Source organism: Candidatus Ornithobacterium hominis (assembly GCF_900538215.1).
Taxonomy (GTDB): domain Bacteria; phylum Bacteroidota; class Bacteroidia; order Flavobacteriales; family Weeksellaceae; genus Ornithobacterium; species Ornithobacterium hominis.
The window spans coordinates 170,961-269,596 of sequence record NZ_UNSD01000004.1 but is presented as its reverse complement, the minus strand read 5'-3'; the positions used below and the strand labels follow the sequence as shown (position 1 = coordinate 269,596).

Sequence of the window (98,636 nt, the reverse complement as noted above, 5' to 3'; positions counted from 1 at the left end):
GGTTAATATTTTATTGATTTAATACTTTTCTTAATTAAATTTTTGCTGTTTTTTCAACTTTGTTTTTGCTTCTTCTTTTAGAAAGAGCCCCAACCCGTGAGGCTCTTCTTTTTTTGAAGAAATTACTACTTCCACACAGGTGAAAATAGAAAAACCGCACAAGATTTTCTTGCACGGTTTTGCGGTTCGCTCCCGCGGGGAAGCAAAAAATTATTATAAGTTACTGATAATGAGTTGTTTAGATCATTATTTGTGTGTGTGTGTGTGTGTGTTTACACTTTATTTTGAAACTCACAAATTTCATTTGTTAAAATTTTGTTATTTTTTTGTTAAAAATTTTCGTTGAGATTTTCCTCTTCTCTCAATCTGCCCGCAAATGTATTTTACGTTTTTGAATTATGCAAATTTGTTTTTTTTGAGGCAGAGGATTTTTTTTAAAGGCTAAAAAAAATCCCGAAAATTTTCGGGATTTTTTATCATCTATTTCAATGGCTCGTATTCAAAGTAAAGCGTAGAATTCGCTGGAATTGGCCCAGCACCCTGTGTCCCATAGCCCAATGTTGACGGAACGATGAGAAAAACTTTTGAGCCTTTCTCAAACATCGTTAGTGCTTCCATCCAACCTTGAATCAGGGAAGTCTGCCCTACTTTTACATTCAATGGTGAATTTCGCTGATGAGAAGAGTCAATAATGTTTCCATCAGCCAAATAAAGTGTATAATGCACTTTTAAGTCTTCGCCTTTTTCGGGTTTTGCCCCATCTCCTTTTTCCATATAAGCATAGCGTAAGCCGCTCTCGGTGGTCTGAGCTTCCTCGGTGTATTTTTTGATTAAATTTTTACGTTCTTCTTTTTCCATTTCTGCTTTTTTTCTTTGTTCTTCAATTTTTGCTTGCAGTGCTACCTTCCCATTTTCAAAGGCTTGCACAGGGTTATAATTTTTAAAAGCTTCTCCTTTTCTGATGATATCTACATGCTTCAAAACCACATCTTCCACTGGCTTATCTGCGGCTTGAGTTTCCACCCCCGCAATGCTATCAATCACGTTATCGCCTTTTACCACTTCGCCAAAAATCGTGTGTTTATTATCTAACCACGGCGTAGGCACTTGCGTTATAAAAAACTGGCTGCCGTTGGTAGCTGGGCCAGAATTAGCCATAGACAAAATTCCTTTTTTATCATGTTTCAATCCGTTATCTACCTCATCTTCAAACTCATATCCTGGGCTACCTGTTCCAGTTCCTGTCGGGTCACCTCCTTGAATCATAAAGTTTTTTATCACACGGTGAAAAATAGTTCCATCATAGTAAGGTTCTTTTTCTTTCTTAAATTTATTTTCTTTTTTCCCTTCTGCCAAAGCGATAAAATTACCGACGGTCATCGGTGCTTCCGCTGGGAAAAATTTCACCAACATATTTCCTTTGCTGGTTTCTAAATTTGCGTAAAGCCCATCTTCTAAGGCTTTGTATTCTTCTTTACTCATATATTTGGGTATTGATGTACAACTTGAAATGTAAAATGAGGCAATCGCCATCAAAATTATTTTTTTTATTCTCATTTAGATTGAATTTCTTTTAATTTAAGTTTGAAAACCAAAACTTCATCTGCTTTGATTTTCTTTCCATCTCCCTGCAAAGCGTAAGCCAAACCCGAAGGCAGAATGACACTCGCCGTTTCGCCAGGGGACATTCGCTTGAGAGCGTATTCTAAACCAATAGGAATCAAAGATTTACCTAATTCTATTTCTAAATCTCCGATTTCTTCTTCGTTGTAAATAATTTCTTTTTCTAAATTTTCAACCCCGTAGCGAAATGTTACCTCATCACCCTCTTGGGGTAAATTTCCGCTCAAATCAGTCGGTGTCATATAAAATCCTGAATTGGTCTCAATGAATTTTAAATTTTTGTTTTTAATATAGGTTTGAATTTTTTGGTTCTCTGCATCATTCAAATTTCTATTGATTTGTTTAGAATATTCCATAAAATCATTTTTAGAATACTCGGTAGGGCTTTGAGCTTCTTTTTGAGTACAGCTGATTGTAAAAATCAATATCCAAAGAAATAATTTACAATTCGACCGCTTGCAGTTCATCTTTATAATTTTCTAGAAGCTTTAAAATTTTTTCTTTGGTTTCTTCTAAACTTAAATCAGACTTTCCGCCAGCGGCGTTCACGTGCCCTCCACCTTCAAAGTAGTTTCGGGTAAATTCGCTTACGTCAAACGTATTTTTGGAACGAAAAGAAATTTTGACCATATCCTTTTGGGTATCTTCTGAGAGATAAATCGACAAAACATTATTGGCGATACTGAGTCCGTAATTCACAAACCCATCGGTATCCCCTTTTTCAAAATTATTTCTCTTCAATTCTTCTCTACTCATAGTAAAAATCGAGGTTCTCAGTTCTGGCAAATAGAGCATATTTTGCAGGAAAACACTCAGCAGGGCATAACGTCGTGGTGAGACATTGTCTAAGATTTTATCTTGAATTTGGTAAGCATTTGCTCCTAATGCCGTCAACTCGCCAGCAACTTGGAACGTGGATTGCTTCACGCTGCTGTATCTGAAATTGCCTGTATCTGTCAAGATTCCAGTCATCAAATAAGTTGCGATTTCTGGGGTAATGTTTTCTTGCCAACCCAAGGCTTTTATGAAATGATAAATCAGCTCACACGTTGCTGGCAAATCAGGGCGGGAGAACATCATATCAAATGTTTGTGGCTGCTGATGGTGGTCTATTAAAATTTTTAAAGCCTTAGAAAATTTAACGCATTTTTCCAGCTGATCAATTCTTGCAGCATCATTAAAGTCCAATAGAAATAGAATGTCTGCTTCGCTAATTTTTTCTTGAGCAAAATCAAGTTCTTTTTCAGCATTTATAAAGTCATTGATTCCAGGTAAAAACTTCAAAAAAATCGGAATATCATTGGGGCTCACAATCTCGGCATTCATCCCCAAGTCGTTGAGCAATATTTTGAGCGCAAAACACGAGCCTACGGCGTCGCCGTCAGGGTTTTTGTGCGGGATGATGACAATTTTTTCTGCTTCGCTGAGCGCTGATTTAACTTTTTTTACTTCTTGGGGGTTCAATAGCATTCAAATAAATTTCTGCTGCAAATTTAAGGAATTCAATTAATTTTGTATTGAAATGAATTGTAAACTTCTTTTTTTAAGCCTTATTATTTTTAGCTTTTTTTTGTTTTCTTCCTGTTCCAAATACTGGTATAACGAGACAGATACGGTGCAGAAACATTACAACCTCAGCTACGGGAAATCAGAAAGACAGCGTTTAGATTTATTTATCCCTAAATCTTCTGAACGGGAAAATACCATTATTTTTATCGTGCACGGTGGCGCTTGGGTTTTTGGCAAAAAATGGCATTTGAGGTCAATCCAAAATCAGCTCACAGCGTCTGGCTACACTACTGTAAATCTGAACTACCGATTGGCAAGTCGTTCCAAAAAAATCAACTATAAACATCAGCTGAAGGATATTGAGGCTGCTTTTTCTTACTTCAATCAAAATTCTGAGAAATTTCATCTTCAGCCTGCTCAGAAAATCATTTTGGGCGAAAGCGCTGGCGGGCATTTGGCTTTGCTCTATGCTTACCAGAATCCGCAGCAGATAGATAAAGTCATTTCTTTTTCTGGCCCCACGGATTTCTATTCTGAAGATTATCAAAATTTAAAACTTTACCATTGGTATACAAAATCGGCTTTTTCTACGGCGACAGGTGATTTCTACCGCTGGGGTGAGGAAATCCCGCTAAAATTCAAAGAAGCGAGTCCGCTCTCGCAAGTGGCCGATGTGCCAACTTTACTCTTTCAGGGGACATGGGATTTCTTGGTACATCCGCAGCAGGCTAAAAGTCTAAATCAAAAATTAGAAGAAAAAAATGTGCCTCATCGCTTGGTGCTCATCAAAGGTGCTGGGCATTTACCTCGCTTCAATGCTTGGTGGAGGAATAAAATTATTTTACCCGAAATCATAAATTTTATTGAAAATGAATGAGAATCAACAGAAACTTAAAATATTGATGGTGGATGAGAATCACGCTATTCTTGCCGAATTGCTGGAGAAACATTTCAGCATCGAGCATGATTACCAAAGTACTAAAGCTGATATTCAGCATAAAATGAAGGATTTTCACGGGTTAATCATCCGCAGTCGATTCCCAGTAGATGAAGAATTTCTAAAGGCTTCAAAAAATTTAAAATTCATTGGCCGCGTGGGCGCAGGGTTGGAAAACATTGATTTAGAAACTGCTAAAAATCTCGGCATCCAATGCTACAATGCGCCCGAGGGCAATCGTGATGCTGTGGCAGAGCATTGCGTGGGAATGATGCTGAGCTTGATGAATCACTTCAAACGATGTAACTTACAAATTATCAAAGGCGAATGGAAAAGAGAGGAAAATCGTGGGGAGGAAATTAAAGGGAAAACGGTAGGTATAATTGGCTACGGCAATATGGGGAAATCTACGGCAAAACGGCTTTCTGGCTTTGGCTGTGAGGTTTTGGCTTATGACATTCTGCCTAATTTGGGTGATGAGTTTGCCCAACAAGTGGAAATGGATGAGATTTTTGAGAAAACAGATATTCTGAGTTTTCATCTTCCGCAGACACCTGAAACCATCGGTTTACTAAATCGAAGTTATATTGAGAAATTTTCTAAGCCTTTTTATTTTTTAAATACTGCTCGTGGGAGAAATGTTGTGACCAAAGATTTGGTTGATGCCTTGAAGTCTGGGAAAATAAAAGCGGCGGGGTTGGATGTTTTAGAGTTTGAAAAAACTTCATTCGAGAATTTGACCTTGACTGATTTGCCCGAGGAGTATCAATTTCTACTCCATGCAGAAAATGTGATTTTAACACCGCACGTTGCTGGATGGACCAAAGAAAGTAAACAAAAATTAGCCGAAGTGATTGCACAAAAAATCATTGCAAATTTTGCTTGAAATTTTTGACTTTACCAAAATTCTATTCAATGGAAGATGATGCTAAAAATTTTTTAAGCCTTGAAAAAAAGGAAAATAAAATTTACTGTGCTGCACGGAAGATTTGGCTTGTCCGCACGCCCGAGGAGGAAGTGCGTCAACACTTCATTCTTTGGCTAAGTCAGGAACTGGGCTACCCGATAAGCCTGATGCAAGTTGAGAAAAAAGTTAATCAGCGGGTGGCGCATCGCTTTGATTTGTTCATTCAGGCTAAGCAAAAAATCATTTTATGCGAGTTTAAAGCACCTAAAATCATAATAGATCAATCGGTTTTGAATCAAATTATTCGCTATCAACCGCAGGTCAACGCTGATTATTTTTTGCTATCAAACGGTGTGGAAACACTTATCTTCTTTGTAGATAAAAAGCTGAGAAAAATTAAAGCTTTAGAAAATTTGCCAAATTATCATCATTTGGGTGATGAGTTTGCCCAACAAGTGGAAATGGATGAGATTTTTGAGAAAACAGATATTCTGAGTTTTCATCTTCCGCAGACACCTGAAACCATCGGTTTACTAAATCGAAGTTATATTGAGAAATTTTCTAAGCCTTTTTATTTTTTAAATACTGCTCGTGGGAGAAATGTTGTGACCAAAGATTTGGTTGATGCCTTGAAGTCTGGGAAAATAAAAGCGGCGGGGTTGGATGTTTTAGAGTTTGAAAAAACTTCATTCGAGAATTTGACCTTGACTGATTTGCCCGAGGAGTATCAATTTCTACTCCATGCAGAAAATGTGATTTTAACACCGCACGTTGCTGGATGGACCAAAGAAAGTAAACAAAAATTAGCCGAAGTGATTGCACAAAAAATCATTGCAAATTTTGCTTGAAATTTTTGACTTTACCAAAATTCTATTCAATGGAAGATGATGCTAAAAATTTTTTAAGCCTTGAAAAAAAGGAAAATAAAATTTACTGTGCTGCACGGAAGATTTGGCTTGTCCGCACGCCCGAGGAGGAAGTGCGTCAACACTTCATTCTTTGGCTAAGTCAGGAACTGGGCTACCCGATAAGCCTGATGCAAGTTGAGAAAAAAGTTAATCAGCGGGTGGCGCATCGCTTTGATTTGTTCATTCAGGCTAAGCAAAAAATCATTTTATGCGAGTTTAAAGCACCTAAAATCATAATAGATCAATCGGTTTTGAATCAAATTATTCGCTATCAACCGCAGGTCAACGCTGATTATTTTTTGCTATCAAACGGTGTGGAAACACTTATCTTCTTTGTAGATAAAAAGCTGAGAAAAATTAAAGCTTTAGAAAATTTGCCAAATTATCATCAGTTATAAAGTTCTAAAAATCATTAAAAAAAAAGTCCTTCCCGACGAAGAAAAGGACTTTTAAAATTTTAATTAGATTTAATTTTAATTACTTTCTTGTAATTCTAATATCTACACGTCTATTCTGTGCCATACACTCTGGGGTATCATTGGCGGGGCAAATAAAATGCTCCTGCCCATATCCTTCGCTTTCTAATCTTGAGGAATCAATGCCTTTTTCTATCACGCTGTTCATTGCGGCATTAGCGCGATCGTTTGACAGTGGCTGATTCACTTCTTGAGTCCCTTGATTATCGGTATAACCTCCGAATTTAGCATGAACTTCTGGGTAGTTTTTTAAGATATTAGCAATGTTTTGCAATTGTTGTTCTGAATCGGCTGTTAAGGTTGACTCCCCAGTGTCAAAATAGATTCTATCTAAAGTAATCCAACCTTGTGTTTTATCATTGGATACCAGTGTATTAGAATCATTTAAGAAATTGTAGATTTTGGCTTCTGTACTGTTTTCGCCTACGCTTAGCCTCGTTCCGTCGGGTAATGTGAAATCACGGTTTTCACCAACGTTATAGATGTAAGCATCTCTCACAGAATCATATTCACCCAAAGCATATGAGCTTGCCGCTACAGTTAGGTTTTTATCAATTTTAATTCTTCTCCCATCGGCGTCCATCACTCGATTTCCTTGTGCATCTACTAATTCATTCTCATTATTAATCATATAAGTGCTCCCATCTACTACGATTTGATTTCCATCTTGATCTAGAACAGGTTCTCCAGTAGCATTTATCACTAAATTTTGCTCATTTTTAGCATAAGTAGCATAGGCAGCTATCAGCTCACAGTCGGCTACTGCTGCTTCATCTTTGCATTTCCCCGCCAAGAAATAAACCAACAAACCTAGGGCTACTAAACCCAACAAAGGCAAGAGCCATTTCATCTTTCCTTCTTCACTTCTCTTTGGCCCCATTGGTCTATCTTTCGCTCCTCTGCCTATTATTGGTTTTTCCTCATGGGTGATTTTAGTGGTGGCGCCTACTGTGCTAGATAAGTCTTTAGAGAAATTAGAAAGCCCTAAAACACTCCCCAAAGTGGCTAATCCAGACGGAACTGCAGCGTAGATTTCATCTTTTTCATTATCAAAAAAGTTGCTCAGGCTTGATTCTGTCAATTTTTTTTCATCAATGAGCTTCCCTACCTCATTTAACATAAAGGGAAGCACCGCCGCCAAAATCCCTCTAGAAGATTCTTTGCTGATATTGGCATGGCTGCTGATTTCTTTCTCAAAACTCTCTGCATGCTCACCAAAAAGTTCTGAAATCAAAACATTTCCTTTAGCTAAAAGCGCATTCCTATTCTTCTCAAAAGTTGTCTGCAAATCTGAGTCAGTAAAAAGAGCAGTCAAAGCATTGTCTGACGTTGCTGTGAAAATACTTTGTGCACCTTGCTCGCTGTGAGAGCGGTCTGCTAAAAAAGCTAAAACTGAAGGTACTACCGCAGAAATGCCATTACTAGTATCATTTCTGCTCTCCCCCAAGTAATTGCTAATTTTATCTAAACAAGCAGAAGTTATTCCTTGGTTAATCCTGTGAAGAAGTGAACTCATAATTTTATATTTTTTATCTTTGATGTGTTAACTTTTCAAAAATCAAGCCAATATCATTTCTTGAACTTTAAGAATAATTTAAACTATTTTTTGAATTTATTTTAAAAGATTTATCTTTAATTTTGGAAAATCCATGAAAAACCTTTTTCTCAAGCTTTTTTTAAATTTGTTTTCACACATCCCTCCACGCATTGCCTATTTCGTTGCAGATATTCTTTATTTTTTTCAAAATCATTTGATTCATTACCGTAGAAAAGTTATTCTAAAAAACCTCCAAAATGCTTTCCCCGAAAAAAGCAATACAGAGCTTCAGCTTTTATATCAAGAATTCAATCGCCACTTGTGTGATTATGTTATAGAATCTTTAATTTTCTCTCGCCTGTCTTGGGATTACCTCAACAAAAGAACTCGTTTTTCTAATTTTAAAATTTTAGATAAATACTACCAAAAACAAAATATTTTATTCCTAGCTGGGCATATTTTTAATTGGGAATATGCAACGCTTTTTGCGCATCACCTGAAGATGAGAAATAAATTTGCAGTCTATAAAGCTTCTAAAAATATAGTCATTGATGAATTTATCAAAAAATCACGTTCCCGATTCGGTATCACAGCTTTAACGATGAGCCAAAGTGTCAAAAAATTCATTGAATCAGAAAATGATGGAAATTCTGCTTTTCTCATGGTTGCCGACCAAACGCCTGCACGCCCTAAAATTCGCTATGATTTGAAGTTCTTGCACCAAGATACGCCTGTTTACAACGGGTTTGACCAATTAATTAGAAAATTTAATTACGCTGTAATTTATGTAGATATTCAAAAAATCAAGCGTGGCGAGTATCATTTCACACTCAAGGAATTAAAGCCTAAAAATGGAACTTGGCAGGCCAATGAAAGTGTTGATGCTTTTTTTAAAGCCTTAGAAAATAATATAAAAAATGACCCAGCGAATTGGCTTTGGTCTCACCGCCGCTGGAAACATCAAAAAGGAAGAGATTTTTGAAAACAGCTATCGTCATACTTAATTGGAATAGCCAACAGTGGCTTAAGAAATTCTTACCCAGCGTGATAGAAAATTCACCTGATTATGATATTTATGTGATTGACAACGCCTCAACTCAAAACGATGTTAAATTCATTCAGACTAATTTCCCTGAAATTAAACTCATTGAAAACGATGAAAATTTAGGCTATGCTGGTGGCTACAACGAAGGCTTAAAAAAAATCAAGGCAGATATCTTCTGTTTGCTCAATTCTGATGTGGAAGTGACGCCTAATTGGATTGCTCCGATTGAAAAATTATTTGAAGAAAATGAAAATTTAGCTGCCGTTCAGCCTAAAATTTTAGATTTCTATCAGCAGGATTTTTTTGAATATGCGGGGGCAGGCGGTGGTTTTGTAGATAATTTCGGTTACCCATTTTGTCGCGGGCGTGTTTTCTGGACTTTAGAAAAAGACCACGGGCAGTACGATGATACTCAGGCCGTATTCTGGGCGAGTGGTGCGTGTATGTTTGTAAGAGCAAAAGATTTCTTTGAATTCGGTGGCTTTGACGGAGATTTCTTTGCTCATATGGAAGAAATCGACTTGTGTTGGCGGTTTCACAATGCGGGCAAGGCTGTTTTCTACTGCGGGGAAAGCACTGTATACCACGTAGGTGGGGGCACATTGAATAAAAATTCACCACAGAAAACTTTTTTAAACTTTCGGAACAGCTTGTGCATGCTCGTCAAAAATTTACCTAAACGGATGCTTTTGCCTGTCTTGCTAAGTCGCTTAATTTTAGATGGTATCACGGCTTTGGTTTTTTGGCGATACGAAGGGTTTTCACATCTTTCAGCTATTTTTAGAGCGCATCTGTCATTTTATTCTTTGCTTTTTAAAATGATTAGAAAGAGAAAAACAAATGTCCATACCTATGGGAGTAAATGTTTTGTCCCGTTTCAATATTTTATTCTAAAAAGAAAGAAATACCATCAGCTTCGCGATTGACTTTTCATCTTATCTCTCAATTTCTGACGTTAATTTTTTAAACATTTAGCGAGTTTATTCTTTTTTATTCTTTAACTTTAGATTTTGGTAAAGTCTATTTTTGAAGATGAAATTTAGACAGAAGCTTAAAAAATTTTTAAAGCCTTAAAAAAATTATTTATGAAAAGAAGACAATTCATACAAACTTCCGCTTTGTTTGGCTCATCTCTTTTTGTCCCCAACTTGTTATCTTGCAAAATGGCTTCGCCACTTCCAGCAAAAACCGTTCACCAAGGGCATTTCCCCAATATCATCATCGGCTCCGGCTATGGCGGTGCAGTAAGTGCTTTGCGATTGGCTGAGCGGGGGCAGCCTGTCTTGATTTTAGAAATGGGGCAGCGCTGGGACAGAACTCCCGAGCATGACACCTTCTGCAAAATGCTATCAGCAGACAGACGCTCTAGCTGGTTTAGCAGATGGCCTAATTCGCCGATTACAATTCCTATTCCACTCAGAAAATATGCGGGCGTTTTGGATAAATTAAAATACGAAGATATGTCTATTTTTGTGGGTAGAGCTTACGGTGGTGGTTCGATTGTAAATGGTGGAATTTCGATTCCGCCACGCCGAGAACACTTCAAAGAAATTTTCCCGTGGATTAACTCAAACAAAATGTATGATGAATTCTTCCCGCTTGCCGAAAAAGAATTAAAAGTACAGCGAATCCCAAGTGATTTCTACCAAAATACCAAATACTACGAATTTTCCCGAAGTGCCGAGAAACAAGCTCGCTTAGCTGGGCTGAAAACCCAAATGTTTTCTAATACCTACGACTTCGATTATATGCAAAAAGAAGCTAAAAATGAAGTTTACCAATCTGCCTTGGGTGGAGAAGTGATTTACGGTAACAATGCTGGGAAGTTCAGCCTAGATTTAACTTATCTGAAAAAAGCAGAAGAGACGGGAATTCTGACATTAAAAACCCTGCGTAAAGTACATAAAATTACGCAAGAGGAGAAAGGAAAATTCATACTAGAGGCGGATACCATAAACTCAGATGGTGATTTACTGCAACGCGAAATCTATAGTTGTGATAAATTATTTCTAAACGCTGGTAGCACAGGAACCTCTGAATTACTCCTGAGGGCTAAAAATGAAGGCGATTTGCCGCTGCTTAATGACGAAATCGGTATGCATTGGGGGCCAAACGGTAACATTATGACCGGGCGGAATTTCGTCAACAAAACTGGCGTGAGTCAATCTACAATTCCTGTAGCGGGCATCGATATGTGGAGTGATGAATTTGAATATAAAATTTTTGCAGAAATAGCCCCTCTCCCACTCGGCATCGAGACTTGGACTACACTCTTCCTCTCCATTTCAGACAATCGAGAGCGTGGAAACTTCTACTACGATGCGTCTAAAAAAAGCGTAAACCTTAACTGGAGAAAAGAACAAAATGAATATTCGGTAAAGGCAGCTAAATTTCTTCTAAAAAAATTAAAAGAAGAAAATGGAGGCACACGTTCGCGTTTGCTGTTCAACAATGGCTTTGGCGATGACTTTTGCTATCACCCGCTCGGCGGCTGCGTACTAGGCAAGGCAACCGATGAATTTGGGCGCGTGAAAGGCTACAAAAATTTATATGTGCAAGACGGAGCTTTGATTCCTGGCAGCGCAGGGGTGAATCCGTTTGTTTTCATTACTGGCTTGGCAGAAAGAAATATGCGAACTATTGTGAAAGAGGATTTTACCTAATTTTTTTTAAGGCTTAAAAAATTTTTTAGATTTTAGAATAATTAAATTATAGACTAAAAACAAAATTCTTTAGTTGATAAAAAAGTGTTTTTTATAATTAAGGTAATAATGATGATTTCATAATAGAAAATGAATTACTGCCAATCACAAATTCTCAAAGACTTAAAAATTTATTTAAGAAAAGCTTAATCTTATTTTTATTTTCATTCATTTTTTTATTATATTCGTTTCTAAATGATAAGAATATGAAAAAATTAATGAGTTTCCTGATTTTTAGCTTGTCTCTAAGCTTTATTATTTCGCAAGAGAAAGGGGAGAGTTTATTCATTAACTACACCCAGAAGATTGATATGGATATAGAAGAAGTTCTAAAAAATATTCCATCCCAATACCGCGCTCAAGCGGAACCAATATTACGTGAAGAGCTCAAAAATGGAATTACCAATAATTATGAATTAAAAACTAATGGTAAAGTTTCTGTTTATTCCATTGAAGAAAAATTGAACAATGCACAAAGCACTGGAGGAATGATTGCGCAACAAATGGCTCAAGCGGATAAAGAACCACTCTATAAATATTTGAATGAAAATAAATACAAAAAACTGATCGACTTCCCAGGTATTGATAGGATTTTAATTTATGATTCGTTGCCTGATTATCAGTGGAAAGTTTTACGTGAAACTGAGAAAATCGCGGGTTACGAAACAAGGAAAGCTACTGGCTTTTTAAATGATTCTGTGAGTGTTGAGGCGTGGTTTGCCCCCAAAATTCCTATAAATGATGGGCCTGCCCAAGTTGCTGGTTTGCCTGGTTTAATCTTGAAAGCTAGCTTCAAAATGAATGGAGCTGATGTGACGATAACTGCTAATCAAATCAAGGTGAGAGATGAGGATATTAAAATTAAAGAACCGAAGGCTAATCGTGTGATGAGACAGAAAGAGTTTGAAGAAGAAATGAAGCATTGGACAGAAAAAATGAAAAAAATGCATGGTACTGGCGTAGATAAAGATTAATTTCTGAACTGGTTTCATTGATTTCATGAATTCCATTTTATTAAAAAAATAAAAATTAATTCCTCATATTTTCTCGACTTTTTTTTAAGGCTTTGAAAATTTTAATAAAAAAATATGAAAAATATATATGTCATCTTATTTTTACTTGTTTCTCATTTGAGTTTGGCTCAAGAGAAAAATTTGGTAGTTGAATACCAAGCGCAAACAACTTTTGAAAATACTGAAGAGCTCTTTCCTAGAAATTCTTCTTTCGGTCCAAATGCAGATATGGAAAAAGCTTTAAGAAATTCTATGGATGAGATTCATAATTATAAACTACTCATAAACAAAGACTTAAGCAGCTTTGAATATCAACCTAAAATTAATAACGGGCAATCTAATTTTGGAATGAAAATTTCTCTTTCTGCTGGAGATGATTGGTTTATTGATCTCGAAAATCATACAAAATCAAGAGAAGCTCAGGCGGTAAATGGTGAGGCTTATTTGATTCAAGATTCCATTGAGAATTTGAATTGGAAAATTACCCGAGAAAAGAAAAAAGTTTATAATATTGATGCTCAAAAGGCTACTGCTTACCACGATTCTGTAGAATATATCGCTTGGTATGCGCCCTCTATTCCGCTCCCCCACGGGCCAATGAGCATTACTGGTTTGCCTGGCTTGATTTTGGATTTAAAAGTTTCTAAACCTCTGAAAAAGACGAAAATAATTAGTCACTTTTGGGTCTCAGGCTTAACTACTGAAGAAAATGTGAAAATAGTACGCCCGACAAAAGGGAAAATCATCTCCCTAAAAGAATTTGTAGAATTGAATGATAAATTAATTGAAGAATTAAATTCTACGTACGCTGAAGGTGTTGACCGAGATTAATTTTTTTTAAGGCTTAATTTTTTTAATGAAAAATATTTTTACCACTTTAGCCATTATATTATGCGGCTCAACTTTTGCGCAAGAGAAGTGTACCTACCAGGGTATGCTCGTTGATTCGTTGAATTTACCTATTGCAAGAGCTTCCATCACTGCTTTTGATGAAAAGAATGAGTCCTCGGGCTATACGTTTAGTGATAATTATGGTGAATTTAAATTAGAAATGCCTTGCCCTGCTAAATATGAGTTGGAAATCGAGCATCTGAGCCACGCTTCCTTGGTAAAATCAATCGATTTAAAGAAAAATTTAAGAGAAAAAATTACGCTCAAAAAAGATGTCGTCAGTTTAGATGCCGTGGTGGCACAAGGGCGAATTCCAATTCAAGTCAAGGGAGATACGATAGAATATGATGCGTCATCTTTCGCTTCAGGGAACGAGGAAAATTTAGAACAGATTTTAAAAAAATTACCTGGATTGGTGGTAGAAAATGGGAAAATCTATTATCAAGGGAAAGAGATTAACTCCATTAAGGTAGAAGGAAGAGAAATCTTTGGCGGGAACCAAAAGTTGATTTCTAAAAATTTACCTGCCGATGCGGTGGATAAAATACAATTGAACAAGAAATTTAGGGCAAACCCGTTTGCCAATTCTTTGCAAGATGACGAGCAACCTGAGCTAAATATTGTACTGAAAGAGGATAAAAAAAATTTAACCTTTGGGAATTTAACACTGGGTGGTGATGCGCAAAAACACTATGATGTGCAGAGTAAATTGTTTTACTTCTCTCGCAAAACCGATGCGACTTTGATTTCCGATTTCAATACTTATGGGAATGAAGTCTTTAGCACGCAAGATTATTATCAATTCTCGGGGGGCTATTCTGATTTTGCTGAAGAAGGCGGCGAGAGTTCTTTACGCAGTTCGATTGGTGATATTGGCTATAGCTCTGGCGGAAATGCAGCTCGGATGCAAAATCATTTGGGTGCTTTGCATTTGGGCTATATACCCAATCAACGGCTCACGGTGTCTGCCTTTGCTATGGCTACTGATAACGAGACAGAATATAGCTCGAGAAGTTGGCGTTACTACCCTGAATTTACGCAAAAAGACGTTAATCATAATTTGAATAAAATCTTCTCTTTCATTTCCCGAATCAAGATGGATTATTCGGCTCAAAATGGTGCTAATATTAAATATCGCGTTAATTTTAATCATCAAAATTCTGAAAGTTTGACTGATGCTTCTACTTTTTTAAATGATGAAAAAACGGCGAGTGTCTTCCGAAATTCTGCGGGCGAAAGAGATAATTATGCTATTAACCAAAAGTTATCTTACATCAAAAAAGTGGGTGACGATGATAATATTGGTTTCTACTTTTCGCACATTTACCAAAAAGTGAATCCAAATTTGAAGCTAATCAGCACAGAAGCTCCATTCCAGCAGTGGCTGAATCTTAGCAAAAAAGACAATCAATTTCAGCTGAATCAAAAACGAGAATTGATGGCTAATCATTTGTATTTCTTGACGATTTATAATCATTTGATAACCAATCTTAGTAACATTAGAATTAAAGCAGGCATTAATTATTCTAAAGAAAATTTAAATAACACTATTTTTGATTACACAACTGCGATAAAAAATAAAAATACCCCAACCACCTCAAATTTTGACTTTAATGAATATTATTTAGACGCAACTTACACAAGAAAATGGGGAGGGTTGAAAGTTGATGCGGGGCTGGGTACGCACTACTTCAAGGCAAATAATGTTGTGAAGAATATGCAAAATACAGATTTAAATAAAATCATGTGGCTACCACATCTCTCAGCAAATTATGAAATCTCGCCAAGCAATAGAATTTACTTTAATTATACTAAAGACTACTCTGTACCAAACATTAGCGATTGGTCTCCAGCCTATGAAATTACCAGCTATTACAATCTATACACTGGGAATCCAGAATTGAATTTGAGTCAACAAAATAGAGTCAGCTTGGGCTATTTTTACAGTAATTATTTTAAATTCATTAATTTAGGAGTTAACACCTCCTATTCTTGGAGTCATGATAACATCAGAAATGGTGGATATTATAACCCAACAGCTCAATTTACAAGTTCCTATAATGTACCTGATGTAGAAAAACAGATGGCTGCAAGTATTCACTTCTCTAAGCGTTTCTCCAAAAATTACAACCTACGCTTGAATGCTAATCTTAGCAACAGTGATTTCTATAGCTTTAATAATGGTAGCTTCATCAAAGCTAATTCATTCTCTCACGGGTACAATTTAAGAAACAGCATCAAATCCAATGAAAAAATTGAGATTGATTTTGGAACTCGCTTAAATTTCAATGATTTTAAAAATGAAATTCGTCAGAATAAATTTACTAGTTTATCGCCTTATATAGAAAGCGCTTTTGTCCCGTCAAAAAATTGGCTGATAGAAGTTGACTATAGCTTCCCCAATACGTGGACTGATGGGAAGAAAATCAATACCAATCACAACCTCAAAGCTTCGTTGCGTATCAAACCAGCGAGAAAGACTTACGTAAAGCTCATTGCAGGTAACATTTTCGGTAACAACCTTATCGTCAATAACGGCACAAATGATTTCTACACCTATCTAAACGAGACCGAAATCTTGGGTCGATATTTTATTGCTCAAGTCCGCTATAAATTTTAAAATAGAGTCTGCTCAAACATTTCAAGCAGACTCTTAGATTTTTTTTAAGGCTTAAAAAAAAATTAATTCATTCCAGGTAATTTATTTCCCATCATTTTCATCATATTCTTCCCTTGGCTTGACTGCATAAACTTCATCATTTGCCCCATCTGAGAGAATTGTTTTAGTAACTGATTTACCTCTTGCACGCTCGTGCCAGACCCTTTTGCGATTCTTCTCTTTCTGCTGGCATTTATTATTTTAGGTTCTTCCCTTTCTGCTGGCGTCATGGAGTGAATAATTGCCTCAATTTGCTTGAACGCATCGTCATCAATTTCTACACCTTTTAAAGCTTTACCTGCCCCGGGAATCATTGATAATAAATCTTTCATGTTCCCCATGCGTTTGATTTGATTGATTTGTTTTAAGAAATCATTGAAATCAAATTTATTTTTAGCAATTTTCTTCTGAAGTCTTCTAGCCTCCTCTTCATCGAACTGCTCTTGCGCACGTTCCACCAAAGAAACGACATCTCCCATGCCCAAAATCCTGTCAGCCATTCGGCTCGGATGGAAAACGTCTATTTTATCTAATTTCTCACCCGTAGAGATGAATTTAATGGGTTTATCTACCACCGTTCTTATTGTCAAAGCCGCACCACCTCTAGTGTCACCGTCTAACTTAGTCAATACGACACCGCTATAATTTAACACATCATTAAATGCTTTAGCTGTATTCACGGCATCTTGTCCTGTCATGGAATCAACCACAAATAGCGTTTCTGTCGGGTTAATAGCTTGATGAACATCACGAATCTCAGCCATCATCTTTTCATCAACAGCCAAACGCCCCGCTGTGTCGACAATAATTACATTTTTATTATCTTCTTTTGCCTTTTGAATCGCATTTCTTGCGATTTCTACTGGGTTTTGATTTCCTTCCTCGGTGTAAACTTGCACATCAATTTGGCTACCAACTACCTTTAGCTGATCAATCGCCGCAGGACGGTAAACATCACCCGCCACCAAGAGTACATTTTTATGTTTCTTTTTCTTAAGATAATTTGCTAATTTACCCGAAAAAGTAGTCTTCCCCGAACCCTGCAAACCAGCAATTAAAATAATGGTAGGATTGTCCTGAACATTAAGTTCCTTGGTTTCGCCCCCCATCAGTTCTGCCATCTCATCATGAACTATTTTGGTCATCAGCTCACCTGGCTTTAAGCTCGTTAATACATTTTGCCCCAGTGCTTTTTCTTTTACCGTTGATGTGAAATCTTTAGCCACTTTGTAACTTACATCGGCATCTACCAGCGCACGCCGAATCTCTTTAATGGTTTCTGCGACATTGATTTCAGAAATCTGCCCGTGTCCTTTTAGCGTATGTAAAGCGTTATCTAATTTATCTTGAAGACTTTGAAACATGAATGATTTGTTTTATTTGGATTAGCAAAAATAAGGAATTTCAATAACTTTTAATCAAAGCTGAAGCGAAAGTTGCTCCCAGTCTTTCATTGCTTGATTTAATTTTTCTTTTAATTCCTCGTAATTTTTTAATTCTTCTTTGGTTGGATTCTTTTCTGCAAAAGCTTTTTCTTGAGTTGCAGCTTCTTCTTCTAGCGTAAAGATTATTTTTTCTAATTTTGAAATTTCTTTGTTAATCACCTGATTTTCTGACTCTTTTTTGTCTTCAGAATTTTTAAAGCCTTTAGAAATTTCTTTTTTTTCTACTTTTTCAATTTCACGCATATTCTGCGCTTTTCGGTATTCTAGATATTCATCAATATTACCAAGAAATTCTTTCACCTTACCGTCTTTGAACTCAACTATTTTCTCTGCCAAACCTTGTAAAAACTCTCGGTCATGAGAGACTAAAATCAAAGTTCCTTCATAATTATTCAAGGCATTTTTCAGGATTTCTTTGGACTGAATATCCAAATGGTTGGTTGGTTCATCCATGATTAAAACATTGGACGGGTGCAGTAGTAATTTTGCCAAAGCTAAACGGTTTCGCTCTCCTCCCGACAAGACTTTCACTTTCTTTTCCACATTTTCTCCACTGAATAGAAAAGCACCGAGTATATCTCTCACTTTCAGCCTTGTAGATTCCGTAGCGGCATGTTCTGCTTCCTCTAAAACCGTATGATGATCTTGCAAAACATGATGCTGATTCTGAGCAAAATAACCCACTTCCACATTATGCCCATGCTGAATTTCCCCAGCAAAATCAACTTCATTCACCATGCAGCGAGCCAGCGTAGTTTTTCCCTGCCCGTTTTGTCCTACAAAAGCCACTTTTTCTCCTCTCACAATTTCTAAATTCACATCGCTAAAAATTTTTTTATCACCGTAAGATTTAGCTACATTTTCCATTTTAAAAATCACTTTCCCTGCGCGTTGAGAAGGCTCGAATTGAATATTCATTTTATGCACATCAACATCTTCGATTTCAATTACATCTAGACGTTCCAGTTTTTTCTGTAGTGATTTTGCTGTACTGGCTTTTGAGGCTTTTGCTCGGAATTTATTGATAAGTTGCTCGGTATGTTTAATGTATTGTTCTTGATTTTTTTGCTCAGCTTTCAGTTGTATTAGTCTTTCATCTCTCAATGCTACAAATTTTGAGTAATTAGCTTTGTAATCATGTACTTTTTTATTAGAAATATCTAAAGTCCGATTGGTGACATTGTCTAGAAACAATTTATCGTGCGAAACCATGATCACCGCACCTTCATAGTTTTTTAAAAAATCTTCTAACCACATAATTGAATCAATATCTAAATGGTTGGTTGGCTCATCTAGCAAGAGGATGTCGTGTTTTTTTAGAAGCAATTTTGCTAATTCCACACGCATTCGCCATCCGCCAGAGAATTCCGAAGTCAAGCGATGAAAATCTTTAGCTTTGAACCCTAAACCTTTTAAAATTTTTTCAATGTCTGCGTCTTTATTGTACCCACCAAGCATCGTATAACGTTCAGTGAGATGAGAAATTTCATGAATCAGGTCGAGGTACTCATCACTCTCATAGTCTGTACGCGTAGAAAGTTGATGATTAACTTCATTCAATTTAATTTTTAAGGCATTTAATTTTTCATAGGCTGATTCCGCCTCTTGCCAGACGGTGTTCCCTTCTACAAAATCAATATCTTGAGAAAGGTAGCCAACGCTTACATCTCCTTCATAATTCACTTCTCCCTCTGTGCTGGGCTGTTGCTTAGCCAAAATCTTGAGCAAAGTGGATTTTCCTGCTCCATTTTTTCCCGATAAGCCTGTGCGGTCTCCTTTATTAATTCTAAAAGTTGCATCGCTGAATAAATAATTCCCGGCAAAGTGAACGCCTAATTTTTGTGCATATAACATAATGCAAAAATAATTATTTGAAAATATTCTTCAACTTTATATAAATCGTTGATAGTTTATTTCTTCTGGAATTTTTTCTCCTTTGAGAATAAAGTTTATCAATCGGCGAGCACTGTATGGCGCATTGAAGGTTCCTCTCGTCCCCATTCCGTTCAGTATATAAATGCCATTGAGCTCATGGTGTTTACCGACAATAGGTCTTCTGTCTTGCACCGTGGGGCGAATAGCCGCATAATGTGTTGTAATTTCATAATCTTTTTTGAAGAAACTTTTCAGCTGATTTTCTAATTTCAATTTGCCTTCTTCTGTTGGTTCATCGTCATCAAATTCTCTAGCATAAGTAGCTCCAACGTAGTATTCTTGGTTTTCTATTGGCATAAGAAAGCATTTTGACTTCACAATAGCATTAGGCAAATCAGCCGTTGTTTTTATTTTCAAAACTTCACCTTTATTTTCTTTAATGGGAACAGATTGAAAATAAGGGTTACTCTTAACTTTGATTCCTTCACAAAAAACACAGTGCTGAAAATTGAAGTTCTTATATTTTTTAATTTCTGGTTGAAATTGGTCAAAATCAAAATTTTCAATTTTCACAAAATTTTTAAAGGCTTTAAAAAATTCTTGGATGATTAATTTAAAATCAACATAACCAGTGCTTAAAACTTCACCAAAACCTAGCGGAGCGTCAATAGATGGGTAATGATTGGGGTGAAATTCTGCGGATAAGAATTTCTGAAGTGTAGGATTATTTTCACTCTTTTTATGCCAAGTTTTTTGTTCATCTTCTGAGCTGAAGATTCTATATACTGGCATGGAATGAATGATTTTTTTCTCTAAAAATTTTTCAAGGCTTAAAAAATCTTCTTTTAATTCCTGCATTTGTTGTTCTGCTTTCCAAATGGGATTAAATTTACTAAGTACCACAGGGTTGATGACTCCAGCCGCTACATGGGTAGCAGATCTTTTATCGTCTGCTACCAAAATAAAACTTTTGTTGTTTTGGTGACACTGGTAAGCCATTAGAATCCCACTGATTCCACCGCCTACGATTAAAAAATCAATCTCATTTTCCATAAAATTTTCTATAAAAAAATCCTGGTAGTGAATATCAGGATTTTTGAATGATTTATCAAATAAATTTTAATAATTCCACATATCATTTTCTTTTTGTAGAATATCGTTTTTGATTCTCCAGCTCTCTTCAAGCTGAGCTACGGCATCTTCTGGCAAATATTCTTCAATAGAACGATTGTTCAACGCATCACTAGTTTTGTAAATGATAGAGTTGAAACGACGAGCATTTAACATATCGTCATAAGTGATTTTTGAGCTTGCGTTTTTGGGGTCAAATACGGTATATTGATGAAGCACTTTACGCGCGTCAGGATACCAAATCCAAAATAAATTCACAAAATCATCTGCCCCTTCAAAGCCTCGACCTATCGACTGAGCGTCGGGTCCTAAGACTGACAAGCCTAGTAAGCGGTATCGCATCTCACCTATTCTTCTGTCTACATACCACATTCCTTTGACCATAATCATTTTAACTTTATCTGAACTTATATCGAATCGATTTATCCCATCATCAACGGCGTTTGACATATCAACTCCGCGTTCTTTCTGCTCGTAGTAATAATCTGTGGTGTCAGTTCTAGAGAGTGCATTTACAGCCTGATCTTTTGTGATTTTATATTCAAAATATTCATCATCGTATACTTCTGTAATTTTCCCGTCTTCGATTCCTTTCTTCAAAGCATCAAAAAGTGAAAGTGTTTTGTACGCAATGCCATTGGTCGAATTGTAGTAAGGTTGGTTAATTTTTTCGTTCAAATCAATCACTTCCCATACAACTTTTGACCACAGAATATCATCTTCGTTGATGTAACCATATGGTAATGGTTCACTCTCATCTTTAATGGTATCTCCCTTAGCATTTATTTTAAGATTTTCTTCTCTCATTCGTCGCAAATCTGCTGGAGATTTTGCGTTCAAAACAGACTGAGCCTCAAGCCCAACGAAAGAAAATAATAATAAGATTAAACCTAAATTTTTCAACTTCATTTTAGTTTTATATTAAATATGATAATTAAGTTCATTAATTATCCAAAATTATTTTACTGAACATCTATAGCTACTCCAGAAATATTTGGAACTCTGCCATCCAATCCTGAAGCTGTAGCTTCTATATCAAAAATATTAACTGCGTCACCAGGCTTTACTTGGTCTAGCACCCTTCCTGCTGCGCTCAATCGATTTCCGTTAACTTGTACCGTTTTCTGGCCAGAGACTTTAATCTTAAAGCTAGTTACTGTAAAGCTTACATCAAATTCAAAGTTAGGAATTTCTGCTTCTACGACTAATTTAGATAGCGAACTTGGAGGTACAATCAATGAGTTTTTACCTCTAATCTGCCCTTGTGGTGGAGGAACAGGCTTGATTCTAAATTCTTTGGTCTCAGTTATTGTTTTCCCCGAAGAAGTTTTGGCAGAGGCTGTGAATGTAACGCTATTCCCACCCGAAGGTTTGAAATTATATTTACCATTTGAGCCTGATAAGCCTGCGACTGAAGCCGTCATATTAATTGGTCCATCTGCACCATTGATAGTCGCTGTCAGAGGATTATTGATGCCTCGATAAACTACATTCATTCTATCTGCAGAGATAGAACCTCCGCTTGGCGCTTTTGCCAAAGTTTCGCTTACAACCGTATAAGTTCTTTCAAAAGGCATCGTCTCAGTAGATCCGTCTGGTTTTCTATATGACATTGTACCAGAAATGGTCTTTGTTCCATCTGCTGAAGTATTTAGCGGGAATGTGGCTCTACCATCAGTCAAAGCTACGGTTTGCCCTCCCATTTTTACTTCACCTTGCAATGTATTGTCATAAGCTCCGAAAGCTATATTTGCTTGGACATTATCTCCTTTTCTTACTACTGGAGGAATGTCTACGATAGGTTGAAAAGCTTTTAATTCAATTTCATCTTGTAATTTATTCGCTAACAATGTACGAACCAAGTTTCCTTCTTCTGTTCTTACATCAGCTTGTATTTTAGTTAAATTAGTTAAAGCTGCAACCATCGGCTGATTGTAAAAGGTTTTATGCAACCAACTCAGGTTTTTAGAGTCCTCTGTTCCAAATAATTTATTTACGCGAGCTTTATCATTTTCTGATGAATATTGGTCTAGTAAAAATTTCTTGAATTCATCAATTTTATTGACTAAAATATTGCCTTTCTCTGACTGATTATCTCCATTGAAAAATAAATTCGTTACAACATCTGTATTTTGTAATGAATTATAATTGGTCTCTTCTCCTTCTTTTGGCACGGAGTAGTTTGCATTTGAAACTAATTCGTTTTTGATTGCTTCAATACTTTGGAAAACTTCGTTTGAACTTGCTTTGACTTGTTCTGCTCTATCTTGTATTGTTTTGTAATCGGCGTCTTCGCTAGCTTTATTTTTAATCTGATCATAAAATGTTGAATTATTTTGATTTGTCAACTGCGAAGCATCCGTAAGTGATGTATTAATGCCCTCAAAGCTTCTCAACACTTCTCTATCGATTTGCATTGCCATCATAGCAATAAAAACCAGATACATCAGGTTGATCATCTTTTGGCGTGGTGGTAGTTTTCCCTTTGCCATTTTCTATACTTTTAAAGTATTAAAATTTATATTGTTCATAAAATTTAAGCTTGTGGTTGCCTCATTGCTGATAGCATTCCACCATACACTTGATTCAAACTTTGAACGTTTGAGGTTAATTTATTCATTTCTGTCAAGAATTTCTCTGACCCAGTAGCAGATTTTTCCATTTCATCAATGAATTTTTTATTTAATTCCACTTGTCTTTTCCCACTTTCTAGCTGAGATTGATACAAAGAATTCAATGATTCCATATGATTAGCAGCTAAAGCTAATTGATCTCCGTATTTTTGAGTATTTTTAGAGGCATCTATCGTTCTATTGATATCATCTACTGAGTTACTAAAGTTCTGAATTCCTTCTCTCAATCGGTTCATTAAAGAGGCATCTAATTTGGCTTCGGTCAACATTTTATCTAATTTCTCAGACAAAGATATCTGCTTATTATAATCTTCTTGAACAGTTGCATTACCTTTCCTAGCAACTGAGGCTTCCCCGTCTAATAATTCTGGGTACGCTTTTTCCCAAGCATAATCTCCTGCTGGTGGATCAAAAGCAAAAATCACAAAAATAATTGCCTCTACACCAAGTCCTACTAACAAAACAGTAGATCCATCTAATGGGCCTATGGAATAATGGTTAATCTTGAATAATGCTCCTAAAATTACTATTGCTGCTCCTAAGGAATAGACCATATTCAGGATGTAATCTTTTTTTGTTGGTTTTAAAGCCATAATTATAATTTTTCTATTAGTGAAATTGAATTTTATTGTCTTGTTCTATTATAGCGTACGTCCGCTCCCTCTGGGATAGATTGTACGGTTCTAAATCCGATATAACTTCTTGCTGAGTCTTTATGCTCGTTATCTCTATTTCCTACCATAAGCATATAGCCTACATCTTTCCAAGAGCCTCCTTTCACGGTTTTTCTATCTGTATCTTTTCCAGTGCCCAAATAAGGGTTTAGTGTCCCTGTATATTCTCCAGATGAAGTTCCGTAAGGAGATTGAGTCCATTCGGCTACATTTCCTGCCATATCGTATAGCCCATAGCCATTAGGATGAAATGTTTTCACTGGTGCTGTATAAATAAAGCCAGATTTTTTTGACTTAGCACAGCAATCTTCTACATAATCTCCTCTTTTCGGTTTGAAATTAGCTAGGTAGCAACCTCTACTATCCGTCAAATAAGGCCCCCCCCAAGGATAAGGAGCATTTTGTATACCTCCTCGAGCTGCATATTCCCATTCTACCTCTGTAGGCAAGCGATATTGAATTACGTTTTCTGTATTATTTTTTCTTCGTGATCTTTTATAATCTTGATGTTTTTTAGTTCTAAAAACACAAAAACCTTTTGCCTGACTCCAAGTTACACCAACTACAGGATAATCGGCATAAGCTTCATTCCAAAAGTAATCTTCATGCAATGGGTCGTTGTATGCATAGTTAAAATCTCTTACCCAAACTGTTGTGTCAGGATAAACATTTACCGTGTCAGTAACTACAAAGTCTTGGCGTTTGCTATTCGTAGCTCTCGCAGCTTTATTTTTATCAACTTCAGTAAATACAAAATTCAATTTACGAACATCTAATATTCTTTCCCCATTAAATCGGTCTTTTGGTGGATAATACAAAGCCTCCATCACTTCTACATAATCACGATCAGGGTACTCATATTTATCCCAAATAATAGGAATTTCCCAATTCAATTGCCTTTCAGATTCATACCCGCTACGTCCATCAGCCATTTCATTCACATATTGTAGGTAAGCTGATTGCTCACCAGTTGCATTATCTTTCGCTTTAAATGCAAAATCACTAATGCCCCCTTGCCCACTTGCTGCATTTGCAGTACCATCGTAGCCCAATTCATAAGCACGCTCTGCTAATCTTTGGCGAACAATACTATCTCTTACATATGAAACAAATTCTTGGTATTCCGAATTTCGGATTTCTGTATCATCCATAAAGAATCCCGAAACTGAAACTGTTTTGGGTGAAGCGTTTTTTTGCTGAGCAAAGTCATAATCTGTTTGCCCCATTACAAAAGAGCCTCCTGGTATTGCCACCATTCCCACTGGTCTTTCTGGTGAGAAGTTTTTCGATTTCTTACTTGGTATAATCATACCTCTGTCATTCGATCTGCTACCCTTTCCATTAAATAAGTTACATGAAAAAAGCATGGTACTCAAAAGTATACATGCAACAGTTCTTACCATTATATTCTTCTTTTTTAAAGTTTGTAAAACTATTATTTTTTATTTAATGACCAAAAATTAAATTTGATCTAATTTTTATTTTTTTTAAGGCTTAAAAAAATCTTTTAAAAAAATAACTCCATTTCTCTGGAATTTCACCCTTTAGGCAATCTCTGTAATCTTGCTCCTCGCATGGAATTCGCTGAGTTGTTCCATCTACCTGAACTTCCATCCACCAACGCTCTGACTGGTTTGATTTTAGAAACACCAACTCTTCTTCTTCCCATTGCACTCGGTAGCGGTGCACCTCTCCATCTTTTTTCATATTATTTTTCGCATCAATAAAATACCAAACCATCTCTGCTAATAGCTCCGCATTGCTTGGCTTTATATTATCATCTGCCAAGCTGAGGTGCAGTGCATCCAAATCCATAGACAAGCCTGCATATCTCATTATTCCACAAATTTCTCTAGCATTCAATCCGTTTACTGTGTTTTGAGTAGAATTAAAGCAAGCTGAGCTCATGGCTCCCATATCTACGCTCAATAGGTGGGAGTCCCGTAAATAAGGCTCTACTTTTTTCAGATTCTCAATTAATTTCCCCAAACCTATATTTTGAAAATTCAGCTGCTCCAAGATGTCATGATTTTCAATTTGATTGTACGGGATTTGGCTCCCAAAATTATAATAATTCAATAGCCTATGCTCTGGCTTTAAAATCATGTGAGAAACCCAATTCTTTGCATTTACTTCCTCTATTGGATTCTCTAAGTCTAGCTTTTTATCTACCGAGCAAACTGATTTAAATTTTTTTTCTAAGCCTTTAAAAATATGAAAAGACAAAGCTTGAGTTCCGCCAACGAGAATCAAAATTCCTTTATTTTTTTGAATGCTTGATACGATTTCATCAAAGGCATATAAAAATTGACTGGTATCTTCTCCTTCTATCAGCACACCTAGATCCCAAATTGGTCTTTTCCAATTATTGGGATATAATTTTTTAAAAGAACGCCACCATTCTACTAAGATTGATTTTGAGAATTCATATTCTGTACCAAAATAATTTTGGACGCTAAGAATATAAATACTCCCGTGCTGAATCTCTGATGGGTTGAAGTTCACAAATCCCCTGCCGATACTTGATTCCTCATAAATAAAATCATCTGCGTTGGGTTCCAAAAATTCAAAAATATTCATTATTTTTTTGTCTTTTTAGTTTTTTTATTTGCTGATTTTTTCGTGGTTTTTGTGGCTAATATCTTTTGCACCTCTTCTAAGGTCATATTCAAAACGTCTACATCTTTAGCCACCTCGACTTTGGTTTTCCCTTGGATGATGTTGTGTCTTTTCCAACGTGCCTTTTCTATTCTAATCCCCTCTTTTTCAAAAACTTTTACTATTTTTTCGTTTTCCTTTTTCCTTTTAGCCTCTATGAGTTCTTTTATATCTTTTGAGGAAAGATTATCAAAATCATACTTTTTGCTTACATTGATGAACCAATTATTCCATTTAATGAACGGGCCAAATCGCCCCGTGCCTTTCGTCACTTCTTTCCCTTCGTATTCTGCTATCGGTGCTTCTTCTTTCAGTTTTGCATCAATCACTTCTTGGGCTTGCGCCAAATTAACTTCATTGGGGTCTAAGTCTTTTGGTAGAGAGATATACTTTTCACCAAACTTTACATAGGGTCCATAGCGCCCTACGTTCACCGAAACTGGTTCTTTTTTATACTCTCCTAAATCTTTAGGAAGCTCAAAAAGTTTCAAAGCTTCTTCTAGTGTAATGGTAGAAATATTTTGATTAGGATTTAGCCCAGAAAATTTTGGTTTCTCTTCCTCTTCAGTTTCTCCTATCTGAACCATCGCTCCGTATCGTCCAATTCTAGCATAAACATTTTTGCCCGTCTCAGGGTCTTTGCCTAAAAGTCTTTCTCCCGTTGCTCGGTCAGCGTTTTCTTCTACATCCGTTACATTTTTATGGAAACTACCATAGAACTCATCCAAAATCTTAAACCAATCTTCTTTTCCAGCAGCAATTTCATCAAAATCTTCTTCTACTTTTGCCGTAAACTGGTAATCCATGATGTTTTTGAAATAATTTACCAAAAAGTCATTAACTACAATGCCTACATCGGTAGGTTTCAGCTTTCGTTTATCAGCTCCAAAGGTCTCATTTTCAGTAAATTCTTTTATTTTTTGTTTCTCTAGGCGAATTGCTTTTAGCTTTCTCCTCTCCCCTTCTAAATTCACAATTTCAACATACTTTCTCTTCTGTATCGTGCTAATTGTTGGTGCGTAGGTAGAAGGGCGACCGATGCCCAATTCTTCTAATTTCTTTACCAAACTAGCTTCTGAGTAACGAGCTGGGTGCCGGGTAAATTTTTCTAAACCCAAAATTGAATTCGGTATCAGTACATCACCCTTTTCCATCGGTGGCAAAATCGTCATCCCCTTCGGTTGCACCACCTCATCATCATCAGTGCTTTCTTGGTAAACCCTTAAAAATCCATCAAACAACACCACTTCTCCTTTCCCGCGGAAGACGTGCTTTTTTTGATTAGAGATATCCACATCTATCGTCGTTTTTTCCAGCTTTGCCTCTGCCATTTGGCTAGCGATGGTTCGTTTCCAAATCAAATCGTACAATCGCTGTTGAGAAGCATCTGCTCCGCCCTGTTCCATTCGAAGGTTTGTAGGGCGAATCGCTTCGTGTGCTTCTTGCGCACCTTTTGTTTTAGAGGTATATTTTCGGACTTGCTTATATTCTTTCCCAAAATTTTCTTCAATGTAATGCGATGCCGCAGAAATTGCTTCGCTTGATAAATTTACGCTGTCGGTACGCATATAAGTAATTAAACCGCTCTCATACAACTGCTGAGCCACGCGCATCGTTCTAGCTACTGAGAAGCCTAACTTTCGTGAAGCTTCTTGCTGCAAAGTTGACGTTGTGAACGGAGCCGATGGATTTCTTTTACCTAGTTTTTTATCAATTTCCCCGACAGAAAACTCAGCAGATTGGCATTTTTCTATAAATTTTCTAAGGCTTAAAAAATCTTCAAAATCATGGTTTAAATGTGCACTAAATATTTCCCCCGATTTCAGTTGGAAATCTCCAGTAACTTTAAAGCTATTTTCTGGTGTGAAGTCCAAAATCTCTTTTTCGCGCTCCACAATCAAGCGAACGGCTACCGATTGCACCCGCCCAGCCGAGAGCCCTGGCTTTACTTTTTTCCATAAGACAGGCGACATTTCAAACCCAACTAAGCGGTCTAGAATTCGCCGTGCTTGCTGGGCATTGACTAAGTTTTCATCTATTTCTCTCGGGTTTTCAATCGCATTGAGAATGGCTTTTTTGGTAATTTCATTAAATACAATTCGTTTCGTTTCATTTGCCTTTAAACCCAATTGCTGATACAAATGCCAAGCAATTGCTTCTCCCTCACGGTCTTCATCAGATGCTAGCCAAACCACGCTGGCTTCTTTGCTCAATCTTCTGAGCTTAGCGACAACTTCTTTCTTATCAGGCGAAATTTCGTAAATAGGTTCAAAATTATTAGAAATATCAATTCCCATGTTTTTCTTGGGTAAATCTGCTATATGCCCAAAACTGGACTCTACACGGAAGTCTTCTCCTAAGTATTTTTGAATAGTTTTTGCTTTAGCTGGGGACTCTACAATGACTAAATTCTTTGGCATGCGAAAATGAATTTTTTATTAGGCTTTTAAAAATTAGTGCAAAATTATAAATTCTAAATTTAATGGAAAATTCATTTAGTTTTGTAGTGTTATGCAAAGCTCAAAAATCAAAAAAGTCAAAAAAAACCTTTTTGTTGGCTTAGCCATCAACTTATTTTTGGTTTTAGCCAAAGGCATTACAGGAATTATCGGAAATTCTTTTGCTCTGATTGCCGATGCAATTGAGTCTTTAGCTGATATTTTTGCATCTATTCTCAGTATTTTTGGCTTCAGCTATGCCAGTCGCCCGCCTGATGAAGACCACCCGTATGGTCACGGAAAAGCAGAACCTTTGATTACCTTTATTATCGTTTTATTTCTTATTCTATCTGCGATTTTTATTATTTTTCAAAGCTTTAAAAATTTTTATGAACCACAGAAAACACCTAAAGTTTGGACACTCTATATTTTAGCTTTAATTATTTTAGCCAAAGAAATTTACTATCGCTACTCCATTCGAAATAATCTGTCTGCAGGAAGTTCTGTTTTGAATGCTGAGGCGGAACATCACCGTTCTGATGCAATGACTTCTTTGGCTGCGTTTTTGGGGATTTCGGTAGCTGTTTTTATGGGGTCTGGCTACGAAATTGCTGATGACATCGCAGCTTTGATTGCTGGTATTATAATTTTATTTAACGCTTATAAAATTCTACGCCCTGCATTGGGTGAAGTGATGGATGAGCATTTGTATGATGATTTTATAGCAGAAATTAGAAATTCTACACTAGAGGTGAATGGAGCTTTGGCTACAGATAAATGCTGGGTTCGAAAACAAGGAATCTATTTCTTAGTTGATTTGCACCTCATCGTCGATGGGGAAATCTCTGTAGATCAAGGGCACGAAATTGCTCATGCTGTGAAGAAGCATTTAATCCAAAAACACCCTAGCATTTACAATGTTTTGATTCACGTTGAACCTTTCAAAAAAGATTAACTGAAATTTTGCATCGCAATCAATTGAGCATAGACACCGTTTTTCCCCATCAATTCTTGATGTCTCCCAATTTCTATGATTTCACCGTCTTTCATCACAACAATTTTATCCGCTTTTTGAATCGTACTTAGGCGGTGTGCTATGATTAAACTCGTTCGATTCTGCATCATATGTTCTAACGCTTCTTGCACCAAGCGTTCTGATTGCGTATCGAGTGCTGAAGTTGCCTCATCTAAAATCATGATTGCAGGGTTTTTGAGTATGGCTCTTGCTATGGAAATACGCTGCTTTTGCCCGCCCGAGAGTTTACCGCCGCCTTCGCCTATATTTGTGGTAAATCCTTCTGGGAATTGCTGAATGAAATCATATGCATTAGCTATTTTTGCTGCATTTTCCACCTCTTCTAAACTCGCTTCTTCTTTACCAATGTGAATGTTGGCAAAAATTGAATCGTTGAACAAAACAGATTCTTGTGTGACCATACCTAAATGTGAACGAAAATCAACACTATTGATTTCAGAAATATCTTTCCCGTCTATCAAAATTTGCCCACAAGTAGGCAAGTAAAATTTAGAAAGCAAATTAGCTATCGTCGTTTTTCCGCTCCCTGACTGCCCTACCAAAGCCACCGTTTCCCCTTTGCGAATGCTTAGGCTAAAATCTTTGACGACCCATTGCTGGTCATTGTACCGAAACCAAACGTTTTTAAACTCAATTCGGTCTTCAAAATTTTCAAAAGGAATGAATTTTTTATTACTTTCATCTTCCAAAGCTAAATCTAAAATTTCTAATACCCGCTCTGCGCTCGCCGTTCCTCTCGAAATGTCTGAAACAGTTTTAGACAAACTCTTCGCTGGGTCTAGCATTTGGAAAAACAAGCCAACAAAAGTCAAGAAAACTTCTCCCGACATGCTCTCCTCTTGTATGATTAATTTCCCCCCGTACCATACGAGCATAATCATCGTCATCGAGCCAAGAAACTCTGATGTAGGCGAAGAAAGCTCTGACTTTCTCTCTACACGATTAGTGAATTTTTGCCAATAGGAATTCGTCTCTTCAAAATTCTTCTCTAAGCGAGATTGTGCATTAAAAATTTTAATAATTTTTGAGGCGTTTAAAGTTTCTTCAACTTTAGAGATTAAAATACCTAATCTCCCTTGAGCCTTCCGAGCATCTTTTTTGAGGCTTTTAGAAATAGTACTTATCACAAATCCCATGATGGGTAGCAACGCCAAAGTCACCAATGTAAGCTCTAAATTCATATAAAAAAGCATACTCAGTGTGGCTATAATCATGAATGGAGAGCGTATAATTTCAATCAAAGGCATAAGCATAAAACGCTGAATGTTATCTACATCGCTAGATACTCGACTCATAAAATCGCCCTTCCGCTGCTCGGTAAAGAATGAAACTGGAAGGTTTAAAATTTTATGGTACAAATCTCTCCGTATATCAAAACTAATTGCTGAGCGCAAACCAACCATGAAATATTGTGCCAAATAACGAAATAAATTCCGTAAGAAAAAAAGAATTATGGTTACCACACAAAGCACAGCTAGTACGTGTAAAGCGCCATGCTCTGCAATGTTTTGAACGATGTAATCATTTAATTTCTGCTGTGCATTCTCAAATGTCCAAGCTTGGGGCGTCTCTGGCATAGCGTTGGTCACTTGCGCCCCAGTATTCTTAAACAAAATTTGTAAAATCGGGAAAAGTGAAGTCACAGAAACAATGGCTAGTAAGGAGTATAGCACGTTAAAGAAAATCGTGAAAAACAAATAAATTTTATAAGGCTTAATAAATTTTAAAATTCGACGAAACGCCATTCGATGTAATTTTAATAGTTGATAAAACAAAGGTAAACAATTTGTAATTCTTTGGATTATGGCACGATGTTCATTATATTTGGCAAAGTTACTTTTCATATGGGGGTATTAGAAGAAAAAATTAAAAATCACATTCGTGTAATTGAGGATTTTCCACAGCCAGGAATTTCGTTCAAAGATTTCAGTGGGATTCTCCAAAACTCGGAGCTTTCTAACGAAGTTATTCAAAGCTTAGCAAGCCATGCAAGGGGAAAAGTTGATCTCGTATGCGGTATAGAAAGCAGAGGTTTTTTATTCGGATTTCCATTGGCACTAGCCTTAGACGTTCCATTCGTTATGATGCGAAAAAAGGGGAAACTGCCTCCGCCTACCGTTTCTGAAACCTACCAATTGGAGTACGGCGAAGCGACTTTAGAAATCATTGAAAATCAGATTCAGCTTGGGCAGCGAGTTTTAATTCATGACGACGTCTTGGCCACTGGCGGAACGGCAAGGGCGGCGTCTAACCTCATTGAGAGAGTGGGAGCAAAACCCGTGCAATACAATTTCCTTATTCAATTAAATTTTTTACAAGGCTTAAAAAATTTAAAATCTGATGTGGAAGTCATTAGTTTACTCGAATTTTAATCTTAAAATGTATTCCAAACCCGTAGTGCATTTATTACTTGAATTCACCAATTTTACGCAGGCAAAAAATTTATCTTTCATAATATGTCTTATTTACTAGCCCTTGAAACTGCAAGCAAAAATTGCTCCGTCGCTATTTTTGAAAACAAAGACTGCATCAGCCTCGTCGAGCAATCCAGCGAAGCCTATATTCATGCCGAGATGCTCAACTTCTTTGTTCAATGGGCATTAGAAACGGTTGATTTACAGTTTTTTGACTTGAGTAGCGTTATCGTTTCCGCTGGGCCGGGCTCTTACACTGGGTTACGCATTGGCGTTTCAAGTGCCAAAGCTTTTTGTTTTTCTTTAGACATTCCATTGGTGAGTGTAGATACACTCAGTGCCTTAGCGCTGCAAGCTGAAGGTGAATCTGAAATTATTATTCCTACGATTGATGCAAGGCGGGATGAAATCTATTGTGCTGTCTTCAATCATCAATTTCAAAAAATTAAACCGACCCAAGCCTTAGTTTTAAATGAAGATTTTTTTAAGCCTTATAAAAATCAAAAAATCATTTTGCTGGGTGACGGAGCTGAAAAAACAGCAGAATTTTTAAAGCCTTTAGAAATTGAAGCTCAAGTTCAGCCTGTTTTACCATCAGCAAAGACTTTAGGTATTTTAGGATATAATGAATTTAAGAATAAAATTTTTGAGAATTTAGCTTATTTCGAGCCTCAATATTTAAAAAATTTCATCAATAACATGAATGAGAAATGAAAAATTTAGTTTTAATTATAGCTGGAATTTATGGTACACTTTCCGTAATTTTAGGTGCTTTTGGTGCTCATGCTTTCAAAAAAATAATTTCTGCCGAGAAGCTACTGAGCTTTGAAGTCGGCGTTCGCTACCTGATGTTTGCTGCCATCGTTTTGTTAATTTTAGGATTCTGCTTAGATTTTCAAGATTTTTGGGCAAAAAATGCTGCTAGAGGATTGATTATCGGTAGTTTTTTATTTTCATTCAGTATTTTTCTGTTATCATTTTCAGAAAAAGTCAATATCCCAAACAAAGTTTTAGGCCCCATCACTCCATTGGGCGGGTTGCTAATGATTTTAGGTTGGCTGGCTTTAATCATTCATTTCATCAAACAGCGATAAAATCAATGCTGCAACAATTCGACTGATGCGTAAGCTAAGGCAATCCCAGCTAGTAGGGATATAAATTTATAAAGCTTCATTTTGTGATGATCTGCACTTTCAAAAATTATAACTGACGAAATATGCAAAAATATACCTGCCGTCATCCCCAAGGAGACTTGTAATATGCCCTGAGGCAAATACTGCCCCAGTAAATGACCTGCGGGGGCAGCAAAAGCAAAGATTGATAGATACAAGATTCTCTTCTGAATTTTTAAAGGCTTTAAAAATGTGTATAAAATCGCTGCAACAGGGACTTTATGGACTAGAATTCCTGCTATAAAGCCTTTCCCAATGGACTCTTGCGCTGGAATTCCTTCTATAAAGGCATGAATAAATAAGCCTACAAATACAGTTACAGGAAAATGATTTTTGTCCTCTGAATGAAAATGCCCGTGCTCTGCTCCTTTGCTTAAGCCTTCCAAGAGTATCTGTAAAAGCACACCAAAAATTACAAATAAGCCTAAATGATGTGCATTGTGCCCGTGCTCAAAATAATGTGGGAAAATTTCTAAAATCACAATTCCCAATAAATAAGCACCGCTGAAGGTCAGAAAAGCTTTTTTCCAAGTATTGTTTTTGGTCAAAACTTCTCCCAGCAAAGCTCCTAGTAAAACAGAAGCTAGTAGTAGAAAGAAAATCATTCAGTAATTAATTCAATTTTAAAGCTTCCAATTTAGCATGAATTCGATCTAAGCCTAAATCATGAATGCTCCCAACGTGTTGCGTTTTAAAGCTTTTTAGCGGCTCGTAGCTACCATCTTCTACAGAGAGGCCTACGTCTCTATACGCATCTCTGAAAGGTACTCCTTCTTGAATTTTTTTGTTGATATTCTCTACGGTATAAATACTATCATATTTTGCTTGATTCATGTAATCTTGCTTGATCTCTAGCTGTGGCAATGCGAAAATCAGAATATCAAGAATATTCTGAAATTGTAACATCGGCTCTATCAAAATTTCCTTTAAAATTTGAAAATCACGATGATAACCACTTGGCAAATTATTGATACAAAGCATTACGTCATTCGGCAATGCCTGAATTCGGTTGCAGTGCGCACGCGTCAATTCAAAGACATCGGGATTTTTCTTGTGTGGCATGATGCTCGAACCCGTTGTCATTTCATTAGGTAATTTCACAAAACCCATATCTTGGCTATTGTACATCACCAAATCATAACTCAGTTTAGAAAGCGTTCCACCCAGCATCGCCATTGCCATCGCTACTGCTTTCTCGGTTTTACCTCTGAGCATTTGAGCTCCCACAGAAGATACCGCCATCGAATTAAAGCCTAACTCTTGCGTTGTTTGGTCTCTATCTATATCAAAACTTGTCCCAAAGCCAGCACCAGAACCCAGCGGATTTTGATCTGCTACCGTGTAGGCTGCTTGCAAGAAGGCTGCATCAGAAATTAGATTCTCTGCATAGGCAGAAAACCACAGCCCAAAACTACTTGGCATCGCTGCCTGAAAATGGGTATAGCCTGGCAACAAATCATCTTTGTGCTCCTTTGCTTTTTCTAGTAGAATAGAAGAAAGTTCTTTAATTTTTGCCATTACTTGCTCCAAATAATCTTTGTGAAACAACTGTATTGCAACCAAAACTTGGTCATTTCTTGAGCGAGCTGTATGAATTTTTTTACCCGCATCTCCGCAAGTTTTGATAAGTTCTGCTTCAATTTTGGAATGCATATCTTCAAAGCCTTCATCGATGAAAAACTCACCCTTGCTCTCTTTTTCCAATAATTGATCTAAAGCCTTTTGCAAACTCTGATTTTCTTCTTCACTCAGCAAGCCTTTCTTTGTTAACATATTTGCCTGAGCCTTTGATGCCAGCATATCATATTTAGCCAAGTAGTCATCTAGCTCACGGTCTTTGCCCACGGTGAAGTTTTCGATTTGTTGATTGACACTAAATCCTTTATCCCAAAGTTTCATAATTAATTATTTTTAGCAGTTATACAAAAATACGCTTTCTATAGTTAGGTATAAAATTTTTTAAGCCTAAAAAAATAAGTTACTTTTATCTTTCTCAAAATACTGAATCTTATCTGATGATAAAAATTGAAGAAAATATCAACCTTAGCAAGCATAAAAAGTGGCATGAACCCTATTATTTAATTTTTTTAACAAATGCTAAAGCCAGCGTTTCTATTAACTTCTCTAGCTTTGAGCTTCCTGCCAATTCTTTATTATTTTTATCGCCCTACCAGCTTCTTTCTTGGGAAAACTGGGAAAATCAACCCGTTTTTTGCCTAAAGTTTCATGGTGATTTTTACTGCATCGAATATCATAAAAAAGAGGTTGCTTGCAATGGTTTGCTGTTCAATAATATTTATTTTCAAGCTTTTGTACCGATGGAAAATCAGTTTTTTTCAGAAATTCAAAATATCGTCAAAAAAATGAAAAATTATGTCGATGCTCAAGATGAATTCAGTCTTTCGATCCTACGCACTTATCTGCAACTGATTCTAGCCATTGCCAGCAAAGAAAAGAGCGAATTGATGAAAAAAATAGAGCCCAAAATAAAAGAAAATCAAGAACTTAAAGATTTCCAAAAATTACTCGAAAAAGAATTCATAGAAAACAGAAGTGTCTCATTCTATGCAGAGAAATTTGGGCTAAACGCCTCTTCGTTCAGTAAAAAAATTAAGAATTTATATGGAATTTCACCCTCAGTTTTAATTCGGGAACGTGTGGTTTTGGAGGCTAAAAAAATGTTGCATTTAACCCAAAATCCTATCAAAAAAATTGCACTTGATTTATCCTTCAGTGATGAGTTTTATTTCAGCCGATATTTCAAAAAAGAGGTTGGCGTTTCACCACAACAATTTAGAGACAAGGTCGGGATCTCTATCGTGGCAAAAAAATCCATGTAAATCACAAATTTATCCATTTTACAAAGTCACTTAATTTCTTAATTTTGAAAAAATTTTTAAAATCATGAAAAATATTTACACTGCCATTGCGGCATTACAACCTCAATTTATCAATTTCATCCGCGTAGCTATTTTTATCGTGATGGCTTGGATTGGCGGGCTAAAGGCTTTTCAATACGAAGCTGATGGCATTGTTCCGTTTGTGACTAACAGCCCTTTTATGTCTTTTTTCTATAACAATACGGGCAAAACAGCGGTAAATGAGCAGGGCGAAGAAGTCGCGCAATATAAATTGCACCGAAATCCAGAAGGGAAAATGGTGCAAAAAAACATTGAATGGCACAAAGAAAATGGAACTTATATTTTCTCCTACGGCTTGGGCACTGTAATTTGTATCATTGGTCTACTAACATTTTTAGGGATTTGGTCTGCTGAAATTGGCTTTTGGGGCGGGATTCTAACCTTTGGTATGTCCATCGTCACACTCTCATTTCTTATCACAACGCCAGAGGTTTATGTACCCAATTTGGGCGGTGATATGCCCACACCAAGGCACGGTTTCCCCTACCTTTCTGGCGCAGGGCGATTGGTTTTAAAAGATGTCATCATGATGGCTGGGGGGTTAACGGTAGCGGCTGATGCTGCACAAAGAATTTTGAAAAGATAGAAATTCAATAATTAAGTTTTTATAAAAATTTTTAAAGCCTTTAGAAATTTAATTTTTTAAAGGCTTTTATTTTTTCATATAAAATTTAGGCATACAGATTGCTGAATTATAATAAACTTAAAAAAATTAAAATTCAGATGATCAAAGAAGCTATGCAACAAAGGTACGCAGTGAAACAATATTCTGCCCAGAAACTTCCCGAAGGGAAAATACAAATGCTCAAAGATATTTTGCGTTTGAGCCCATCTTCAGTCAATAGTCAACCTTGGCAATTTGTATTTGTAGAAAATCAGCAAGAAAAAGAAAAATTTGCTGCTGCATCAATGAGTAGCAATGAATCAAAAATTAAAAATGCGAGCTGTCTCATTATTTTTCGGTCAAAAACCGTAGATTTTTTTGAGGAAGATATGAAAAATTACTTGCCAGAGGCTGCTATAAATTATTACAAAAATTCTCTAAAGCCTTTAGAAAAACACGAAATTCAATCATGGATTGACCAGCAAGTTCACATCGCTTTAGGCGTTTTACTAACGAGTTGTGCTGCCGAAAATATTGATGCTACACCTATGGAAGGTATTGACAATGAGGCTTATGATAAATTATTAAACGATACCAACTACCACACTTTGGTTGCGGCTACCATAGGTATTGCTGATCCTGAGGATTATAACCGTTTAAGCGAGACCCCAAAGCAGCGGGATAAAGTGGAAAAGGTTATAAAATCAATTAAGTAAGGGCGTTTAATTAAAAAAACTATAATGAAATTTAAATAAAAGCTTAAGTATTATAAAAAATTAACACAAAGTTTTTATTATTCCTATTAAGGCTCAAAAGTTTTTTTTGAGTCTTTTTTTTAAAGCCTTGAAAAATTTTCACAACTATTTATAAATCATTAACTTTACACATTTTTATAAAACGAGATTATGAGGAATACATTAATATTTTGCTTAATTTTCATTTCTACACTGAATTTTGCACAAGAAAAAGCGACCGAATATTCTGTCGAGACTCCAATAGATAGCTTAAGTGATTATGATAGAATTTTAAAAGACGCCACCGTGATTCACGGACTTTTTACGGTAATTAATAATGAGGATGATTATTATTTTCAGATTTCAGATTCATTGCTAGGGAAAGACATGCTGATTGTAAACAAAATTAGCTCTGTCGGCAGTGAATTAAATGATGCTGGCATCAATCGTGGAATGAATTTTCAAAATATTTTACTTCGATTTTATAAAGATCGTAGCGGTAAAAATATTTTGGTCAAAACTTTTGACCCTAAAATTGATGTAAGCGATGAAGACAATATCTCTCAGTCGGTGAGTGCTAATTACAACGAGAGTATTTTTGAAAAATTTAAAATTGAAGCTATTCCCCCTGATTCTACATCAATTGTCATCAAAGTTAATAAGGTTTTTGATGGGTCAAACACGACTTTTAATGATTTGTTAAACAGCCTAGGCTTGGGTGGCTTGGTAAACCCAGATTTATCTTTTATTAAAGAAATTAAAGCCTTTGAAAAAAATGTGGTGGTGAAATCAACTTATTCTGCCCAAATTATGGAAGGAAAAGAAACGGCTAATTTAACGATTGGTGTGACTAGCAATATCGTTCTATTGCCTGCTCAACCCATGAATTCTCGTTTTGCTGATGAGCGAATCGGGTATTTTAATACGCCAAAATGGTATTACAACGATTTACAGCAAGAGGTTGATAAAAGAAAAGTAATTACTCGCTGGAGGTTGGAACCCAAAGAGGAAGATATAGAAAAATATTTAGCCGGGAATTTAGTTGAACCTAAAAAACCGATTATTTTTTATATTGACCCTTCTACGCCCAATCAATGGGTGCCTTATATTCTTCAGGGAATTTTAGATTGGAATGTGGCTTTTGAAGCTGCAGGTTTCAAAAATGCGATTGAAGCAAAGCTACTGTCAGAGGATGAGACTGATGATTTTGATATAGATGATGTTCGCTATTCGGTATTGAGCTATGCTGCTTCTGACAAAGCCAATGCGATGGGCCCCTCTGTCGTAGACCCTCGCTCGGGTGAAATTTTAGAATCTGATGTAATTTGGTGGCATAATGTGATGACTGTCATCAAAAATTGGATGCGAGTACAGACTGGCATCATCGACCCAGAGGTGAGAAGCAATACTTTTTCTGAAAACAGAATGGGGAATGCCATTCGTTTTGTCTCTTCTCACGAAATTGGGCATACACTAGGGCTTATGCATAATATGGGCTCGTCTTACGCATTTGATGTAGAAGATTTACGTTCAAAAACCTTTACCAATCAAATGGGCGGAACGGCTCCCTCCATCATGGACTATGCCCGATTTAATTACGTAGCCCAAGAAGGCGATGGTGTGACTCAAACCACTCCAGAAATCGGTGTTTATGATAAATTTGCCATTGCCTGGGGATACCGCTGGTTACCTACAAATTCTCCTTTTGAAGATAAAAAATCAACCAATGAGTGGCTACTCAAAGTAGCTGGTAATCCTTTGTATTTTTACGGTGCACAGCAATCTCAGCTTAACATTATTGACCCAAGAGCTCAAAGTGAAGATTTAGGAAATGATGCTATGAAAGCAAGCTCTTATGGTTTAATTAATCTAAAGAAAACTATTCCACAGATTTTAGCTTGGACGCAGGAACCTGAAAATGACTATTCTAAGGCTGGGGAGCTCTATGCTGATGTCATCAATCAATGGAATATGTACAACTTCCATGTTTTAAATAATGTGGGTGGAATTTACATTACGCCGAGCGTCTATGGTGACGGAAACACGACTTTTACTCCTGTGCCCAAAGAGAAGCAAGAGCGAGCTGTACAATATATCATCGATCATGTAGTTAATATTCCAGATTGGCTGATTAATGAAAAACTTTTAAGCTATGTGAAGCCTGTGACGTCTTCACCCATGGGAGGAATTCAACAGTCGATATATTCTTTCTTCAGAGAAAAACAATATGGTGTCTTATATTATTTATTTGAAGATAAAAGATTATTGAGATTACTAGAAAGTGAATTTATGGGGAATTCTAATTATAAAGTGGAAGATTTATTCAATCAAATGCGTTCGGCCGTTTTCCCTTCTAAAAGGAAATTATCTATTCAAGAAAGAATGGTACAAAAAAATTATGTTGACGCTCTAATTGTGGATAATAATAATTTATTTGAAAAAACAGCTGGAAAATCCATTGGTGAAGATTGGTGTGTACATCAACATGTGCATAGTAATAAGCAAATCCAACTGAATTTTGAATCAATGATGCGAGTCTCTGAAGTGACTTCTTATAAGAGAGGTGAATTGATGAATGTCTATAATCTTATAAAAAATCTAAACGGAAGAGATCAGGCTACAAAAAGCCATTTTCTTGATTTGAAGATTAGAATCGAGGAAGCTTTACATTTAAATTAAATAAATATTAATGAAGAAATTATCTTTACCGCTTTTTGCCATCGCTGCAGTATCAGCTTTTGCACAAGAGCGAACCATAACGGGGCAAGTTATGGATGAAAACGGATTCCCTATCGCTGGGGCGTCCGTTTTTATTCATTCCTCAGTCATAAGTAAAGAAGTAGCTGAGCCGAATATTCGCAATAATGCTGTGGGAACCATTACAGATGTGGATGGAAATTATCGACTGAATATACCTAAAAATTTAAGTCAAATTAGTATTAGTTATGATGGATTTGAGACTGAAACCATCAGCATTAGTCCTCAAAAAAATAATTATAACGTAATCTTGACAAGTTATTTTGCAAAAGGGCAATTAAATTTAAAAGATTTAGTCGTAACTGGCTATCAAAAAATAGACCCTAATAAAGTTACTTCTGCCGTAGCAACGGTTCAAATGGAAAGCATTCAGCAGAAAGGAGTTGCTGTGGTAGACCAAATGCTAGAAGGGCAGATAGCGGGCGTTAATCTACAAAATTCAACTGGAAGAGCTGGAGAATTAGGTAACATCCAGATTCGTGGAATTTCAACTCTACGCGGCGTTTCAGATCCGCTGTGGGTAGTTGATGATATTCCCTTAGAGGGGAATAACACCCCAGACTTGAGCGATAAAAATAATTTAGATGATTTGCGCAGCTATTCCATCGCAGGAATCAACCCAGAAGATATTGAAAAAATCACTGTTCTGAAAGATGCTTCTGCCACCTCTATCTATGGTGCTAGGGCAGCTAACGGGGTTATCGTGGTAACAACAAAAAAAGGTAAAAAAGGTAAACTGAATATTAATTTATCTTCCAACACCTTTGTCAACTTCAGACCTGATGCTGAAAGAATTAATTTGATGAATAGTCAGCAAAAAGTTGATTTTGAGTTAGAATTAGCGAAAAGAAAAGATTTAAATTATCGTTCTAATAATGGTATCATTGCCCGCCTTTTACAAAAAGAAGGATTTTTAGAGGCTTACCAAAATGGTGAAGCACTCCCCTCTTCCATTGTTTCGCAACTAGATGTTTTGCGCTCAAACAATCTCGACTGGTGGAAAGAGCTATACCAAACATCCATTAACCATCAACATACGGCTTCGGCTTCGGGCGGAGGAGATTTGCATAATTTCTACATCTCTTTAGCGTATTATGATGAGCAAGGTGCGTTAAAAGGCACAGACTATGACCGACTCAATATTACATTGAAGAATAACTTTAAATTAAACGAAAAACTTAGTATCGGTATCAATTTATTTGGCGCATCCATCAGCCAGAGCAGTTATTTGACCGATCAAGGTTCTTTTACGAATCCTAATAATTACCTGAGGAACGTAAACCCATATCAGTTAATTTATGATGACAATGGAAATTACGCCTATGATGAAAACATCAATTACATTGCCAAAAATAATGCAGACTTCGTCAAATTCAACATTATAGAAGAAAGACAAAACACTAGAAATCAGCTAAATTCCTTACAATTAAAAGGAAACTTTGACCTTAATTATGAAATTTTTAAAGGCTTAAATTATCGTTCTTTATTTGGCATTCAGCTCGAGAGAAACGGTAATGAAAAGTGGGCATCAGAAGACTCTTATTTTAGCCGTATCTACCGTGCTGGGACTCGATATTTTGCCAACGGAAAACAAAATTACTGGTTGCCTAGCGGTGGCATTTTACAAAATTTTGACACAAATAATTTTCATTATCTATGGAGAAATAATCTGGAGTGGCAAAAATCCCTAGGTGCTCACGATGTGAATTTATTGGCTGGCATGGAAATTAGAAAAGAAAACACAACTTTCACCAACACGAAAGCTTTTGGCTACAATGATAAAACAAACCAGCCAACGCCTATCGTCTTCAGAAATCAAACCGACGCCACCAATAGTTTATACGAAGCTTACAAAAAAATAGAATTAGAAAATGCCTATGCATCTTTCTTTGGCACAGCCTCTTACACTTATGACAGAAGATACACCGTTTTTGGTAGCTTGAGGTATGATGGGTCCAACTTATTTGGAGTTGACCCCAAGTACCGCTACTTGCCTATCTGGTCTGTTTCAGGAGCTTGGAATATTCACAACGAGCGATTTATGGAGTATTTGAAAAGCATCTCTACACTAAAATTAAGAGCTTCTTACGGTTTCCAAGGAAATATTGACAAAACAACTTCTCCCATCGTCATTGCACAACATCAGCGGGCAGCCGTTCTACCAGGCGCGTCAGAAGATGTTTTGCGCGTAACATCTCCACCCAATGCCAAACTGAGATGGGAAAAAACAGAAAACATTGGTGCTGGTGCTGAATTAGGCTTATTTCATAATCGAATTAATCTAATTATAGATTACTATGAGCGAAACAGCACCAATTTAATTACCCCTAGCCGGCTACCATTGGAAACTGGTTTTGCACAAACGATGGTCAATTTTGGCGCAATCAAAAATCAAGGCTGGGAATTTACATTAAACACAGCCAATATAGATACTAAAAACTTCCATTGGAGTTCTTCTTTTAACATCAGTAAAAACAAAAATATAGTAAAAAAAGTAGAATTTAATACCAAAAATCTAAACTTCCCTTCAGGCGAAGCTTATCCTGTCGATGCTATTTGGCTGATTCGAGATGCAGGCCTAGACAGCAACGGGGCACCTCAATTTTACAATGAAAATGGAGAAATTGTAAGCGCTGTAGATTTCTATCAATTGTCAGACCCTTGGGCGGCATTCTATCCTAGTTTCATGGTAGAGTCAGGGCTAAGCGTAGACCAGCGAAGAGCACAGTATCAGTACGGCGGCTCCAGAAGCCCCAAGTGGTTTGGGGGATTAGCAAACCATTTTCGCTACAAAAATTGGGATTTAAACATCAATTCCAGCTTTGTTCTTGGCCGAAAAGCTTTAGCCAATCCTGCTTATAACTTCACCGCTGTAGACCCTGGCGTTAACTACACAAGGGATATTCTAAATGCTTGGAAACCAAATAACAAAACTACAAAAAACCCACGAATCATCGGGCAAAAAACAATTCCTGACGGATTAGTCTACAATTGGTTCAATAGTGGAGATGATTTCAATACGTATTTAGCTTTCCAAAGTCGAGTAAAGGAACTCAATTATTTTAGAATCAACAGCATTCGTTTAGGTTACAGTATCCCGTCTGAATATTTAAAGAATATGGGTATTCGTAATTTCAAACTTTCTGTAGAGGGTCGAAATTTATTTGTATTCAGCAATGGTTATAGTGGCTACTTCGACCCAGAAACTTACGGGAACATCTATGCCTCTCCTATTCAAAAATCAATAACTTTTGGGCTTAGCTTAAATTTCTAAAGCCTTAAAAAATTTTTATAAAAAAATGAATTATAAAAAATTCATAACATACATCAGTATTTTTCTCATCACTTTCGGATTTTTTTCTTGCGATGATTATTTAGACATTCAACCCAAAGACCGTGTGATACCCACTACGCTAAAAGACTACCAGCAATTACTGATATCGGCTTATAGTGCTTTTCCTGTGACAAAGTCTAAAACGGAACTAAGAACAGATTTGGTCAACTTCAATGACAGTGATGCTTCGGCTGAAAGCTACCGACACTTTTACCTATGGGAAGATACAAATTATGATGCTACGGCAACAGAATTTGACTATGATTTACTATATCGTGTAATTTTTTACACCAATGAAGTCATCAACAATGCCAACGAAAAGCTAGAAGAAAGTGTAGCTAAAAAGCAACTTTTGGCAGAAGCTCACGCCTTGCGTGCTTATACTTATTTTGAATTAGTTAATTTATTTTCAGACGTTTACCAAGAAGGTAAAACACAACGAGGCGTTCCTTTGGTTTTAAGGATAGATTTAGAAGCTCAATTTTCGCCCGCCAGTTTACAAGAAGTCTACGCACAGATTCATAAAGATTTAGATTTAGCCGAGAAGCTAGTGCAAATCAAAATATTTACAGAGAATCAAAGCTATCACTTCTCACAAGTCGCCATCCATGCTCTAAAATCTAGAGTATATTTGTTCCAAGCAAAGTGGGCTGAAGCTTTAAAATACGCCCAAAAAGTTTTAGATGAAAAAAGCGATTTATTGGATTTAAATCATAATGATGAAGGGCTTTTACCTCATCAGCTCAATAGCGTAGAACAGATTTTAACTTTAGACTATGCGGTTCACAATCGGGTGAGCGAAGTTGCTGCGGCTAATGATTTTTTGATAAAAAAATATGACGAAGAAGATTTAAGAAAAAATTTATTTTACAAAGAAGAAAACAATAAATTCCAAGCAATAAAAGGCACCAAAGAGGATTTAAGAAGTTCATTTAGAACGGGAGAGATCTATCTTGTAAAAGCAGAACTGCAAGTAAGAACAGGTGATTTAGACGGAGCTAAGCAAACTTTAAACAGTTTTGTCAATACAAGAAAAACAGCTGAAGGAGCAAAAAATTATGCCAAAAAAATCAATGCTATACAAAGTCAAGAAGCTTTGTTAAAAGAAATTTTTGAAGAACGAATTCGGGAATTAGCTTTTGAAGGTTATCGTTGGTTTGATTTAAGAAGGTATGAGCAAAAAGAAATCACTCACGAAACTAGAGGGCAAAAAGCTACGCTCGGGGCAAATGACCCGCGCTACACTATTGAATTTCCAGTTTCTGCCAAGCGTGAAAATCCTTTTTTGAAATAATTTTTTCAAGCTTTAAAAAAAATCGCTCTCTGATATTTCACCAAAAGAGCGGTTTTCTTTTTCACTAAATTTTCTAAGGCTTAAAAATTTTTCAAAAGTATAAATTTTCAGATAGACTTTAATTCATTTCCACCGCATTCCCGTGGCCACGATAGAGGTGAAGTTCATCTTCTAAACTGATTTTTATAATCGTAACGTATTCATCTAAATTCTGTTTTTGAGGAACTTCTATTCTCAAAATTCCTGGGATATTATTCCATGCTGCGCCTCCGTTTCTCTCAAAATTTAATTGCTGCCCGCTCCCTACGACTTCTATCCCCTTCACTTTCGTTTGTAATCCTTTTAGTAAGACATAGTGTTTTGGCTCATCAAAGAGGCAGAGGTAAAGAGATTTTTTATCTTTACTGACCATCGTTGGGCCAAAAAAATGTCCATAAGGTAAGCCTTCTTGGGTGTCAAACACAGCTTCGTGATGTTTTCGTATCCAGTCGCCTAGTGCGTTTAGGCGTTGTATTTGTGGTTCGGCAATCGTGCCGTCTGCTTTTGGGCCGATGTTTAGCAATAAATTTCCACCTTTGGAAATCACTTCCACAAAAGTACGAATGATTTGTGCAATGGGTTTGTAGTTTTTATCTGACGGGAAATAGCCCCAATTATCATTCATCGTCATACAGAATTCCCAAGGGCCCTTTGGTCTTACAACTGGGATTCCTTGTTCTGGTGTTGCGTAGTCTCCATAGGACTGTAGTCGAGAATTGATGATAACGTTTGGATTCCAACTCAATAGCGAATCTTTGGTCCCGGCAGCTCGCCACTCTTCTGCTGAGCGTTCCCAATCTCCGTCAAACCACCATAAATCGGGATTAATCTCGCTGCTCAATTCTCGTAACTGACCTCGATAATATTTCACAAATCGTTGCCATGAGTCTAATTGATTTTGATTCTTTTGTGGGTAGAATTTCTTTAAATCTGGGCGGGGAAACGGGACTTTATAGTCTGGGTGTGCCCAGTCAGTTAAAGAATAGTACAATCCTACTTTTAAACCTTGATTTCTCAAAGCTTGTGCAAAAGGAGCTACCAAATCTCTTTTTGCTGGGGAATAGTCTACTGCGTTCAATCGGCTTAACTTCGTACCCCAAAGGGCAAACCCATCGTGATGACGTGTCGTCAATACAGCATAGCGTGCACCTGTTTTTTTAAAAATTTCCGCCCAATCTTTTGGGTTATAGTTTTGAGCGGTGAAGCCTTGGTGCTGTTTCAAATACTCACCGTAGCTAATCTTTTGATGCCACAAGCCCCATGATTCCTGTATGCCATCTACAGCATACAAACCCCAATGGATGAAAATGCCCAATTTAGCTTCTTTGAACCATTCGAGTCTTTCTTCTTTACTCAAATTTTCTTGACTTTGAGAAAAAGACATTTGATTTATTGTGAAAATTAAAAGGAGTGTAAGTATTTTATTCATTTTCAGAAATTTTTTAAGGCTTAAAAAAAATCCAAGAAAATTCTTGGATTTTAGATTGTTAAATTTAATATTTTATTTATTCATAACCTTGAGTTTGAGCCATGAATTGGTCATTATTCATCATATCTCTGGTTATTGGTAAATATACTTTATATAGATTTCCTTTAAATTCTGGTCTATTTTTAATGAGTTCATTATCTCCTGCTCTTACAAGATCCCAAAATCTTTTGCCTTCTCCTACAAATTCCAAAAGTCGTTCTTTTAAAATCGCTGCTTTATTTAAATCATAAGATGCATTTAAATATTTGAAGTCTTCAAATTTATCGCCGTAAGCTCGTTGCCTTATAAGATTGATTTCTGCAGAGGGGTCCATATGCAGTTCATTTTTTGCTTCGGCTATCATCAATACCACGTCTGCGTACCTATAGACTGGAATGTTTGAAACACCTAATACTTCGCTACCGATTTCTTCTCCAGGAAATTTAATCAGTAGAGAACCTTTGTAGGATTCGTCGTCAAAAGAGTTGTAACCTTTGTCGTTTTTAAAGAGGAATTTAAAGGTTGATTTTTTTCTTAAATCTCCATTTTCTTCAGCTTCAATAAAGGTATTAACCGTCTTTTCTGTAGCTCCGAAACGATTTAACCCACCAGAGACAAAGGACTTCATGGAGTTACCGAAGCGATCAAAAGAGGATCTAATTTCACTATTATGCCCGGAGAAAAAACTGGGGTAAGAGTGCGTAGCTTGATTTATCTGATAATCAAAGGCAAAAATGAATTCATTATTTTCCTCATTGGCAGAGGTCCATAAATTTTCAAAATTATTTTCTAAAGTTACGTTTTTAATTTGTTCTAATGAATTAAGTGCTGTTTGAAATTCTTGTTTTCCTTTGTTTAAAACACTTCCTGACCATAAGAAGACATCTCCTTTTAGTGCTAAAGTTGCGTTTTTAGACCAATATACTTTTTTATTATTCCAATAAGTATAGTCATCTCCAAAATATTCTAAAGATTTTTCTAAATCATTTTTTATCAAATTCAAGACCTCTTCTTTGCTTGATCTTTTAATTCCACGAAGTTTTAATTCATGGGGTTTAAAATTGGGAGGAAGTGGCTCTGTAACGATTGGAACATCTCCCCAGGTTTTTAATAAAGTAAAGTAGGTATATGCTCTTATTCCATATACTTCGCCATAAAGATGGTTTAATTTATTCTTTGGGTAATCAATTTTAGACGCATTAGCTATAAAATCATTTAAATTATGTATTAATCTATATAAATTGCCCCAATTGCCATAGGGTGCTGTATCTACATTGTAATTTATTTTAATAAAATCTTCACTAAAAGGGGATTCCATAGTTCTTCCTCCCCAAATGTCTGCTCTGAGCTCTCCCAGTGAATATAGTGTAAAGGCATAGTTTCTAAATCTTCCGTAAATACCTGAATGATTTGCTTCTAAGGCTTCTTCTGACTCCCAATATCCACTATAAATTAATGAACTTTTTGGTTCTAAGTCAATGTCGCAAGAATTTAATAGAAATAAGGATACTATGGATAAAATTATTTTTTTCATAATTTATTAATTAAAAAGTTAAACTTAAACCAACTGTATAGGCTCGTGGTAATGGAAATCTTCCGTAATCTAATCCTCCGTTTTCGGGTGAATTTCCGCTATATTTTGTGAAATAATGTAAATTCGAACCAGTTAAAAATAGTCTTAAACCACCTATGGCGTTATTTATTTTAGAAACGTCTAAATCATAGCTAAGTGTTATTTCTCTGATGGCTAAGTAATCTCCTTTTTCCCAGTAAATACTATTAGAGTCATAGTAGTTTTCACCATTGCCTCCCTTATGATTTCCTTGTGGGTCAGTAAATACAAAACGTGGAATATTAGAATCACTATTAGATGGAGTCCAAGAATTTACAATTTCTTGCGGCCCGTTTTGAGCTCCCTGTACTTGAGTAATTCCTCTTACTCTATTAAGATTTGTTACCAAATGTCCCATGGCAAAGTCTGTTTTTACAAATAAATTGAGGTTTTTGTAGTTTAAATTTGAGCTTAGCCCTCCACTAAATGTTGGCGTTGTTCGACCTAATATTTTTCTATCTCGATAATCTATTATATTATCACCGTTCAAATCCAAATATTTTGTGTCTCCTAAAAACCTAGTGTTAGGGTTTCTAGCAAATTTTACAACCCTTCCTGCATGAGCATCAATATCTGCTTGAGTTTTGTATACTCCGTCAAAAACATATGCTGTAACTACGTCTAGGCCAACTCTCTTTCCTTCTTGTAAACCAGCTACATATTCCACTTTACCTGTCAAAGGATTATATATTTGCACGCCTCCCTGTCTATTTCTATCTAGTCCATTTTCTGGTAATTTCTTAGCATAATTACGGACTTGATAATAGGTTCCACTAAGGTTCCATTTAAAATCTTTATTGCGTATTAAATCTGCACTTAGTTCAATTTCTAAACCTCTGTTTTGGAGTATACCATTATTTACTTTAATGCTGTTAAATCCTGTCCAGACGGGTAAATTTAAATCAGACAACTTATCCTGTACATCTCTTATAAAATAATCTGCAATCAGAGATATTCGATTATTCATCAAACCTAAATCTAAACCAAAGTTTAGGGTTGCTGATTTTTCCCATTTTAGCCCATAATTAGGTAGGCTGGTATTCAAAAAACCACTTTTCGAATTATAAATACCACTATTTGTATAAGCTCCAAATACGCTAAAGTTTCCTAAAACTTCAATATTACCATTGACTCCATAACTTAATCTCGGCTTAATTGTATTGATAACATTATTTAGTAAAGATTCTTTAAAAAATGTTTCATTCTGTAAATTCCAACCTAAAGAAATTCCAGGAAAAAACTCATATTTATTTCCAGGTGCTAAACGTGAAGTTCCATCATGTCTAAAGGTTAGCCCTAACAAATAACGATTATCAAAATCATAATTTAATTGACCAAATTTTGAATTAATGGCATATTCTGTCGTAGAAGTGCTAGGCACGCCATCTGCTTCTGATGCAACATTCATTGTATAAATCAAATCTATAGGTGAGTTTTTAGTTGCAGCTTTCATTTCCCAACTATTATCTCTAAAATATTCTAACCCCAGTAGTAGGTTTAAGTTATGCTTACCAAATTTATTCTGGTAACTGAGCACAGAAGTAATCTGATTTCTAAAATTCTGCCCATGAGATGCCGATGCATTTCTTGCATCTATAAATCTACCGCCATTTAAATAAGCTTTATTGAAGCGCTCATTTCTATTGTTTACTGTAAAATGTCCGCCTCTTAGCATCAGGTTAAAATGAGGTAGAAACTGGTAATCGAACTGAAGATTTGCAGTCAGCCTCTGTTCTAAATTTTTTCTAATAAATTTATCTCCATAATACAGTGGGTTCCCAAAATCATAAGAAATACCTGGCTGCAAATCACTACTCAAACTTCCATCAGGATTATTGTTATATATTCTAGCTGTGGGCGGTTGACCTGCTGCTCTTTGAAAAACAAAGTAATCATTACCTAAATAGTTGGGAGTATTATTTGAATGTCCGTACAAAATACTTGATGAGACTTTAAATTTATCTGACAATTTGTAGCTTCCATTGAAGTTAGCAGAAATTCTCTTAAATTTTGAACCAAACACCAGTCCTTTTTCATCTAAATGGCCAAGGCTTAAGTAATAGGTTCCTCTTTCATTTCCTCCAGAAAATGAAATGTTATAATCTTGCCCATAACTTGGCTGATAAAACAACTCGCTCATTTTATTTTCCTGAAAGATTAATTGCTGACTAGGATTCAAAGGATCTTGTATTGTTTGCCAGCCATCAAAATTCAATAGATATTTATTCTTATCCGTTAGTACCATAGTTGTAAATCGGGAGTCGTACGGATTATTCCCCGTACCTGCTGGGTACTGACCTTCTATGTAAGATGTAAAACCATTCGGGTCTATTTGGTCTCGGTATGCACTAATCGCCATTCTATTAAATTTAATGAAATCAGCCGCATTCATATATTTCATTTTACTTTCAGCTCTTTTATTAATAGTATACCTTGATTTTACAGAAATACTTGATTTACCAGCTTTTCCCTTTTTCGTCGTTACTAAAATTACACCATTTGCTGCACGTGCCCCATAAATCGCACTAGCAGCAGCATCTTTTAATACTTCTATTGACTCTATATCATCAGCATTTAGAGCATAAAATGAACCAGGCACATTATCAATCAATATCAAGGGACTGCCTCCTCCGTTGAAATCAGTTCCTCCCCTCAAAGTTATGGAAGGAGTAGAACCTGGTTGCCCTGTATTTTGGGTTACCTTTAAGCCTGCAATTGCTCCTTGCAAAGCAGTGGCGGCGTTACCTCTTGGTGCATTTTCTAAAACTTTTGTGTCTAATTTAGATACTGATGTGGCTAACGTGTTTCTTCTTTGATTTGAATAGCCTGTAGCCACGACTTCATTCAAATTAATTGAACCTGAATTAATTAAACTCTCTTTTACAGTTTCATTTGGACCAAAAACATTTATTAAATCATTCTGGAACGAATATTTAATTCCATAATTGTTAGCCAACAAATCAAACAAATCTTTTAAACTTCTATCCTTTACGTTTAGTTGTTCAACACGAATTTCACTAATTTCTTCAGGATTATAAAGAATTATTAATGCAAATTCATCTTGTAAATCATCCAAAAATTGACTTAAACTCTTTGTGTGATTCACCCTTACAGATACAGGCATTTCTTCTACCTGAGCAAAGACCATTGTGTTAAAAAAAACAACAAATAGAAAGCTTTTAAATAAAATATCCCTCATTACTATCAAAATTTTACACCAAATTAAAACAATTTAACGAAAATACAAAAACTTGTATTTTTTTTTATTTTATAAATCCACTAATTCACTAAAATTTCATCTACAAACATCCAAGCGTCACCCCCGTAAGGTGCTTTCCCTAGATTATCAACAAAGACTTTAATGTACCTTGCTTTGGTTAGCTCAAAATCAAAAGCAAAATCAGTGATTTCTGCATAGCCATTATCCGCATACGGGCGAGTAAACTTGCCTACCGAAATGTAATCTACACCATCCTCTGAGACCCAAACCTGAGCACCTATCGGGTAATAAATTCCACTGCCTTGATTTTCCATAGCACCAATTTTTACTTGATTAATCTCTTTTTCTTGACCTAAATCAAGCGTCAAAGTCACATCATCGTTTAGCCAAGCTTGCCATTGCCCATCGTGAAAATCCAAAGAGCCACGCGTGATATTGGCCATCGTCTTTTCTCCTTGCCCCGTATAGCTTTTATGGGCATACGGCTCATAACTTACCTTCGCATTGATAGCCTTGTGAATTTCAATATTCTTTTTGTAAACCTTCCCAGCTAACTTTCCGTCTATGAAGAGCCCTGCACGTATGGTCGAAGTTTTATTAATTTCTAAAGGCTTAAAAAATTTCGGGCTTTTTTCACTCAAATCTGCATCATCAATTGTATAGCGAATTTCTTTCTCACCTGGGAACTCGTTATTTAGGTCTAAAATCACTTGTTTTTTCTCTTTTTCTTGATTGAATCTCACACTTCCTGTTACATCAAAAATACTTTTAGCATAATTAATCCCCAGTAAATCCCATCTTTTCATCATGCTAAGCGTTTTTTGATAAAATTCTTTTTTGTTCCGAGTAGAAACAGGACTCCAAGCTATCTCTGACAATGCAAACAAACGCGGATATAGCATATACTCTGAGTGTTCTGTCGTATGAATATATTCTGCCCAAAGATTGGCTTGCGGGCCCAAAATATGCTTGCCTTCTTCCTGATTTAGCTCCGCTGGAATTGGTTCAAAATCATAAACCTTGCCCAAAGTTTTCATGCTCCCAAACGCCTGTGGCTCAACATCTGGCATGCCCTGAGGCCCATCAAAATAGAGCACGCCTGGGGTCATCACAACATCATGCCCAGACTGTGCCGCTTCAATCCCTCCTTTCATTCCTCGCCAACTCATTACGGCTGCTCGCGGGGCTAATCCTCCCTCCAAAATTTCGTCCCAGCCAATGATTTTCCTTCCATGCTTGTTGAGGTATTCTTCAATTCTTTTTATCATATAGCTTTGCAATTCATCTACATCTTCAATGCCCAATTGCTTCATTCTATCCTGCGTCGTTTTACAAGTTTCCCATTTAGTTTTGGTCGCTTCATCTCCCCCGATATGGATATACTCTGAGGGGAAAAGCTGCATTACTTCTGCCAAGACATTTTCTAAAAACTCAAAGGTTGATTCCTTCCCAGGGTCATAAATATGCACAATCGGCCAAACTCCACCTGGCGGAACGGTAATTTTCTCTTCCGTACAAGAAAGCCACGGATAAGCCGCAATCGCACTAGAAACATGTGCTGGCATTTCAATCTCTGGCACGACGGTAATGCCTAATTTCTCAGCATACGCCACTACTTCTTTGATTTCTTCTTGCGTGTAAAAGCCTCCGTAAGTCGCCTTTTCACCTGGCTTTTGGTCGGGTCGATTGTTCCAATGAAGATTTTCATGGTCGACGCGCCACGCACCAATTTCAGTTAATTTCGGGTATTTTTTAATCTCAATACGCCAACCTTGGTCATCAACTAAATGCCAATGAAATGTATTTAGCTTCAAAAGCGCCATTCGGTCTAATGTTTTCAGAATATATTCTTTGGGGAAAAAATGTCTTGAAACGTCCAGCATCAATCCACGCCAAGCAAAGCGTGGCTCATCTTTGATTTCCATTGCGGGAATCTTCCATTTCATTTTTTGTGAAGTTTTACTCTCTACCTGAACTGGCAGAAGCTGGCGTAAACTTGCAATTGCGTGTGAAAAACCTATTACTGTGGAAGCTTCTATTGCGATCTGATTTGGTTTTACCGACAAACGATAAGCTTCTTTTTCTAAGTTTTGATTTTTTTCAAGGCTTATAAAATTTTTAGAAGGCTTCATCTTCGTTGCTTTCAATACGAATTCGCCTGATTTAGAAAACAAATACTGTAGCTGCTCTACGGCACCTCTTTGATTGTCATCGGTAAAGTAAATGATAGTTTGTGGTGTGAATTCAAACTCCCCGTTCAGGAGCTTGATTTCTTTTGGCTCTGGAATAATTCCTACCGATTTTTTTTGAGCAAAAATTGTAAGGCTTAAAAAAAAACTGAATAAAATTAAGAAATTTATTTTCATGACATTTTATTTACTGATTGATAAGAATTTACCGTCTTGTTGTATTACAAAATCTTCTTTACCATTTGGATTTTCAATAATGATGTTGTACCCTGCCCAGTGTTTCTCAACTCGAGGAACAAGTGTTTTTTCTTCCCACAGCATTTCATAGTCTTTTGGATTTTGACTTAGCTTATCAAGGCTTATTTTTTTTGAATTAATATCTCTGTACAATTTATATAGGTACCACTTGATTTCTTCTGTTTTGGGAATTTCAAACGTATCATTTTGCCCAGCATATTTTGGAGAGAAATAGACGTAGCCCCATTTTTCTGGTTCATGCATATTGATGACGCCTTGTGGCGACCAAACCCAGTTATACTCTGGTAAATAGTTGCCGTTTTCATCTTTTTTACGGTCGTATTTCCCATCTGTCAACTCATAATCCCAGTTGACGCGTGAAAAGTTTACTCGCCAAAACTGCTCGGTGGGGACTCCTTTGGTTGCCGCTGCTTCTTCTAAAACCTGCCATGGAATCGCTATTTCTACGCTCCAGGATTTATCTAAATCAGTTCCGTCATTCAAAGTTCCGTTGATTTGTACTGCTGATTTCAGCCCTTGGATGTCCCAAGAATCGATAATGGGTGCTGGTTCGCGGTAAGGCTTGGTTATCAATAAATCCCACACGGTATTGAGTGCATTTATTTCAAATTCATAATAATTGTGTGTGTCGCCTGTTGGGTCTATAAATATCTCAAAATCATTGTTGTAAAAAATAACGGTGTCTCTTTGGTGCAAATTTGCCCAAATATGCTGCTCTTCCAATTCCGCATAGAGGTAGAAATATTTTTGGTCATACAGCATTTTAACTTTAGTCGAATATGGTGGAATTTTATCTCCCTCGATATCGATAAATCTTGAGGTAAATGGCACTTTACTCCACTCGTTTTCATCGGCTTTCCCATCAATTGTCAAAGAATCATAGGTTTGATAAGCGATATAAGTTTGGGGTGTTGTGACTTGTGCTTTTGTGAAATTAAGGAAATTTAAAAAAATAATAAGGCTTAAAAAATTTTTCATGATTTCTTTTTTCAATTTAAAGTTCCACTTTTATTGGGCTGGTTTGATAGAATCAATTTCAAGGTTCCCCCGCTCAAGATCTCTTGATGCGTGATGCTGGTGCCTGCAATTGGTTTGCCGTTCCAGTAGGCGTTTTTGATGTAAATATTCTCTGGCGAGAAGTTTTCTGTTTCTAGTTTGAAGGTTTTGCCATTCTGCAACTTCATCTGCACAGATTCAAACATGGGCGAGGTAATTTCATATTCAGCAGAGACTGGATTCATCGGGTACAGCCCCATTGAACTCATCACATACCAGGCTGACATCTGCCCACAATCTTCGTTCCCGCTATAGCCATCCTTTTGTGCCGAGTATTGCGTTTTCAAAATTTTATTTACAAAATATTGTGTACGCCAAGGTTGTCCAATTTTATTAAACAAATATGCGATATGATGACTTGGCTCATTCCCGTGTGCATATTGGCCAATCAATCCTGTGATGTCTGCCGAAATGTTATCGCCTGTAATTTCTGAACTTTCAGTAAATAATTGCTCTAATTTATTGATGAAGTTATCTTTTGATTTAAATAGATTAACGAATCCCTCCACATCATGCAAGACAAACCAACTGTGTTGCCAAGCGTTCCCCTCGGTATAGTCGGTATGTTCGCGGTGGTTTGATTTTTTAGGGTCAAACGGAACGTTCCAAGAAATTTTGTCAGAAGATTTCCCTCGCATAAATTCTGTTTCAGGGTCAAACAAGTGCTGATATGCCTTCGAGCGATTCATAAAATATTGATAATCTTCTTCTTTACCCAAAGCCTTTGCCATTTGTGCCAGACAATAGTCATTATATGCGTATTCCAGCGTAATTGTTACCGACTCATCTAATTTATCGTAAGGAATGTAACCATACTCTTTATAAAAATCTAAACCTCTTTCATCTTGCATCATCGTTATTTTCATCGCCTCATAAGCTTTCTCTGCATCAAAACCTCTGATACCCTTCATATACGCCTCTGCTATTACCGCCACGCTATGGTAACCTGTCATCGTATTAGTCTCGTTCGCATAGAGCGTCCACACTGGCAAAATATTTCTCACCTCGTAATACGCCAGCATCGAATTAATCATATCTGCTATGCGGTCTGTATCTGTAAAGTTTAGCAAAGGGTGCTCGGTTCTGAAGGTATCCCACAGTGAAAAAGTCGAATAAGCGGTTCCGTTAATTTTTGCTATTTCATCATTTCCTAAACGAAACTCTCCATTCACATCAGAGAAAGTTACTGGAGCTAATTTCGTATGATACAAAGCGGAATAAAAAATGGTCTTCAGCGTATCATTTTTGGTCTTCACCTGAATATTTCTCAAAGCATCTTCCCACAAATCATTGGATTTTTGTTTTATCTCATCAAAATTAACTTCGTCTTTCACTGAGTTTAGATTCAGCAAAGCATTTCCCTCGCTCACGGATGAGATTGCCGTTTTCACCACAATTTTATTTGCGGCATCCGCTTCAAAGAAAAACTGAGCTGCTTCTGCATTATCTCGTCCTGCAAATTGAATATTTTTTAAAGGCTTAGAAAATTTCATGGCAAAAAAAGTTTTCTGATTCGGCGCCCAGCCTTTACTAAATCTGTAACCTGTGATGGTGTAGTCATCTTTTTTAGTAATTTTAGTCTGCAAGGCTTTATCCCAGTTGATGGCCAATGCTAAATTTAAAATTACCGATGGCGTTGCATTTTCTTGGAACGTGTAGCGCTGATACCCTACACGATTTGCTGCCGTAAGCTCCACAAAAACCTGAGGATCATCTAAATAAACGGAATAGTAACCTGGCTTTGAGGTTTCAGAACTATTTTTATAGCTAGATTTATAAGTAATTTGATTTCTCCCCGCTGGCGAATTTTCTTTTTCCGCTCTCGGATTTAGTGGAATTTGATTTAAATCATAAGCCTTGATTGCGGGCATCAAAAGAATATCAGCCAAATCTCCAATCCCAGTCCCACTCAGGTTTAAATGGCTAAAACCTACAATTACGCTATCTGATGCATGATAGCCAGAGCACCAATCCCAGCCGCTGATACCATTCACAGGATTTACCTGAACCATACCAAACGGGACACTCGCTCCAGGGTACGTATGCCCATGCCCTCCTGTCCCGATCATCGGGTCTACATAGCGTGTATGAGCATTATTCAGCCCATAATTGTTTCGGGTTGAGCACCCTACCAAAAACGGCAAAACAAGGAATAAAAATAAATTTTTCATTTAACTGATTTATAAAATTATCTCAACCCCTAAATTTAGTGATTTCTAAAATTTTAGGCAAAATTTCATCAGAAATTAAACAAAAAACTTTTTAAATCATTTTTTTTTAGAAGTTTGCTTAAATTTCAAATCAAGAAACCTTTAAGACCTCTTCATTCTTCGGGAGGAAATTTTTCCATCAGTTTTTTTTTACAGCCTTTTTCTGCCGATTACTGTTTATAGCAGGCATAGATTTTTGAATTTCATGAAATAAAATTCAAAAACCCAGAGATCAACATTTCATTTTAAAATCAATTGATAAGATTTACCTCTCTTTCTAGAGTAATCCCAAATTTTTCTGCCACATCTTTTATGATTTGTTCCGAGAAATCAAAAACAGCTTTTCCGCTTGGGTTTCCGTAGTTCACAATGACTAAAGCTTGGCGTGGATGCACACCGATTTCGTTTTGCTTTCTCCCCTTCCACCCCGCATGTTCAATTAGCCAACCAGCTGGGACTTTAATGCCACCGTCCACTTCGTAGAAAGGAATTCCAGTGCATTTTTTTTGAAGGCTTAAAAAATTTTCTTCCGAAATCACTGGATTTTTAAAAAAACTCCCTGTATTTGGTTCCTTCTCAGGATTGGGTAATTTCGACTCACGTATTTCTATCACAGCTTGACTGACCTCTTGAATACTAGGATTCTGAATGTTTTTTTGTTTTAAAGTTTCCAAAATTGAACCGTAGCCCAAGCGCAATTGATGATTTTTTTTACTAAGCTTGAAGCCAACTCGGGTGATGATGAATTTCTCTTTTAGTTCTTTTTTAAAGATACTATCTCGGTAGCCAAATTGGCATTCTGAATTTGCGAAAACTTTCATCTTTTTTTCTTCCACATCAAAGCCGTAAACATTGGTAATCAAATCTTTCACTTCTACGCCATAGGCACCAATATTTTGAATCGGTGCAGCACCCACCGTGCCAGGAATCAGTGAAAGATTTTCTAAGCCTCCGTAATTTTTGCTCAACGTAAATTGTACAAAACGATGCCAATTTTCACCTGCTTGTGCAATGATTTCCACATTTTCATCGTTATGGATTTCTTCTATACCTTTATTATTTATTTTAAGAATCACTCCATCAAAATCACTTCGAAACAAAACATTACTTCCTCCGCCCAAGACATAAAATTTCTCTAAAGGCTTAGAAAACAATTCTTCTAATTCTGTTTCTTGATTAATTTCCACCCATTGCTTCGCTACAACTTTCACATTCATCGTGTTGTAAGCTTGTAAATTTTTGTTTAGTTCTACCATAATTTTTTTATAAGGTTGAGAATAAGCTTTTAATAAATTATTTTCTCCCAGGGTAAACCTTTAGCGCTTCTTCTAAAATTTTCAAGGCTTTTTCTAAATGTTTTAAATCCAAAACATATGCGATTCGCACCTCGTCTACCCCTTTGCCTGGCGTAGAATAGAAACCTTGCATGGGTGCAATCATCGTCGTAGCGCCCTCCCAGCTAAACTCTTCTAAAATCCACTTAGCAAATCGCTCAGAATCATCGATTGGCAAACGTGCCACGCAATAAAATGCACCTTGTGGTTCAGGACAAATAACGCCTTCTATCTGATTCAAAGTTTTAACCGTAAAATCTCTGCGTTTGCGATATTTCAGATTAGCTTCTTTCAGGTATTCTCCGCTATTTTTGTGTGCCGCTGACGCTATGTGCTGGCTGATAATATTCGAGCTTAACCGAGCTTGTGCAAATTTAAGAGCAGTAGACAAAACGGTTTCGTTCTTGGTAATGATCGCCCCCAAGCGGATGCCACACATGCTGAATCTTTTGGATTCTGAGTCTATCACGATAGCGTTTTCTCTAATTTCTGGAAAATCTAGAATAGAAAAATGCTTGCGGTCGTAGGCAAATTCTCGGTAAACCTCATCTGAAATTAAGTAAATATGATGTTCTAAAACAAGATTTTTTAAGGCTTCTAATTCTTCTCTTTTGTAGAGATAACCCGTCGGATTCCCTGGATGGCAAATTAAAACCGCACGTGTTTTGGGCGTAATCTTATTTTCAAATTCTTCGATGGGCGGTAGCGCAAAACCTGTTTCAATGCAAGATGATACAGGGATCAACTTCACATCCAGCTGACTAGCGAAACCATTGTAATTGGCATAGAAAGGCTCTGGGACAATTATTTCCTCACCAGGCTCTGCAATGGTAGAAATTGTGAAAAGAAGTGCTTCAGACCCACCATTGGTCGCCAAAATATCTTCAGCTTCTATATTATAGCCTAGACTTTGGTAATATTTGGCAAAATTTTTTCGGTATTCAAATTCCCCCTCAGAACGTGTGTAGCTAAGCGTTTCTTCTTCCCAGTGGTGTAATGCTTTAATAGCGGCGCTAGGGCTCTTTATATCAGGCTGACCGATGTTGAGCTGATAGACTTGCAAACCTTTTTCTATAGCTATATCTGCACTTGGCATCAATTTCCTGATGGGAGATGCTGGCATGTTCTGTGCTCGTTGTGAAATTGTTAGGCTCATATCAGAATATTTTTTTTAAAAAATGAAGTTATGGTATTGTTTTTGTAAATTTAACTAAATAATTAATGATAAAACAATTTTAAAATGAGAAAATCTAACGAAACAGGAACAATCATCGGAAGTCTACTTGTAGGTGCTTTAGCGGGTGCCGTTGCAGCCTTGCTACTAGCTCCACAAAGTGGAAAGGAAACTAGAAACATTTTAATGGATGAATTAGATCACTTGAAAGATGAATTGGATTCTTATGCCAATGATTTCAGTGAAAAAGCACAAAAAATCAAAGCAGATCTTCAGAAAAAAATCAAAAGAACAGAAGCTGAATTGAGTGACATTGCCCACGAATACGGCATATAAATCTTGTTCTATATGTTTGGTAATGTAAAAAATTATGTTCAAGACCAGATTATGCTTGCCAAATTGGAGGGCATAGAAAGTATTGGACGTATCATTTCTAGAATTGCAGTAATGATTTTAATGGCAATATTTGCCACATTTTTCTTATTAATCGTAAGCTTTGCTGCTGGGTATTACATCTCAGTATTTTATGACGATTATTACATTGGTTTTTTGATTGTAGCAGGCATTTATTTCTTACTGTTTTTACTGCTTTTAATTTTTAAAAAGGGTATACAAAATCTAATTATCAATATGGTAATCTCATCAGCAATGAGTGATTCTAAGGATGATATTAAGAGAATAAAAAAAGAGAATAAATAAAAGTTTATGGCTTCTAATTCTATCAGAAATATAAAAGACTTACAAAATAAAAAGTCTGAGTTGAAAAACAATATTGAAAACGGAATCAACAACCCGCTGAGCAATGTAACTTCGGTGCTTTTTAATGTATTGAACAAGCAAAGGAAAAAGGAAAAATTTAATTTGCACAATGCAGAGCGTATGCAAAGAAATGAATTGATGAGCGAAGGAGTAAAGGCGGTATTGACTTTGGTTGCCAGCGCAGCGGTATCACGCTTCAAGCTAGGTACTTTATCTAAAATGGCTTTGACGAGTACTGTCGCTATTGCAACGCCTTATGTGGTTGATTTCATTCAAAATAAAATCACACGTAAAAGTTAATCTTTGAAGCTCTAAACTTTTTTGAATAAAGTAATAATCAATGGATTCAGATAGTTTTTTCTGAATCCATTTTTCATTTGAGACATAAATTTATCAAGCCATTAAATTTTTTTAAGCCTTAAAAAAAAATCTGCAAATAGCAGATTTTTTTTCAATTTAGACAAAAAAGATCATTTAATTATTTCGATAAAACCTCCCCTCTAATTCTCAAAATTTTTCTCGCTGATTTTTCATCATTTGAATAAACGGTGATTGATTTAGAGAATTTACCTGGATGCTCTGTATTATAACTAACTTTAATTTCTCCTGTTTGCCCAGGTAAAATTGGTTTTTCAGGTTTCTCAGGGATGGTACATCCACAGCTGGAGGAAATGCTTTTTATTAAAAGCGGTTTATCTCCTGTGTTTTTCACGACAAAACTCCTCACCCCATTAGAGCCTTGTTCTATCTGCCCATAGTCGATTACTTCTTGCTCAAAACTGATTTCTTGAGCTGACAATGCTGCAAATCCTAAAAATAAAGTAAAAGATAATAGAATATTTTTCATCATTTAATTTTTTACAAAGTTAATCATAATTTTCTAAAGCTAATTTTAATCTTAAATTTGCTTTCTAATCATAAATATAACAAATAATAGACCATTTATGGAGATTGCTTCTAAATACAACCCCAAGTTAACCGAAGAAAGATGGTATAACTTCTGGCAAGAGAAAGGTTTTTTTCATTCACAACCTGATGAGAGACCAGCGTACACCATCGTTATTCCACCGCCCAACGTGACTGGTGTCCTCCATATGGGGCATATGCTCAACAATACGATTCAAGATATTTTGATACGGAGAGCGCGTATGCAAGGCTACAATGCCTGCTGGGTTCCTGGGACAGATCATGCTTCCATCGCTACTGAAGCTAAGGTTGTTAACCGACTGAAGGAAAAGGGAATTGATAAGAAAAATCTAACAAGAGAAGAATTCTTAGATTATGCCTGGGATTGGACTCACGAACATGGCGGGAAAATCTTAGAACAACTCAAAAAACTTGGTGCTTCTTGTGATTGGGATCGCACAAAATTCACTTTAGATGAAGACTTGTCGGCCTCTGTCACTCAAATTTTTGTAGATTTGTTCAACAAAGGAAAAATTTACCGTGGCTTCCGAATGGTCAACTGGGACCCTGTGGCAAAAACCAATATTTCTGACGAAGAAGTCAATTACATTAATCAAAAAGGAAAACTATACTACGTTAATTATCAACTAACTAACGGAGAAAAAATTCAAGTTGCTACAACCCGACCCGAAACTATTTTTGGCGATGCTGCGATTTGTGTAAATCCTGAAGATGAAAGATACAAACATTTGATTGGCTCGATGGTGACCATTCCTATTGTCAACCGAGAAATCCCACTGATTGCTGATGAATACGTTGATATGGAATTTGGTACAGGTGCGCTAAAAATCACTCCTGCACATGATGTTAACGATTATGAAATCGGTCTGCGCCATGGTTTAGAAATTCTTGACATTTTTGATGATGAAGGGAAAATCAACCATTTGGTTCCCGAGTATGAGGGGATAGATCGCTTTGAGGTTCGTCAATTATTTTCTAAGGCTTTAGAAAATTTTGGAGCATTAGCAAAGGTCGAAGATTATGATAATAATGTAGGTACTTCTGAAAGAACTGGCGCCGTTATAGAGCCTAAACTCTCGGTGCAATGGTTTCTTAAAATGAAAGAAATTGCACAACCAGCTTTGGATGCAGTGAAAAGCATGGACGTGGAACTTTTCCCTGATAAATTTAAAAACACATGGAATCACTGGCTAGAGAACGTCCACGATTGGAATATTTCGCGTCAACTCTGGTGGGGGCATCGTATCCCAGCTTATTTTTATGGCGAGGGGATCCACGATTTTGTAGTTGCCGAAAACATCGAAAAAGCAGTAGAACTAGCCCGCAAAAAAACACTAAATCAAAATTTAAATGCAGAGGATTTAAAGCAAGATCCCGATGTGCTCGACACTTGGTTCTCGTCTTGGCTTTGGCCAATGTCTGTTTTCAATGGAGTTTTAGAACCCGAAAACAAAGATTTCAATTACTACTACCCTACACAAGATTTGGTGACTGGCCCTGATATCATGTTCTTTTGGGTCGCGAGAATGGTGATGGCGGGGTATGAATTTTTTGACAAAAAACCTTTCAGCCATGTTTATTTCACTGGGATTGTGCGTGACAAGCAACGGCGAAAAATGTCAAAATCTTTAGGAAATTCTCCCGACCCTATTGATTTGATGAAAAAATACGGAGCCGATGGCGTACGTGTGGGGTTGATGTTGAGCTCATCGGCAGGGAATGATTTGCTTTTTGATGAAGATCTATGTTTGCAAGGTCGAAATTTTGCTAATAAAATTTGGAATGCTTTCCGACTAATCAACGGCTGGGAAACGGCAAATCAAGAAGTAAATAAAGTAACTCAATTTGCCAATGATTGGTTTGACTCTAAACTTTCTTCTGCCATCAAAGAAATGAATAGTCACTTCCTGAAATTTAGAATTTCTGATGCACTCATGGTGCTCTACAAGTTAATTTGGGATGATTACTGCTCTTGGTATCTAGAAGCCATCAAGCCAGAATATGGGCAATCTATTGCTAAAGAAACTCAAGAAAAATCTATTGAATTTTTAGAAAGCCTTTTAAAATTACTGCATCCTTTCATGCCTTTCCTTTCTGAGGAAATCTGGCAATTGATAAAAGAGCGCAAAGATGAAGAAGCTCTGATTATTACTCAACAACCAAAAGCTAAAGAAGTAGATACCAACCGATTGGAAGTTTTTGAATATTCTACTAAAATCATTTCAGCGCTACGGAATTTAAGAAATGAAAAAAATATTCCGCTAAAGGAGAAAATCAGTCTTTATACCGAAAATGATCATTTATTCAACCTTGGCTTGGTTGAGAAATTAGCAAATTGCGAAGAAATCTTTATCACCAAAGACGCTCCAGAAGGTGCGCTTTCACTGCGCATCGAAACGCAAGAATTTTTTGTACCCTTGGGGGGATTAATTGACATCGATAGCGAAAAACAAAAATTGCAAGAAGAAAAGGAATATTTGCAAGGTTTTTTAAAATCGGTAGAAAAAAAGCTAAATAATCAGAATTTTGTTGCCAATGCACCAGAAAATGTAGTCAATACGGAACGAAAAAAACAAGCAGATACGCTAGAGAAAATTAAATTGATTGACGAGCAATTGGATCAACTGAATTAATTTCTTTTAAGCCTTAAAAAAAAATTTTCATGAAGATTTAAGCTAATTCTAAAGCTTTAAAATTTAAATGAAACAAAAAATCCGAAAGAGAAAAACTTCTTTTCGGATTTTTTTTAAGCCTTAAAAAATTTTTAACCTAATAGTTCAAAATCCAATTGCTTTTTCTCTAAATCTGCTCGTAGGACTTTAATTCTCACCTGATCTCCCAGCTGATAGGTTTTTTTACTTTTCTGACCGATAATCGCATAGCTTTTAGGGTCAAAAATGTAATGGTCATCATGAATATTTCTCAAACGTACTAGCCCTTCTGCCAAAGATTCTGGCAATTCTACATAAATCCCCCATTCCGTCACACCCGAAATCACTCCATAGTATTCCTCCCCGATGTGCTCATTCATATATTTTACTTGCATATACTTGGTGCTATCTCTCTCAGCATCAGCAGCCAGACGCTCTCGTTGGCTACAATGTTCACATTTTTCTTCATAGGTTTCAGCTTTTGGCGATTCTCCCCCATCTAGGTAGTGCTGCAATAGCCGATGTGCTATGATGTCTGGGTAGCGGCGAATGGGTGATGTAAAGTGCGAATAGTACTGAAATGCTAGCCCGTAATGCCCAATATTTTCGGTAGAATAAACTGCTTTAGACATCGAGCGCATCGCTAGGGTTTCAATCATATTTTCTTCACCTTTGCCCTGCACTTCTTTTAGCAATTGGTTGATAGATGATGTTGTTTCTTTTCTTTCACCTAATTTTAAATCATAGCCAAACTGTGAGATGAATTGCTTTAAACTGGCTAGTTTTTCTGGGTCGGGGTCATCATGAATTCGGTAAATAAAGGTTTTCTCATTAGGTTTCCCTTTCTTATTTGTGCTCACAAATTCAGAAACTTTTCGGTTGGCTAAGAGCATAAATTCCTCTATCAAGTGATTGGAATCCTTCATTTGTTTAAAATAAATTCCTGTCGGATTTCCTTCTTCGTCTAAGTGAAATTTCACTTCTAAGCTATCAAAACTGATGGCTCCATTTTTTAGCCTTTGTTCTCTTAAAGTTTTGGCTAATTGATTTAATTTGAGAATCTCTTTTTGGAAATCACCTGTTTCTCCTTCGATGATTTTTTGTGCCTCTTCGTAGCTAAATCTCCTATCAGAGTAAGTGACTGTTCGCCCATACCAATGTTTTAAAATATTAGCATCTTCATCCATTTCAAAAACAGCAGAAAAAGTGTATTTTTCTTCATGAGGGCGTAATGAGCAAACGCCGTTACTTAAAATCTCTGGTAGCATTGGCACCACACGGTCAACCAAATATACCGAGGTTGCTCGATTATATGCCTCTTCGTCGAGCAAACTACCGGGTTTCACGTAATGTGAAACGTCTGCAATATGGACTCCAATTTCATAATTTCCGTTTTCTAAAACCTGAAAAGACAAAGCATCGTCAAAATCTTTTGCGTCTGCTGGGTCTATGATAAAAGTCGGTACCGAACGCATATCTCGCCGTTTCTGAATTTGCTCAGGCAAAATTCTTGTATCAATAGCTTGTGCTTCTGCCTCTACTTCATCAGGGAAGTGGTAGGGCAATCCGTATTCGGCTAAAATCGCATGCATTTCAACATCATGCTTGCCAGGTTCGCCCAATGAGCGGATTATGGTGCCAAACGGCGAGTCGGTATCTTCTGGCCAGCTCACGATTTCTGCTACAACTTTTTCTCCATTTTTAGCATGATTCAAATTTTCTTTTGAAATGTAAATATCCACATGCATCGAGCTGTTTTGTTCTAGATTTACAAAACCATATTTTCGGTTGCCAATGATTTCTAAAATCCCTACATATTGCATCCTATTTCGTTGCAAAACCTTCAAAATGCTACCTTCCTGTTTTTTCCCTCGGCTGGTAGGACTCAAAAGTAATTGCACCAAATCATTTTGCAGTGCATTTTTAGTTTGCCCTTTGGGAATATAAACATCATCCTCTAAACCTTCTACTACCACGTATGCTGCCCCAGAGGAAGTGAAATCAATGGTTCCCACTAGGGTATTTTTCTCCATATTTAGTTTAAACTTCCCAGGAGTCTCTTCTATCAACGTATCATCAGCAGCCAATCGGCTTAGGACTTTTATCAGATGTTGTTTTTCACGAGCATTCGTGTATTGCAGTGCTGAAGAGAGCTGCTTATGATTGAGCGTTTTGTTGGGATATTTCAAATAATATTGAAGTATTTTCTTTGCGATTTTTTGGTAACCTTCGCCTTTTTTTTGGCGAGGAATAACCTTCTTTTTTTTTGACATGAATTCTCTGTCTTAATTAGTTGATTTTTAAAATTAGCAATTATTATGCAGAATTTTTTAAGCCTTAAAAAAAATCCGAAGAAAAATTTCTCCGGACTCTCTAAGAATCTGTTTTAATTTCATATTTAAAGGCTTTTACCCTTCACAGCTCACGCAGTTTACAAAGTTGACCATCAGCTCCTTAGATACCGATTGGCTTCTTTGGTAATAGAGTGTTTTCACCCCAAGCTTCCATGCTTCTATCATCAACGCATTGACATCTTTGATGGGCATGCTCGACGGAATATTCAAATTCAGGCTCTGTGACTGGTCTATAAACTGCTGACGCTGCGCTGCTTGAGTAATGATTTCTAATGGTGATATTTCTTTAAAGGTTTTGAAAACGTCTTTTTCCAATTGCGTTAGTTCATTTAGCTGCTGCACAGAACCGTGATTGAGCATGATATTACGCCAAATATCTTCATTATCTAAATCTTTTTCTTGCAACAATTTTTTCAAATACTTATTCTGCCGCATAAAGTTTCCTTTTGCTAAACCTGCTTTATAATAATTGCTGGCAAAAGGTTCTATACCTGGAGATGTTTGCCCCAAAATCGCTGAGCTAGAGGTAGTTGGTGCGACGGCTAATAATGTTGTGTTGCGCAATCCGTAATCTTTTAATAGCTCAGGTTCACCGTAGATGTCGGCCAATTCTTTAGACGCTTCTATGGTCTTGGTTTGAATCAATTTGAATGCTTTTGCATTGAATTGCTTGGCTTCCATACTTTCAAATGGAATCATGTTTTTCTGTAAATAACTGTGATACCCCAAAGCTCCTAAACCTAGTGCACGGTGGCGTATTGCGAAATTCCTAGCGCCAGTCAAGTAATAATTATCTTCAGTTTTAGCAATAAATTCAGATAAAACGGCATCGAGAAAGTAAATAGCGAGCTTTACGGCATCGGTATCTTTCCATTCGTCAAAGAGTTCTAAATTCATTGACGATAAGCAGCAGATAAAAGATTCATCTTCGGTAGATGGTAGCATAATTTCTGAACATAAATTACTAGAATTTATCATCATTTGAAGATCTTTATAAACTTGTGGTTTTTGACGATTGATATTATCGGTAAAGAAAATATACGGCAAACCTTTCTGCTGACGGCTTTCTAAAACTTTTGCCCAAATTTTTCTTTTCCCCATATCGCCATCTACCATATCTTGCATCCAATAGTCTGGGACGCAAACGCCATAAAATAAATTTTGAATGGAATTCCCAATGTTCTTGATTTGTAAAAATTCTTCTACATCTGGGTGATCTATATCTAAGTAAGCAGCAAAAGCTCCACGGCGAACTCCTCCTTGGGAAACGACATCCATAGCAGTGTCAAACAATTTCATAAAGCTTACTGCTCCTGATGACTTTCCGTTATCGGTAACAGCGGTACCCCGATGACGCAATTCGCCAAAATAACCTGAAGTTCCTCCACCGATCTTGGTTTGCATGATGACTTCAGCCAACTTGTGTGTAATCCCTTCTATGCTATCAGGCACGTGCACATTAAAACAAGAAATTGGAAGCCCTCGCTGCGTTCCCATATTGGCCCAAACAGGAGAGGAAAGGCTCATCCACCCTCGGGTGATTAGCTCTTCAAATTTAGGCTGTAATTCTGGTTTATACAATCTTTTAGCTGCTGCTGTTGTGATTCTTTCAATGGCGCCACGCACCGTTTCACCTTTTAGCAGATAGCCACGGTTGAGCATCTGCTCAGACTCATCGTTCAGCCACCAGATTACTTCTTTATCTTCTGTCATTTTATTTAATTTTTATTTCAATGTGATTTTTTATTTAAATTAAAAATCTTTTACAAGCTTCTGTTTCGCCTGTTTTTACTTTATTAATATGTGTAAATTCTATTGCAGGCACTTTTTCTACAAACTGCATCGCTTTTTTGATACAATAATCAATTTTGTATGCTGTAGCAATGCAAACACGATGCCCATCTACCAACGCCATTGCCATGTAAATGTACTCACCCAATATGAATTTTGGCGAATGAATATAGATTAACTCTTCTCGAATTTCAGGCGTGTAAAAATCAGAATAAATCATTGGCTGTAATGCTTTTATCATGCTTGGTGTAGTCTACTGGTCGCTTAGCGAAGAAATCATCCATCGAGTGAGAGAAAACCTCTTGCTCAAACCATTCCATTGGCTTGTATTGCTCTGCCGTAACTTTGTATAATGGTTTAAAACCTATTTTCACCAAACTATCATCCACTCGGAATTTCATGAAATTAAGTAAATTTTCTTTTGAAACATTTGGAATTTCTCCTTGCTCAAAAATCCAATCTAAAATTTCTCCTTCTACCGAAATGCTCTCATCAATTAAAGCATAAATTTGCTCTACATCTTCCTCCTTTAGTAGGTGCGGAAATTCTTCTTTAATCTTATTAATCAAGAAAATACCTGCATTGGCATGAATTTGCTCATCTACAGAAGTCCAAGCTATGATGTTGCTTACATTCTTCATAAACCCACGAAATCTTGTGAAAGAAAGAATGATAGCAAATTGACTGAAAAGAGATACATTTTCTATCAAAATACTAAACATCAGAAGCGAAATCAAGTATTCTTTTGGATCTTTTGAGTTCGAATCTTTTAAAGCCTCTGTCAAGTAATTTATTCTTTTTTGAATCACAGGAACCTCTATCAAGGCTTCAAACGACTGGTTGTAACCCAAAACCTCTAGCAGGCGTGAATATGCTTCTGAATGACGAAATTCACATTCAGCAAAAGTCGACCCCAAGCCATTCATTTCTGGCTTAGGCATATGAGCATATAGATTCCCCCAAAAGGTCTTTACGTTTACTTCTATTTGCGCAATCGCCAGCAAGGAATTCTTTACGGCATTGCGATCTGCATCGCTAATTTGTGAATGAAAATCCTGAACATCTGCCGTAAAGTCAACTTCTGAATGTACCCAAAAAGATTTATTGATCGCATCTGTAAATTGCATGATTTCAGGATATTCAAACGGTTTATAATTTACTCTTTTGTCAAAAATGCCCATATCTTTTTATGTTATATTATGTTATATATATTATCAAAAATTTTCTTTCCACGAAAATATAAAACTACATGCGTCTAGAAGAATTTAGTTTTTACTTAATATTGTTGATAAGTTAATCAAGTTAAGTGATAACCAAGGCTAGCTAAATTTATCAACTTCATAGGTTAATAACTCTTTTTTTCATTCTCATTTATTTTTTTTCTAAAGGCTTATTTAAATTTCATGTCCTAAAATTTTTTTTAAGGCTTAAAAAATAATGAATTCTTTAAATTTGCGGTATATGAATTTTAAAATTGAAGCTACAGATGCCCTATCAGCTGCACGTGCAGGGGAACTCATCACCGCTCATGGTAAGGTGAAAACGCCCATCTTCATGCCTGTGGGGACTGTGGCAAGTGTGAAATCCGTACACCAAAGAGAGCTGAAAGAAGATATACAGGCTCAAATTATTTTAGGCAATACCTACCACCTCTACCTCCGCCCTGGCATCGAAATTTTGAATGCTGCGGGTGGTTTGCATCGTTTCATGAATTGGGACGCTCCTATCTTGACTGATAGCGGTGGCTTCCAAGTTTATTCTTTGTCTGACATCAGAAAAGTGAGTGAGGAAGGTGTTCGGTTTCAATCGCATATAGATGGCTCTTATCATCTTTTTTCTCCTGAATATTCTATGGAAATTCAACGAAGCATCGGAGCTGATATCATTATGGCATTTGATGAATTAACTGGGATTCCTGCTACTTACCAAAATGCTAAAAAAGCAATGGAAGTGACTCATCGCTGGCTAGAACGTTGCCGGAATTGGCTGAGGGAAAACCCTCCTTTGTATGGTTACCCGCAGACGCTATTTCCCATCGTGCAAGGAAATTCCTACAAAGATTTGAGGACAGAGTCGGCAAAATACATTGCCGATTTTAATGCCGATGGAAATGCGATTGGTGGGCTCAGTGTGGGCGAACCAGAGGAAATGATGTACGAAATCACAGATTTAGTCTGTGGTATTTTACCTCAAGAAAAACCACGTTATTTGATGGGCGTTGGCACACCTTGGAATATTTTGGAATGCATCAGTTTAGGCGTAGATATGTTTGATTGTGTGATGCCTACGCGCAATGCTAGAAATGGTATGCTATTTACTTGGAACGGGGTGATAAACATAAAAAACGCCCGATGGAAAGATGATTTTAGCCCTTTGGATGAAAATGGAACTTCGTATGTTGACCAACAGTATAGCAAAGCTTATCTTCGGCATTTATTCATTGCCAAAGAATATTTAGCCAAGCAAATTGCCTCTATTCATAACTTGGCTTTTTATTTAGATTTGGTGCGTACAGCTCGGCAAAAAATCATGGAAGAAAGCTTTGAAGCTTGGAAGAATCAAGTTATTCCTCAACTTAAAAACAGATTGTAATCGTGAAGATTCTAGACCGCTATATTATAAAAAATTTTTTGGGGACATTTATTTTCATGACGTCTCTCCTTGCCTTGATTGTCGTGGTAATAGATTTGAGTCAAAAAGTCAATAAAATTCAAGACAATGGCTCTACAATTTGGGAAGCCTTGACTTCTTTTTATCCATTCTTCTTGGTTTGGATTATTAACACCTTTTTGGCAATCGGAGTTTTTATCTCAGCAATTTATTTCACCTCCCGCCTTACCAACAATACTGAAATCGTTGCGATGACCTCTGGAGGAATGAGTTTCTTTCGTCTTACCCGCCCGTATTTGATTGTTGCCATTGGTATAGGCTTAGCTTCTTTTCTGGTAAATCACTATTTTTTGCCTCAAGCCAATGTCTATAAAAATGAATACATGTACACTTATTTACAACGGAGTTCAGATGAATTTGAATACTTCAAGGGGCGACCAATTAGCTCTCAAATTACGCCCAATGAATACATTTTTGTCAATAATTACAATCGCCGCACTAAAAACGGAAATGGTTTTCTATTCCAAAAATTTAATGGGCTGAAATTAGTTTACGCTATGCGTGCCAATAGCTTAATCTGGAACGAAGAAGATTCTATTTATCAACTCAATAATTATTATGAAAGATTTGTACGAGAAAACAAACCCGACAGTTTAATCGAAGGAAGTCAAGTGAATTTAAAACTTAAATTTTCTCCCGATGAATTGTTACCAGAGGGTTATGTTGCCGAAACGATGAATAGCTTTGATTTGATAAAATTCATCGAACGAGAAAAATTTAAGGGCAGTGCCAGCATCAATGTCTACCAAAATGAGCTATACCAACGTACCAGTTTACCTTTTTCTTCTATTATTTTAACCCTATTGGCTCTATCTCTAAGCTCAACAAAAAGAAGGGGTGGCATCGGTATAAACCTCGCTATCGGGGTAGGTATCGCATTTATCTATCTATTTGGAAATGAGTCCAGTAAAGTGTTAGCTGAAGTTGGTAACATCAGCCCATTACTCGCCACTTGGCTATCAAACATTGTGTTTGGTTTACTTACAATTATCTTATATTTTAAAAGAGCTTATCAATAATTTTTTAAAAAAAATTTGTTAGTTAAAAAATTAGGCTTATATTTGCAGTCCAATTACAAAACAACAGTGCTGTAGTTGACATCAAATTTTGGGATTTTAGCTCAGTTGGTTCAGAGCATCTGCCTTACAAGCAGAGGGTCGGGGGTTCGAATCCCTCAAATCCCACAAATCCAAAAGCCTTTCTGTTTGTAGAAAGGCTTTTTTATTTAAAAATATATAAAACTTAAAAATTTTTAAAGCTTTATTTTTTTATTTAATTTAAAGCCTTAAAAAAATCTCTTATGAATTGGTTCAGAAAAAACCTAAGCAACATTATTTTTATTTTTTTACTAGGTTTATTATTCTTTCCCCCGACTGGAAAACCAATCAAAATATTCATTCAGCAAATGCTGGCCACCTCTCCGCAAATCAAAAGTGAGAATGATTATAAACAGATTCATTTTACTGACTGGGAAATTCAAGCTCAAAACCAAAATTTCCTAAAGCCTTTAGAAAATTTGAATAAACCTGTAGTCATCAATTTTTGGGCTACTTGGTGTCCTCCGTGTATTGCAGAAATGTCTTTTTTTGCAAATCTCTATCATGAAATGCAAAAGGAAGTTGATTTTTATTTCGTTTCCAATGAATCGTGGGAGGAGATTCATGGTTTTGAAACAAAACGTGAGTTCAAACTCCCCTATTTTCGTTATTTTAAAGAGCATCCGCAGTGGCCAATTAATTCGATCCCGCGAACCATTGTTATTAATAAAAAAGGAGAAATCATTTTAGACGAAACGGGAATAGCTAAATGGGATAGTAAGTCTTTCAAAAATCATCTAAAAAATCTTTCTAACTCTCATAATTAACTTTAAATTTGTGGAAAATGAGCAATAATGAAGCCTTATCCAATTAAATTTGAGCCCATTCTTCAAGAAAAATTATGGGGCGGGAATAAACTCAAGCATGTTTTTAACAAAACTGATAGAGATGAGAATTTTGGTGAGAGCTGGGAGCTTTCTAATGTTGAAGGTTTCTCTAGTGTGGTAACTAATGGAGAGTTAAAAAATCAATCTTTCAGCGAAGTTCTAAAACATCACCACAAAGAGATTTTGGGGCCTAAAGTTTCTGGAAGTGATTTCCCACTATTAATTAAATTTTTAGATGCTAAAATTCCACTCTCTTTACAAGTTCATCCTGATGATGAAAGAGCTAAAATCTATGCCGATAGCCGCGGAAAAACAGAAATGTGGATTATCCTGTCAGCTGAGCCTGATGCTAAAATTTATTTAGATTGGGCTAATTCTATGACTAAAGAAAAAGCTGAAATTGCACTGAAAGATGGGAGCATCATGGACTATGTCAAAACTTATGATGCCCAGCCAGGTGATTGTTTTTTTGTACCTGCAGGCACTGTGCATGCTATAGGCAAAGGGATTGTTTTGGCTGAAATTCAGCAAACTAGTGACTCTACCTATCGCCTCTTTGATTGGAATCGGGTAGATAAAAATGGAAATCCAAGAGATTTACACATCGAGGAAAGTTTGCGTGTAATGGATTGGAATCCGAAAGAGAATCTGAAAAAGTATTTTACTAAAGAACTAAATCAATTAAATCCTGTGGTGAATGAAAAACACTTCAAAACTTCTTATTTGCCACTGGAAGGGTCTTTCGAGTTAGAAAACAAGTATGACTCTTTTCAGATTTTGATTTGTACCGAAGGCTTTGGTGAAATTCAGTGGGAAAATGAGATTTTAGCGTTTCAAAAAGGAGACACTTTACTTCTACCTTTCGCATTGAATAAAGTTTCTTTGATTAGCGAAAATGGTGCTGCACTGATTCATGTACACTTATAATTTTTTAAGCCTTAAAAAAAACATTTGTTTTTTTTTATAAAGAAAACCAGCTGTAATTAGCTGGTTTTGCATTTAATCTTATTTAATCTTAATTGTGTTGTACTGACTTAAAAAGAATATCTAATTCCAAATTGCATTTGCCATAGAGAACTGCTAATTCCGCTATTGTCATAAGCCTCTAGTCTTTCTTTTGTTAGTTGTGATGGGTCTACGGTATACTCCGCTTTTCTGACCCCTGGGCTTACTTCTTTTACATCGTTTACATTGATTATATTTCTTGTTCCATAGTTGTAAAAATATCTTCTGCCCCAATCTTTGTTTAATAAATTGGTGAAGTTGAAAATATCGAAAGAAACTCCTAAACCATGTTTTTTGCCTGCGACCATCACATTAAATTCTTGCTGAATTTTTAAGTCAATGATATTAGTCCAAGGCAGTCTTGAGGCGTTTCTTTCGGCAAATTTACCTCTTCTTGTTCTTAAATAGTCATCATTTTCGATAAAGGCATTCAACGCATCCCACTGTTGCTGAACAGTTGTTTTAACGTTTCCTGTCTTCTTATCTACGATGTCGACTAAGTTAATATCTCCAATGGATTTGGGCACATAAATTAATGAAGCGCTTGTTCCACTAATGTCATTTAAAATCAAGTTTGAACCTTCGTTATAAATATAAGAGATTGGCTGCCCTGAAGCTCCTTCGTAGAATAATGCAATCTTTGTTTTGGTATTGAATTTACTACTGATGTCTAACCAATTAAATGAGTAAGAGGCTAAAGCTGTAACTCGAGAACCTGCAGAGTAGTCGGAACGATATAATTCTGGTACGTTTTTACCGTTTACTGTATTTTGGTATCTCCACTGTGAAAGATTCTGAAAAGAAGCTCCGTTATTTACAGAGTAAGTGTCGTTGTATGAGTAATTTAGGTCTAAATAAAGTTTATTGAAGAAAGTTTTATCTAAACCTACAGTAAGGGTATATCCATAGCCTTTACTTATATTTTTGCCTAAAAGTACATTGCTAAATTTAGATGAAACAGCTGGTTCTGACTGCCAAGTTGTTCTGCCATCATTTTGCAAAATACCAGCTTTCTTAATGTTGATATTTTCATAATAAACATCATTTAATACGTAATCATATTGAGCATTTGCCTTTAGCCTATATCCTTGTGGTAAATTTTGATCTACTCCTAATGTGTATTTCAAGCGCTGTGGCAATTTAATATTTGTAGAGAAAAGGTTGATTTCGGGTCTTGAAGAACCTACTTGTAAACCATGGTTATCATCTAACTTTGGTGAAAAAGCGATGTTTCTTTCTCTTACTTGCCCTAAAGTATTCCCTGTGTTGTTATAAACACCTCCTACCCATACCAATGGCATTCTTGATGTAAATACTCCTACACCACCAGTAATTCTTGTCAAGTAATCTGTTCCTCTATTCAGTGTCCATTTAAATCCTAATCTTGGCGAAATATGAACTTTAGCGTTAAACTTCTGTCCTGTTTTAGCTCCTTCTAAATCATATCCTGCTTTTTCAAACAAAGAGATTTCATCATTAAAGGTTTTATTCTCACGTGTATTGTCATAAGTAGGCACGTCAATTCTCACTCCAGCAGTTAGGTTAAAATCTTTATCTACATTCCACTCGTCTTGTAAGTATGCGGAAATCAAACTACTATTGAATTTTGCTGCTGCTTCTGTCTGGTTATCTCCGTAAGCACCGCCATCAAGTAATGAGAATGTACGCGAAAATTCTGATGCATTTTCTCCTGCTAAGAATTTCTCTAGCCCTGTTTTATTCTTATCATTTTGCCAAATGTAGTTACCATAATTATCTCTTACGAAAATATTTATAGCTTTGTAGAAGTCATAATTTGCCCCAAACAATAAGTTGTGATTACCCAGTTTATAATTCAAGTTAAATATTGCCGTCAAAACATCCTGCTCTAGTTTATTTGCAGTAGAAAATCTATCTGCTCCTAAGTTAATCCAGCCATTACCATCTTGAATTCCTACTGTTGGGAAAAGTGAATTAGGATTTCTATCATCTTTTACCGTTTTGTACGTTAAGGCAATTTTAGCATCTAAGTTATCAGACCATTTTCCGTTATAGTCTAAACTGAATTGATTTTTCTTAGATGGGAATAAAACTGTTCTATCTATAAAGTTTAAACTTCCTCCACTTCTTGCCGCTTGGAATGAGTTAAAATTTGAAAGCTTATATTTGAAGCTCAATGATTGATTTTGCATAAAGTTATAATCTAACTTCCCTACAAAAACATCTTTATCCATTGTACTAGTATTATTACCATAACTTCCTGGGTTGTAATTATACTTGTTTTCTAATACTTGCAGTAATCTTTCAATATCGGCTACTTTGCTATTACCTCTGTAGCTACTAAAATCATAAGGGTTAGGTGTTTCTATTTTTTCTTTTTCATAAGTAAAATAGTAAAACAATTTATTTTCAACCAAAGCTCCACCTAAGCTTGCACCATACCTATTTGCATTAAATTCAGGTAATTTACTTCTATTTAAGTCATTATAACTAGCCGTTTTCCCTGCAAGTTTTTCATTTCGTGTAAACCAGTATAATGAACCTGTCATTTCATTTTTACCAGATTTTGTTGTCGCATTGATTGCTCCTCCTGCAAACCCAGACTGTCTTACATCCATAGGTGCTACGGATACAGAAATCTGATCCAGTTCATCAAAAGTAAATGGATTTCCACCTACTTGCCCTCCATCTAAACCAGTTGAGCTTAATCCAAAAACATCATTATCAACAGCACCATCTAAATAAACAGCATTGTATCTATTATTTTGTCCAGCAATAGTAATTCTATTATCATCATAAACTTTCACTTGTGGAGCCACCCTTACAAAATCAGCAATTCCACCATTTACATTAGGTAAAGTTCTTATTTGTTCGCTTGTAATTGTTTTCTGAGAACCAATGTTGTTCTCTTTGCGAGTCCCAACAATACTAATTTCAGTTAGGTTGATTCCCGAACTTTCCAATTGGGCAAAGAAGTTATAAGTTTCACCTAGTTCAGTAAAAATATTACTTTTTGTAAAACTAACATTTCCCCCTTGCTCTATTGTAATTGTATAAGGGCCTCCTGAACGTGCACCATTTATACGGAAGCTACCACTTTCGTTTGTAACTGTTGTATAGACAGTATTAGTCGGTTCATGAAAAATTTTAACCTCTGCTCCCACGATAGGCATGTGTGTAGCATCAATAACATCACCACTAAAATCTGATGTTGTTACTTGAGAAAACGCCGAAGTAGAAGCTCCTAATACTAAGGCAAAAGCATATGCTTTTTTCCACTTAAAATCCATGTTTTATGATATTTTTAAATTTGCATCAAAAATCTAACATAAATTACAATTCAATGTTAACTTATGATTAAGTTTTACTTTTTTTATCAACAAAGTTTTTTTAGTCTGCTTAAATTTAAATAGAATAATTACTCTACAGATGATTCTTCTTTTACTGAAAATTCAAGCAAGTTTTTTAAAATAAAAAAATCACCTTGCCTTCCACAAGATGACTTTTAATGTAGCCCATAGGAGAATCGAACTCCTGTTTTCAGGATGAAAACCTGATGTCCTAACCACTAGACGAATGGGCCGCAACACTTCTTCTAATCAGATTTTATAGCGCATTAATGTGCTTAGCTAATTTACTTTTCAAATTAGCGGCTTTGTTTTTATGGATAATATTCCTTTTCGCAACACGATCAATCATAGAAGAAACCTCCGGCAGCTTCTCTAATGCCTTTTCTTTATCTGTCTCAGCACGCAACTTCCTGATTGCCGACCTCATAGAAGTATGATAATATTTATTACGCAATCTTCTAGTCTGTGTCTGTCTAATTCTTTTTATTGCTGACTTATGATTTGCCATAGTCTTTTAAATTATTTTTTTACTTCAAACTTTGTAGCCCATAGGAGAATCGAACTCCTGTTTTCAGGATGAAAACCTGATGTCCTAACCACTAGACGAATGGGCCGTCATTATTCTGTCCCTCAAAATGGTTTGCAAATATAAAACCTTTTTCGAAACAAAAAAAATATTTTCATCTTTTCTTTTAAAAAAAATCCTAAAGCTTTGATAAATAGCAGTAATCTGTGTTAAAACAATGCTAAACTAAGATTTCAAACTTGGCAACTCAATTTCTTCTTTTAATTTTGGGTCGATTTCAATAAAAAAATAGGTATGCATAAGAATATTTTTCGACTGCTGGCTTTCGGGCTACTATTAATGGCTCTTCAGTCTTGTAATTCGAGTTATTTAACTCAAAACACCACCCCTGCTCTCACTAACTCCTTCTCTGATGAGGCTCAACAGCAGTTAGAACGAGACATCATCAATGCTCAACTCTCTCTTCAGAAACCAAGCATCAGCTACGAAGTTGATAATCCTATAGACACTAATCATGCCAAAATTGCAAATAAATTAGAGAAAAATACTTTTATTTCTTATTTAGATATAACTGTTTCTAATATTTTACGTGAGGCGGATAGTTACCTTGGGACTCCTTACAGATTTGGAGGCACAACGCGTAGAGGTATTGACTGTTCTGCTTTTATGCAAAAAATCTTTGAAGTAGAAGGTATCGATTTACCTCGAATTTCTAAAAATCAAGCTAAATTAGGCATTCCAATCCCCAAAGAACATTTGCAGAAAGGTGACCTTATTTTCTTCAGCACTACTTCATCTCGCCGGATTACACACGTCGGTATAGTGCATAGTATCAACGAAAATGAAATTAACTTCATTCATGCCTCTAGCTCACAAGGGGTTATTATCTCTAGCCTAGACCACGAATATTGGGCTAAAAGATTTCGCACGGCGAGAAGAATAGAAAATTTCGTCACACCTCAGTTGGTGCTAAACAGTTCAATCAAAAACGAGGTTGTTAATTGACTTTTCTATCTAAATCAAAAAGACTTTCTTTTGGCAGCACTTTGATTATAAGTGCTGTTATTTATTTCACACTCAATCTAGTTCAAGCTTGGCGGTCTCAAATCATTGATGATGAGACTTATTATTTCATGTGGTCGCAGAACCCCGCTTGGGGCTATTTTGACCACCCGCCCATGATTGCTTGGTGGGATACATTGGGTTTCTCTTTGTTTCAAAACACGGTTGGCTTACGTTTATTCACCATCTTTTTTTCTGCGCTGGGGTACTTTATTTTAGGTCATTTTTTGGTCAAAAACAAAAAAGAGTTGATTCTTTACAATCTTTTATTTTTCAGCATGGTTTTGTTCCAGGTTTTTGGTTTCATTGCCACGCCAGACGCTCCACTTCTATTTTTCTCTATTCTTTATTTAATATTCCTCTATCACTTTATTCAAAAACAAAGTTACTTAAACACATTTTCATTGGGCTTGGGCATGGCTTTGGTCATGTATAGCAAATATCATGGTGCTTTACTTATCACTTTTAGTTTATTGCCTTTAATTCCAGTTTTTTATAAAAATGCAAAAGCTTATTTAGCCATTCTTATCGCCTTGGTCTTTTATAGTCCTCACTTGATTTGGCAATTTCAGCATGACTTTATTTCGTTTAATTACCATATTATAAGAAGAAATGTACATAGCGGTTTTGATTTCAAAAACCCTATAAATTACTTGCTCAGTGTAATTTACATTAGCTCGCCATTTTTATTTTTTTATTTGATAAAGGCTTTTTATAAATTCCCCAAAGATTTATTCAAGAAATCGCTTTGGTTTATCTTTTGGCTAAGCATAGTTTTTTTCTTATTCACCTCGTTCAAAAGATATATTCAAGCACAGTGGTCGCTCATCACAGTCATTCCTTTATTTATTTTAGGTTTTGATTATTTAAAAAATAAAAAAATTTTTTTTAAGCCTTTAAAAATTTTATCACTCATCACTATTGGATTAATTTTTTTAGCTCGAATTTACTTCATGATTCCTAATCCTCCTTTCAAAATTAAATACCACGGCTGGAAGGAGTTTATGCTAGAGACTAAGAGAAAAACAAATGGAAATGCTGTTTTTGACCGCTACCAGCTCACCTCTCTCTACTCTTTCTACAATTACCCCGAGCGGGCTTACAACATCGCTACCGAAGAGAATAGGACCTCACAATTTCAGCTCTGGAATGATATTGAAGAAATTAACGGAGAACCTTACACTTATTTTTCTTCTCAATTAAATGCTACGGATTCTCTGGCATTAAATTCTAGAAAAAAAGAATATTATAAATATAAAAAAGGTACATCTTTTTTCAACACAGCTTCTTTTTGGTTTCAAATTGAAAAAGCTCAAATTTCTAAATCTAAATTAAAGCTCATTGGCCAGATTTGGAATAAAAGTGATAGCCCCAGAACATTAGCCCCAGAAAACTACACGCTACATTTAATATTAAATCAAGAGAAGTTTAGTAGAGAAATTCAGCAAAAGGTAGAAATCCCGTTCAGAAAAGTAAATTTAGCCTCAAAGCATTTCTCTGATTTTGAATTGGAAGTACCCGTAAATATACAAGATTTAATGGAAAACCCTATCGGGTATTTAAGCTTAGCGGGGCAAAATTTACCAGGAACTATTCGCTCAAATTATATTACATTTGTAGTTGATGAAAATGATTGAAGCTAAAAATATCTATAAATTTTACGATGAACTTCCCGTACTCAAAGGTGTAGATTTAAGCATAAGAAAGGGTGAGGTAGTCTCCATCATCGGGGCTTCTGGGGCTGGGAAAACGACTTTGCTACAAATTTTGGGTACGCTGGAGCGTCCATCTTTGCTCAAAAATAACGAAACAGAACTCTCTATCAATAACGTTTCTTTACTCAACTTGAAAGATAAAGCTTTAAGCAAATTTAGAAATGAAAACATTGGCTTTGTTTTCCAATTTCATCAGCTTTTACCTGAATTCACTGCTTTAGAAAACATCTGCATGCCAGGGTTGATTCAGGGAAAAAGTTTAAAAAGCTTAGAAAAAAGAGGCATCGATTTGCTCCATTTTTTTGGTTTAAAAAATCGAAGTCGGCACAAGCCCCAGCAACTCTCTGGTGGTGAGCAACAAAGGGTGGCTGTCGCTAGAGCTTTGATGAATCACCCTGCGGTAATTTTCGCTGATGAGCCGTCGGGGAATTTGGATTCTAAAAATGCGGATGAACTTCATCATTTATTTTTCCGTTTGCGTGAAGAATTTCAGCAGACTTTTGTAATTGTGACTCACAATAAAGATTTAGCTACCATAGCCGATCGGAAATTAATTATGCAAGACGGTCTTTTTATCCCATAATCTTTTAAATCTTTCTGGCTAAAAAAATCTTTCTGAAATTCTTTTAATTCTTTTTCAAATATAAACTTCAAACAGATTCTATTTTTTTGTACATTGTTTCAAGAATTTTTTAAGGCTTTTAAAAATTCCAGTAAAAAACTTATGATAAGCTGTCTAAAAATTTATTTAAATTCATAATAGAATTTATCTAAAATAATTTCAGTATAAATGAAAATACAGCTCTAGAGCAAATTCAAGTTACAGGTTTGGCAAGGCCAATTTTAAATCATATTTAATTGTAGGGGAGCTATTGGCGAAATTTGAAAAATGCTGAAAATGGGCATTATACAAGTTAAGGGACAAAAATCAAATAAAGATTACTTTTTGAGTGGAACGTTCAATGCAGCAAATAAGAATAAAACAACTTCTATTATCACTAAATTGATATTATAAAATTAAATAATCTTTTCAGATTCAAAAAATCATTATAAATTCGCAGAATTAATATAGAAAAGGGGTGCTTTTCGTAAGCGAACGGCTGAGATTATACTCTTGGAACCTGAGCGGGTAATGCTGCTGAGGGATTTGGCTAACGAATGATGCGTTGTACTCCTTTTTTGTATAAAATTATTTTTCATGTACAAAAAAGTTTTTTTATTAGGCACTCTAGGTGCTATTATTTCGGCAAATGCCCAAGAAAATAAAGCGGCAAACGATTCTATTAACCAAGAAATCATTCAGTTAGATGAAATTTCTGTTTCGCCAACACGGGCTACAGACAAAACGCCTATGACGTTTTCTAGTGTAAGCAAAGAAACGTTGGCAAAGCAAAATTTAGGGCAAGATATTCCTATTTTATTAAATCTGTTGCCCTCTGTGGTTACCACAAGTGATGCGGGAAATGGTGTTGGGTACACTGGAATCCGTGTGAGGGGAACAGATGCTACTCGTGTGAATGTTACTATCAACGGGATTCCCTATAATGATTCTGAATCGCAAGGGACTTTTTGGGTAAATATGCCAGATTTTGTTTCTTCGGTAGAAAACATTCAGTTGCAACGTGGTGTGGGAACTTCTACGAATGGTTCGGGAGCTTTTGGGGCAAGTTTGAATTTATTGACCAATAATATTTCGCCAAACCCTAGTGGAGAGCTTTCAGCTTCTTACGGAAGCTTCAATACACAGAAATATACAGCAAAATTTTCTACAGGGGTGATGAAAAATAATTTCTCATTCTCAGGGAGATTTTCTAAAATTAATTCAGATGGTTATATAGATAGAGCTTCATCTGATTTGCATTCGTATTTCTTACAAGGAGCTTATACCAACAAAGGAACTTTAATCAAGGCTTTAACTTTTGGTGGAAAAGAAAAAACCTATCAATCTTGGGATGGAGTCCAAAAAGAGATAATGGGAAATAAAGTTTTGTTTGACCAAATGGAACAATACGGGAGAACGTATAACCCTGGTGGCTTGATGTATAAAGATTCCAATGGCGTTCAGCATTTCTATGATAATCATACCGATAATTACAAACAAGACCACTACCAATTACACTGGAATCAGCAGTGGGATAGGAAATGGAATACGAATTTAGCCTTCCATTACACCAAAGGTTTTGGATATTATGAAAGCTATAGAAGAGGTAAAAAATTAAAAGATTATAGCTTGGAAGCATTGGAAATCAATGGGCAAAAAGCCTCTAAATCTGATTTGATTGATAGAAAATATTTAGACAATGATTTCTATGGAGCTACTTTCGCTTTGAATTACAAAAATAATGGATTAGATTTCACTTTTGGCAGTGCAGGAAACTACTACAAAGGTTGGCATTTTGGCGAAATTCTTTGGGTAAAAGAGGCGGTAAAACAAAGTTACAAACAAGAATTTTATAGAGATTTATCAGAGAAATATGATTTCAATAATTTCTTAAAAGCAAATTACCAAATCGGTGATGTGATTCTATATGCCGACCTGCAATATAGAAACATCTCTTACAAAGCCAATGGCGAAGAAACAGGAAAGGTGAACGATAAATTTAATTTCTTCAATCCCAAAGGTGGAATTACTTATTTAGCCAATGCAAATCATCAATTTTATGCCTCTTACGCCAGAGCACAAAGAGAGCCCAGCCGAAAAGATTATAAAAACGGGAATCCGAAACCAGAAAAGTTAAATGATTTTGAGGCTGGTTGGCGTTTCAAACAAAATAATGTTGCCGTAAACGTAAACGGATACTATATGCTTTACCAAGACCAATTGGTTTTAACAGGGGAAATTGATAATGTAGGAGGCGCCATTCGCAAAAACAGCGGAAACAGCTATAGACTTGGTTTAGAGCTAGATGCCGCAGTTCAATTCAATCAGTTCAGCATCAGACCAGCCATTACAATTAGCCAAAACAAAAATATCGATTTTGTAGAAAATCAACTAGGCAAATTGGTGAAATTAGGCAAAACAGATATTTCTTATTCACCGAATTTGATTATCGGGAATACTTTAACATATTCCCCAATAGAGAATTTAGAATTTGCCCTGCAAAGTAAGTACGTAGGCAAACAATTCATGAGCAACACTGAAGCAAAAAACTCTCAGCTAGATGCATACTTCACCAATGATATACGTATGAATTACGAATTAAAATTGAGTGATTTCGCAAAAGCCATTCGATTTAACTTACTGATAAACAACCTGTTTGACTTAAAATACATCTCCAACGGATACTACTACAATTATGTAGATGATTGGTCTACCCAAGGGCAAAAACAATTGGTAGAAGGTGTCGGCTACTACCCACAAGCGGGAATCAATGTTTTGGGTGGAATTTCATTATTATTTTAAATTTTTCTAAACTTAAAAAAAAAAACCATTTCATTTTTTTTGAAGTGGTTTTTTTATTTTTTTAAAGCCTTAAAAAATTTCCACAAAACAATTCCTGCACAAACGCTAACGTTTAGCGAATGTTTCGTCCCCGCTTGCGGGATTTCCAAGCATGCATCACAACGTTCTATCGCTTCATCAGCGACTCCATTGACTTCATTTCCAAAAATTAAAGCATATTTCTCCCCCTTATCGATAGGAAAATCATCCAGCCGTGCACTCTCATCAGTTTGTTCTATCCCAATGATTTTGTAATTTTCCTGTTGCAATTTTTGTATCGCTTCCACTACAGTAGGCACGTATTCCCACACCACACTTTCGGTAGCTCCTATTGCCGTTTTCCTAATTTCTTTGTGCGGCGGCGTTGCTGTAATACCACAAAGTACAATTTTTTCTATCAAAAAAGCATCACTCGTTCGAAAAACCGAGCCCACATTATGCATACTTCTGATGTCATCTAAAATTACCACAATCGGTAACTTTTCTTTGCTTCGGTAAGTTTTTAAATCCAGCCGATTTAATTCTTCTAAACTTAGCTTCTTCATTCATTACTATTTTAAAAGAAAAACCACAATTTCTATCAAAAAATTTATAGTAATTGTGATTAATCCTTAAAAAAACCTTATAATACTTCTCTTCCCGAAAAATGAAATTGACTTTCTATCTTAGCATTTTCATTGCTATCTGACCCGTGAATCGCATTTCGTTCCAATTGCTCAGCATATTTCTGACGAATGGTTCCCTGCTCTGCCTCTGCAGGATTGGTTGCGCCAATCAATTTTCTAAAATCTTCTACTGCATTTTCTTTTTCTAAAACGGCTGCAACAATCGGCCCAGAAGTCATAAACTCTACCAAATCAGAGAAAAAAGGCTTATCTTGATGAATTTCATAAAATTTCTGAGCATCTGCAACACTAAGTTGTGTCATCTTCATTGCTTTTATTTTGAAACCTGCATTTGTAATTTCATTTAAAATAGAACCGATGTAGCCGTTTTCTACCGCATCGGGTTTTATCATCGTAAGTGTAATATTTGACATTTTATACTTGTTTTCAACAAATTTAAGATTTCAAAAATGAAAACTCAATTTTTTCATAAGATTTTTAAAGGCTTAAATTTTTTATCTTTGTTTAAACTTTAGCGTATGGGATTTCTTTTAGCTAGTATTGTAGCAAGTGTTCTGGTTTCGATTTTATTAAAATTAGCCCGAAAAAAACATGTTAACATAGCCCAAGCCGTTGCCATCAACTACCCTATTGCCACCGTTTGCAGTTTACTTTTTTTAAAGCCTAATTTTTCTGAATTCAAGTTTCAGTCTGGTGGCATTTACTTTATTTTGTTAGGCATACTATTGCCCACTGTTTTCGTTATCATGGGAAAAGCCATTCAGCAGCAAGGCATCATCAAAGCTGATGCGGCTCAACGAATTTCATTAGTCATTGGCTTAATTTTTTCTTTCTTTATTTGGAAAGAAGATTTAGCTTCACAGAAGATTTTAGGCGTTTTCCTAGCTTTTTCAGCACTCATTTTTCTACTGCTGAAATCAGGAAAACAGCAATCTAAAAAAAACTCTTGGTGGCTACTTCTACTCGTTTGGCTCGGCTACGGGAGCATAGACGTTTTGTTCAAACTCATTTCTCAAACCACCAACAATGATTTTGCAATCACCTTGACCTTCGGGTTCATCTTAGCAGGTATACTGATTTTCAGTTATTTATACTTAAATAAAGTAAACTTTAAAAGGTCGAGTATTATTGCTGGTTTTATTTTAGGTTTACTCAATTTTGCTAACATTTTTTCTTACATCAAGGCACATCAAGTATTGCATGAAAATCCGAGTTTGGTTTTCACAGGCATGAACATTGGTGTAATTGCACTAGCGACGCTCTTGGGGCTGTTTATTTTTAAAGAAAAAATATCTCACTGGAATTATTTAGGCATTGGCTTAGCTATTTTGGCCATTATTGTTTTATTTCTTCCTCTTTATTTTTTTTAAGGCTTTAAAAATTTTTCAAATATTAAACTAGGTTTTCTAGAAACTTACTCTTCCACATCATCATAATAGTCAAACAGGAAATTATTGTACGGGAATCTTGTGACATGAATTTCCTTCACTTTCTCATACAATAACTTTCTTAATTCATTTAGATTTATTTCTTTTCTTGCTGAAATAAAAATGCTTGGGTCTTCTGATTTGGCTACCCACATTTTTTGCAAATCGCTTAGTGAATAATTTTCAAAAGTTTTTTCAGATAAATCATCTTCTGCTTTTTCTATATATTCAAAATCATCTATTTTATTGAAAATCAATACTGTTGGCTTATCTAAACTATCAATATCACTCAGCGTTTGGTTTACAGAATTGATATGATCTTCAAAACTCGGGTGAGAAATATCTACAACATGCAAAATCAAATCTGCTTCTCTCACCTCATCTAGCGTTGATTTGAATGATTCTACCAACTGTGTAGGCAATTTCCTGATGAACCCAACCGTATCTGTGAGCAAAAACGGAAGATTACCAATCACTACTTTTCTCACCGTAGTATCCAGCGTTGCAAATAATTTATCTTCTGCAAAAACATCAGATTTAGACAAGACGTTCATCAGCGTAGATTTACCGACATTGGTGTAACCAACCAAGGCTACACGGACCAACTGCCCACGATTTTTGCGTTGCGTGGCCATTTGTTTATCAATTTTTTCTAATTTCTTTTTCAGCAAAGCAATTCTATCTCGCACAATACGTCTATCGGTTTCTATTTCTGTCTCACCAGGTCCACGCATCCCGATCCCACCTCGCTGCCGCTCCAAGTGTGTCCACATTCTCGTTAAACGAGGTAGAAGATACTCATACTGAGCTAATTCCACTTGCGTTCTAGCATAGGAAGTTTCGGCCCGTTGGGCAAAAATATCTAAGATAAGATTTGTTCTATCTACAATTTTTTTATCCATGAATTTCTCAATATTTTTGAGCTGAGAAGGTGTTAATTCATCATCAAAAATAATGGTATCTACATGGTTTTTCAATACAAATTCTTTGATTTCAGCTAATTTCCCGCTTCCTACAAAATATTTTGAGTCAGGTTTATCTGTTTTTTGCATGAATCTTTCTAAAGTTTCTGCTCCTGCTGTATAGGCAAGAAACTCTAATTCATCCATATATTCTTTTGTTTTTTCTTCTGATTGTTCTTGCGTAATTAATCCTACTAGAACAACTTTTTCATATTGTGCTTCTTTTTTTTCTAACATATAATTTCCTTTTAACAAAAATTGTGCAGTTTATATTGCTTTCATTAAAAATCTAACAAAAACTAAATAATATGAAGCATGAAATTTATTATATTTCTAGATGATTAAATCTTAATTTAAGATATTCGTTATTATTATTATGGATTTAAGAAAATATGATTTTTTTTAATGAAAATGTTTGATTATTCAATATTTATGTATAGATTAGCAATTGGAAAGCCTGTCAATCTAGTACATCCTGCAATATGACATGTGCTGCAACAGGGGCTGCTTGCCCAGCAGCAATCGCGATAGCTTGTATTATAACAGCCTCTTAAAAAAAAATTATGAGAAATTATAAAATACCATCTGTGATGTGGGTGCTTTTGGGCCCCTTAGGATTAATCATTTTTCTTTTGAAATTAAATAATATTATTCAGAGAATTGATAAATCTCGCTAATTTTCACATAACTAGAGAGGTGACATTTAATCTTCATGTAAAAAAGTCTGCTCTAAATTAAAAAATATGAAAAAAATATTCCTACCGACTTTATTAATGCTCAGTGTTTTCTTGTTATCGCAAGTTAACACTTCTAGTTACAAAAATTTTTCTGCTCAAACGACTTCATACGAGTATAAAATTTCATTCTCTTTCAAACAAGATAATGAAATCCATAATAATGAAATTCTAAGTCAAATTTTTGATACATCTAAAGAATATGGAAAGGCTAAATTATTGGTATCTAATAAAGGAGAAATGGAGTTTACAACAGAACCTAATCTCAATAATAATCAATCTCAAAAGCATAAAATTAATCTTATTAAAAATCAAACTTTTATTAAAAATAAAAACAGCCCTGAAGTACGCTATATCGAATACTTAGAGAATAAAAAGCTTGTTATTTGTAAAAATATTGAGGAAACTAAATGGACTTATGAAAATGATACCCGAAAAACATCATGGGGAACAGAAAGAAAAATTTCAGCCATTCGACACATTTCTGATATACTTTCTTCTAAAATCACAGCTTGGTATTTGCCTGCAAAAGAAAAAAACACAAGTATAGAGAATTTCCCTACAGTTCCTGGCATCATTACAGAGTTGAAAGAAGAAAACGAAGCTTATACAAAAAGTTATTTTTTAGAAAATTATGAAGAAAACTCGAAACAAACTTTAAATAAATACTATAAAATCATGAATGAAAATTGCATTTCTAAGGAAGATTTTGAAAAAGAAAAACAAGAATTGCAAAATAGAATTTTAAAAATGTATGGCATAGGCGAAGGTGTGGATACCAGTGATTAATATTTTTTACGTTCAATTATAAAAAAATCAGCTAAAATATATTTCAGCTGATTTTTTCATTTAGATTTCAATGCAAATTTAGATTTGTGGTCCAGCTGCTACTAAGCTTTTCCCCTCCTCGTTGTCTGTATACTTCTCAAAATTATTGATGAATTTCTGAGCTAAGTCTTTCGCTCTTTCTTCCCATTCAGACACATTTGCATAAGTATCCCTTGGGTCTAGAATATTCGAATTCACATTTGGTAATTCCGTTGGAATTTCTAAATCAAAAATTGGTATGACTTTAGTTTCAGCTTTTTCGATGGAACCATCTAAAATTGCATCGATGATGGCTCTCGTTTCCTTCAAGCTGATTCTTTTTCCTGTTCCGTTCCATCCTGTATTTACTAAGTAAGCAATGGCTCCGTTAGCCTCCATTTTCTTCACTAATTCTTGTGCATATTTGGTTGGGTGTAAAGACAAAAAGGCTTCTCCAAAACAAGCTGAGAAGGTTGGCACCGGCTGCGTTACTCCTCTCTCTGTACCTGCCAACTTAGCAGTAAATCCTGACAAGAAATGGTATTTGGTTTGTTCTGGCGTTAATTTAGAAACCGGAGGCATTACCCCAAAGGCATCAGCCGTCAAGAAAATTACTTTTTTAGCTGGCCCTGCTTTAGAAACTGGCTCTACAATGTTCTCGATGTGATAGATAGGGTAAGACACACGCGTGTTTTGTGTATGGACAGTGTCTGTGAAGTCTACTTCTCCTCCATCTTTTACCACTACATTTTCTAGTAATGCATCTTTTTTTATAGCACCATAAATATCTGGCTCATCTTCTTTACTTAGATTGATGGTTTTTGCATAGCAACCGCCCTCGAAGTTAAACACTCCATTATCATCCCATCCGTGCTCGTCATCACCAATTAATTTTCTTTTGGGGTCAGTAGATAAAGTTGTTTTACCTGTGCCAGATAATCCAAAGAAAATGGCAGTATCTCCAGCTTCTCCTACGTTTGCAGAGCAGTGCATTGATGCTTTTCCACTCAATGGCAAATAGTAGTTCATCATCGCAAACATCCCTTTTTTCATCTCTCCACCGTACCAAGTACCACCAATTAATTGCATTTTTTCGGTCAGGTTAAACACTGTAAAAACGGGGGAATTCATCCCGAATTCTTCGTATTTATCATTACTAATTTTAGATGCATTAATTACAACGAAATCAGGCTCACCAAAATTTGCTAATTCCTCCTCAGTTGGGCGGATGAACATATTTTTCACAAAATGTGCTTGCCAAGCCACTTCTGTAATGATTCTAACTTTTAATCTAGAGTCTTCATTCGCGCCACAGAAAGCATCGATAACATATAATTTTTTATTGGAAAGCTCTTGTGTGCTGATTTCCTTTAAATGATTCCAAGCTGCTTGAGACAAAGGTTTGTTGTCATTTTTAGCTTTTTCGCTAGTCCACCAAATGGTGTCTTTTGTCACCTCATCTTCTACTATATATTTATCTTTGGGTGAACGCCCTGTAAACTCACCAGTTAAAACATTTAAGGCACCAAGATTGGTTTTTTGAGCTCTTTCAAAGCCTTCAAGCGAATCTTTAGTTTCTTCTTGATACAATACTTCATAACTAGGGTTATGCGCAATTTCTTGAATGTTTTTAATCCCGTAGTTTTCTAATGCTTTTTTTAATTTTTCCATAACTTTTAAAAATTATGATGTAAATATACGTATAATTAATTTGCAAATTCGCTGAATTTCAACTAATAAAAATCATATATTTTCATTTTTCCACGTCAAAAAAACTAAAATCAATCAATTCTAAAAAAATAAAAAATTGAATTATATATTTTTGCGGTGTTATTCATAAAGTTTTTTATTTTTGCGGTGTTAACTTAAAAACTTAAAACAAATTATTATGTCAGACATTACATCAAGAGTAAAAGCTATTATCGTGGATAAGCTAGGCGTAGAAGAAAGTGAGGTAACTCCAGAAGCTAGTTTTACCAACGATTTAGGAGCTGATTCATTAGATACTGTTGAGCTTATCATGGAATTTGAAAAGGAATTTGACATTCAAATCCCAGACGATCAAGCAGAGAAAATATCTACAGTAGGTCAAGCTGTTCAGTACATTGAAGAAGTAAACAAATAATTAATCTCCCAATATTAATTATATGAAACTAAAAAGAGTAGTTGTAACAGGTCTAGGTGCTTTAACCCCCATTGGGAATACTTACCCCGAATATTGGGAAAATCTGCTCAAAGGAAAGAGTGGTGCTGCTCCAATTACTCTTTTTGATGCTTCTAAGTTTAAGACCCAATTTGCTTGCGAAGTAAAAGGTTTTGACCCGCTAGATCATTTCCCTAAAAAGGAAGTTCGAAAAATGGATCGTACTGGGCAGCTAGGTATTGTGGCAGCTAGAGAAGCGGTAGCAGATAGTAAAATACTTGACTTCGCTGATTTAGACCGTAAGAAAGTTGGTGTTATTTGGGGCTCTGGTATTGGTGGTTTGATTACCTTTGAAGAAGAGGTGACTCATTTTGCTAAAGGAAATGGTACCCCTCGATTCAACCCTTACTTTATTCCTAAAATGATAGCCGATATAACTCCCGGGCTCATCTCAATAGAATATAACTTTATGGGGCCTAACTACACAACTGTTTCCGCTTGTGCTAGTTCTTCTAATGCTTTGATTGACGCCTTTAATCTCATCCGATTGGGCAAGGCTAATATCATCGTAAGTGGAGGGTCTGAAGCTGCTATTTCTGCAGCAGGAATGGGAGGTTTTAATGCTTTACATGCTTTATCTACCCGAAACGAAGACCCCGCAACTGCCTCTAGACCTTTTGATATTGATAGAGATGGCTTTGTAATGGGGGAAGGTGCAGGTGCTCTCATTCTAGAAGAATATGAGCATGCCGTGAGCAGGGGTGCTAAAATTTATGCTGAAATGATAGGTAGTGGTCTTTCTGCGGATGCTCATCACATGACTGCTCCACATCCAGACGGGCTCGGTGTATTGCAAGTTATAGAGAGTGCTCTAGATGATGCTCAATTAGATAGAAATAAAATTGACCACATCAATATGCATGCAACTTCTACTCCTTTAGGAGATATCGCAGAACCGTTGGCTGTTCAGAATTTTTTTGGTGAACATGCTAAAAATATTCAAATTAATGCTACTAAATCAATGACGGGGCATTTATTGGGTGCAGCTGGTGCTATTGAAGCAATTGCAGTAGTTGGTGCTATTAAACATCAAATTGTTCCGCCTACCATTAATTTGAAAGAAAAAGACCCTAAAGTAGCTGATTTAAATTACACTTTCAATCAACCTCAAGAAAAAGAAATCAATTATGCAATGAGCAATACGTTTGGTTTCGGAGGACACAATGCTTGTGTACTTTTTAAAAAGTTCTAAATGCTAAATTTCTGGAAATCCTTTTTTAGTTTAAAAAAAAAATCCAGCTTAAAACGATTACCTGAAGAGTATATTAAAATTTTAGGCTTTGCGCCCCATAATGAGGATTTTTTTTTAGAATCTTTGACGCCAAGGGCTTTAAAAAAATATAAATCTAACGGAGAAATCTTAAATTATGAAAGACTTGAATTTTTGGGCGATGCCATATTGGGAAGTATCGTAGCTGAATATCTCTATACGTCTGCTCCCAAAAATGATGAAGGGTATTTGACTAAAATGCGTTCTAAAATTGTAAGCCGAAAACATTTAAATGAGATTGGGGGAAGATTGAAGCTTTTAGACTTTATTCCTTATGAGCATAATATTCATCTTAGTCATAATATTTTGGGAGATTTATTTGAAGCTATGATTGGCGCTATCTATGTTGACCAAAATTATGAGGTTACCAAAAATTTTGTTCATCGAATTTTAATTGAGCCTTACATTAATCTCTATGAACTTGAGAAAAAAATTATAAGCTATAAAAGCTTGATGATTGAATGGTCTCAAAAAAAGAAGAAAAAACTTCTACTAAATACTCAAGAGGAAGAAAATGCTGAGAAAAAAGTTATTTTTGTTTCTCAGCTGTGGATAGAAGATCGATTTGTAGCTAAAGGACGTGGCTATAGTAAAAAAAATGCTGAAGAAATTGCTGCGAAAAGAGCTTATTATAAATTCAATAATAAAATGTAGTGTCTATTTTATTACTCGATGAAATTGAGGAGGATGAATTTCTCTACTACGGTATAAAGTTTAAAACTTATCCTGAATATAAATTGATCTATAAAATCAACCAAGCATTGAACTTTTCATTTTGTAGAGAAGAGGATTTAGATGTTCGCTCTAATCAAGAAATCTTTTGCTACTCTGTCTATACCATGAATATTTCTTTTGAAGAAATGAAAGTCTATTTAATCAAAAATAAATCTCATAATAAAAAAATTTATATAGAAAATAGCTTATTTAGTCACATAAATACCTCCAATTTTCTTTTTCAACGCTTTAAAAATTTCAATTATATACTAAAACTTGATATTAATCTTACGCAGCCTCATCAGATTCCATTATCTTTGCAGTCGGCTGGCTTGGCAATCACTGTACAAGAAATTGACCTGCTAGAAAATGAAAAAAAACGATTAGTTTTATGAAGAACACAAACATTGATAAAAAAACCAAAATTGTTGCGACTTTAGGCCCATCAACTTCGTCCAAAGAGATCATTAGACAAATGATGCTTAGTGGCGTTAATGTATTTAGAATCAATTTTTCCCATGCTGATTATCAAGATGTTGAGGATAGGATAAAGTTCATCCGTGAAATCAACGAAGAAGAAGATTTAGCGGTTGGAATTTTAGCGGATTTACAAGGTCCTAAATTACGCATAGGTAACGTGGCTGAAGGTTCTGAGCTGAAACCTGGTGATATTTTAAAGTTTACCAATGATAAAGTAGATGGCAATAAGGAAGTTGTCTACATGACTTATACGCAGTTTGCTCAAGATGTAGAAGTGGGTGAAAGAATTTTAATTGATGACGGAAAGTTAATTTTGGAAGTAACTGAAACTGACAAAGAAAAGAATGTAAAAGCAAAGGTAATACAAGGAGGCGCTTTGAAATCTAAGAAAGGGGTGAATTTACCTAATACAAAAATATCACTCCCTGCATTGACAGAAAAAGACATCGAAGATGCTAAATTTGCTATCTCACAACAAGTTGATTGGATAGCACTTAGCTTCGTTCGCCATGCACAAGATGTTGAACTTCTACAAGATTTAATTAGAAAAAATGCTGATCATAAAATTCCGATTATTTCTAAAATCGAAAAACCAGAAGCTCTTTTGAATATTGATGAAATTGTAGAAAAAAGTGATGGTCTAATGGTTGCTAGAGGAGATTTAGGCGTTGAAATTCCAATGGAGGAAGTGCCTTTGGCTCAAAAAATGTTGGTAGATAAAGCAAAATTAGCTAGAAAACCTATCATCATCGCAACACAAATGATGGAAAGTATGATCTATTCACTTACACCTACGCGTGCAGAAGTGAACGATGTTGCTAATTCTGTGATGGATGGAGCCGATGCTGTGATGCTCAGTGGCGAAACCTCTGTGGGTCAATACCCTATTGATGTCATCAAAACCATGTCGAATATTTTGATGACTGTCGAAAGTGATAAACACATTACCGTTCCTCCGCATCGCCCGACTGACACTGAAGATGAAAGGTTTATCACCAATGTAATTTGCTACAACGCGACGGAGATGTCTAGACATGTTAAGACTAAAGCCATTGTTACACTGACTTATTCTGGCTATACCGCTTTCCAAATTAGTAGCCACAGGCCAGAGTCTGGAATTTTTATATTCACCCCAAATAAGAGAATACTAGGAATGCTTAACTTGTTATGGGGCGTTCGTGCATTCTATTATGAAGGCGAGAAGAGTACAGATGAAACAGTGGTGGAAGTCAATAATTACTTGAAGGAAAAAGCTTATGTAAGAGAAGGTGATTTTATCATCAATCTAAATGCTATGCCTGTATTCAAGAAAGGAATTACCAATACTTTGCGTTTCACTACTATGTAATCTTTTAAAACTTAGAGTTTTTGTTTGAATATAAAAATTGCTCTCTTAGGAAAGAGAGCAATTCTTTTTATTTAAATTTTTTTTAAGGCTTAGAAAAATTAATTTGCCTCCAAGTCTCGTACAGGCAAACAGCTACGGCATTACTTACATTCAAAGAATCTACCTGCCCACTCATGGGTATTTTCACTGTTTTCACTCCTTCATCTATCCAAAAATCAGATAGTCCAAAAGATTCTGTCCCAAAAACCCATGCAACTCCTTCCGATAGATTTAAATCAAACAAATTTTGTGTATCTTCTCTTAGATAAGTAGCGTATAAGGCTAATTTTTCTCTTTTGATCCATTTCAAAAAATCTTGTGAAGTGCTATAAATCAATCGGTTTGAAAACAAAGTTCCCACGCTGCTTCTGATGACATTAGGGTTATAAAAATCTACACGCTCGTCACATATCACCACTGCATCAGCTTTTATTGCATCACAACTGCGTAAAATAGCTCCTAAATTGCCAGGTTTTTCAATCTCTTCTAGCACTACAATTATTGGCTTTGGATTTTGAATTTGATTTAATGAAAATTCTTTCTGCTCATAAATCCCTATGATTCCTCCTGTTGTCTTTCGGTAAGCTAATTTTTCAAAAACTTCTTTTGAAATTGAAACTTGATTGAAGTTATCTAAATTAAATTCATTATTAAAAATTTCTTCTACCCAATAGAAGCCTTTATTTTTGTACCCATTAGCCAATGCAAGTTGATTTTCTTGCACTCCCTCTACTAGAAATTCCTTTGTTTTTTTACGAAATTTAGATTTCTGTTGTAATTTTAGTAGATATTTAATTTGCTTGTTTTGAGAGCTTGAAATGTGCATACACAAAAATAAGTAAATCATAAATTTATTTGTATCTTTCAAAAAATTATTATTCTTATAGCTTTAAAAAAGTTAGATTTTTTTTTAAGGCTTAAAAAATTTTAATCATGAAAAAAACAGATTTCGATGCATTAATTTTTGATATGGACGGCACTCTATGGGATTCTTTAACACTCTACACAGCGGCAACCAATGATTTTCTAAAAGAAAAAAACATTCAAAAATCTTATACGCCAGAGCAACTTCAGAAATACATGGGCTTAGAATCAGCCGAGTTCACACATGAAATCTTTGGGAACATTTCTGAAGAACAACAAAAGGAATGGTTTAAAGCCATTGCCGAGAAACAATACCAAAGAATGCAAGACAAAGAAGGAATTTTATTTCCATATTTGATTGAAATGCTACAAAGATTATCAGCCGTTTATTCCGTTTTTATCGTGAGCAATTGCCCAGCCAAGGGTATTGATTATTTCATGGAAAGAGCTAATATACAAGAGTTTATTACTGACTCCTTTGCCTACGGTATGAATGAAAAACCGAAGCATCATAATATTCAATTGCTAAAAGACAAATACGGTTTTAAAAATGCTGTATATATTGGTGATACTGAAAAAGATGAAAAAGAAGCTAAGTTGGCTAATATTCCATTCGTTTTTGTGACAATGGGCTACGGTAATAGCGAAAATTATTTTAAAAAATTTGATTCTCTCAAAGAACTTACAGAGTATTTTGCATAATATTTTGCGTGAAAAGCATCTCGAAATCTATAATTTATTTCTAAGATTTTAATATTTAAAAGATAGACCAAGAAGAGCCTGAGAGAAAAAAAATAAAAGTAGCCGTTTCTTAATTTTATTGAAACGGCTTTTTAAAATAAGGCTTTAAAATTTTTCCCTCTCTTTTTTCTTTTTTATCCGATGATTTTTTTCTCTAGCAATTTCTCAGCAATTTGCACAGTATTAGTCGCCGCACCTTTTCTTAAATTATCAGAGACAATCCATAAATTTAACGAATTAGGTTGTGAGTAATCCCTTCTGATGCGCCCTACGAATACATCATTTTTACCCTCTGCATATTTTGGCATCGGATAAATATTTGAATCCGTATTATCTTGCAAAGTAATTCCAGGGGATTCGTTTAGAATTTTCCTCACTTTTGATTCATCAAAATCTTTTTCAAATTCAATATTTACTGCCTCAGAGTGCCCTCCCTGTACTGGAACTCGCACAGCCGTTGCTGTTACAGCAATACTCTTATCATCCAAGATTTTTTGTGTTTCGCGAGTAAGCTTCATCTCTTCTTTAGTGTAGCCATTTTCTTCAAAAACATCACAATGTGGTAGTGCATTTTTGAAAATTTCATACGGATAAACTTTGGCTGGATTTTCACCTCTAATTTCTCCATCCAATTGGTCTACAGCAGCTTTACCCGTACCCGTCACCGATTGGTAAGTAGACACTACAACTCGCTTTATTCCATATTTTTGGTGTAGTGGATTCAGAACCATTACCAGCTGTATTGTCGAGCAGTTGGGATTAGCTATAATTTTATCCTCTTTTGTCAAAATATCTGCGTTAATTTCTGGCACAATCAACTTTATACCCTCATTCATACGCCAAGCAGAAGAGTTGTCTACAACTACGGTTCCTTTTGCTGCAAATTTTGGTGCCCAATCTAAGCTTATACCCCCCCCCGCTGAGAACAACGCTACATCACAATTTTCTTCTACAGCGGTTTCTAGAGATTTCACCGTATATTTTTGACCTTTAAATTCAATTTCTTTTCCTACAGATTTTTCTGAAGCAACAGGAATAAGCTCAGTTACAGGAAAGTTTCTCTCCTCCAAAACTTGTAGCATTTTTTCCCCTACCATTCCTGTCGCTCCTACGACGGATACTTTCATTTTTTTTTCTAAGGCTTTAAAAAAAAATTAACAAAATTCGTTGTATGCTTGCTTTAAATTCTCTGCAATCATTTGTGGTGAATGCCCCTCAATATGGTGACGCTCTAGCATATGCACTAGCTCTCCATCTTTGAATAAAGCAACAGAGGGCGAACTTGGAGGGAAAGGCAACATAGCCTCACGTGCCACTTTTGTCGCCTCAATATCAAATCCAGCAAAGACGGTTCCCAAGTTTTGGGGAGACTTTTCATTTGCCAAAGACAAAACCACACCAGGGCGAGCTCCTCCCGCTGCACAACCACAAACACTATTTACGACGACAAGTGAGGTGCCTTCTTTTTTTAAGAATTCTTGAACTTTTTCTATCGAATCTAAATCCTCAAAACCATTCTGAGTTAATTCAGCTTTCATTGGATTTACAATTTCTTCTGGGTACATATTTTTAATTTAATTTAATTTTGAAGCAACAAAGGTACAAAAGTTTTTAATCAAGTTTTTGACTTAATTTTTTTTAAGGCTTAAAAAATATCAAGATTTAAATCTATTTTAAAGTTTATTTTACCGAATTGTCAACTCATTTAAATTAGATTTTGTAATATTGAACTTTGTTTTCCCTCATAAATTTTGATTTAAAATTGAAACATAAATTCCCTAAAAAAGAAAAACTAATTCACAAAAAACGTTTTGATTTTCTGTTTTCCGAAGGAAAGTCCCTAAAATCTTACCCCATACAAGCAATTTATTTAAGTTTAGAAACGCCTTGTTTTGCTGATTTTCAGGTATCTAACCATAGTGAAGTGGCTTTTGCTGTACCAAAAAGACATTTTAAAAAAGCTGTTGATAGAAATAAAATCAAAAGGAGAATGCGAGAGGCTTTTCGCTTAAACAAAAGAAAATTAAAGGGGAATTTTATTATTATTTTCATTTACAAATCTCGCTCTTATTCTGATTATATAATGGTGGAAAAAAGTATCATTCATTTACTCGAAGAAATCAATAAAAAAGCCCTTTCTTGAAAACAAAAAGGGCTTTTTTTTTCTAAGGCTTAAAAAATTTATTTGGCATTCACTCCACTTTCGCTGCAAACTTTTGCGCTTAAGTATTCACGGTTCATACGTGCGATATTTTCAAGTGAAATTTCTTTCGGGCACTCTGCTTCGCAAGCTTCCGTGTTGGTACAGTTTCCAAATCCTTCCAAGTCCATTTGTTTCACCATATTTTGCACACGTCTTGCGGCCTCTACTTTACCTTG

Annotated in this window: 80 protein-coding genes and 3 tRNA genes (1 of these 83 only partly in view); 42 read left to right on the top strand and 41 right to left on the bottom strand. The window is 35.9% G+C overall.

The window, feature by feature from the left end; translation table 11 throughout:
• Positions 1-480 precede the first annotated feature (480 nt).
• The 3 genes from D5J18_RS05115 to D5J18_RS05105 form a co-directional block, all read right to left on the bottom strand.
• A complete protein-coding gene (locus tag D5J18_RS05115; RefSeq protein ID WP_260377536.1) occupies positions 481-1,482 on the bottom strand; it encodes a peptidylprolyl isomerase in 1,002 nt (333 codons plus the stop codon).
• A 71-nt stretch (positions 1,483-1,553) separates the two neighbouring features.
• A complete protein-coding gene (locus D5J18_RS05110) occupies positions 1,554-1,979 on the bottom strand; it encodes an FKBP-type peptidyl-prolyl cis-trans isomerase (RefSeq protein WP_165844963.1) in 426 nt (141 codons plus the stop codon).
• Between the two features lie 85 nt (positions 1,980-2,064).
• A complete protein-coding gene (locus tag D5J18_RS05105) occupies positions 2,065-3,093 on the bottom strand; it encodes a DHH family phosphoesterase (protein ID WP_119057931.1) in 1,029 nt (342 codons plus the stop codon).
• Positions 3,094-3,145: 52 nt separating this feature from the next.
• Here D5J18_RS05105 and D5J18_RS05100 point away from each other — a divergent pair, with 52 nt between their 5' ends.
• The 4 genes from D5J18_RS05100 to D5J18_RS05085 are packed head-to-tail and all read left to right on the top strand — an operon-like array spanning position 3,146 to position 6,282.
• Complete coding sequence (locus tag D5J18_RS05100) at positions 3,146-4,009, top strand: alpha/beta hydrolase (RefSeq protein WP_119057930.1); 864 nt, start codon at positions 3,146-3,148, stop codon at positions 4,007-4,009.
• Positions 4,002-4,955 (top strand): 2-hydroxyacid dehydrogenase, encoded by a 954-nt coding sequence (locus D5J18_RS05095; RefSeq protein ID WP_165844962.1) that lies wholly within the window; start codon positions 4,002-4,004, stop codon positions 4,953-4,955. The genes D5J18_RS05100 and D5J18_RS05095 overlap by 8 nt, the downstream gene beginning before the upstream one ends.
• Positions 4,956-4,984: 29 nt before the next feature.
• Positions 4,985-5,824: an NAD(P)-dependent oxidoreductase gene (locus D5J18_RS05090; protein WP_119057929.1), complete on the top strand. Its 840-nt coding sequence runs from the start codon at positions 4,985-4,987 to the stop codon at positions 5,822-5,824.
• A 29-nt stretch (positions 5,825-5,853) separates the two neighbouring features.
• Positions 5,854-6,282: a type I restriction enzyme HsdR N-terminal domain-containing protein gene (locus D5J18_RS05085; RefSeq protein WP_119057928.1), complete on the top strand. Its 429-nt coding sequence runs from the start codon at positions 5,854-5,856 to the stop codon at positions 6,280-6,282.
• Between the two features lie 79 nt (positions 6,283-6,361).
• Here D5J18_RS05085 and D5J18_RS05080 read toward each other — a convergent pair whose 3' ends face one another.
• A complete protein-coding gene (locus D5J18_RS05080; RefSeq protein WP_119057927.1) occupies positions 6,362-7,876 on the bottom strand; it encodes an OmpA family protein in 1,515 nt (504 codons plus the stop codon).
• 133 nt (positions 7,877-8,009) lie between these two features.
• On the opposite strand from D5J18_RS05080, the gene D5J18_RS05075 reads away from it, so the two are divergent.
• The 6 genes from D5J18_RS05075 to D5J18_RS05050 all read left to right on the top strand — a co-directional run bounded on the left by D5J18_RS05075 (position 8,010) and on the right by D5J18_RS05050 (position 16,168).
• Positions 8,010-8,879 (top strand): lysophospholipid acyltransferase family protein, encoded by an 870-nt coding sequence (locus tag D5J18_RS05075; RefSeq protein ID WP_119057926.1) that lies wholly within the window; start codon positions 8,010-8,012, stop codon positions 8,877-8,879.
• A complete protein-coding gene (locus tag D5J18_RS05070) occupies positions 8,876-9,868 on the top strand; it encodes a glycosyltransferase family 2 protein (RefSeq protein ID WP_119057925.1) in 993 nt (330 codons plus the stop codon). The genes D5J18_RS05075 and D5J18_RS05070 overlap by 4 nt, the downstream gene beginning before the upstream one ends.
• A gap of 159 nt (positions 9,869-10,027) precedes the next feature.
• Entirely contained in the window at positions 10,028-11,605 is a 1,578-nt protein-coding gene (locus D5J18_RS05065; protein ID WP_119057924.1) for a GMC oxidoreductase, read from the top strand.
• A 245-nt stretch (positions 11,606-11,850) separates the two neighbouring features.
• A complete protein-coding gene (locus D5J18_RS05060) occupies positions 11,851-12,618 on the top strand; it encodes a GLPGLI family protein (protein WP_119057923.1) in 768 nt (255 codons plus the stop codon).
• A gap of 114 nt (positions 12,619-12,732) precedes the next feature.
• A complete protein-coding gene (locus D5J18_RS05055; protein ID WP_119057922.1) occupies positions 12,733-13,488 on the top strand; it encodes a GLPGLI family protein in 756 nt (251 codons plus the stop codon).
• A gap of 25 nt (positions 13,489-13,513) precedes the next feature.
• A complete protein-coding gene (locus tag D5J18_RS05050; RefSeq protein ID WP_119057921.1) occupies positions 13,514-16,168 on the top strand; it encodes a TonB-dependent receptor in 2,655 nt (884 codons plus the stop codon).
• Positions 16,169-16,230: 62 nt separating this feature from the next.
• Here D5J18_RS05050 and ffh read toward each other — a convergent pair whose 3' ends face one another.
• From ffh to topA, 9 genes are all read right to left on the bottom strand, one after another.
• Positions 16,231-17,571, bottom strand: a complete 1,341-nt coding sequence (gene ffh, locus D5J18_RS05045; RefSeq protein WP_119057920.1) for a signal recognition particle protein — start codon at positions 17,569-17,571, stop codon at positions 16,231-16,233.
• Positions 17,572-17,625: 54 nt separating this feature from the next.
• Entirely contained in the window at positions 17,626-19,506 is a 1,881-nt protein-coding gene (locus D5J18_RS05040) for an ABC-F family ATP-binding cassette domain-containing protein (RefSeq protein WP_119057919.1), read from the bottom strand.
• Between the two features lie 36 nt (positions 19,507-19,542).
• Positions 19,543-20,580: an NAD(P)/FAD-dependent oxidoreductase gene (locus D5J18_RS05035; protein WP_119057918.1), complete on the bottom strand. Its 1,038-nt coding sequence runs from the start codon at positions 20,578-20,580 to the stop codon at positions 19,543-19,545.
• Positions 20,581-20,646: 66 nt separating this feature from the next.
• Positions 20,647-21,567 (bottom strand): type IX secretion system ring subunit PorN/GldN, encoded by a 921-nt coding sequence (gene porN / locus D5J18_RS05030; protein WP_119057917.1) that lies wholly within the window; start codon positions 21,565-21,567, stop codon positions 20,647-20,649.
• Between the two features lie 53 nt (positions 21,568-21,620).
• Positions 21,621-23,150 (bottom strand): type IX secretion system motor protein PorM/GldM, encoded by a 1,530-nt coding sequence (gene porM / locus D5J18_RS05025; RefSeq protein ID WP_119057916.1) that lies wholly within the window; start codon positions 23,148-23,150, stop codon positions 21,621-21,623.
• Between the two features lie 44 nt (positions 23,151-23,194).
• A complete protein-coding gene (gene porL / locus D5J18_RS05020; RefSeq protein ID WP_119057915.1) occupies positions 23,195-23,884 on the bottom strand; it encodes a type IX secretion system motor protein PorL/GldL in 690 nt (229 codons plus the stop codon).
• 32 nt (positions 23,885-23,916) lie between these two features.
• Positions 23,917-25,368: a T9SS ring complex lipoprotein PorK/GldK gene (porK, locus tag D5J18_RS05015; protein ID WP_119057914.1), complete on the bottom strand. Its 1,452-nt coding sequence runs from the start codon at positions 25,366-25,368 to the stop codon at positions 23,917-23,919.
• 91 nt (positions 25,369-25,459) lie between these two features.
• Entirely contained in the window at positions 25,460-26,545 is a 1,086-nt protein-coding gene (locus D5J18_RS05010; protein WP_119057913.1) for an arginase family protein, read from the bottom strand.
• Positions 26,545-29,043 (bottom strand): type I DNA topoisomerase, encoded by a 2,499-nt coding sequence (topA, locus tag D5J18_RS05005; protein ID WP_119057912.1) that lies wholly within the window; start codon positions 29,041-29,043, stop codon positions 26,545-26,547. Before topA ends, D5J18_RS05010 begins: the two co-directional genes overlap by 1 nt.
• Positions 29,044-29,134: 91 nt before the next feature.
• Between topA and D5J18_RS05000 the strand changes: the two genes are divergently transcribed.
• Positions 29,135-30,016, top strand: a complete 882-nt coding sequence (locus D5J18_RS05000) for a cation diffusion facilitator family transporter (protein ID WP_119057911.1) — start codon at positions 29,135-29,137, stop codon at positions 30,014-30,016.
• Here the strand turns inward: D5J18_RS05000 and D5J18_RS04995 are convergent.
• Positions 30,013-31,842 carry an ABC transporter ATP-binding protein gene (locus tag D5J18_RS04995; protein WP_119057946.1) on the bottom strand — a complete coding sequence of 610 codons (1,830 nt, stop codon included), beginning with the start codon at positions 31,840-31,842 and terminating at the stop codon, positions 30,013-30,015. The two genes, D5J18_RS05000 and D5J18_RS04995, sit on opposite strands and share 4 nt — an antisense overlap.
• A 66-nt stretch (positions 31,843-31,908) precedes the next feature.
• Here D5J18_RS04995 and D5J18_RS04990 point away from each other — a divergent pair, with 66 nt between their 5' ends.
• From D5J18_RS04990 to D5J18_RS04980, 3 genes are all read left to right on the top strand, one after another.
• Positions 31,909-32,469 (top strand): adenine phosphoribosyltransferase, encoded by a 561-nt coding sequence (locus D5J18_RS04990; RefSeq protein ID WP_260377518.1) that lies wholly within the window; start codon positions 31,909-31,911, stop codon positions 32,467-32,469.
• Positions 32,470-32,553: 84 nt separating this feature from the next.
• The gene (gene tsaB, locus D5J18_RS04985) at positions 32,554-33,225 is read left to right on the top strand and encodes a tRNA (adenosine(37)-N6)-threonylcarbamoyltransferase complex dimerization subunit type 1 TsaB (protein ID WP_119057910.1); all 672 of its coding nucleotides are present in this window, start codon (positions 32,554-32,556) and stop codon (positions 33,223-33,225) included.
• Positions 33,222-33,605: a DUF423 domain-containing protein gene (locus D5J18_RS04980; RefSeq protein ID WP_119057909.1), complete on the top strand. Its 384-nt coding sequence runs from the start codon at positions 33,222-33,224 to the stop codon at positions 33,603-33,605. The genes tsaB and D5J18_RS04980 overlap by 4 nt, the downstream gene beginning before the upstream one ends.
• A 2-nt stretch (positions 33,606-33,607) precedes the next feature.
• On the opposite strand, the gene D5J18_RS04975 is transcribed toward D5J18_RS04980, so the two are convergent.
• Together D5J18_RS04975 and argH are read right to left on the bottom strand one after the other, a co-directional pair.
• Positions 33,608-34,288 carry a ZIP family metal transporter gene (locus D5J18_RS04975; RefSeq protein WP_119057908.1) on the bottom strand — a complete coding sequence of 227 codons (681 nt, stop codon included), beginning with the start codon at positions 34,286-34,288 and terminating at the stop codon, positions 33,608-33,610.
• A gap of 7 nt (positions 34,289-34,295) precedes the next feature.
• Entirely contained in the window at positions 34,296-35,582 is a 1,287-nt protein-coding gene (gene argH, locus D5J18_RS04970; protein WP_119057907.1) for an argininosuccinate lyase, read from the bottom strand.
• Positions 35,583-35,698: 116 nt separating this feature from the next.
• On the opposite strand from argH, the gene D5J18_RS04965 reads away from it, so the two are divergent.
• The 6 genes from D5J18_RS04965 to D5J18_RS04940 all read left to right on the top strand — a co-directional run bounded on the left by D5J18_RS04965 (position 35,699) and on the right by D5J18_RS04940 (position 45,327).
• Positions 35,699-36,523, top strand: a complete 825-nt coding sequence (locus D5J18_RS04965) for a helix-turn-helix domain-containing protein (protein WP_119057906.1) — start codon at positions 35,699-35,701, stop codon at positions 36,521-36,523.
• Positions 36,524-36,587: 64 nt separating this feature from the next.
• A complete protein-coding gene (locus D5J18_RS04960; RefSeq protein ID WP_119057905.1) occupies positions 36,588-37,190 on the top strand; it encodes a DUF417 family protein in 603 nt (200 codons plus the stop codon).
• A 137-nt stretch (positions 37,191-37,327) separates the two neighbouring features.
• Complete coding sequence (locus tag D5J18_RS04955; protein WP_133298104.1) at positions 37,328-37,924, top strand: nitroreductase family protein; 597 nt, start codon at positions 37,328-37,330, stop codon at positions 37,922-37,924.
• A gap of 189 nt (positions 37,925-38,113) precedes the next feature.
• On the top strand, positions 38,114-40,621 hold the full coding sequence (locus D5J18_RS04950) for a zinc-dependent metalloprotease (RefSeq protein WP_119057903.1): 2,508 nt from the start codon (positions 38,114-38,116) through the stop codon (positions 40,619-40,621).
• Positions 40,622-40,631: 10 nt separating this feature from the next.
• On the top strand, positions 40,632-43,973 hold the full coding sequence (locus tag D5J18_RS04945; protein ID WP_119057902.1) for a SusC/RagA family TonB-linked outer membrane protein: 3,342 nt from the start codon (positions 40,632-40,634) through the stop codon (positions 43,971-43,973).
• A gap of 25 nt (positions 43,974-43,998) precedes the next feature.
• A complete protein-coding gene (locus tag D5J18_RS04940) occupies positions 43,999-45,327 on the top strand; it encodes a RagB/SusD family nutrient uptake outer membrane protein (protein ID WP_119057901.1) in 1,329 nt (442 codons plus the stop codon).
• Positions 45,328-45,445: 118 nt separating this feature from the next.
• On the opposite strand, the gene D5J18_RS04935 is transcribed toward D5J18_RS04940, so the two are convergent.
• From D5J18_RS04935 to D5J18_RS04900, 8 genes are all read right to left on the bottom strand, one after another.
• Entirely contained in the window at positions 45,446-46,795 is a 1,350-nt protein-coding gene (locus tag D5J18_RS04935; protein ID WP_119057900.1) for an alpha-L-fucosidase, read from the bottom strand.
• A gap of 76 nt (positions 46,796-46,871) precedes the next feature.
• A complete protein-coding gene (locus tag D5J18_RS04930) occupies positions 46,872-48,368 on the bottom strand; it encodes a RagB/SusD family nutrient uptake outer membrane protein (RefSeq protein WP_119057899.1) in 1,497 nt (498 codons plus the stop codon).
• A gap of 10 nt (positions 48,369-48,378) precedes the next feature.
• Positions 48,379-51,594 (bottom strand): SusC/RagA family TonB-linked outer membrane protein, encoded by a 3,216-nt coding sequence (locus D5J18_RS04925; RefSeq protein WP_119057898.1) that lies wholly within the window; start codon positions 51,592-51,594, stop codon positions 48,379-48,381.
• 131 nt (positions 51,595-51,725) lie between these two features.
• The gene (locus D5J18_RS04920) at positions 51,726-54,032 is read right to left on the bottom strand and encodes a glycoside hydrolase family 20 protein (RefSeq protein ID WP_119057897.1); all 2,307 of its coding nucleotides are present in this window, start codon (positions 54,030-54,032) and stop codon (positions 51,726-51,728) included.
• A gap of 6 nt (positions 54,033-54,038) precedes the next feature.
• Positions 54,039-55,091: a carbohydrate-binding family 9-like protein gene (locus tag D5J18_RS04915; protein WP_119057944.1), complete on the bottom strand. Its 1,053-nt coding sequence runs from the start codon at positions 55,089-55,091 to the stop codon at positions 54,039-54,041.
• 11 nt (positions 55,092-55,102) lie between these two features.
• Positions 55,103-57,340, bottom strand: coding sequence for a GH92 family glycosyl hydrolase (locus tag D5J18_RS04910; protein WP_119057896.1), 2,238 nt, complete (start codon positions 57,338-57,340; stop codon positions 55,103-55,105).
• Between the two features lie 290 nt (positions 57,341-57,630).
• Positions 57,631-58,635, bottom strand: a complete 1,005-nt coding sequence (gene murB, locus D5J18_RS04905; protein WP_119057895.1) for a UDP-N-acetylmuramate dehydrogenase — start codon at positions 58,633-58,635, stop codon at positions 57,631-57,633.
• Positions 58,636-58,672: 37 nt separating this feature from the next.
• Complete coding sequence (locus D5J18_RS04900; RefSeq protein ID WP_119057894.1) at positions 58,673-59,869, bottom strand: pyridoxal phosphate-dependent aminotransferase; 1,197 nt, start codon at positions 59,867-59,869, stop codon at positions 58,673-58,675.
• Positions 59,870-59,953: 84 nt separating this feature from the next.
• Between D5J18_RS04900 and D5J18_RS04895 the strand changes: the two genes are divergently transcribed.
• The 3 genes from D5J18_RS04895 to D5J18_RS04885 are packed head-to-tail and all read left to right on the top strand — an operon-like array spanning position 59,954 to position 60,946.
• A complete protein-coding gene (locus D5J18_RS04895; protein WP_119057893.1) occupies positions 59,954-60,223 on the top strand; it encodes a YtxH domain-containing protein in 270 nt (89 codons plus the stop codon).
• Between the two features lie 12 nt (positions 60,224-60,235).
• On the top strand, positions 60,236-60,586 hold the full coding sequence (locus tag D5J18_RS04890; protein ID WP_119057892.1) for a phage holin family protein: 351 nt from the start codon (positions 60,236-60,238) through the stop codon (positions 60,584-60,586).
• Between the two features lie 6 nt (positions 60,587-60,592).
• Positions 60,593-60,946 (top strand): hypothetical protein, encoded by a 354-nt coding sequence (locus D5J18_RS04885; protein WP_119057891.1) that lies wholly within the window; start codon positions 60,593-60,595, stop codon positions 60,944-60,946.
• 178 nt (positions 60,947-61,124) lie between these two features.
• Here the strand turns inward: D5J18_RS04885 and D5J18_RS04880 are convergent, their stop codons facing one another.
• Complete coding sequence (locus D5J18_RS04880) at positions 61,125-61,496, bottom strand: DUF1573 domain-containing protein (protein WP_375730845.1); 372 nt, start codon at positions 61,494-61,496, stop codon at positions 61,125-61,127.
• A gap of 94 nt (positions 61,497-61,590) precedes the next feature.
• Here D5J18_RS04880 and D5J18_RS04875 point away from each other — a divergent pair, with 94 nt between their 5' ends.
• Complete coding sequence (locus tag D5J18_RS04875; protein WP_119057889.1) at positions 61,591-64,206, top strand: valine--tRNA ligase; 2,616 nt, start codon at positions 61,591-61,593, stop codon at positions 64,204-64,206.
• Positions 64,207-64,337: 131 nt separating this feature from the next.
• Here the strand turns inward: D5J18_RS04875 and rnr are convergent, their stop codons facing one another.
• The 4 genes from rnr to D5J18_RS04855 form a co-directional block, all read right to left on the bottom strand.
• Positions 64,338-66,497: a ribonuclease R gene (gene rnr / locus D5J18_RS04870; RefSeq protein WP_119057888.1), complete on the bottom strand. Its 2,160-nt coding sequence runs from the start codon at positions 66,495-66,497 to the stop codon at positions 64,338-64,340.
• Positions 66,498-66,632: 135 nt separating this feature from the next.
• Positions 66,633-68,291: a ribonucleoside-diphosphate reductase subunit alpha gene (locus tag D5J18_RS04865; protein ID WP_119057887.1), complete on the bottom strand. Its 1,659-nt coding sequence runs from the start codon at positions 68,289-68,291 to the stop codon at positions 66,633-66,635.
• A 34-nt stretch (positions 68,292-68,325) separates the two neighbouring features.
• Complete coding sequence (locus D5J18_RS04860) at positions 68,326-68,610, bottom strand: hypothetical protein (protein WP_260377511.1); 285 nt, start codon at positions 68,608-68,610, stop codon at positions 68,326-68,328.
• Positions 68,576-69,550 (bottom strand): ribonucleotide-diphosphate reductase subunit beta, encoded by a 975-nt coding sequence (locus D5J18_RS04855; protein WP_119057886.1) that lies wholly within the window; start codon positions 69,548-69,550, stop codon positions 68,576-68,578. The genes D5J18_RS04860 and D5J18_RS04855 overlap by 35 nt, the downstream gene beginning before the upstream one ends.
• Positions 69,551-69,830: 280 nt before the next feature.
• On the opposite strand from D5J18_RS04855, the gene tgt reads away from it, so the two are divergent.
• The 5 genes from tgt to D5J18_RS04830 all read left to right on the top strand — a co-directional run bounded on the left by tgt (position 69,831) and on the right by D5J18_RS04830 (position 73,890).
• A complete protein-coding gene (gene tgt, locus D5J18_RS04850) occupies positions 69,831-70,961 on the top strand; it encodes a tRNA guanosine(34) transglycosylase Tgt (RefSeq protein ID WP_119057885.1) in 1,131 nt (376 codons plus the stop codon).
• Positions 70,962-70,963: 2 nt separating this feature from the next.
• Entirely contained in the window at positions 70,964-72,058 is a 1,095-nt protein-coding gene (locus tag D5J18_RS04845) for an LptF/LptG family permease (RefSeq protein WP_119057884.1), read from the top strand.
• Between the two features lie 90 nt (positions 72,059-72,148).
• Positions 72,149-72,223: transfer RNA gene (locus D5J18_RS04840), tRNA-Val, on the top strand.
• 116 nt (positions 72,224-72,339) lie between these two features.
• Complete coding sequence (locus tag D5J18_RS04835) at positions 72,340-72,903, top strand: TlpA family protein disulfide reductase (RefSeq protein WP_119057883.1); 564 nt, start codon at positions 72,340-72,342, stop codon at positions 72,901-72,903.
• A 27-nt stretch (positions 72,904-72,930) separates the two neighbouring features.
• Positions 72,931-73,890 carry a type I phosphomannose isomerase catalytic subunit gene (locus D5J18_RS04830; protein ID WP_119057882.1) on the top strand — a complete coding sequence of 320 codons (960 nt, stop codon included), beginning with the start codon at positions 72,931-72,933 and terminating at the stop codon, positions 73,888-73,890.
• Between the two features lie 107 nt (positions 73,891-73,997).
• Here the strand turns inward: D5J18_RS04830 and D5J18_RS04825 are convergent, their stop codons facing one another.
• From D5J18_RS04825 to D5J18_RS04810, 4 genes are all read right to left on the bottom strand, one after another.
• A complete protein-coding gene (locus D5J18_RS04825) occupies positions 73,998-77,237 on the bottom strand; it encodes a TonB-dependent receptor (protein WP_119057881.1) in 3,240 nt (1,079 codons plus the stop codon).
• Between the two features lie 221 nt (positions 77,238-77,458).
• Positions 77,459-77,530, bottom strand: a tRNA-Glu gene (locus tag D5J18_RS04820).
• 23 nt (positions 77,531-77,553) lie between these two features.
• Positions 77,554-77,805: a 30S ribosomal protein S20 gene (gene rpsT, locus D5J18_RS04815; protein WP_119057880.1), complete on the bottom strand. Its 252-nt coding sequence runs from the start codon at positions 77,803-77,805 to the stop codon at positions 77,554-77,556.
• A gap of 34 nt (positions 77,806-77,839) precedes the next feature.
• Positions 77,840-77,911 (bottom strand) — tRNA-Glu (locus D5J18_RS04810).
• Between the two features lie 206 nt (positions 77,912-78,117).
• Here D5J18_RS04810 and D5J18_RS04805 point away from each other — a divergent pair.
• The 4 genes from D5J18_RS04805 (at position 78,118) to D5J18_RS04790 (ending at position 84,003) form a co-directional block, all read left to right on the top strand.
• Entirely contained in the window at positions 78,118-78,828 is a 711-nt protein-coding gene (locus tag D5J18_RS04805) for a C40 family peptidase (RefSeq protein WP_119057879.1), read from the top strand.
• Positions 78,825-80,522: an ArnT family glycosyltransferase gene (locus tag D5J18_RS04800; protein WP_133298103.1), complete on the top strand. Its 1,698-nt coding sequence runs from the start codon at positions 78,825-78,827 to the stop codon at positions 80,520-80,522. The genes D5J18_RS04805 and D5J18_RS04800 overlap by 4 nt, the downstream gene beginning before the upstream one ends.
• Positions 80,515-81,183 carry an ABC transporter ATP-binding protein gene (locus D5J18_RS04795; RefSeq protein WP_119057942.1) on the top strand — a complete coding sequence of 223 codons (669 nt, stop codon included), beginning with the start codon at positions 80,515-80,517 and terminating at the stop codon, positions 81,181-81,183. The genes D5J18_RS04800 and D5J18_RS04795 overlap by 8 nt, the downstream gene beginning before the upstream one ends.
• A 615-nt stretch (positions 81,184-81,798) precedes the next feature.
• Positions 81,799-84,003, top strand: a complete 2,205-nt coding sequence (locus tag D5J18_RS04790) for a TonB-dependent receptor (RefSeq protein WP_119057877.1) — start codon at positions 81,799-81,801, stop codon at positions 84,001-84,003.
• Between the two features lie 53 nt (positions 84,004-84,056).
• Here D5J18_RS04790 and D5J18_RS04785 read toward each other — a convergent pair whose 3' ends face one another.
• Together D5J18_RS04785 and D5J18_RS04780 are read right to left on the bottom strand one after the other, a co-directional pair.
• Positions 84,057-84,587, bottom strand: coding sequence for an RNA methyltransferase (locus tag D5J18_RS04785; RefSeq protein WP_119057876.1), 531 nt, complete (start codon positions 84,585-84,587; stop codon positions 84,057-84,059).
• Between the two features lie 77 nt (positions 84,588-84,664).
• Positions 84,665-85,081 carry a nucleoside-diphosphate kinase gene (locus D5J18_RS04780; RefSeq protein ID WP_119057875.1) on the bottom strand — a complete coding sequence of 139 codons (417 nt, stop codon included), beginning with the start codon at positions 85,079-85,081 and terminating at the stop codon, positions 84,665-84,667.
• Positions 85,082-85,186: 105 nt separating this feature from the next.
• Between D5J18_RS04780 and D5J18_RS04775 the strand changes: the two genes are divergently transcribed.
• On the top strand, positions 85,187-86,038 hold the full coding sequence (locus tag D5J18_RS04775; protein ID WP_119057874.1) for a DMT family transporter: 852 nt from the start codon (positions 85,187-85,189) through the stop codon (positions 86,036-86,038).
• A 44-nt stretch (positions 86,039-86,082) separates the two neighbouring features.
• On the opposite strand, the gene hflX is transcribed toward D5J18_RS04775, so the two are convergent.
• Positions 86,083-87,294: a GTPase HflX gene (hflX, locus tag D5J18_RS04770; RefSeq protein WP_119057873.1), complete on the bottom strand. Its 1,212-nt coding sequence runs from the start codon at positions 87,292-87,294 to the stop codon at positions 86,083-86,085.
• 506 nt (positions 87,295-87,800) lie between these two features.
• Here hflX and D5J18_RS04765 point away from each other — a divergent pair.
• Positions 87,801-88,580 (top strand): hypothetical protein, encoded by a 780-nt coding sequence (locus D5J18_RS04765; protein ID WP_133298102.1) that lies wholly within the window; start codon positions 87,801-87,803, stop codon positions 88,578-88,580.
• A 78-nt stretch (positions 88,581-88,658) separates the two neighbouring features.
• Here the strand turns inward: D5J18_RS04765 and pckA are convergent, their stop codons facing one another.
• Positions 88,659-90,269, bottom strand: a complete 1,611-nt coding sequence (gene pckA / locus D5J18_RS04760; protein WP_119057871.1) for a phosphoenolpyruvate carboxykinase (ATP) — start codon at positions 90,267-90,269, stop codon at positions 88,659-88,661.
• A gap of 217 nt (positions 90,270-90,486) precedes the next feature.
• Between pckA and D5J18_RS04755 the strand changes: the two genes are divergently transcribed.
• The 5 genes from D5J18_RS04755 to pyk are packed head-to-tail and all read left to right on the top strand — an operon-like array spanning position 90,487 to position 94,613.
• Complete coding sequence (locus tag D5J18_RS04755; RefSeq protein ID WP_119057870.1) at positions 90,487-90,723, top strand: acyl carrier protein; 237 nt, start codon at positions 90,487-90,489, stop codon at positions 90,721-90,723.
• Between the two features lie 22 nt (positions 90,724-90,745).
• Complete coding sequence (gene fabF / locus D5J18_RS04750; RefSeq protein WP_119057869.1) at positions 90,746-91,993, top strand: beta-ketoacyl-ACP synthase II; 1,248 nt, start codon at positions 90,746-90,748, stop codon at positions 91,991-91,993.
• Entirely contained in the window at positions 91,994-92,725 is a 732-nt protein-coding gene (rnc, locus tag D5J18_RS04745) for a ribonuclease III (protein WP_119057868.1), read from the top strand. It begins immediately after the preceding gene.
• Positions 92,725-93,180, top strand: a complete 456-nt coding sequence (locus D5J18_RS04740) for an IPExxxVDY family protein (RefSeq protein ID WP_119057867.1) — start codon at positions 92,725-92,727, stop codon at positions 93,178-93,180. Before rnc ends, D5J18_RS04740 begins: the two co-directional genes overlap by 1 nt.
• Positions 93,177-94,613, top strand: a complete 1,437-nt coding sequence (gene pyk, locus D5J18_RS04735) for a pyruvate kinase (protein WP_119057866.1) — start codon at positions 93,177-93,179, stop codon at positions 94,611-94,613. The genes D5J18_RS04740 and pyk overlap by 4 nt, the downstream gene beginning before the upstream one ends.
• An 82-nt stretch (positions 94,614-94,695) precedes the next feature.
• On the opposite strand, the gene D5J18_RS04730 is transcribed toward pyk, so the two are convergent.
• A complete protein-coding gene (locus D5J18_RS04730) occupies positions 94,696-95,499 on the bottom strand; it encodes a TrmH family RNA methyltransferase (RefSeq protein WP_260377508.1) in 804 nt (267 codons plus the stop codon).
• Positions 95,500-95,585: 86 nt separating this feature from the next.
• On the opposite strand from D5J18_RS04730, the gene D5J18_RS04725 reads away from it, so the two are divergent.
• Positions 95,586-96,218, top strand: coding sequence for an HAD family hydrolase (locus tag D5J18_RS04725; RefSeq protein WP_119057864.1), 633 nt, complete (start codon positions 95,586-95,588; stop codon positions 96,216-96,218).
• Positions 96,219-96,391: 173 nt separating this feature from the next.
• On the opposite strand, the gene D5J18_RS04720 is transcribed toward D5J18_RS04725, so the two are convergent.
• Positions 96,392-97,384 carry an aspartate-semialdehyde dehydrogenase gene (locus D5J18_RS04720; protein ID WP_119057863.1) on the bottom strand — a complete coding sequence of 331 codons (993 nt, stop codon included), beginning with the start codon at positions 97,382-97,384 and terminating at the stop codon, positions 96,392-96,394.
• Positions 97,385-97,411: 27 nt separating this feature from the next.
• The gene (locus D5J18_RS04715; RefSeq protein ID WP_119057862.1) at positions 97,412-97,822 is read right to left on the bottom strand and encodes a BrxA/BrxB family bacilliredoxin; all 411 of its coding nucleotides are present in this window, start codon (positions 97,820-97,822) and stop codon (positions 97,412-97,414) included.
• Positions 97,823-98,019: 197 nt separating this feature from the next.
• Between D5J18_RS04715 and rnpA the strand changes: the two genes are divergently transcribed.
• Complete coding sequence (gene rnpA, locus D5J18_RS04710) at positions 98,020-98,400, top strand: ribonuclease P protein component (RefSeq protein WP_119057941.1); 381 nt, start codon at positions 98,020-98,022, stop codon at positions 98,398-98,400.
• A gap of 38 nt (positions 98,401-98,438) precedes the next feature.
• On the opposite strand, the gene D5J18_RS04705 is transcribed toward rnpA, so the two are convergent.
• Positions 98,439-98,636, bottom strand: partial view of a succinate dehydrogenase/fumarate reductase iron-sulfur subunit gene (locus D5J18_RS04705; protein ID WP_119057861.1) — the 3' portion only. It continues 585 nt past the right edge of the window; 198 of the gene's 783 nt are visible here — the last part of the coding sequence; the start codon falls outside the window, past its right edge — the gene reads right to left on this strand; it ends in the stop codon at positions 98,439-98,441.

Coding starts and splice junctions, on each gene's coding strand:
- D5J18_RS04975 (WP_119057908.1), bottom strand. CDS start 34,288: ATGATTTTCTTTCTACTACTAGCTTCTGTTTTACTAGGAGCTTTGCTG.
- D5J18_RS04945 (WP_119057902.1), top strand. CDS start 40,632: ATGAAGAAATTATCTTTACCGCTTTTTGCCATCGCTGCAGTATCAGCT.
- D5J18_RS04775 (WP_119057874.1), top strand. CDS start 85,187: ATGGGATTTCTTTTAGCTAGTATTGTAGCAAGTGTTCTGGTTTCGATT.
- tsaB (WP_119057910.1), top strand. CDS start 32,554: ATGTCTTATTTACTAGCCCTTGAAACTGCAAGCAAAAATTGCTCCGTC.
- D5J18_RS04935 (WP_119057900.1), bottom strand. CDS start 46,795: ATGAATAAAATACTTACACTCCTTTTAATTTTCACAATAAATCAAATG.
- D5J18_RS04920 (WP_119057897.1), bottom strand. CDS start 54,032: ATGAAAATAAATTTCTTAATTTTATTCAGTTTTTTTTTAAGCCTTACA.
- D5J18_RS04880 (WP_375730845.1), bottom strand. CDS start 61,496: ATGATGAAAAATATTCTATTATCTTTTACTTTATTTTTAGGATTTGCA.
- D5J18_RS04875 (WP_119057889.1), top strand. CDS start 61,591: ATGGAGATTGCTTCTAAATACAACCCCAAGTTAACCGAAGAAAGATGG.
- D5J18_RS04890 (WP_119057892.1), top strand. CDS start 60,236: ATGTTTGGTAATGTAAAAAATTATGTTCAAGACCAGATTATGCTTGCC.
- tgt (WP_119057885.1), top strand. CDS start 69,831: ATGAATTTTAAAATTGAAGCTACAGATGCCCTATCAGCTGCACGTGCA.
- D5J18_RS04990 (WP_260377518.1), top strand. CDS start 31,909: ATGTTCATTATATTTGGCAAAGTTACTTTTCATATGGGGGTATTAGAA.
- D5J18_RS04895 (WP_119057893.1), top strand. CDS start 59,954: ATGAGAAAATCTAACGAAACAGGAACAATCATCGGAAGTCTACTTGTA.
- D5J18_RS04955 (WP_133298104.1), top strand. CDS start 37,328: ATGATCAAAGAAGCTATGCAACAAAGGTACGCAGTGAAACAATATTCT.
- porL (WP_119057915.1), bottom strand. CDS start 23,884: ATGGCTTTAAAACCAACAAAAAAAGATTACATCCTGAATATGGTCTAT.
- D5J18_RS04910 (WP_119057896.1), bottom strand. CDS start 57,340: ATGAAAAATTTATTTTTATTCCTTGTTTTGCCGTTTTTGGTAGGGTGC.
- D5J18_RS04765 (WP_133298102.1), top strand. CDS start 87,801: ATGAAAAAAATATTCCTACCGACTTTATTAATGCTCAGTGTTTTCTTG.
- D5J18_RS05050 (WP_119057921.1), top strand. CDS start 13,514: ATGAAAAATATTTTTACCACTTTAGCCATTATATTATGCGGCTCAACT.
- D5J18_RS05035 (WP_119057918.1), bottom strand. CDS start 20,580: ATGGAAAATGAGATTGATTTTTTAATCGTAGGCGGTGGAATCAGTGGG.
- D5J18_RS04995 (WP_119057946.1), bottom strand. CDS start 31,842: ATGGCGTTTCGTCGAATTTTAAAATTTATTAAGCCTTATAAAATTTAT.
- D5J18_RS05040 (WP_119057919.1), bottom strand. CDS start 19,506: ATGTTATATGCACAAAAATTAGGCGTTCACTTTGCCGGGAATTATTTA.
- D5J18_RS04715 (WP_119057862.1), bottom strand. CDS start 97,822: ATGTACCCAGAAGAAATTGTAAATCCAATGAAAGCTGAATTAACTCAG.
- D5J18_RS05100 (WP_119057930.1), top strand. CDS start 3,146: ATGAATTGTAAACTTCTTTTTTTAAGCCTTATTATTTTTAGCTTTTTT.
- murB (WP_119057895.1), bottom strand. CDS start 58,635: ATGGTAGAACTAAACAAAAATTTACAAGCTTACAACACGATGAATGTG.
- D5J18_RS05090 (WP_119057929.1), top strand. CDS start 4,985: ATGGAAGATGATGCTAAAAATTTTTTAAGCCTTGAAAAAAAGGAAAAT.
- D5J18_RS05065 (WP_119057924.1), top strand. CDS start 10,028: ATGAAAAGAAGACAATTCATACAAACTTCCGCTTTGTTTGGCTCATCT.
- D5J18_RS04785 (WP_119057876.1), bottom strand. CDS start 84,587: ATGAAGAAGCTAAGTTTAGAAGAATTAAATCGGCTGGATTTAAAAACT.
- rnr (WP_119057888.1), bottom strand. CDS start 66,497: ATGTCAAAAAAAAAGAAGGTTATTCCTCGCCAAAAAAAAGGCGAAGGT.
- D5J18_RS04855 (WP_119057886.1), bottom strand. CDS start 69,550: ATGGGCATTTTTGACAAAAGAGTAAATTATAAACCGTTTGAATATCCT.
- D5J18_RS04885 (WP_119057891.1), top strand. CDS start 60,593: ATGGCTTCTAATTCTATCAGAAATATAAAAGACTTACAAAATAAAAAG.
- porM (WP_119057916.1), bottom strand. CDS start 23,150: ATGGCAAAGGGAAAACTACCACCACGCCAAAAGATGATCAACCTGATG.
- rpsT (WP_119057880.1), bottom strand. CDS start 77,805: ATGGCAAATCATAAGTCAGCAATAAAAAGAATTAGACAGACACAGACT.
- D5J18_RS05075 (WP_119057926.1), top strand. CDS start 8,010: ATGAAAAACCTTTTTCTCAAGCTTTTTTTAAATTTGTTTTCACACATC.
- D5J18_RS05080 (WP_119057927.1), bottom strand. CDS start 7,876: ATGAGTTCACTTCTTCACAGGATTAACCAAGGAATAACTTCTGCTTGT.
- pckA (WP_119057871.1), bottom strand. CDS start 90,269: ATGGAAAAATTAAAAAAAGCATTAGAAAACTACGGGATTAAAAACATT.
- D5J18_RS04805 (WP_119057879.1), top strand. CDS start 78,118: ATGCATAAGAATATTTTTCGACTGCTGGCTTTCGGGCTACTATTAATG.
- porK (WP_119057914.1), bottom strand. CDS start 25,368: ATGGTAAGAACTGTTGCATGTATACTTTTGAGTACCATGCTTTTTTCA.
- D5J18_RS04725 (WP_119057864.1), top strand. CDS start 95,586: ATGAAAAAAACAGATTTCGATGCATTAATTTTTGATATGGACGGCACT.
- D5J18_RS04940 (WP_119057901.1), top strand. CDS start 43,999: ATGAATTATAAAAAATTCATAACATACATCAGTATTTTTCTCATCACT.
- D5J18_RS05000 (WP_119057911.1), top strand. CDS start 29,135: ATGCAAAGCTCAAAAATCAAAAAAGTCAAAAAAAACCTTTTTGTTGGC.
- D5J18_RS04730 (WP_260377508.1), bottom strand. CDS start 95,499: ATGATTTACTTATTTTTGTGTATGCACATTTCAAGCTCTCAAAACAAG.
- porN (WP_119057917.1), bottom strand. CDS start 21,567: ATGAAGTTGAAAAATTTAGGTTTAATCTTATTATTATTTTCTTTCGTT.
- D5J18_RS05115 (WP_260377536.1), bottom strand. CDS start 1,482: ATGAGTAAAGAAGAATACAAAGCCTTAGAAGATGGGCTTTACGCAAAT.
- D5J18_RS05060 (WP_119057923.1), top strand. CDS start 11,851: ATGAAAAAATTAATGAGTTTCCTGATTTTTAGCTTGTCTCTAAGCTTT.
- D5J18_RS04825 (WP_119057881.1), bottom strand. CDS start 77,237: ATGGATTTTAAGTGGAAAAAAGCATATGCTTTTGCCTTAGTATTAGGA.
- D5J18_RS04795 (WP_119057942.1), top strand. CDS start 80,515: ATGATTGAAGCTAAAAATATCTATAAATTTTACGATGAACTTCCCGTA.
- pyk (WP_119057866.1), top strand. CDS start 93,177: ATGAAGAACACAAACATTGATAAAAAAACCAAAATTGTTGCGACTTTA.
- D5J18_RS04950 (WP_119057903.1), top strand. CDS start 38,114: ATGAGGAATACATTAATATTTTGCTTAATTTTCATTTCTACACTGAAT.
- fabF (WP_119057869.1), top strand. CDS start 90,746: ATGAAACTAAAAAGAGTAGTTGTAACAGGTCTAGGTGCTTTAACCCCC.
- D5J18_RS04780 (WP_119057875.1), bottom strand. CDS start 85,081: ATGTCAAATATTACACTTACGATGATAAAACCCGATGCGGTAGAAAAC.
- D5J18_RS04790 (WP_119057877.1), top strand. CDS start 81,799: ATGTACAAAAAAGTTTTTTTATTAGGCACTCTAGGTGCTATTATTTCG.
- D5J18_RS04960 (WP_119057905.1), top strand. CDS start 36,588: ATGAAAAATATTTACACTGCCATTGCGGCATTACAACCTCAATTTATC.
- D5J18_RS05010 (WP_119057913.1), bottom strand. CDS start 26,545: ATGAATATTTTTGAATTTTTGGAACCCAACGCAGATGATTTTATTTAT.
- D5J18_RS04865 (WP_119057887.1), bottom strand. CDS start 68,291: ATGACAGAAGATAAAGAAGTAATCTGGTGGCTGAACGATGAGTCTGAG.
- D5J18_RS04930 (WP_119057899.1), bottom strand. CDS start 48,368: ATGAAAAAAATAATTTTATCCATAGTATCCTTATTTCTATTAAATTCT.
- D5J18_RS05105 (WP_119057931.1), bottom strand. CDS start 3,093: ATGCTATTGAACCCCCAAGAAGTAAAAAAAGTTAAATCAGCGCTCAGC.
- rnc (WP_119057868.1), top strand. CDS start 91,994: ATGCTAAATTTCTGGAAATCCTTTTTTAGTTTAAAAAAAAAATCCAGC.
- D5J18_RS04860 (WP_260377511.1), bottom strand. CDS start 68,610: ATGATAAAAGCATTACAGCCAATGATTTATTCTGATTTTTACACGCCT.
- D5J18_RS05095 (WP_165844962.1), top strand. CDS start 4,002: ATGAATGAGAATCAACAGAAACTTAAAATATTGATGGTGGATGAGAAT.
- ffh (WP_119057920.1), bottom strand. CDS start 17,571: ATGTTTCAAAGTCTTCAAGATAAATTAGATAACGCTTTACATACGCTA.
- D5J18_RS04830 (WP_119057882.1), top strand. CDS start 72,931: ATGAAGCCTTATCCAATTAAATTTGAGCCCATTCTTCAAGAAAAATTA.
- D5J18_RS04900 (WP_119057894.1), bottom strand. CDS start 59,869: ATGAGCCTAACAATTTCACAACGAGCACAGAACATGCCAGCATCTCCC.
- argH (WP_119057907.1), bottom strand. CDS start 35,582: ATGAAACTTTGGGATAAAGGATTTAGTGTCAATCAACAAATCGAAAAC.
- topA (WP_119057912.1), bottom strand. CDS start 29,043: ATGCCAAAGAATTTAGTCATTGTAGAGTCCCCAGCTAAAGCAAAAACT.
- D5J18_RS04835 (WP_119057883.1), top strand. CDS start 72,340: ATGAATTGGTTCAGAAAAAACCTAAGCAACATTATTTTTATTTTTTTA.
- D5J18_RS04980 (WP_119057909.1), top strand. CDS start 33,222: ATGAAAAATTTAGTTTTAATTATAGCTGGAATTTATGGTACACTTTCC.
- D5J18_RS04720 (WP_119057863.1), bottom strand. CDS start 97,384: ATGAAAGTATCCGTCGTAGGAGCGACAGGAATGGTAGGGGAAAAAATG.
- D5J18_RS04915 (WP_119057944.1), bottom strand. CDS start 55,091: ATGAAAAATTTTTTAAGCCTTATTATTTTTTTAAATTTCCTTAATTTC.
- D5J18_RS05110 (WP_165844963.1), bottom strand. CDS start 1,979: ATGGAATATTCTAAACAAATCAATAGAAATTTGAATGATGCAGAGAAC.
- D5J18_RS05085 (WP_119057928.1), top strand. CDS start 5,854: ATGGAAGATGATGCTAAAAATTTTTTAAGCCTTGAAAAAAAGGAAAAT.
- D5J18_RS04755 (WP_119057870.1), top strand. CDS start 90,487: ATGTCAGACATTACATCAAGAGTAAAAGCTATTATCGTGGATAAGCTA.
- hflX (WP_119057873.1), bottom strand. CDS start 87,294: ATGTTAGAAAAAAAAGAAGCACAATATGAAAAAGTTGTTCTAGTAGGA.
- D5J18_RS04925 (WP_119057898.1), bottom strand. CDS start 51,594: ATGGTCTTTGCTCAGGTAGAAGAAATGCCTGTATCTGTAAGGGTGAAT.
- D5J18_RS05055 (WP_119057922.1), top strand. CDS start 12,733: ATGAAAAATATATATGTCATCTTATTTTTACTTGTTTCTCATTTGAGT.
- D5J18_RS04965 (WP_119057906.1), top strand. CDS start 35,699: ATGATAAAAATTGAAGAAAATATCAACCTTAGCAAGCATAAAAAGTGG.